93 protein-coding genes and 4 tRNA genes (2 of these 97 only partly in view) are annotated in these 115,343 nt (G+C 44.4%); 40 read left to right on the forward strand and 57 right to left on the reverse strand.

What is annotated here, in order from left to right; genetic code table 11:
• The 3 genes from ACXACS_RS13355 to ACXACS_RS13365 all read left to right on the forward strand — a co-directional run.
• Window positions 1–635 carry the 3' portion of a haloalkane dehalogenase gene (locus tag ACXACS_RS13355; protein ID WP_474807241.1) on the forward strand. It extends 280 nt beyond the left edge of the window, so only the last 635 of its 915 coding nucleotides appear in the window; the start codon falls outside the window, past its left edge; its stop codon occupies window positions 633–635.
• 61 nt (window positions 636–696) lie between these two features.
• Entirely contained in the window at window positions 697–1,461 is a 765-nt protein-coding gene (locus ACXACS_RS13360; protein WP_474807243.1) for an SDR family NAD(P)-dependent oxidoreductase, read from the forward strand.
• A gap of 180 nt (window positions 1,462–1,641) precedes the next feature.
• Entirely contained in the window at window positions 1,642–1,920 is a 279-nt protein-coding gene (locus tag ACXACS_RS13365; RefSeq protein WP_474807244.1) for a hypothetical protein, read from the forward strand.
• 17 nt (window positions 1,921–1,937) lie between these two features.
• Here the strand turns inward: ACXACS_RS13365 and ACXACS_RS13370 are convergent, their stop codons facing one another.
• Together ACXACS_RS13370 and ACXACS_RS13375 are read right to left on the reverse strand one after the other, a co-directional pair.
• Window positions 1,938–2,279 (reverse strand): CCC motif membrane protein, encoded by a 342-nt coding sequence (locus ACXACS_RS13370; RefSeq protein ID WP_474807246.1) that lies wholly within the window; start codon window positions 2,277–2,279, stop codon window positions 1,938–1,940.
• Between the two features lie 77 nt (window positions 2,280–2,356).
• Window positions 2,357–2,659, reverse strand: coding sequence for a DUF4870 domain-containing protein (locus tag ACXACS_RS13375; protein ID WP_474807248.1), 303 nt, complete (start codon window positions 2,657–2,659; stop codon window positions 2,357–2,359).
• Window positions 2,660–2,904: 245 nt separating this feature from the next.
• Here ACXACS_RS13375 and ACXACS_RS13380 point away from each other — a divergent pair, with 245 nt between their 5' ends.
• From ACXACS_RS13380 to ACXACS_RS13390, 3 genes are all read left to right on the forward strand, one after another.
• Window positions 2,905–4,725 carry a M2 family metallopeptidase gene (locus ACXACS_RS13380; RefSeq protein WP_474807249.1) on the forward strand — a complete coding sequence of 607 codons (1,821 nt, stop codon included), beginning with the start codon at window positions 2,905–2,907 and terminating at the stop codon, window positions 4,723–4,725.
• Window positions 4,726–4,887: 162 nt separating this feature from the next.
• The gene (locus tag ACXACS_RS13385; RefSeq protein ID WP_474807251.1) at window positions 4,888–7,842 is read left to right on the forward strand and encodes a ligand-binding sensor domain-containing diguanylate cyclase; all 2,955 of its coding nucleotides are present in this window, start codon (window positions 4,888–4,890) and stop codon (window positions 7,840–7,842) included.
• A gap of 193 nt (window positions 7,843–8,035) precedes the next feature.
• Window positions 8,036–8,668 (forward strand): SDR family oxidoreductase, encoded by a 633-nt coding sequence (locus ACXACS_RS13390; protein WP_474807253.1) that lies wholly within the window; start codon window positions 8,036–8,038, stop codon window positions 8,666–8,668.
• A 70-nt stretch (window positions 8,669–8,738) separates the two neighbouring features.
• On the opposite strand, the gene ACXACS_RS13395 is transcribed toward ACXACS_RS13390, so the two are convergent.
• The 14 genes from ACXACS_RS13395 to yceD all read right to left on the reverse strand — a co-directional run bounded on the left by ACXACS_RS13395 (window position 8,739) and on the right by yceD (window position 20,381).
• Window positions 8,739–9,296 carry a pyridoxamine 5'-phosphate oxidase family protein gene (locus tag ACXACS_RS13395; protein WP_474807254.1) on the reverse strand — a complete coding sequence of 186 codons (558 nt, stop codon included), beginning with the start codon at window positions 9,294–9,296 and terminating at the stop codon, window positions 8,739–8,741.
• Window positions 9,297–9,330: 34 nt separating this feature from the next.
• Window positions 9,331–10,110, reverse strand: a complete 780-nt coding sequence (locus tag ACXACS_RS13400) for a TatD family hydrolase (protein WP_474807255.1) — start codon at window positions 10,108–10,110, stop codon at window positions 9,331–9,333.
• 58 nt (window positions 10,111–10,168) lie between these two features.
• Window positions 10,169–11,056: a DNA polymerase III subunit delta' gene (gene holB / locus ACXACS_RS13405; RefSeq protein ID WP_474807256.1), complete on the reverse strand. Its 888-nt coding sequence runs from the start codon at window positions 11,054–11,056 to the stop codon at window positions 10,169–10,171.
• A complete protein-coding gene (tmk, locus tag ACXACS_RS13410; protein WP_474807258.1) occupies window positions 11,056–11,745 on the reverse strand; it encodes a dTMP kinase in 690 nt (229 codons plus the stop codon). Before tmk ends, holB begins: the two co-directional genes overlap by 1 nt.
• Window positions 11,746–11,826: 81 nt before the next feature.
• Window positions 11,827–12,846 carry an endolytic transglycosylase MltG gene (mltG, locus tag ACXACS_RS13415; protein WP_474807259.1) on the reverse strand — a complete coding sequence of 340 codons (1,020 nt, stop codon included), beginning with the start codon at window positions 12,844–12,846 and terminating at the stop codon, window positions 11,827–11,829.
• 224 nt (window positions 12,847–13,070) lie between these two features.
• Window positions 13,071–13,928: an aminodeoxychorismate lyase gene (pabC, locus tag ACXACS_RS13420; RefSeq protein WP_474807261.1), complete on the reverse strand. Its 858-nt coding sequence runs from the start codon at window positions 13,926–13,928 to the stop codon at window positions 13,071–13,073.
• A 219-nt stretch (window positions 13,929–14,147) separates the two neighbouring features.
• Entirely contained in the window at window positions 14,148–15,386 is a 1,239-nt protein-coding gene (fabF, locus tag ACXACS_RS13425) for a beta-ketoacyl-ACP synthase II (RefSeq protein ID WP_474807263.1), read from the reverse strand.
• Window positions 15,387–15,466: 80 nt separating this feature from the next.
• On the reverse strand, window positions 15,467–15,706 hold the full coding sequence (acpP, locus tag ACXACS_RS13430) for an acyl carrier protein (protein ID WP_012518211.1): 240 nt from the start codon (window positions 15,704–15,706) through the stop codon (window positions 15,467–15,469).
• A 199-nt stretch (window positions 15,707–15,905) separates the two neighbouring features.
• Window positions 15,906–16,646, reverse strand: a complete 741-nt coding sequence (fabG, locus tag ACXACS_RS13435; protein WP_179983189.1) for a 3-oxoacyl-ACP reductase FabG — start codon at window positions 16,644–16,646, stop codon at window positions 15,906–15,908.
• 9 nt (window positions 16,647–16,655) lie between these two features.
• Window positions 16,656–17,585 (reverse strand): ACP S-malonyltransferase, encoded by a 930-nt coding sequence (gene fabD, locus ACXACS_RS13440; RefSeq protein ID WP_474807266.1) that lies wholly within the window; start codon window positions 17,583–17,585, stop codon window positions 16,656–16,658.
• Between the two features lie 85 nt (window positions 17,586–17,670).
• The gene (locus ACXACS_RS13445) at window positions 17,671–18,636 is read right to left on the reverse strand and encodes a beta-ketoacyl-ACP synthase III (protein WP_071814538.1); all 966 of its coding nucleotides are present in this window, start codon (window positions 18,634–18,636) and stop codon (window positions 17,671–17,673) included.
• Window positions 18,633–19,658 (reverse strand): phosphate acyltransferase PlsX, encoded by a 1,026-nt coding sequence (gene plsX, locus ACXACS_RS13450; RefSeq protein ID WP_474807267.1) that lies wholly within the window; start codon window positions 19,656–19,658, stop codon window positions 18,633–18,635. The genes ACXACS_RS13445 and plsX overlap by 4 nt, the downstream gene beginning before the upstream one ends.
• Before the next feature lie 15 nt (window positions 19,659–19,673).
• On the reverse strand, window positions 19,674–19,844 hold the full coding sequence (gene rpmF / locus ACXACS_RS13455) for a 50S ribosomal protein L32 (protein ID WP_012518206.1): 171 nt from the start codon (window positions 19,842–19,844) through the stop codon (window positions 19,674–19,676).
• 3 nt (window positions 19,845–19,847) lie between these two features.
• Window positions 19,848–20,381, reverse strand: coding sequence for a 23S rRNA accumulation protein YceD (yceD, locus tag ACXACS_RS13460; protein ID WP_014976324.1), 534 nt, complete (start codon window positions 20,379–20,381; stop codon window positions 19,848–19,850).
• A 153-nt stretch (window positions 20,382–20,534) separates the two neighbouring features.
• Here yceD and ACXACS_RS13465 point away from each other — a divergent pair, with 153 nt between their 5' ends.
• Entirely contained in the window at window positions 20,535–21,155 is a 621-nt protein-coding gene (locus tag ACXACS_RS13465; protein ID WP_474807269.1) for a Maf family protein, read from the forward strand.
• 51 nt (window positions 21,156–21,206) lie between these two features.
• Here ACXACS_RS13465 and ACXACS_RS13470 read toward each other — a convergent pair whose 3' ends face one another.
• Both ACXACS_RS13470 and rluC read right to left on the reverse strand, forming a co-directional pair.
• Window positions 21,207–21,914: an HAD-IA family hydrolase gene (locus ACXACS_RS13470; RefSeq protein WP_474807271.1), complete on the reverse strand. Its 708-nt coding sequence runs from the start codon at window positions 21,912–21,914 to the stop codon at window positions 21,207–21,209.
• 3 nt (window positions 21,915–21,917) lie between these two features.
• Entirely contained in the window at window positions 21,918–22,859 is a 942-nt protein-coding gene (rluC, locus tag ACXACS_RS13475; protein ID WP_474807273.1) for a 23S rRNA pseudouridine(955/2504/2580) synthase RluC, read from the reverse strand.
• 812 nt (window positions 22,860–23,671) lie between these two features.
• Between rluC and rne the strand changes: the two genes are divergently transcribed.
• The 5 genes from rne (at window position 23,672) to ACXACS_RS13500 (ending at window position 31,616) form a co-directional block, all read left to right on the forward strand.
• Entirely contained in the window at window positions 23,672–27,100 is a 3,429-nt protein-coding gene (gene rne / locus ACXACS_RS13480; RefSeq protein WP_474807275.1) for a ribonuclease E, read from the forward strand.
• Window positions 27,101–27,204: 104 nt separating this feature from the next.
• Window positions 27,205–28,353, forward strand: coding sequence for a phosphotransferase (locus ACXACS_RS13485; protein WP_474807276.1), 1,149 nt, complete (start codon window positions 27,205–27,207; stop codon window positions 28,351–28,353).
• 79 nt (window positions 28,354–28,432) lie between these two features.
• Window positions 28,433–30,019: a sensor histidine kinase gene (locus ACXACS_RS13490; RefSeq protein WP_474809275.1), complete on the forward strand. Its 1,587-nt coding sequence runs from the start codon at window positions 28,433–28,435 to the stop codon at window positions 30,017–30,019.
• 27 nt (window positions 30,020–30,046) lie between these two features.
• Window positions 30,047–30,724: a response regulator transcription factor gene (locus ACXACS_RS13495; RefSeq protein WP_474807278.1), complete on the forward strand. Its 678-nt coding sequence runs from the start codon at window positions 30,047–30,049 to the stop codon at window positions 30,722–30,724.
• Window positions 30,725–30,806: 82 nt separating this feature from the next.
• Window positions 30,807–31,616, forward strand: a complete 810-nt coding sequence (locus ACXACS_RS13500; protein ID WP_474807280.1) for a haloacid dehalogenase type II — start codon at window positions 30,807–30,809, stop codon at window positions 31,614–31,616.
• 143 nt (window positions 31,617–31,759) lie between these two features.
• On the opposite strand, the gene ACXACS_RS13505 is transcribed toward ACXACS_RS13500, so the two are convergent.
• Window positions 31,760–32,233 carry a GNAT family N-acetyltransferase gene (locus tag ACXACS_RS13505; RefSeq protein ID WP_474807281.1) on the reverse strand — a complete coding sequence of 158 codons (474 nt, stop codon included), beginning with the start codon at window positions 32,231–32,233 and terminating at the stop codon, window positions 31,760–31,762.
• A gap of 334 nt (window positions 32,234–32,567) precedes the next feature.
• Here ACXACS_RS13505 and ACXACS_RS13510 point away from each other — a divergent pair, with 334 nt between their 5' ends.
• Window positions 32,568–34,892: an FdhF/YdeP family oxidoreductase gene (locus tag ACXACS_RS13510; protein ID WP_474807283.1), complete on the forward strand. Its 2,325-nt coding sequence runs from the start codon at window positions 32,568–32,570 to the stop codon at window positions 34,890–34,892.
• A gap of 67 nt (window positions 34,893–34,959) precedes the next feature.
• Here the strand turns inward: ACXACS_RS13510 and fdhD are convergent, their stop codons facing one another.
• The 5 genes from fdhD to topA form a co-directional block, all read right to left on the reverse strand.
• On the reverse strand, window positions 34,960–35,739 hold the full coding sequence (fdhD, locus tag ACXACS_RS13515) for a formate dehydrogenase accessory sulfurtransferase FdhD (protein WP_474807285.1): 780 nt from the start codon (window positions 35,737–35,739) through the stop codon (window positions 34,960–34,962).
• Entirely contained in the window at window positions 35,729–36,355 is a 627-nt protein-coding gene (gene mobA / locus ACXACS_RS13520) for a molybdenum cofactor guanylyltransferase (RefSeq protein ID WP_474807287.1), read from the reverse strand. The genes fdhD and mobA overlap by 11 nt, the downstream gene beginning before the upstream one ends.
• A 100-nt stretch (window positions 36,356–36,455) precedes the next feature.
• Window positions 36,456–37,271, reverse strand: a complete 816-nt coding sequence (locus tag ACXACS_RS13525) for a leishmanolysin-related zinc metalloendopeptidase (RefSeq protein WP_474807289.1) — start codon at window positions 37,269–37,271, stop codon at window positions 36,456–36,458.
• Window positions 37,272–37,650: 379 nt separating this feature from the next.
• Window positions 37,651–38,202, reverse strand: a complete 552-nt coding sequence (locus tag ACXACS_RS13530; RefSeq protein WP_025254953.1) for a DUF2058 domain-containing protein — start codon at window positions 38,200–38,202, stop codon at window positions 37,651–37,653.
• Window positions 38,203–38,339: 137 nt separating this feature from the next.
• Window positions 38,340–41,000 (reverse strand): type I DNA topoisomerase, encoded by a 2,661-nt coding sequence (gene topA / locus ACXACS_RS13535; RefSeq protein WP_474807291.1) that lies wholly within the window; start codon window positions 40,998–41,000, stop codon window positions 38,340–38,342.
• A 395-nt stretch (window positions 41,001–41,395) separates the two neighbouring features.
• On the opposite strand from topA, the gene astB reads away from it, so the two are divergent.
• A complete protein-coding gene (astB, locus tag ACXACS_RS13540; protein ID WP_474807293.1) occupies window positions 41,396–42,736 on the forward strand; it encodes an N-succinylarginine dihydrolase in 1,341 nt (446 codons plus the stop codon).
• Between the two features lie 92 nt (window positions 42,737–42,828).
• Here astB and ACXACS_RS13545 read toward each other — a convergent pair whose 3' ends face one another.
• On the reverse strand, window positions 42,829–45,378 hold the full coding sequence (locus ACXACS_RS13545; protein WP_474807295.1) for a beta strand repeat-containing protein: 2,550 nt from the start codon (window positions 45,376–45,378) through the stop codon (window positions 42,829–42,831).
• 114 nt (window positions 45,379–45,492) lie between these two features.
• Between ACXACS_RS13545 and ACXACS_RS13550 the strand changes: the two genes are divergently transcribed.
• Window positions 45,493–46,839 carry a dicarboxylate/amino acid:cation symporter gene (locus ACXACS_RS13550; protein ID WP_474807296.1) on the forward strand — a complete coding sequence of 449 codons (1,347 nt, stop codon included), beginning with the start codon at window positions 45,493–45,495 and terminating at the stop codon, window positions 46,837–46,839.
• A gap of 329 nt (window positions 46,840–47,168) precedes the next feature.
• Here ACXACS_RS13550 and ACXACS_RS13555 read toward each other — a convergent pair whose 3' ends face one another.
• The 9 genes from ACXACS_RS13555 to dnaQ form a co-directional block, all read right to left on the reverse strand.
• Entirely contained in the window at window positions 47,169–48,395 is a 1,227-nt protein-coding gene (locus ACXACS_RS13555; protein ID WP_474807298.1) for a lipoprotein-releasing ABC transporter permease subunit, read from the reverse strand.
• On the reverse strand, window positions 48,382–49,092 hold the full coding sequence (gene lolD / locus ACXACS_RS13560) for a lipoprotein-releasing ABC transporter ATP-binding protein LolD (RefSeq protein ID WP_474807300.1): 711 nt from the start codon (window positions 49,090–49,092) through the stop codon (window positions 48,382–48,384). The genes ACXACS_RS13555 and lolD overlap by 14 nt, the downstream gene beginning before the upstream one ends.
• 87 nt (window positions 49,093–49,179) lie before the next feature.
• Window positions 49,180–50,733 (reverse strand): EAL domain-containing protein, encoded by a 1,554-nt coding sequence (locus ACXACS_RS13565; protein ID WP_474807301.1) that lies wholly within the window; start codon window positions 50,731–50,733, stop codon window positions 49,180–49,182.
• 337 nt (window positions 50,734–51,070) lie between these two features.
• Window positions 51,071–51,147, reverse strand: a tRNA-Asp gene (locus ACXACS_RS13570).
• Window positions 51,148–51,179: 32 nt separating this feature from the next.
• Window positions 51,180–51,256: transfer RNA gene (locus ACXACS_RS13575), tRNA-Asp, on the reverse strand.
• 30 nt (window positions 51,257–51,286) lie between these two features.
• Window positions 51,287–51,363: transfer RNA gene (locus ACXACS_RS13580), tRNA-Asp, on the reverse strand.
• Window positions 51,364–51,393: 30 nt separating this feature from the next.
• Window positions 51,394–51,470: transfer RNA gene (locus ACXACS_RS13585), tRNA-Asp, on the reverse strand.
• 216 nt (window positions 51,471–51,686) lie between these two features.
• Window positions 51,687–53,183 (reverse strand): TIGR03503 family protein, encoded by a 1,497-nt coding sequence (locus ACXACS_RS13590; RefSeq protein WP_474807303.1) that lies wholly within the window; start codon window positions 53,181–53,183, stop codon window positions 51,687–51,689.
• 54 nt (window positions 53,184–53,237) lie between these two features.
• Window positions 53,238–53,957, reverse strand: a complete 720-nt coding sequence (gene dnaQ / locus ACXACS_RS13595) for a DNA polymerase III subunit epsilon (protein ID WP_474807305.1) — start codon at window positions 53,955–53,957, stop codon at window positions 53,238–53,240.
• Between the two features lie 111 nt (window positions 53,958–54,068).
• Between dnaQ and rnhA the strand changes: the two genes are divergently transcribed.
• The gene (rnhA, locus tag ACXACS_RS13600) at window positions 54,069–54,539 is read left to right on the forward strand and encodes a ribonuclease HI (RefSeq protein ID WP_474807307.1); all 471 of its coding nucleotides are present in this window, start codon (window positions 54,069–54,071) and stop codon (window positions 54,537–54,539) included.
• A 103-nt stretch (window positions 54,540–54,642) separates the two neighbouring features.
• Here the strand turns inward: rnhA and ACXACS_RS13605 are convergent, their stop codons facing one another.
• Window positions 54,643–55,620: an NAD(P)H-quinone oxidoreductase gene (locus ACXACS_RS13605; protein WP_474809276.1), complete on the reverse strand. Its 978-nt coding sequence runs from the start codon at window positions 55,618–55,620 to the stop codon at window positions 54,643–54,645.
• Window positions 55,621–55,833: 213 nt separating this feature from the next.
• Between ACXACS_RS13605 and ACXACS_RS13610 the strand changes: the two genes are divergently transcribed.
• Window positions 55,834–57,027 (forward strand): class I SAM-dependent rRNA methyltransferase, encoded by a 1,194-nt coding sequence (locus ACXACS_RS13610; RefSeq protein ID WP_474807309.1) that lies wholly within the window; start codon window positions 55,834–55,836, stop codon window positions 57,025–57,027.
• 109 nt (window positions 57,028–57,136) lie between these two features.
• Here the strand turns inward: ACXACS_RS13610 and ACXACS_RS13615 are convergent, their stop codons facing one another.
• From ACXACS_RS13615 to ACXACS_RS13640, 6 genes are all read right to left on the reverse strand, one after another.
• Window positions 57,137–57,391, reverse strand: coding sequence for a DUF2061 domain-containing protein (locus ACXACS_RS13615; RefSeq protein WP_474807311.1), 255 nt, complete (start codon window positions 57,389–57,391; stop codon window positions 57,137–57,139).
• A gap of 201 nt (window positions 57,392–57,592) precedes the next feature.
• Window positions 57,593–57,895 carry a PilZ domain-containing protein gene (locus ACXACS_RS13620; RefSeq protein ID WP_118495239.1) on the reverse strand — a complete coding sequence of 101 codons (303 nt, stop codon included), beginning with the start codon at window positions 57,893–57,895 and terminating at the stop codon, window positions 57,593–57,595.
• Between the two features lie 314 nt (window positions 57,896–58,209).
• Window positions 58,210–62,205, reverse strand: a complete 3,996-nt coding sequence (gene hrpA / locus ACXACS_RS13625) for an ATP-dependent RNA helicase HrpA (RefSeq protein WP_474807313.1) — start codon at window positions 62,203–62,205, stop codon at window positions 58,210–58,212.
• A 100-nt stretch (window positions 62,206–62,305) separates the two neighbouring features.
• Entirely contained in the window at window positions 62,306–63,652 is a 1,347-nt protein-coding gene (locus ACXACS_RS13630) for a Na+/H+ antiporter NhaC family protein (RefSeq protein ID WP_474807315.1), read from the reverse strand.
• 461 nt (window positions 63,653–64,113) lie between these two features.
• A complete protein-coding gene (locus ACXACS_RS13635) occupies window positions 64,114–65,391 on the reverse strand; it encodes a helix-turn-helix domain-containing protein (RefSeq protein WP_474807317.1) in 1,278 nt (425 codons plus the stop codon).
• 62 nt (window positions 65,392–65,453) lie between these two features.
• Complete coding sequence (locus tag ACXACS_RS13640) at window positions 65,454–66,365, reverse strand: diguanylate cyclase domain-containing protein (protein ID WP_474807319.1); 912 nt, start codon at window positions 66,363–66,365, stop codon at window positions 65,454–65,456.
• A gap of 374 nt (window positions 66,366–66,739) precedes the next feature.
• Between ACXACS_RS13640 and ACXACS_RS13645 the strand changes: the two genes are divergently transcribed.
• The 3 genes from ACXACS_RS13645 (at window position 66,740) to ACXACS_RS13655 (ending at window position 72,876) form a co-directional block, all read left to right on the forward strand.
• Window positions 66,740–69,445, forward strand: a complete 2,706-nt coding sequence (locus tag ACXACS_RS13645; RefSeq protein WP_474807322.1) for a TonB-dependent receptor — start codon at window positions 66,740–66,742, stop codon at window positions 69,443–69,445.
• An 81-nt stretch (window positions 69,446–69,526) separates the two neighbouring features.
• Window positions 69,527–70,645, forward strand: coding sequence for a metallophosphoesterase (locus ACXACS_RS13650; protein WP_474807323.1), 1,119 nt, complete (start codon window positions 69,527–69,529; stop codon window positions 70,643–70,645).
• Between the two features lie 5 nt (window positions 70,646–70,650).
• A complete protein-coding gene (locus tag ACXACS_RS13655) occupies window positions 70,651–72,876 on the forward strand; it encodes a phytase (protein WP_474807325.1) in 2,226 nt (741 codons plus the stop codon).
• 227 nt (window positions 72,877–73,103) lie between these two features.
• On the opposite strand, the gene ACXACS_RS13660 is transcribed toward ACXACS_RS13655, so the two are convergent.
• The 3 genes from ACXACS_RS13660 to ACXACS_RS13670 all read right to left on the reverse strand — a co-directional run bounded on the left by ACXACS_RS13660 (window position 73,104) and on the right by ACXACS_RS13670 (window position 78,652).
• Entirely contained in the window at window positions 73,104–73,523 is a 420-nt protein-coding gene (locus ACXACS_RS13660) for a CBS domain-containing protein (RefSeq protein WP_474807327.1), read from the reverse strand.
• Window positions 73,524–73,704: 181 nt separating this feature from the next.
• Complete coding sequence (locus ACXACS_RS13665) at window positions 73,705–74,769, reverse strand: isoaspartyl peptidase/L-asparaginase family protein (RefSeq protein WP_474807329.1); 1,065 nt, start codon at window positions 74,767–74,769, stop codon at window positions 73,705–73,707.
• Window positions 74,770–74,893: 124 nt separating this feature from the next.
• The gene (locus ACXACS_RS13670) at window positions 74,894–78,652 is read right to left on the reverse strand and encodes an ATP-binding protein (RefSeq protein WP_474807331.1); all 3,759 of its coding nucleotides are present in this window, start codon (window positions 78,650–78,652) and stop codon (window positions 74,894–74,896) included.
• Window positions 78,653–78,884: 232 nt separating this feature from the next.
• On the opposite strand from ACXACS_RS13670, the gene sbcB reads away from it, so the two are divergent.
• Window positions 78,885–80,315, forward strand: a complete 1,431-nt coding sequence (sbcB, locus tag ACXACS_RS13675) for an exodeoxyribonuclease I (RefSeq protein WP_474807333.1) — start codon at window positions 78,885–78,887, stop codon at window positions 80,313–80,315.
• Between the two features lie 125 nt (window positions 80,316–80,440).
• Window positions 80,441–82,096, forward strand: coding sequence for a FapA family protein (locus ACXACS_RS13680; RefSeq protein WP_474807335.1), 1,656 nt, complete (start codon window positions 80,441–80,443; stop codon window positions 82,094–82,096).
• A 78-nt stretch (window positions 82,097–82,174) separates the two neighbouring features.
• Here the strand turns inward: ACXACS_RS13680 and ACXACS_RS13685 are convergent, their stop codons facing one another.
• The 4 genes from ACXACS_RS13685 to ACXACS_RS13700 form a co-directional block, all read right to left on the reverse strand.
• Window positions 82,175–83,608 (reverse strand): diguanylate cyclase, encoded by a 1,434-nt coding sequence (locus ACXACS_RS13685; protein ID WP_474807336.1) that lies wholly within the window; start codon window positions 83,606–83,608, stop codon window positions 82,175–82,177.
• Between the two features lie 103 nt (window positions 83,609–83,711).
• The gene (gene kynU / locus ACXACS_RS13690) at window positions 83,712–84,947 is read right to left on the reverse strand and encodes a kynureninase (RefSeq protein WP_474807338.1); all 1,236 of its coding nucleotides are present in this window, start codon (window positions 84,945–84,947) and stop codon (window positions 83,712–83,714) included.
• Complete coding sequence (locus ACXACS_RS13695) at window positions 84,937–86,037, reverse strand: alpha/beta hydrolase family protein (RefSeq protein ID WP_474807340.1); 1,101 nt, start codon at window positions 86,035–86,037, stop codon at window positions 84,937–84,939. The genes kynU and ACXACS_RS13695 overlap by 11 nt, the downstream gene beginning before the upstream one ends.
• Window positions 86,038–86,130: 93 nt before the next feature.
• Complete coding sequence (locus ACXACS_RS13700) at window positions 86,131–87,306, reverse strand: thiolase family protein (RefSeq protein ID WP_474807341.1); 1,176 nt, start codon at window positions 87,304–87,306, stop codon at window positions 86,131–86,133.
• A gap of 351 nt (window positions 87,307–87,657) precedes the next feature.
• Here ACXACS_RS13700 and ACXACS_RS13705 point away from each other — a divergent pair, with 351 nt between their 5' ends.
• The 7 genes from ACXACS_RS13705 to ACXACS_RS13735 all read left to right on the forward strand — a co-directional run bounded on the left by ACXACS_RS13705 (window position 87,658) and on the right by ACXACS_RS13735 (window position 96,023).
• Window positions 87,658–88,065 carry a MerR family transcriptional regulator gene (locus ACXACS_RS13705; RefSeq protein ID WP_474807342.1) on the forward strand — a complete coding sequence of 136 codons (408 nt, stop codon included), beginning with the start codon at window positions 87,658–87,660 and terminating at the stop codon, window positions 88,063–88,065.
• Complete coding sequence (locus ACXACS_RS13710) at window positions 88,062–89,231, forward strand: isovaleryl-CoA dehydrogenase (protein ID WP_474807344.1); 1,170 nt, start codon at window positions 88,062–88,064, stop codon at window positions 89,229–89,231. Before ACXACS_RS13705 ends, ACXACS_RS13710 begins: the two co-directional genes overlap by 4 nt.
• A 182-nt stretch (window positions 89,232–89,413) precedes the next feature.
• On the forward strand, window positions 89,414–91,021 hold the full coding sequence (locus tag ACXACS_RS13715; protein ID WP_474807345.1) for a carboxyl transferase domain-containing protein: 1,608 nt from the start codon (window positions 89,414–89,416) through the stop codon (window positions 91,019–91,021).
• An 11-nt stretch (window positions 91,022–91,032) separates the two neighbouring features.
• Window positions 91,033–91,833, forward strand: coding sequence for an enoyl-CoA hydratase/isomerase family protein (locus ACXACS_RS13720; protein ID WP_474807347.1), 801 nt, complete (start codon window positions 91,033–91,035; stop codon window positions 91,831–91,833).
• On the forward strand, window positions 91,823–93,829 hold the full coding sequence (locus ACXACS_RS13725) for an acetyl/propionyl/methylcrotonyl-CoA carboxylase subunit alpha (RefSeq protein WP_474807349.1): 2,007 nt from the start codon (window positions 91,823–91,825) through the stop codon (window positions 93,827–93,829). Before ACXACS_RS13720 ends, ACXACS_RS13725 begins: the two co-directional genes overlap by 11 nt.
• Entirely contained in the window at window positions 93,777–94,730 is a 954-nt protein-coding gene (locus tag ACXACS_RS13730; RefSeq protein WP_474807351.1) for a hydroxymethylglutaryl-CoA lyase, read from the forward strand. The genes ACXACS_RS13725 and ACXACS_RS13730 overlap by 53 nt, the downstream gene beginning before the upstream one ends.
• A gap of 279 nt (window positions 94,731–95,009) precedes the next feature.
• Complete coding sequence (locus ACXACS_RS13735) at window positions 95,010–96,023, forward strand: transposase (RefSeq protein ID WP_474807353.1); 1,014 nt, start codon at window positions 95,010–95,012, stop codon at window positions 96,021–96,023.
• Here ACXACS_RS13735 and ACXACS_RS13740 read toward each other — a convergent pair.
• Together ACXACS_RS13740 and ACXACS_RS13745 are read right to left on the reverse strand one after the other, a co-directional pair.
• A complete protein-coding gene (locus tag ACXACS_RS13740; protein WP_474807355.1) occupies window positions 95,992–97,146 on the reverse strand; it encodes an MFS transporter in 1,155 nt (384 codons plus the stop codon). The genes ACXACS_RS13735 and ACXACS_RS13740 overlap by 32 nt on opposite strands.
• A gap of 75 nt (window positions 97,147–97,221) precedes the next feature.
• Window positions 97,222–97,755 carry an SRPBCC family protein gene (locus ACXACS_RS13745; protein ID WP_474807357.1) on the reverse strand — a complete coding sequence of 178 codons (534 nt, stop codon included), beginning with the start codon at window positions 97,753–97,755 and terminating at the stop codon, window positions 97,222–97,224.
• A 588-nt stretch (window positions 97,756–98,343) separates the two neighbouring features.
• Between ACXACS_RS13745 and glgC the strand changes: the two genes are divergently transcribed.
• Window positions 98,344–99,630 carry a glucose-1-phosphate adenylyltransferase gene (gene glgC / locus ACXACS_RS13750; protein ID WP_474807359.1) on the forward strand — a complete coding sequence of 429 codons (1,287 nt, stop codon included), beginning with the start codon at window positions 98,344–98,346 and terminating at the stop codon, window positions 99,628–99,630.
• 123 nt (window positions 99,631–99,753) lie between these two features.
• On the opposite strand, the gene ACXACS_RS13755 is transcribed toward glgC, so the two are convergent.
• Entirely contained in the window at window positions 99,754–100,566 is an 813-nt protein-coding gene (locus ACXACS_RS13755; protein ID WP_474807361.1) for an alpha/beta fold hydrolase, read from the reverse strand.
• Window positions 100,567–100,637: 71 nt separating this feature from the next.
• On the reverse strand, window positions 100,638–101,960 hold the full coding sequence (locus tag ACXACS_RS13760) for a spinster family MFS transporter (protein WP_474807363.1): 1,323 nt from the start codon (window positions 101,958–101,960) through the stop codon (window positions 100,638–100,640).
• Window positions 101,961–102,129: 169 nt separating this feature from the next.
• Here ACXACS_RS13760 and ACXACS_RS13765 point away from each other — a divergent pair, with 169 nt between their 5' ends.
• Window positions 102,130–102,945 carry an acyl-CoA thioesterase gene (locus ACXACS_RS13765; RefSeq protein WP_474809277.1) on the forward strand — a complete coding sequence of 272 codons (816 nt, stop codon included), beginning with the start codon at window positions 102,130–102,132 and terminating at the stop codon, window positions 102,943–102,945.
• A gap of 37 nt (window positions 102,946–102,982) precedes the next feature.
• Here ACXACS_RS13765 and ACXACS_RS13770 read toward each other — a convergent pair whose 3' ends face one another.
• A complete protein-coding gene (locus ACXACS_RS13770; RefSeq protein ID WP_474807365.1) occupies window positions 102,983–103,828 on the reverse strand; it encodes an HDOD domain-containing protein in 846 nt (281 codons plus the stop codon).
• 489 nt (window positions 103,829–104,317) lie between these two features.
• Here ACXACS_RS13770 and ACXACS_RS13775 point away from each other — a divergent pair, with 489 nt between their 5' ends.
• Window positions 104,318–105,616, forward strand: a complete 1,299-nt coding sequence (locus tag ACXACS_RS13775; RefSeq protein ID WP_474807367.1) for a glycosyltransferase — start codon at window positions 104,318–104,320, stop codon at window positions 105,614–105,616.
• A gap of 19 nt (window positions 105,617–105,635) precedes the next feature.
• Here ACXACS_RS13775 and ACXACS_RS13780 read toward each other — a convergent pair whose 3' ends face one another.
• Together ACXACS_RS13780 and ACXACS_RS13785 are read right to left on the reverse strand one after the other, a co-directional pair.
• The gene (locus ACXACS_RS13780; RefSeq protein ID WP_474807369.1) at window positions 105,636–106,028 is read right to left on the reverse strand and encodes a SufE family protein; all 393 of its coding nucleotides are present in this window, start codon (window positions 106,026–106,028) and stop codon (window positions 105,636–105,638) included.
• A gap of 16 nt (window positions 106,029–106,044) precedes the next feature.
• The gene (locus ACXACS_RS13785; protein WP_474807370.1) at window positions 106,045–106,440 is read right to left on the reverse strand and encodes a DUF2750 domain-containing protein; all 396 of its coding nucleotides are present in this window, start codon (window positions 106,438–106,440) and stop codon (window positions 106,045–106,047) included.
• A gap of 271 nt (window positions 106,441–106,711) precedes the next feature.
• Here ACXACS_RS13785 and ACXACS_RS13790 point away from each other — a divergent pair, with 271 nt between their 5' ends.
• The 6 genes from ACXACS_RS13790 (at window position 106,712) to ACXACS_RS13815 (ending at window position 111,835) form a co-directional block, all read left to right on the forward strand.
• Entirely contained in the window at window positions 106,712–107,392 is a 681-nt protein-coding gene (locus tag ACXACS_RS13790) for a biliverdin-producing heme oxygenase (RefSeq protein ID WP_474807372.1), read from the forward strand.
• Between the two features lie 233 nt (window positions 107,393–107,625).
• Entirely contained in the window at window positions 107,626–108,432 is an 807-nt protein-coding gene (gene xthA, locus ACXACS_RS13795) for an exodeoxyribonuclease III (RefSeq protein ID WP_474807374.1), read from the forward strand.
• Window positions 108,433–108,474: 42 nt separating this feature from the next.
• Window positions 108,475–109,116 carry an energy-coupling factor ABC transporter permease gene (locus ACXACS_RS13800; protein ID WP_474807377.1) on the forward strand — a complete coding sequence of 214 codons (642 nt, stop codon included), beginning with the start codon at window positions 108,475–108,477 and terminating at the stop codon, window positions 109,114–109,116.
• Window positions 109,117–109,219: 103 nt separating this feature from the next.
• Entirely contained in the window at window positions 109,220–110,395 is a 1,176-nt protein-coding gene (locus ACXACS_RS13805) for an FIST signal transduction protein (RefSeq protein WP_474807379.1), read from the forward strand.
• Window positions 110,392–110,982 (forward strand): hypothetical protein, encoded by a 591-nt coding sequence (locus ACXACS_RS13810; RefSeq protein WP_474807381.1) that lies wholly within the window; start codon window positions 110,392–110,394, stop codon window positions 110,980–110,982. The genes ACXACS_RS13805 and ACXACS_RS13810 overlap by 4 nt, the downstream gene beginning before the upstream one ends.
• Entirely contained in the window at window positions 110,936–111,835 is a 900-nt protein-coding gene (locus tag ACXACS_RS13815; RefSeq protein ID WP_474807383.1) for a sensor histidine kinase, read from the forward strand. Before ACXACS_RS13810 ends, ACXACS_RS13815 begins: the two co-directional genes overlap by 47 nt.
• A gap of 23 nt (window positions 111,836–111,858) precedes the next feature.
• Here the strand turns inward: ACXACS_RS13815 and ACXACS_RS13820 are convergent, their stop codons facing one another.
• Window positions 111,859–112,422, reverse strand: a complete 564-nt coding sequence (locus ACXACS_RS13820; RefSeq protein WP_118489551.1) for a phosphoribosyltransferase — start codon at window positions 112,420–112,422, stop codon at window positions 111,859–111,861.
• A 77-nt stretch (window positions 112,423–112,499) separates the two neighbouring features.
• Entirely contained in the window at window positions 112,500–113,903 is a 1,404-nt protein-coding gene (locus tag ACXACS_RS13825) for an FtsX-like permease family protein (protein ID WP_474807385.1), read from the reverse strand.
• 192 nt (window positions 113,904–114,095) lie between these two features.
• Here ACXACS_RS13825 and ACXACS_RS13830 point away from each other — a divergent pair, with 192 nt between their 5' ends.
• Together ACXACS_RS13830 and mfd are read left to right on the forward strand one after the other, a co-directional pair.
• Window positions 114,096–114,698: a PilZ domain-containing protein gene (locus tag ACXACS_RS13830; protein ID WP_474807387.1), complete on the forward strand. Its 603-nt coding sequence runs from the start codon at window positions 114,096–114,098 to the stop codon at window positions 114,696–114,698.
• Between the two features lie 58 nt (window positions 114,699–114,756).
• Window positions 114,757–115,343 carry the start of a transcription-repair coupling factor gene (mfd, locus tag ACXACS_RS13835; protein ID WP_474807389.1) on the forward strand. The gene runs 2,911 nt beyond the window's last position, so the window shows 587 of its 3,498 coding nt (coding positions 1–587); the start codon lies at window positions 114,757–114,759; the stop codon falls past the right edge of the window.

Here is a 115,343-nt window from a genome sequence, read left to right on the forward strand (position 1 = left end):
AAGACTATTCTTATGCACGCCACGTGATATGGACAAAAGACTGGTTTACACAGGTCACTAAAGGCCCGGTGACCTTGTTTTGCCAAGATTGGGGAGGTCTGTTAGGACTGCGACTCGTTGCAGATATGCCAGACCGCTTTTCCGGCGTAATGGTGTCTAACACCGGACTGCCGACCGGTGACCACCAACCAAGTGATGCTTTCATCAAATGGCGTCGTTTCTCTCAGGACGTGCCCCAATTCCCAACTTCAACCATTATCCAAAATGCAACGACAACCGAATTAAGTCCTGCAACACTGGCTGCCTACGACGCCCCTTTCCCTGACGAGAGTTATAAGGCTGGTGCGCGCATGTTCCCCCTACTTGTTCCTACAAGCCCTGATAATGCAGAGGCGCAGGCGAACAGAAATGCTTGGGAAAAACTTAAGCACTTCCAAAAACCTTTTGTTACCGCTTTTGGTGATAGTGACCCCGTTACTAAAGGTGGCGATAAGATATTTCAAAAGCTGGTGCCGGGCTGCAAAGGTATGCCCCATACCATAGTGAAAAACGGCGGGCACTTTATTCAAGAAGATAAAGGCGAAGAACTAGCTAATTTACTTATTCAATTTGTTAGGCAAACACAGCTTAAATAGTTTCAACGACAAACTATCAACAGACTTAACTTTCATAAATATTAGAAACTAGGAGTTTACCATGGACGCTCTACTCGATTTTACCGGGCAAGTTGTATTGATTACAGGTGCGGGCAGCGGCTTTGGCCGTTTATTGTCTTTAGGACTTGCTAACAGAGGCGCGAAGCTCGTGCTTTCTGATATTAACCAAACCGCCCTTGAAGAAACGCAGAACGATGTAAAAGCGCTAACAGATGTGGTGGTGCTAGCAGGCAATATAGCAAGCGAATCGCTAAACAAAACTCTAGTTGATAAAGCTATGGAAACCTTCGGTAGACTAGACATAGCCGTAAATAATGCTGGCATTGCCCATAATCCAGCGCCTGTGCATCAGATGACTGAAGAGATTATAGATTCACAGTTTGCTGTAAATGTTAAAGGAGTGATGTTTGGAATGAAACATCAGATTCCAGTAATGCTCGCACAAAAGCAGGGCCACGTTCTCAATGTTAGCTCACTAGCGGGGTTAGGCGGAGCGCCTAAAGGTGGTGCCTACGCAGCGGCAAAACACGCGGTGTCGGGAATTACCCGTACCGCAGCTGTAGAATATGGCCGTAAAAATGTTCGTGTTAATGCCATATGCCCCTTTTATAGCCCAACTAATATTTTAAACGTGGATGGTTACAATACCCCTGAGGCACGGGAACAGCTTGGCATGGGCAGCCCAATGAAACGTTTGGGCGAGCCGCAAGAAATCGTAAACACCATGATGCTAATGTTGTCACCAGGCAATAGCTATATGAACGGGCAAACCATAGCCGTAGACGGCGGTGTAACCGCGTGGTAGTGAACAAAATTGCTAATTAACATCTTAGCCCTAAGTATAAGAAGCTATACCTTTGTATAACACAGTGCCTTTAGGTTTTTCTCTACTTTGGGTGTAATGGAGGAGAACAAACAAAGTCGATTAAGGAGGCGAGTGCAACCGCCTCCGAGATCTTTTCTTAGTGAGAAAGAGAAGAATGCGATGAAAAACCTGATTAAAAACATTTTTTCCACTGTAGGGCTGTTTACCATTATAAGCGCCTCAAATTTCTGCATCGCACAAGAAACGACACCTTCAATATCAGCCCTTAAGGTAACTACCGCCTCTCAGAGTTATAAAAAAATTCGTCAAAGCAAATCGCTAGCGCTAAACACCTTTAAACGTATTGATATTTTGCCGTCGCCAACTTTCGCCAAAAAGAAAGGTCAATATCTAGTCCACGACGCTTTACCTAGCGGTAGCTTCAAAGGCAAAAAATAAACTTCAATAACTAGTCGCTAACGACTGTGCTGCTCGAGCCCTTCATTCCACCTGCGAACGAATTCATCAGACCATGCGTCCCAGCCAATGGTAGTCAAAGTCCAAATTGTGACACCTAAAACAGCAACGTTTAATACTAAACCTATGTAAGCAATAATTTTCCCTTTAGTAAGCGTCGATGAGTTTGAATATTGCTTGTAAGGAAGGGATAGGCTTTTCCTAGCGTTGCGAGCCAAAAATAGTGACAGCAAAGAGAACACAATTGCAAACCCACCGAAAATGAATAAGGTACAGCTCAGTACTGCAGTCCAATAAGCAGTAGCAGCACCAGGAATCTTATTATCTGTTTGATTTTGCATTGTGCTTCTCTTCCTTGATGAATAATTAAATGTCCAGCCTATGAATTGTTCAAATTACAGACAACCCACCTTTTCTGCTAGCGTTTTATAAACTGAAAGCTTAGTGGGTAGACCCATAGCTCACCTTTATTAGCTTTTACCGCTGCTATTATCGCGAAAATGATGTTCATCAAACCAAGTACGATAAATCCTAGGGCGCCGATAATGATAAAAGTAAGAATAAAACAAATCACCGAATAAACGAGCAGGCTCAGCAGCCAATTTGCCGTTACTCGACCGTGCTGATTAATATCTTCATTTTGATCTTTATGCGCTATCCAAAGCACAATTGGCAAAACAATGCCTAAGCCAGGAATAATAAAGCTTGTTAATTGCGACACGTGGATAAGAGTGCAGTAGCTGCGAGCATTAAGCCCCCAATAACCGGTTCTTCCGTTGACATAAATTCTTCCTTATTAGTGAGTTGGTTTTATTTGATAAATATAAACGTCTATTGTTTCGCCGCAGCGAGCTTAACTCGAACATCAAATTTGTTTTACAAAAACTGCGCAGCGTTACACAATGCTACCTCATGTCTATGTGAACGTCGATTCACTTTAAAACCAAAATAATTAAAGGACAAAGTATGCTCAATCATAAACGTACACTGATAGCAGCATTAGTAAGCGTATCGCTTATGGGGTGTGGCGAGAGTACTACTCAGACAGAAACTAAACCCGAACTTACCGCGCAAGACGCGAAACAATTCTTACAGCAAGCGCAGGATGATATTGCGAAAATGCAGGTGCCGGCTGCACATGCAGAATGGAGCTATGCAACCAATATCAATTTCGACACTGCTGCAGTTAGTGCCTATTTTAACGAAGTACTATCAACAAAAGTGGCTAAGTTAGCTAAAGAAGCGGCTAAGTTTAATGACGTAGAGGTTGATGTAGATACCCGAAGACAACTTGATTTACTTAAAAATAGCTTAACTATGCCGCCACCGGCAGACACGGATAAAGCGGAGCGTTTAGCCAAAATTGGGTCAGAACTTAGCGCCATGTATGGATCGGGTGAATACTGCAGCGATGATGGTAGTTGTAAGAGCTTGGTTGAAATGAGTTCTGAAATGGCTACCCTCCGCGACGCCGATAAACTGCTAGAGTATTGGACAGGCTGGCGCGAAGTCTCTAAACCCATGGCACCACTTTATGCTGAACAAGTTTCCCTTGCTAACGAAGGTGCGGCGGAACTTGGGTTTGAAAACGTAAGTGCGCTATGGCGTGGTAAATATGACATGCCGGCAGACGACTTCCCAAAAGAATTGGACCGTTTGTGGACACAGGTTGAGCCTTTCTACGAGTCTCTTCACTGTCATGTTCGTGCTAAACTTGGTGAGCATTACGGTGAAGATGTAGTACCGCAAGACCAGCCAATTCCGGCCCATCTATTGGGTAACATGTGGGCGCAGTCATGGGGAAACATCTACGACATCGTTAAGCCTCAACAGGAAATGAAGGTTCCTGACGTAACGAGTGCGCTTGCTGCACAAGGGTATGACGAAGTAGCCATGGTTAAGCAGGCCGAGTCATTTTTCTCATCCCTTGGCTTTAAAGAACTACCAGACACTTTTTGGGAACGTTCAATGTTTCAAAAACCTGAAGGACGTGACGTGCAGTGTCACGCTTCTGCATGGGATTTGGATGACAAAGACGATCTTCGCATAAAAATGTGTATTCAAAAGACTGGCGAAGAATTTAACGTCATTCACCATGAATTAGGCCATAACTATTATCAACGTGCTTATAAAGACCAGCCTCTGCTTTACCGTGGCTCAGCAAACGACGGTTTCCACGAAGCCATTGGCGACACAATAGCCCTGTCAATTACGCCTAAGTACCTTAAGCAAATTGATTTGATAGATGAAATCCCTCACGCATCAAATGATATCGGTATGCTGATGCAGGTAGCGCTTGATAAAATTGCCTTTATTCCTTTTGGTTTGATGGTTGATCAGTGGCGTTGGAAGGTCATGTCTGGTGAGGTTACACCTGAACAATACAATCAGCTTTGGTGGGAATTAAGAGAAAAGTATCAGGGTGTAATGGCACCTGTTGAACGCAGTGCTGATGCCTTTGACCCTGGAGCAAAATATCATGTTCCAGCTAATGTACCTTATACACGCTACTTCCTTGCGCATATTCTTCAGTTCCAATTCCACAAAGCACTGTGTGATATTGCCGGTGATGAAGGTCCGTTAAACCGCTGCTCTATTTACGGCAGCGAAGAAGCAGGTAAAGCGCTTAACGAGATGTTAGAAATGGGAATGAGCCAACCTTGGCAGAATGCTCTAGAGACGCTAACAGGCTCACCCCAAATGGATGCAACTACTATTGCGGATTACTTTGCGCCACTTAAAAACTGGCTGGATGAGCAAAACGCAACACGCCAGTGCGGTTGGTAATGCTTCTATAAAGATTAAATCACAGCACTATTGCTAACATTTCTAAGTAATTAAGCCCCTTTAACATGGGGCTTTTTTGTACGATTTAAACTTTTGTTCTATTGAAAGTCCCCGGCATTAGCGTAACTTACACTTATGAATAATTCTTAATGTTGCAATGATATGCGCTGTCCTTCAGCATGCCTCTTCTTTATCCTCACTTTATTGGTTAGCTGGAACCTTTCTGCACACGCACAAATTGGTGCCCCCGCTTTTAATACATTCGACATGGAAAGCGGCATCACCCATGTCACCATTTCTGACATCGCAGAAGATAAATACGGTTTTTTGTGGTTAGCATCCCAGTCAGGTATAGATAAATTTGATGGTTATACCTTTAGAAATTTTGGAATGTGGGGCGAGGATGAATCTTCAGGCCTTCAAACACTTAGTGTTCTACAATTAGAAGCAAGCTTAGACGGTCAGTTTATTTGGGTTGGTACGTTTAGTGGCCTGAGCCGCTTAAATGTCGACACTGAAAAGTTTATTCATTACGCCCTCCCCGTTTCATCGTCATTCGACAAACAGATTATCAATAGACTGAAAACCACGCACGACGGCATGCTGTGGATAATATCTGAACGAAATCTGTATCGATACCACGAGAAAACCGACAGCATAGAATTAGTCAGTTATCTCGCTGATACTACAAGTACACTTACCGATGTAGAGCTCATTGGCAATACGCTTTATGTGACCTCCACTTCAGGTCTTTATAAGCTCGACCCTTTTAAAAGCTCGCTAGAATTAGTTGCCTATAAGGGCGTGAACTTTACTCGACTCGTCGCAGCCGAGCGCTCAAGATTTTGGTTGGGGACATCTACTTATGGCATTTGCTTGTTTAACCCCAACTCACAATTCGAGGAAATTACAAAGCAGTGTATCAGTGAAGTACAGGGGTTGTCGGATAACTCGGTTACAGATATTTTACTTCAACGCAATGGTGATATCTGGGTTGCAACCGAGAGAGGTTTAAACTTATTGAAAGCTCACAGTCCTTATACCGTATTGCGTTTCCCAATCAGTGACAGAGATTCAGGAGACGAGCGTTTATCAAGTTTATACCAAACAAATTCGGGTCTTGTGGTCGTCGGAACCAAAGATGATGGTTTCGCAATAAGCAACCCGGAACTTAGCAACTTTTATACTTCCGAAGTGGGAAATGGCCGTATTGTAGGCTCGATGACCGAATACAAGGGTAATAAAGTATGGCTAACCAATGAAAAAGGGTTATGGATTTACGATACCGTCAATAAAACTTATAAGGGGCCATTTACGTCAGATAACTCTCGAACAACCGACGATAGTGCAAGCGATAAGCTAACCAGTGTTTATTACGATAAAGATAGCGATACGCTTTGGGTTTCAACACTCAGTGGGTTGGCGAAATTAAACAATGAAACAAGACAGCTTGAAGTTGTGGCGCTGCAAGGCAAATCTAGTTATAGCATAAATATGGATGCCCAAGGCGATATCTGGTTTGGTGGCTATAGCGACGGTGTATTTGTTTACCGTCCTTCGGAGGGACGTGTTGTCAGGCAATGGCCCCTCTCCCTCACTACTCGAATTCTTTTTGAAAGTGGCGAAAGTGCATGGCTGAGCACGGTAACAGGCTTGCACTTTGCTAATAAACTTACTGGTGAGTTAACGAACATTAGCGACTACACGGACAAAATTACAGACAGTACGGTAGTGACGTGGATTTCTCGCTCAAAACGTGGCGGCTACTGGGTAGGAACACAAGCCGCCGGCTTATATTTTGTAACGCAAAATAATGATGATTTTTCTTCCATTAAGGTTACTCAGATCAAGCCAGAGAGCAGATTAAGTAAGGTCTCAATTGGTGCCATTGTCGAAGATGATGAATATGGCTTGTGGATTTCCACAATAGTAGGCATTTCTTATTTAGCGCCCGATCTCGATACTCTTTATTACTATGGCGCAGAGAATGGTGCCCTCTCTACGGGATACTACATCGGCTCTGTAGCCACTACCGAAAATAACACTATTCTTTTTGGCGGCTCCCAAGGGCTCACTCAGTTTAATCCCACCGACGTTACTAATGTAAAGTGGTCCCCTGACGTACACCTCACTAAAGTAGAAACAGTAAGTCGAGATCAGAATAATGGCACTAGCGTTCAACAGCGGCTCAATTTAGGGGAAAAGATAGAACTTACCCATAATAATATTGCGCTTTCTATTGAGTTTGCAGCAACTGATTACATGAATGCCAATGAACTGCGCTACGCTTACAAATTGGTAGATTTCGAAAATAGCTGGCGCTTTACCGATTACAAAGCGCGGGTGGCGACCTATACGAATTTAGAGCCCGGACACTACCGTTTTACAGTAAAAGCGATAAACCAAGAAAACGTCTGGAGCAGCGATGAGGCCCAACTCGAGATTATAGTCATACCACCATGGTGGGATAAGCCTGTATGGCGTGTTGCACTGTTACTCTCTATCTTATTGTTCATTACTTCGATAGTTTGGCTGAGAATTTCGGCACTAAAAGCACGTTCAGCAGAGCTTTCACTGAAAGTAGAAGAAAAAACGCGAGACCTTGAAGCCATGGTAGAGAAATTGACGCTTTTATCTTCTCAAGACTCATTGACTGGGCTAAAAAACAGACGCTATTTCACCCAACGAGCCAAAGCTGAGTGGCACGAATTTAAACGACACAACCGCGCTTTTTCGTTACTAATCGTTGATATCGACTTTTTCAAAAGAATTAATGACGAGTATGGCCACCACGTGGGCGATGCCGTTTTGGTTAAAATAGCTAACACTCTGGAAAATAACCTACGGGAAAGTGATGTTATTGCACGTTGGGGTGGAGAAGAATTTCTAATTTTATTGCCTTCACTAAATGTACAAGAGGCCTATTGGGTCGCTGAAAAGTTACGTAAAAGTGTAGCGGAACAAGTTGTCGAGGCACCGCCGCATTCGGTCAGTGTTACTATCACATGTGGCGTTGCAGATATAAAAGACTATGACAGTGTTGATGCCTGTATTCATGCAGTGGATAAAAAACTCTACCTAGGTAAAGAGTCTGGTCGAAACGCCGTTGTTAAATAACGGTAGCCTTGCGTCAGCTCAACGCCTTACATCTGACACGTTTCGATAATTACCCCCACCAACCAATTTATGCAGCCAATCTCTTTAGCATGGCATTCCATCGCAGTTTATGATCGCATATTGCCATTGCTTCCTATGCAACCTTGTATCGATAAACGATAGATATTTTTTCAATTACAAGGAGTATAGCATTATGGCTAATGTATTAGTGATTGGCGCTTCAGGACAAATTGGCAAACAAGCTACCGTAAAGCTTTTAGATGCAGGGCACAAGGTCTTAGCACCGGTGAGAAGTCCTGACAAACTATCTGACATACAAAATGATAATCTTAGTGTTGTAGAGCAAGATCTCGAGAAGGATTTTTCTTCTCATTTTGAAGGAATTGATGTGGTGGTATTCACCGCGGGCTCGGGTGGTAACACGGGTGCAGATAAAACCCTTATGATTGATCTATGGGCTGCATGTAACGCAGTAAACTATGCCAAAGCGGCAGGTACACCTAAATTCATTATGGTGAGTTCTATTGGCGCAGGCGACCCTGATAGCGTAGATTCAGCAATTAAGCCTTACTTAGTTGCTAAGCATATGGCCGACGAGCACTTAATTAACAGTGGTTTGCATCATATTATCTTACGCCCGGGTACTTTACAGAATGAACCAGGTACTCATTTAGTGCGCACTGACATGCCAAGCAATAAAGATGATGCGGTAATCCCTAGAGAAGATGTAGCTACAGCAATTGTTGAGAGTGTTGCAAAAGAGGGTAGTGAAAATACGATTACTTACCTGTTTAAAGGCGACACGCCTATCTCGCAAGTTTTATAAAGGCTATTTATCCCTCCCCTGTTTAATGACATTACAACAGCGGGAGGGTTATTCATATACCTAAAGCACCTTAGGGGATTAGAGATTGGCTCACCCAGTTACCATTGACGTCTTTTTGATGCCATTCTCGGCTTTGTGGGTTTCCTCTTAAATTCAGGTAATCTACGCTTTCAATAGCCAATAATATCACACAGAAATGAGGCGGCACTTCATCGAAATCGCCTTCTATTTGAAGCGCTGTGCCGTCATTACGAGGCGTACCCGGCTCGCCCCATAGAAACTGCTTTTTCCCCGCGTCCGACAACTTATTCCAGTGTTGTTTAACTAAGTCAACATCCTGACTCGCAGTGATTATTGTAGCGAGGCAAGAAAAACGGTATTGCTCTCTGCTTTTAGAAAAATACCAGCATACTTGTGCTTGAGCGTTTGACTCAAGTTGGCTGTACTTTTCTGTTCGGGTATCAGAGATAACAACTAGCTGATTTTCGTCGGTCATCCCTCTAAATACTACAGTTCGGCAAAACGGACTACCGCTGCCATCGACCGTAGCTAACTGAAAATATCGACTTTCGGGCATACTGCGGGTTTGGTGTAGACTTTTTGTCAATCCCTGTCGCCATTGGGGCATACCCACCTCCTCATGTAAGCCAACTGCTTTTTAGTTACGCTGCCTTCTTATCAGCCAAAGAAAACAATGTGTAAAAGTTGCGTGTAGTGATGTCAGCTAGCTCTTTTACCGATACACCTTTGAGCTCTGCTATAAACTCAGCCACTTCCACTACATAACCAGGTTGGTTTTGCTTACCCCGATGAGGTACAGGCGCAAGCCAAGGAGAGTCAGTCTCAATAAGCAGCCGCTCTAAAGGTATAGCTTTCACCACTTCACGTAATTCATCAGCAGAATTAAAAGTCACAATGCCGGAAATAGAGATGTAAAAGTCCATCTCTATAGCGGCCTGTGCCATCTCTAATGACTCAGTAAAACAATGTAAAACGCCTTTGGTATGCGCTGTTTTGTGTTCACGGAGTAAGTTGATGGTATCTTCTCTTGCATCTCGCGTGTGGATAATAAGCGGCTTTCTGGTTTCGTTTGCTACTTTGATGTGGTCGACGAATGACGTTAACTGAATATCTTTGCTTTCTGGGCTGTAAAAATAGTCCAGCCCCGTTTCACCTATCGCCACAACTTCTTCACGCTGCGCCTTCTCTAGCAGTTCCTCATAACTACACGCTTCGTCTTGATGCAGCGGGTGCACACCACAAGATACTGAAACGTCATCAAACTGGCTAACTGCGCCTAACATGCTGTCGTAATCGCCAACCGACACGCATACGCAAAGAAAGTGCTCTACGCCTCGAGTTCTAGCAAAATTTAACGTTTCAGCCAGTTCTTCTGGCCCTTGCTTAAGTCGGTCTAAGTGACAATGAGAATCTACGAACAAACTACACCTGTATTAATAAATTGCTTTCAGACAAAAGGAAATAAAACCTTTTTATCTGTTAACGTTGAAACTGTTTTAACAGCCCAAAAAGTACCATCGATTTATTCACCCCAGCATGTTCGAGGGTTTTTACTGCCTCTACACACGCTACATAGCGATTAAAGTCGACGGCCTGTTGACGTTTCATGTATTCGTCATGGGCCAGTTGTTGGCACCACAATGCGATTTGCTGCGCATTGCTCTGCCACTTATTTGCAAGTGTTTGCACCTGCATGTTGGCATCACCTGCTAAAAGCGCCTGCATACCATCACTGAAATTGCGATAACTAATATCTTCGTCACCAGAGAGCGCTTCTTCCACGCGAAGGGGCGCATAACCATAGGCCGCCAGTAATGCTTCGCTAGCATCTTCTACGCCTTTAGCCTTTAGGTAGTTCAAACTGTCTGGTACAGACGGAAGCGCAAGTATCTGTCGTTCACACCGACTCAATATGGTTGGCATGATCTTATTGATACTATCTGTAATCAGCAGTAAGAAAGTATTATCTGTGGGCTCTTCTAAGGTTTTCAATAGCGCATTAGCCGCCGCCTCTGTCATAGTATCGGCTTGGGGGATCAGCAACACTTTGTTCCCCCCCATTTGCGCAGTACCAGAGAGCTTGGCAATACCTTCGCGAATTTTATCCACACCTAGCTGCTTTTCACTTTCCAACACGTGAAAGTCTGGGTGATTTCCCGCCTGTCTTAAATGGCAGCTTTGACATTGTTCGCACGGTCCATCGGTACTAGGTTGCTTGCACAATAACGCGTTGCTTAATCCCACTGCGAGTTGATTTTTGCCGATGCCCTTTGGGCCCGTTAGCAGTAGGCCATGGTGCAGTTTCTTTGCCATATATCGCGTTAGCAAAGTCGAAAACGTTGCAGCAAACCAGGGCAGCATTTGCATTACCCTCTCTCCTGCTGACTTTCGTTCTGCACTGAATTGCTACCTTCACTTACGGTACCAGTGTATTCTTGGTTGGTCACATAATCGGTGATAGTGGCAATAACATCTTGATGAACCTTTTCCATAGGCTGCATTGCGCTAATTACTACTATCGATTCATCTTGCTCGGCCAACGCCAAGTATTTAGCACGGGTACGCTCGAAAAAGGCGAGCCCGGCTTGCTCAATGCGGTCAAGCTCGCCACGTCCGCGAGCACGTTCTAGCCCTACTGCTGGCTCAACGTCTAGGTATAGGGTTAAATCTGGCTTAAACCCTTTTAGTGCAATATCGCTAATGGCGGACATGGTTACTTCACTTACCCCTCTACCGCCACCTTGGTAGGCTTGTGAGGATAAATCGTGCCTATCGCCTACTACCCATGCTCCTGCGTCGAGTGATGGAAATATTTTATTAGTAAGCAGTTGCACGCGAGCGGCGTACATAAGAAGCAGCTCAGTTTCTTCACTAACAACTTCATCCCAGTCGTGCTTTACACATTCTCGTATGGCTTCCGCCATAGGTGTACCACCTGGTTCACGAGTCTGCTCAACGCGCTTTCCAGCACCCTTTAATGCTTGAACAATTAGCCCTATTACAGAGCTTTTTCCTGCCCCTTCAAGGCCTTCAACTACAATAAATTTTCCGCGCATTACTTTTTAAACTCTGTTTTCATTTAGCTATAACCTACTGGCTAGATCACTGCTACGTACTATGTAGCTATAACAGCAGGGTTATCGTTTTAACTGGTATTTTCGCACAGCTGCATTGTGTTCAGCTAGCGAGGTAGAGAATTGATGGCTTCCGTCACCTTTCGCTACAAAATATAAAGCATCAGTGGATAGCGGGTGTAACGCCGCATGAATCGCCGCTTTGCCAGCCATGGCTATTGGCGTTGGCGGTAACCCTTTGATGACATAAGTGTTGTAAGGCGTTGCCGTTCGAAGGTGTTTACGCGTAATATTTCCATCAAATTTGGGGCCAATACCATAAATCACCGTCGGGTCGGTTTGAAGGCGCATGTTTTTGTTGAGTCTATTAACAAATACTCCGGAAATCATGTCACGCTCTTCAGGTACTGCCGTTTCTTTTTCGATGATACTCGCCAATACAAGTGCTTCATAGGGTGTGGCTAATGGAAGATCCGTTTTCCGTTGTTCCCACTCAACAGAGACAAACTCAATAAGCGCATGGTGAGCTCGCTTCAATAGTTCACTGGCTGTTGTACCTTTAGTAAAAAAGTAAGTATCAGCCAAATACATCCCTTCGGCCTGAGATACCTGTTCGCAACACCAATCAACACCGTTACCTTGAGTTAACTGTCCTAATTTATCCTTGTCTAAATCGAAAACAAGATTGGGGTTTTGCTTAAGTGTTTCAATCCATTGTGAGAGGGTTAGCCCTTCAACTAAGCTTACCGCAAAGAAATGCTCGTCACCTTGAGTAAAAAGCGTAAATACATCCACCAACGACTGGTCGGGGCGTAACATGTATGTACCTGATTTAACCGAGGTGCTGCCTGCAAAAAATTTAAGCCATACTTTTGCCACAAACGGTGGCACATCAGTTATTTCTGCTTCACGCAATAACTTCACCGTGCGATAAGCATTACTACCGCTTTCTATCGTAAACAAGGTTTCATTTTCTAGCGTTAATTCAGAAGTGACCTTTCCAGACACATACATAACGCCACATGCAGCACCAATCACTGCAACCATAATAAGGGACAGTAAAATAATGACAGCCCGCTTCATACTTAGGCATCCCTTTTGTACATTGTTTTATATTCCATTCTACTTCGTTCTACGACTAATTCTTCAAATCACTTAGAATGCATAAGCTCTTTTGTATGCATCTATAATGTTAATTTAAGCGCCAGCTTGTTTCGCTAGCTGCCTTTACTCTTTATTTTTGATCGCTTTTTTACTGCCCATTTTCTACTGTGCACTTTTTACTGCCGACTTCTCACTGACCTCTTTTACTGCCCATTTTTCACTGCAATAGTAAGACGTGCCTTTAGGCGAGCAATTGCATCGCTTTTAACATCAAAATTAACCACAGAAAAATCAGTCATTCGTACTTGTTTCACCGGCATTACCCCCATTAACGCATTGGTAATGACTACTGCGCTGGCTTTTCGTAAAAAAGAAAGGTCGTAATTCCCAACGTGAAGTACACTGTTATCGTTTAACAGCGAATCAATGAGACACTGCCTTACAACACCATTTACCCCGCTACCCTTTAGAGAGGGGGTATACCATTCGTCGTTAAGATAAAAAAACAGATTACCTGCGCTCGCCTCAATAATACTATCCTGGGTATCGCAAACGATAGCGTCGTGAGCTCCAGCTTCATCTACTTCATGTTTTACAAGTACTTGCTCTAGCCTATTCATATGCTTCACGCCAGCAAGCAGTGGCTGAATGGCTAGTCTAGTTTGAGCACATATAACAGTCACCCCGTCATCAGCAAGACTATCGTAATGACTCGGGTACGGGTGCTGACTGAATCTTACTAATGCTTCACTCTCTTTACTTCGCGCGTAGCCTCTACCTGCTTGACCACCAGAAACGTGAACTTTTAATACATACTTTGTCGATGCGTTTCCTTCTGAGGCTTTCTTTATTGCCCCGATTTGTTCAGCGATTGCGGCTTCGAGAATATCTATATCGATATTCAGTTTGATGGCAGCGGTATCGTGCTCTAAACGTGATAGATGGTAAGGCAATAATTCTGCTTTGTGTTCATTCACCATCAGTGTGGTAAACACGCCATCTCCGTAATTAAACGCCCTATCACTTGATGAAATAGGCGTAGCGCTAGGAATAAATTTCACTGCCTACTCTTGTTCGCCGTTACTATCTTTGAGGGAAGTATACCAACTTGCATTGGTCAAACAACTTATAGCTGTGACCAATTGTTTGACTCGCCAATGAAGAAAGCCTGACGCGCACAATCTCCGACATTACATTTGTTCATATAAACAACAAAAGGCAGCCGAAGCTGCCTTTTGAATGTGAGTAAAACTCAAACGTATTGTGTTAGCTAGAGCGCGTTATATACGCTTGAAAATCAATGAGCCGTTCGTACCGCCAAACCCGAATGAATTACACAGTGCGTAGTCTTCACTGAATGCCTTTGCTTTGTGTGCAACAAAGTCTAAGTCACAGCCCTCACCTGGCTCATCCAAGTTAATGGTTGGCGGCGCTATTTTGTCACGCAGTGCCAAAATAGTGAAAATTGCCTCAACCGAACCAGCGGCACCCAGTAAGTGACCTGTCATTGACTTGGTAGAGCTAACAAGTAATTTGTGAGCATGATCGTTGAATACACGTTTCACCGCAGCCACTTCAGCGATATCACCTGCAGGCGTAGACGTACCATGGGCGTTAACATAGCCAATTTCACTTGCATCCATTTTCGCGTCGTTTATCGCGTTTTGCATAGATGCAGCTGCACCTTCACCATCTTCAGGTGGTGAAGTCATATGGTATGCGTCGCCGCTCATGCCAAAACCAACAAGCTCAGCATATATGGTCGCGCCACGAGCTTTTGCGGCTTCATATTCTTCTAGCATTACCACGCCAGCGCCCTCACCCATGACAAAACCATCGCGGTCTTTATCCCATGGGCGGCTTGCGGCCTGTGGATCGTCATTGCGAGATGACAACGCACGAGCTGCGGCAAAGCCTGCCATGCCTAACGGCGTAATAGACGCTTCAGCGCCACCGGCCAACATAGCATCAGCATCACCATAAGCAATGGTTCTTGCGGCAATACCGATGTTGTGAACGCCTGTCGTACACGCAGTCACAACGTTTAAATTCGGTCCTTTCAACCCTTCCATGATAGACAAAAAGCCTGAAATCATGTTGGTTATGGTTGAAGGTACAAAGAAAGGCGATACGCGCTTAGGTCCACTATTTGTCAGTTTCAAATGGTTTTGTTCAATTTGCTCTAAACCACCGATACCTGAACCAATAGCCACACCTACGCGATGCGCATTATCTTGTGAAACAGTTAAACCAGAATCGACCAAAGCTTGTTTGCCTGCTGCAATACCCAATTGGATAAAGCGGTCCATCTTCTTGGTTTCTTTCTTTTCAATGTATTCCTGCGGATCAAAATCGTTAATTTGACCTGCGAAACGGGTTGAATAGTTACTACAATCGAAATGGGTGATTTCACCGATGCCGCTTTCGCCCGCGAGCAGTTTGCGCCATGTGTCTTCGCTATTAAGACCTAATGGTGAAAGCATTCCAAGACCAGTAACCACTACGCGACGTTTTGTCACAAAAAGCCCTCGCTTTGGAACTAAGGTAGGAGATACAAAAACGGCTCTGTAAGAAGAGCCGCTTTGTCGCTACTTAAGACTTAAGCGTCTTTGTTAGCGTTGATGTAGTCAATTGCAGACTGAACAGTAGTAATTTTTTCAGCTTCTTCGTCAGGAATTTCAGTGTCGAATTCTTCTTCCAAAGCCATCACTAGCTCAACAGTGTCAAGTGAATCAGCGCCTAAATCGTCAACGAATGAAGCTTCTGCTTTTACTTCTTCTTCTTTCACGCCAAGTTGTTCAACAATGATTTTCTTAACGCGTTCTTCAATGTTACTCATAATTCTAGGTTTCCCTTAAACGTCACTAGATAATAAAAGTGCCGCTAGTTTATTTTGCAAGGTGCATCCTTGCAAGCACCAGTTTAAACAAATTTTCTGGTCAAACCAGCGACATTCGAAATTCGTAAAATACTATTTTTACATCCAAGTTCGGGTAAATACCACCCCAAACTAGGGAAAATTCGCAATTTTTGCGAATTTACCCCATATACATACCACCATTTACGTGGATAGTTTCGCCCGTAATATAGGCTGCACCATCGCTCACTAAAAAGGCAACAGTGGCTGCAATTTCATCAGGCGCACCTAAACGGTTCGCCGGAATATCTTTGAAAATGGCTTCTTTTTGGTCATCGGTCAGCGCTTTTGTCATATCAGTATCGATAAAACCAGGTGCCACAACGTTAATGGTAATACCACGAGAAGCCACTTCACGTGCCATTGATTTAGAAAAACCAATAACGCCTGCTTTCGCCGCAGCATAGTTTGCCTGTCCAGCATTACCCGCACTGCCCACTACTGAACCAATATTTACAATGCGACCACAGCGTTTCTTCATCATACCGCGAAGCACCGCTTTTGACATGGTAAAAATAGAAGTTAAATTGGTGTCGATAATATCCTGCCACTCGTCATCTTTCATGCGCATTAGCAGATTATCACGTGTGATACCTGCATTATTGACCAAGATATCGATGCTACCAAAAGCTTCGTTAATTGCTTTTAATGTTGTATCAACGCTTTCTTTGTCAGTGACATTTAGCGCAAAGCCCTTGCCGCCAAACTCAGAAAGATAGTCGCTGATTGTTTGCGCACCGTTTTCACTGGTTGCCGTACCGATAACCGTAGCACCTTGCTGTGCAAGTTGTGTGGCAATCGCTTTACCTATACCTCGGCTTGCGCCGGTAACGAGCGCAATTTTACCGTCTAATTGACTCATTGCGTTTCCTTATTGTTTTAATGCTTCAACACCATCAGATGTATTAACTGCAAGAGCCGTAAGGCTCTTATCAATACGTTTGTTCAGTCCGGTAAGTACTTTACCAGGGCCTACTTCAATTACACGCTCAACACCCGCTGCCGCGAGATATTCAACAGTACGAGTCCATTGAACAGGACAATAAAGTTGTCTAACTAATGCGTTTTTGATTGCATCACCTTGGGTTTCAATGGTGACATCAACATTATTAACAATATTGATTGCAGGCTCATTAACGTTCAATGACGATAGCGCGTCTTCTAATTTATCTGCCGCAGGGCGCATTAGCTCACAGTGTGAAGGTACACTTACCGCAAGAGGAAGTGCGCGCTTAGCGCCCGCTTCTTTACATGCATTAGCGGCTTGCTCGGCTGCGCTCTTTTCGCCAGCAATAACGACTTGTCCTGGAGAGTTGAAGTTAACTGGCGCGACTACATCGCCTGTAGCAATCGCAGTTTGCTGGCAAATATCAGCAATGGCAGCATCGTCTAACCCAATAATGGCATACATAGCGCCCGCACCGGCCGGTACAGCTTCTTGCATATATTTACCACGGGCTTCCACAAGCTTGATAGCATCAGCAAAGTCCATGGCGCCGCCGCAAACTAACGCTGAATACTCACCAAGGCTGTGACCTGCTAAGTAATCTACATTTATGCCCTGCTCACGAATAACACGCCAAATTGCTACGCTAGCAGCAAGCAACGCTGGCTGAGTGATATGGGTTTCGTTAAGTTTACCGTCTGCATCGTTTTGGACTAAATCCCACAGATCATACCCAAGTGCGTCAGAGGCTTCTTTAAACGTCGCCTCGATAATAGGAGAAGTCTCCGCGAGTTCCTTAAGCATACCAACGCTTTGAGAACCTTGTCCTGGAAATACACAGGCTGTCTTTGTCATGTCGATTCCTTATTATTTTTAATTTACTAGAAACGAGAAAACGTCGAAGTTGGAATGCCCTATAATAGGGCAAATCTCAGTAGGGCTAATAGCGAACAAGCGCTGACGCCCAAGCAAATCCGCCTCCGAATGCTTCTAGTAATAAATGCTGTCCGCGTTGAATGCGGCCGTCTCTTATAGCGGTATCAAGCGCTGTTGGCACGGTAGCAGCAGAGGTATTGCCATACTGTTCTAACGTAAGCACAACTTGGTCAAGAGACATATTTAGCTTTTTAGCTGTCGCTTTAATAATTCTAAAGTTTGCTTGGTGAGGCACTAACCAGTCAAGATCAGATTTTTGCATACCGTTCGCGGCAAGGGTTTGTTCAACCACTTCTGAAAGCTTGGTGACCGCAACTTTGAATACTTCGTTGCCGCGCATCACACCCCAATTTTCGTGAACTGACTGCTCATCACCACGAGTTGGATTGCCTACGTATAGTAAGTCTCCATATGAACCTGCTGCATGAATATGTGTAGATAAAATTCCAGGTTCATCACTGGCTTCTATAATAGTCGCGCCTGCGGCATCACCAAACAGAATGACCATGGTTCTGTCTTCTGGGTCTATCAAACGGCTTAGGCAGTCGGTTCCGATTACAAGAATGCGTTTAGCCATTCCCGATTTAATGTACTGATCGGCCACACTCAATGCATAACAATAGCCTGCACACGCAGCAGCCACGTCAAATGCCGGAATGCCGTCTAAATCAAGAATACGTTGAATTTCACATGCTGTGCTTGGAAGCGCATAGCGACCACTTGTGGTAGCGCACACAATCATGTCGATAGATTTTGGATCGATGCCAGCCATTTCTATGGCTTTTTTACTGGCTTCTGCCCCCATGGTAGCAGCGGTTTCATCTGCTCCAATAATACGTCGCTCTTTTATCCCGGTACGGTCAGTGATCCATTCGTCACTGGTGTCCACCATTTGCTCTAAATCTGCGTTTGTACGCACGTCGCTGGGATAATAGCTACCTGTTCCTATAAAGCGTGAATATTTGCTCAAAGCTGCTCCAACAATACCGTTTCTATCTTAGTCTTTATCTTCTCAGGTAAATGCATTTTTGCTTCTTTCATTGCTTGCACGATGGCGTAATAAAAGGCGTCTTTTTGTGCATTTCCATGACTCTTGATAACAATGCCGCGCAATCCTATCAGACTCGCACCGTTATACTGGTCGGGGTTCACGCTGTTATAGATAGATTTCAGTAATGGGAAGGCAATTTTTGCCAATAATCGGGTATAAAAGTTCTTCTGTGACTGGCGTTTTACTTCATTTATCACCAGCTTAGCCAGCCCTTCGCTGGATTTGAGGGCTACATTTCCGGTAAAACCGTCTGTAACCACTACGTCCGCATGGTCTGTGAAAATGTCGTCGCCTTCTACATATCCAATGTAATTGATACCTGGCGCATCTTTGAAAAGCTGGTCGGCAGATTTCACCTGCGCGTTACCTTTTATATCTTCTTCACCTACGTTTAATAAGGCAACTCGTGGTGATTCAATTCCCGCTACCTCTTGCGCAAGCACTGAACCCATAACGCCATACTGAAACAGGATCTCAGGCGTACAGTTTACATTAGCGCCTAAATCTAGAAGAAAAACATTATGGTGCCCTGTTGTCGGCATCATATTAATAAGCGCGGGCCTATCAATGCCTGACAAGGTTTTTAGTAAGTAGAAAGACAAGGTAAGTAGTGCACCAGTATTACCTGCACTTACGCACGCGTCTGCTTCACCGCTCTCAACGAGTTCGATAACGCGACGCATAGAAGAGTCTTTTTTATTTCGTAGCGCTGATGTAGGCGCTTCGCCCATTTCAACCACTTGTGAGCAATGCTTTATGGTAACGCGGTTGCGCTCAACATTGGTAAGGGGTTGCAAGCTCGAATTGATAATTTTTTCGTCACCGCACAATGTGAAATGCACATCGGGATGAAGTTGGATAGCCTTTACGGCTGCGGAAAGGATAACAGGGGGACCATGATCGCCCCCCATGATATCTAACGCGATGGTTAGTTTAGACAAAATGTAGTCGCCGTATTACGCGCCGATTACTTTCTTGCCTTTATAATAACCGTCAGCGGTCACGTGGTGACGACGGTGAGTTTCGCCCGACGTTGAATCGACAGACAAAGTCGCGCCTGTCAATGCATCGTGTGAGCGACGCATACCGCGCTTAGAACGCGTTTTACGATTTTGTTGTACTGCCATAACTTACTCCTGGTCTCGCTTAAGTTCTTTCAAAACCGCGAAAGGGTTTTGTCGCTCTTGTTCCGGTTCAATCTTTCCAAACGACATATCGTCCTGCTTCACTGTACACTCCGACTCTGCATGAAGGGGCACAATTGGCAAAGATAACAGTAGCTCGTCTTCAAAAATCTGAAGCAGATTAACTTCTCCGTGGTCGTTGACCTCTACCGGTTCGTAAGCCTCGGGAATGATGTCATCGCTTTCCTGTTCTTCTCCCTGCACTGGAGTAAAACAGAATTCCGCTTCCACGGGATAATCGAGTTCACCATTACACCTTTGACAGATAAGTGTTACCTGCGTGGCTAAATGGCCGTGAAAGACAGTAAGACCCTGCGCGTCTTTTTCGAACTGTACTTCTGCGTCCACATAGTCATTGCATCGGACAACTGCTTCACTCAATCGTTCCATATCTTTAGACGCAATCACGCCCCGGTAATCGGAACGTTTCATGGCACTTTTAGTCGGTTCAACCGAATGAGGGAGTTTCACTTTCTGCATAGGGCGCGCATGATATAGGGTCAACCCCTTCCTGTCAAAGCAAAATTGCGTTTTAACCTATAATAAAACACTGTATGTCGTGCGCAGTGATAAAGTAACATTGTACTACTAACTGAAACTATGCAACGTATTGATTTTATAAAAGGAGTATTTGTGGCCTCCCTTGTTCTCGCCTCATCATCGCAATACCGAAAAATGTTGCTCGCCAACATTGGAATTCAAGTAAACACCCACGCACCAGATATTGACGAAACGCCCTTTGAGAACGAAAGCCCTACTGCGTTGAGTTTACGTTTGGCTGAGCAAAAGGCACAAAAGGTTGCCGCTGAATTAGAAAAATTAAATAACGACACTATTATTATTGGTAGCGATCAAGTAGCTTTGGTACAAACCGACACAGGGCCTCAGCTACTTGGCAAACCGGGTACGTCTGAAAATGCAGTAAAGCAACTAATCGCGTGCCAAGGTAAACAAGTGGCATTTTATACCGCACTTTGCCTTCACCAACCGAGTACCAATAAAACGGTAACTCAGGTAGATGAAACCCGAGTTTTCTTTCGTCAAAACAGCGAAGCTGCCATTCGCGCCTACGTAGAAAAAGAAAAGCCGCTAGATTGCGCCGGCAGTTTTAAAAGCGAAGGGTTAGGTGTACTGCTGTTTGACAAAATAGAGAGCCGCGACCCTAACAGTCTAATAGGCCTTCCTATAATGCTGCTAAATGAACTTTTGGGCGCACATTTCAATGTCGACTTATTAACAGTGGCAGCCCAGTAAGCCACTAATTCAGTCAGAAAAGCGCTGCCAAAGCAGTTCCAAGAAACAGCGCTATTTAAATAGCGCTGTTTCTAGTTCACTTATTGAGTGTACAAGTGCCACAGGTGACAACGCTTCTAAATGAACCTGAGCATGAACACCGTAAGACACCCCTATTCTATCCATTCCAATGGTTTTAGCCATTTGCATGTCATAGGTTGTGTCACCTATCATCACGGCATCTTCAATTTCAAAGCCGAGCTCATCGAGAATCTGCAACAGCATATCCGGCGATGGTTTTGATTCTGCCTCGTCAGCAGTGCGCGACGTACTGAAAAAAACGCCCGTTTCTGTTTGTAACCAAGCTCGGTCAAGTCCGCGGCGTGCTTTGCCTGTCGCCACGGCCAGTGTACATCCTGCTTTTTTTAAAGTATTTAGTAACTGCTCAACGCCATCAAACAACGGACACGGCGTTGTATCACGGGTAACAAACGCATCTTTATATGCTGCGACTAAACGCTCAGCTAACTCATCATCTTCAATTTTAAAAAGCTGCTTGATGGCGGGCTTTAAACTTATGCCAATAATGTGACCCACTTCGTCATAGGTAGGAATTGGCATATCACACTGTTTTGCCGCTAGCTGCATGCAGCTAACAATTTTTGCCGCCGAGTCCATCAACGTGCCATCCCAATCAAAGATAACAAGTTTGTACTTAGGCAGCTTTTCATTTAATGAAGTGAAAGGCTGTGCTGCCACAGCCTGATTCTTTGAGTGCATAACTTACAGCGCTTTAAGTGTATTTGTGAGTGTATTGTCTAAGGGTGCAGTAAAGGTCACACGCTCTTCTGTCGCTGGATGTATTAGTGAAATACTGCGAGCGTGAAGAAACAGTCTGTTAAGCCCTTTCTGGCGCATTGATGCATCAAAATCCGCATCACCGTATTTTGGGTCGCAAGCAATAGGATGACCGGCGTGCAAACAGTGAACACGAATTTGGTGAGTTCTACCTGTGATAGGCGATGCCTCAACTAAGGTCGCCCCTGCGTATTCTTCTAATATGCGATAGCGAGTTTCTGACGGTTTACCATCATCACTTACACTCACCATGCGCTCGCCCGATTGGAGTACATTCTTACGAAGTGGGGCTTTTACTTTAAATCGAGTTTTAGGCCACTCACCTGCAACAAGCGCATTATAACGCTTGTCCATTTTACCCGTACGAAGTTGCTCGTGCATGTGACGAAGGGCTGAGCGCTTCTTAGCAATTAAAATACAGCCAGAGGTATCGCGGTCAAGTCTATGTACCAGTTCCATAAACTTGGCATCGGGGCGCAAGGCTCTTAAGCCTTCAATTAAACCAAAGCTTAAACCACTGCCACCATGAACTGCCATTCCAGAAGGCTTGTTTATAACAAGTATGCGATCGTCTTCGAAAAGAATGTGCGACTCAAGTGCTGCAATTTTATCGAGTTTAGGCGATGGCGCCGGTGCGCCTTCCGACACACGAACAGGTGGAATTCTGACTAAATCGTCGGCTTGTAGTTTGTATTCAGGTTTCACACGGCCTTTGTTCACTCGCACTTCACCTTTGCGTAAAATGCGATAGATCATACTTTTAGGCACGCCTTTTAACTGCGTACGCAAAAAGTTATCGATTCGTTGACCAGCCAAGTCGGCTTCAACCGTTACAAAACGTACTTTTTTGGGGGCTTCTTCTTTCATGCGCAGAGTATACCTCATTGGTATTTCTCTGGGCTAATTGAAAGTGATAAATAATTGAAAAAAGCATTTATCGACGCAATTTTAAACAAAGGCAATTTTTTGCCATTCGTTTGTACTCAGTGAGCAGCCTACTTATTGAGATATACACAATTTATTCACTTGCTTTCCTTGCTAAATTTGCAGTTTTGGTGCGATAATTAACGACGTTTTTTGAACGGTAATATTCACAATTTAGTTTTTGATAGTAAGTGGTAAAAAAACGCCCTTTCAAAAACGTGAAACTCAGCGTTATAAAAACAACAAACGAGAACGAGATAGCAATCTATAAAGAACGACGATGCTACTCACACTTGTAAAACGAAAAAGTATGGCGTTCGCGTTGGTAGCATCCGCAATGAAAAAATATTTTTCAGACCAACCAAGCTAGAGAGGCAACGACTACACTGCCGTGATAAAGCAACCGCCATTGCTTGCGAACATAAAATAAGTTTGCCGTTAACTAACAGAATTAAATGACTAGCGAGCATATAAAAATGCTCGTAAAAAAGAATACAGTAATAAGGGCTAGTCGCTCCCGACATCCCTAAAGCAGTGTGGCCATTGCAATTCGCTTGCTATTTTGTCTGAAAATAAGACACAAGTGAAAACAGTTAAAATTAAGCGCTAAAAACGGTGCTAACATGGCCAACCACCAGGGATAATGCGACGCAACAACAAGGTCCCCGTCCAGCCGTGAGGTTGCGCGGTGAGGGTTTGCACATGTCACTTTAATTTTGTGTCTTAACGGCTGTACTAAAACAGAGTTAGATACAATGAAAAGAATGTTAATTAATGCAACTCAGCAAGAAGAGTTGCGCGTTGCCCTTGTTGATGGGCAACGGTTGTACGATTTAGATATTGAAAGCCCAGGGCACGAACAGAAAAAAGCGAATATCTACAAAGGTAAAATTACCCGCGTTGAACCAAGCTTAGAAGCCGCTTTTGTCGACTACGGCGCAGAGCGTCACGGTTTCCTCCCTCTAAAAGAAATTGCCCGCACTTATTTCCCTAAAGGTTACAAATTCGAAGGCCGTCCAAACATCAAAGATGTGATTAAGGAAGGCCAAGAAGTTATTATTCAAATCGACAAAGAAGAGCGTGGCCAAAAAGGCGCGGCTTTAACTACGTTCCTATCGCTTGCAGGTAGCTATTTGGTGCTAATGCCGAATAACCCACGCGCTGGCGGCATCTCTCGTCGTATTGAAGGTGACGAGCGTACTGAGCTTAAAGAATCACTAAGCAAATTAGACCTTCCTGAAGGTATGGGCCTAATTGTGCGTACTGCCGGTGTAGGTAAGTCGTACGAAGAATTAGAGTGGGATTTAAAAGTTCTGCTTAAACATTGGGAAGCGATTTCAGAGGTAGCTGAAGAGCGCGAAGCTCCTTTCTTAATTCACCAAGAAAGTAACGTTATTGTGCGCGCTATTCGTGACTATCTACGTCGCGATATCGGCGAAATCCTTATCGATAAAACCAGCATTTATGAGCAAGCGCTACAGCACATTCAGCTAGTGCGCCCTGACTTTGCAAATCGTGTAAAGCTTTATCGTGGTGAAGTACCATTATTCAGCCACTACCAAATCGAAAGCCAAATTGAGTCTGCGTTCCAACGCGAAGTGCGTTTACCATCTGGCGGCTCAATTGTTATCGACCCTACTGAAGCACTAACATCTATTGATATCAACTCTGCCCGCGCAACCAAGGGCGGTGATATTGAAGAGACTGCGCTTAATACTAACTTAGAAGCGGCAGACGAAATTGCTCGTCAGTTGCGTCTTCGCGATTTAGGTGGTTTGGTAGTTATTGACTTCATCGACATGACACCAGTACGTCACCAACGTGAAGTTGAAAACCGCATGAAAGACGCGGTAAGAAGTGACAGAGCCCGTGTACAATTGGGTCGTATTTCTCGCTTTGGTCTTTTAGAAATGTCTCGCCAGCGTTTACGCCCTTCTCTAGGTGAATCAGCGCACCACGTGTGTCCACGATGCTCTGGTCACGGCACTATTCGCGGAACCGAATCTTTAGCACTGTCTATTCTTCGTATTTTGGAAGAAGAAAGCATCAAAGAAAACACAGGGCAAATTGAAGCACAGTTGCCTGTTCCAGTTGCGACCTATCTACTTAACGAAAAGCGTAAGTCAATTCAGCTTCTTGAAAAGCGTCACGGCGTAGATTTACTACTTATTCCTAATGCAAACTTGGATACACCTCATTACCAGGTGTTGCGTCGACGTCCAGACGACGTTGTTTCTGAAGCGAGCTACGACGTAGAGCTAATGCCTGCAGTAGAAGCTGAAACAGAGACGACGACCACGGCCCCCGTCAAACGTGAAGAACCAGCACTTAAAGGGCTTGTTGCGCCTACGGCTGCTCCTGTTGTGGCGCCGAAAGAAGAGCCGGCAAAGAAAGCTGACGACGTGCCTTCGCTGTTTGCACGCTTTGGCAAATGGATTAGTGACTTATTTGGTAGCGAAAGCGAAGAAGAAACCAATAAAGACAAGAAAGCACAGTCTGGTAACCAAAATAGAAACAACCGCACTCGCAATAACGACGACCGTCGTCGCAAGCCGCGCAATAAAAACAACCGTCGTGGCAACCAGTCTAAAGGCCGTGACCAAGACAAAGATCAAAACCGCGATAGTGACCAGAAAGATAATCGCAAACCGCGCGGCGATCAGCGAAAAGACCAGCGTCAAGAACAACGGTCAGATCAAGACGATAAGCGTAATGACAAAGGCCGTAAGCCTCGTAAAGCGCAACAGCCTCGCGATGAACAGCAAAAGCCTAAGCACGAAAAGCAAGATGGCGAGCAGCAAGAAAACCAAGCGCAGAAGAAGCGTGAAGTGGCTGAACGCAGAAAACGTCGTGACAAGCGCCGTAGCGTTCGTGTGAAGAAAGATGATGCCGTAAATACTGCAGAACAAAATAACGCTCAAACAGCACCTGCGTCGAAAGAAGCGCAGGTACAGCAGAAGCCTAAAGCTGATGCAAAACCTAAGTCGTCTAAAGTAGAGAAAGCACAAGCGCCAGCTGAAAGTAATGTTGAGTCTAAGCAGGACGCTAATAAACCAGCGCCGCAAGCGGAACAGCAAGTAGCTGAAAAATCTGTAGACGCAAAGCCGGTAGCGGCTCAATCGGATGCGTCTAAGGTTGATAGTCAAACTTCAGTAGTTAATGACGCTGTTGAAGCGACTACTGATGCGAACAGTGAAGCCAACAGTGAAGAACAAGGTCAAAAACGAGAAGGTCGTGGTCGTTCACGCCGTTCACCTCGCCATGTTCGTGCCGCAGGTCAACGTCGTAAGAAAGAAGCACAGCAAGTTGACGACGCTGAAACTCAAGCTAAGCAGCCTGGTGAGCTTTCACCGCAAACACCTGAAGCTGAAGTTGAAGCGACTACTAAAGCTGACGCCCCTGTTGTTGAAGAAACGCAAGCACAGGAGCCTGGTCAACTAGCACCAGCTGACGAACAGCCTGTTTTTAACCAAGGCAAGCAAGAAAAAGCCAAGCTTGATGTTGAAGCCGTTCAGGACGAACTTCAGTTTGATGCAGAGCCTTCAGCGGGTGAAGAGCCTTCAGCGGGTAATGAAGCTTCAGCTGAAAATAAACCTTCAGAAGAGAAGCAGCCTTCAGAAGATAAGCCTTCTACGACTGTAGAAACTGCAGCAGAAGATAACGCTACCACTCAAGCTGAGCAGGTCAAAGCAACTCAAAACACTGAACAATCAAGTGAATCTGAAGAATCCGTGTCGGAAGCAGACGCTGAATCTTCAGTTGAGACTGCTGATACTGACAGTGCAAGCGCAGCGCCAGAAGCTAAAGATGAATCAGCATCGCCAGAACAAGTTGAAATTAACTTGGCAGATGCGCCATCAGAATCTGAAGCACCAGCGCAAGAAGCAAAAGCAGCTGATACGACGGCTAAAGAGCAACGTACTGTAAAGGCAGCTCCAGCTTTAAATAGTCTAGCTGCTAGCGGTAAAGGTAAGCGTGGCGCATCTCACCCTATGGCATTGCCAGCGCAAGTGAACGATACCTTTGTTGATGTTGCGCTTACTGCAAAAGCTGACGATACACGACCTGCACTAGCAGTATCGGGTAAAACTGCGGCCATGTCGTACGCCAACTCGCGGGCATCAGCAACTACAACACTTCCTCAAGCAGTAAGTGACGTTGCTGAAGAAGCTGTGGCTGAATAAATCTCAGTTGCTAGTGGTTGACTAGCCCATGAATAAAAGCCGCTTTCGAGCGGCTTTTTTGTTTGTTAGTGTACTTTTGAAATCTAGTTCGAATTGAGAATGAAATGTCAGACACGGTAGACCAGCAATATATAGATTGGTTAAGCCAAGTGTGTAATGCCAGGGTATTAAATACGCAACTAATCCAGCCTCTTTGGAGTGGCTACGGTGCCTGCTTTCGTGCCACACTAAGCTATTCTAGTGACGACACCGCAAAAGCCAGTAAAAATGTTAGCGCTACTTGTAGAGATGAAATCCAGCACGTACAAGATAGCTCAACTACCTTACAAACAGCCAACCGCCAACCAGTTACTAAGGTTGTAGTAAAATGCGCCACACCGCCAAACACCCTTTCACACCCCAAAGGTTGGAACGGCGAGGCAAGCCACAGCCGCAAGTGCCAATCTTTCGCGGTAGAGAACTGTTTTTACAGCCAAGTACACCCGCAAACTGATGCCTGCTTTCCAACAGCCAAATACATAGCACACAGCCAGCAGGGCGAAGCCTCCCTTCTGGTTATGGAAGATTTAGCGCACGCTGGCTACTCACGTACAGCCTCTTCACTTACCCCAGCGCGATGCGAAACCGTTCTCAAATGGTTAGCTCACTTTCACGCGCGCTTTTTTAATGTAAGAAGTGAATTTGAAAACCGAAATATACAGCTGTGGAGCGAGGGCACTTATTGGCACTTAGCTACACGTGAAGATGAGTTTCAAGCCATGCCCGAGGGTCTGTTAAAACAAAACGCCCTGGCCATTTCTAGAACTTTAGATAGTGCTAACTATCAAACGTTAGTACATGGCGATGCTAAAGTGGCTAACTTCTGTTTTACTGAAGATTTTTCCGCCTGTGCCGCCGTCGACTTTCAGTATGTCGGTTTTGGTGTCGGCATAAAAGATGTGGCTTACTTTTTGGGAAGCGCATTACCCACTGAAACCCATATAGCCCATCGGGACGCTTTACTTAATACGTATTTCCTTGCACTAGAAGACGCACTACAAGCTCGCTCGTCAAACCATGATACCCCTTTTTATTTCAAAAACAGTGATATTGAGCACGTCATTGCCGAATGGAAAAAGCTGTACCCTTTTGCCTGCGCTGACTTTTATCGGTTCTTATCTGGTTGGAGCCCAGAGCACTGGAAAATAGATGCTGAGCTTAAGGGCCAAACTAATGTCGCCCTAGCCGCCTTAAAGAGTTCACACGCCTGCTAGCCGCCTTTAAAATCAATAAAACTGCACCATTACATTATATTAAGCGTATATAGTGGCAAACAAATACAATGTCGTTGCCATGTACAAACGCAAACTTTATCTTTTTGGGTTGTTATCTACTTTTATCTTGTTAATAGCCTTGGCAAGTGCCGCAATTTCGGCACATTTAACCCGTACTAATCTCACCCAGGCACAGCTTGCCCAGTCGCTACTTTCAGAGCATCAACAGCTATCCAGTGTTTCCTACAGGCTTTTTAAACAGCTGACAGACGAGCTTATATTTGGAAAAAATGCGAACCAAGCCAAAGTTAGAAACAAGCAACAGCAAATAGAAAACGCATTAAATCGGATAACATCGCTAGAACTCGCGCAGCGTGAAGCCTTAGGAGTTGAAGCAACGCTTGGCAGCGTAGAGGACACTGACGAACTCGAAGCACTCATTCAAAGCATAGTGGCAGAATTTAGGGCTATTGCGCTTTCTAACGATAGCACTCCACTCAACCAGCAGCAGCGCCTTCAAACATTGTTAGAAGTCACAATCGACAATCAGTTTAGAGAAGCCATTAACTCTGCAGTAAATCGCCAAACAGGTGTGGTATCGCGCATTAACGCTAGCATCGAAACACTTAACACCAGCATAGTATGGTTTACGATTAGTTTGGGCCTCATCACCTGCCCCTTCATTTTGCTAGGTTGCTACTGGCTATTTAATGCCCTTTATTCACCCCTTACAGTTATTCGTACTGGTACTGATGCTATCGCATCAGGAAATTATCACTATCGCTTACCCGAAACGCTAGACAGCGAATTTACTGACTTGGTAAGAGCACTTAACTCTATGATTGCGCGGTTACAGGAGCATGAAGATCAGGCAGATGCCCATCGCAAGCACTTAGAGTTTGAAGTGGAGAGTCGCACTCGCGCGCTAAAAGAAGCAAATGACAAATTAACTAAGCAAGACGCAAAGCGTCGTCAGTTTATGGCCGATGTTAGCCACGAATTGCGTACGCCGCTAACTATTATACGCGGCGAAGCGCAGGTAACCCTCAGACAAGCAGCAGCGAGCAATGAGATTTACAAAGAAACGCTAGAAACCATACTTGAGCAAGCGGTTAACTTGAGTAAGTTAGTGGATGACTTACTGCTACTGGCGCGGGCCGAGATGCACGAATTCACGGTGGATTTGGTTAAATCGGACTTACACAGCCTGCTTACTCAAAACATGCCATCCTGGCAAAAACTTACAAAGCCCAGAGATCTAGATATTAAATGGCTTGCTAAAGAAAAAGCGCAAGTGCTTATCGACCGTGACAGAATTTCGCAGGCACTAACCATTCTTATTGAAAACGCACACAAATACTCCTATCCAGATACGCCCATTTCGCTGCGTGTTGAAAGCGAAGACCAGAATATCAATGTATCAGTCATTGATTGCGGTGAAGGCATTTCTTCAAGTGATTTGCAGCACGTGTTTGAACGCTTCGTTAGGTTAAAACGCAAAGGCAATGGAATGGGGTTAGGTTTGTCTATCGCAAAAGCCATTGCAGAAGCCCACCACGGCGCACTAACTGCACACTCTACGTTAGGTAAAGGCTCTCAGTTTACCTTGACACTCCCTATGATAGAAAGTCAAGTAAATCAATCAGATACAGCAAGCGCTGAATGACATAGACGAATTAGGATTATACCGATAATGAAGATTCTTATTGCTGATGACGAAGCCCCCTTACTACGATTTTTATCGCGAGGCTTAAACGCGGAAGGTTTTGAGTGTGTCGAAGAGTCGGCATTGCACAATTTAGTCACGCGCATTCGACACGAGTCCCCTGCCATCATCGTACTCGATCGCATGTTTGGCGACGAAGATAGCGTAGAGCTGTTGCCCGCCATTAAATCTCTCCCTCATGCTCCTATGGTTTTGCTACTTACAGCTGTAGATGAGGTACGGGAGCGCGTGAATGGTTTAAAACAAGGCGCAGACGATTATCTATGTAAGCCTTTTGACTTTGACGAACTGCTAGCGCGTATAACGGCCTTAAGCCGAAGGGTGACCAACACGCCTGTTACTCTATCAGGCTTAACCGTCGGACCGTTAAACATCGATGATGAATCTCGCATTGCGACACTGTCAGGAGAAGAAATTACACTCACTAAACTAGAATACGACATGCTCTATTATTTTGCGGAAAATACTGAAAAAGTCCTTTCTCGAGAGCGCATATTAAGTCGAGTATGGCGAAGCCACAGCGACCCGCTTACCAATGTGGTTGACGTGTATATTAGTAGGCTACGTCAAAAGCTTCATAACAGTGATGCCATATTTATTGAAACCTTGCGCGGGAATGGGTATCGATTAACCACCAGAAAATAGTCATTTCGTCTCATCAACTATTGCATTAAGACCCTATTCATCCTATTTTGAACACTCGTTCAAATCTTAATTAAGGATAATCATGGCTCGTTCACCTTCATCATTACTATCACGGATATGCTGTGCAACCGCTTTAGGCCTAGGTCTGCTGTTATCACCTGTTTTTGCGCAAACAGGAAATACCGATGCAATGCAGGTCGAAAAGAAAGAATTGCGCGCGCCCAAAGTTATCTTTTTTGATGTAAACGAGACCCTTCTTGACCTTACCGCCATGCGCAGTTCGGTGGGTGAAGCATTAGGAGGGCGAGACGATTTGTTACCGCTTTGGTTCTCTACCATGCTGCATCACTCGCTGGTCGACTCAACCACTGGTCGCTTCCATACCTTTGGAGAGATTGGCGTTGCCTCACTATTGATGGTTGCTGAAATCGAAGGTATCGAATTAACCAAAGAACAGGCTAAAACGGCAATTGTCACGCCTTTGCGAAGCCTTCCCCCACACCCAGATGTACGTAATGGCTTGCAGGCACTAAAAGACAAGGGCTATAAACTGGTAAGCCTTACCAATTCCTCTAATAAAGGCGTGTATACCCAGTTTAAAAATGCAGACCTACTGTCTTACTTCGATGAGCGACTTAGCGTTGAAGATATTAATTTGTACAAGCCAGATACACGCACTTATGAATGGGCTATTGAAAAAATGGGCATAGCAGCAGAAGACGCTATGTTAGTTGCGGCTCACGGTTGGGATATTGCTGGGGCTAAACAAGCCGGATGGCAAGCTGCGTTTATCGCTCGACCGGGCAAAGTACTCTATCCTCTAGCGCTATCGCCTGACACTGTAGTGAGTGGGCTAGATGAGCTAGTTTCTCAACTACCGAAGGCGAAATAAGCATTCGGGGCTTGATTGATGAATTCTAGGTGCACTTAAAAGCACCGCTTATCGGTTGGCATGAGTGAACAAGGTCAGTTAATACTCTGACTATACGCCTGTTCCAAAGCTATAAGGTTATGCCAACCGATTTTTTGAGCTAGTCACAGATCAATGCTTTTTGCCGTGCCTTGTCTCTTCATATCTATATGAGGGATGTCATCCTCCAAGTACATGGTTGATGTGGCTTCAAAACCAAAGCTCTCATAAAAGCGTTTTAAATATTCTTGTGCACCAATTTCAATATCACACCCCGGCCATATTGCCTCACAATGATTAATGGCTTCACGCATAAGAGCTTTACCCGCCCCTTTTCCCCGAAAGGCTTCACTGGTTGCCACTCGGCCTATGCTTACCGATGGATAACTGACGCCTTCACCAAGTAATCGTGCACACGCCACAAGTTTATTATTTTCAAAGCCCATTAAGTGATGGGTTTGCGGATGGCGGTCTTTTTCATCAAGCTCCGGATAGGGGCAGTTTTGCTCAACAACAAATACATCGACTCGCAACTTGAGCAGGTCGAAAAGTTGATGATTAGTAAGTTCATTAAATGTAAGTGATTGCCAAGAAACCATGTTGTCCCGATGAGTTTTTATTATTAACGTTTAAATAGTGCGCTATTACTGGTGCTGTAAAACCTAAAAGTAAAAGGCTACAACTTGTTACCTACTTGCTAGTGTAACGCATAGCGTTTTACTCACAAAGCTCAAGCTCCTACTTTACCTTAAGAATATAACCGTCGTAGCACCTTTCCTGTAAAGACTGGCGACTGGAAATAAGCGTTTAATTGATGAACCCTATAATTTAGTCGGCGTAATTAATTGGAACACCATTTAAAAATAGTTAAGGTGCTTTGCTACTAGGTCTTGTATACATGAGCAAACACCCGCGCGGGCACAGGGGCAAAATATGAGTGATAAGCGCAACATCAAAGTTTACGACAAACCCGCTGGCGGATGGGGTGCGCTTAAAAGCGTGACTAAAAATTGGATCCAAAGTGAGAAGCCGCTTAAAAATTTACGAGCCATGCTTAAAACCAATCAAGATAAGGGTTTTGACTGCCCGGGCTGTGCTTGGGGCGAGTCACCTGAAAGCGGATTAGTGAAGTTTTGTGAAAACGGTGCTAAAGCGGTGAATTGGGAGTCTACCGGCCGTTATGTCGACCCAGCGTTTTTCTCAAACCATTCAGTAAGTTCGCTAAAGAAGCACACTGACTATTGGTTAGAATCACAAGGTAGACTTACACACCCAATGCGCTTCAATGCTCAGACTGATCATTATGAACCTATATCATGGGACGATGCCTTTGCACTTATCGCTAAACATTTAAATGCTCTGAGTTCACCACATCAAGCCGAATTCTATACTTCAGGACGCGCAAGTAACGAAGCCGCTTACCTATATCAACTTTTTGTACGCGCGTTTGGCACCAATAATTTTCCCGATTGCTCGAATATGTGTCATGAAGCCTCAGGGCAAGGTATGAAGCCCACCATTGGTGTAGGTAAAGGCACGGTTACGTTCAACGATTTTGAAAAAGCAGATACTATATTTGTTATCGGGCAAAACCCGGGCACTAACCACCCACGCATGTTAGAGCCACTACGCGACGCTGTACGTAGAGGGGCGCAAGTAATTTGTTTAAACCCGCTTAAAGAGCGCGGACTAGAAAAGTTCCAGCATCCTCAACACCCCATTGAAATGCTAACCAATGGCTCAACGCCAACCAATACCGCTTACTTCAGACCTGCCCTTGGCGGCGATATGGCAGTAATGCGCGGTATTGCGAAATGGTTGCTAACCTGGGAGAAGGAAGCAATAGCAAACAATGACACTCCCGTCTTCGATCATGATTTTATCAATACACATACCAACGGCATGGACGACTATTTAGCGGTAGTTGACAATACAAGTTGGGAACATATTGAAGCACAAAGCGGTTTATCGAAAGACGACATCCGCCACGCAGCTACTATGTACAAGCGCGGAGAACGGGTGATCATGTGCTGGGCTATGGGAATTACACAGCACAAACATTCTGTTGCTACAGTTCAAGAAATTGTAAATGTACAGCTATTGCGAGGAAACGTTGGCAAGCCAGGCGCCGGCCTTTCGCCCGTTAGAGGCCACAGTAATGTGCAGGGTGATAGAACGGTGGGTATTAACGAAGCACCGCCTGAAACCTTACTCGATGCGTTGGAAAGCAAGTTTAACTTCGCAGTCCCACGAGAACAGGGTCACAATACCATTCAAGCGATTCAGGCTATGGAAAGTGGCGAATCTAAAGTATTCATCGGCTTAGGCGGTAATTTTGCGCAGGCAACACCAGATACACCCCGTACTCACGCTGCGTTATCAAAATGCGATTTAACGGTACATATCGCTACCAAACTAAACCGCTCTCACCTAACTACAGGTAAGGATGCACTTATTTTACCTTGTCTGGGTAGAACTGAAGTGGACATGCAGGCCAATGGACAACAAGGTGTAACCGTTGAAGATACGTTTTCTATGGTTCATATCTCCTATGGTCAACTACCGCCGAGTTCGCCTGAACTTCGCTCAGAACCAGCCATAATCGCGGGTATCGCCAAAGCGACGCTGGGCAACACACCGGTAGACTGGGATGCCTTAATTAGCGACTACGATAATATTCGTGAACTCATTGCCGATACGATAGACGGTTTTAAAGACTTTAATACCAAACTTGCACAGCCAGGCGGCTTTCACCTAGGTAACGCAGCAAGTGAAAGGCACTGGTTAACACCTTCAGGCAAGGCTGAATTTGCTGTTAACTCGCTGCCAGATTCGCTGTTAAATGCCGACCTAGTTGCTCAAGGTGAAAAGCCCGACCTTATTTTACAAACTCTGCGTTCCCACGACCAGTACAACACAACTATCTATGGTATGGATGACCGTTACAGAAACGTGTTTGGCGTCCGTGATGTCCTTTTTGTTAATGAACGCGATATCGAAAAACTGGGATTTAAAGACGGTGATAAAGTGGATATTACGTCAATGTGGAACGATGGCAAGACCCGCCAAATTAAACAGTTTATGTTGGTAGCTTACGACATTCCGCCGGGCCAAGCTGCGGCGTATTACCCCGAAACCAATCCGCTAGTACCTCTAGAAAGCTACGGCGACGGAACCTTCACGCCAACGTCGAAATTTATTGCGATCAAACTTTCAAAGTCCGAGTCGGATGGACGAATTGCGGTCTCTGCAGTTTAAGCTTATCGAATTTGGCCCCGAACGCGGGGCCGCTTAAATGCTCTATACTCTCTAGCTTCGCGCCCCGTTAAACTTGTGGTGAGTACGCTCTCGGTGAGTCATATTTAGGCACGTGGATAAGGGATACGCCATAGCGGTTAGCCCACTTAACTGATAATGCCGTAGGTGCTGAAAGTGTCACAAGCAAAGGTAATTTTGCTCTTATCGCTTTTTGTACTAGTTCTAAGCTACAGCGACTGGTTAACACGACAAGGCAATCCTTCTGATAAAGCTTATTAGCCGCAATGGCTCCAATTAACTTATCAAATGCGTTATGCCTTCCTATATCTTCACGACATGCCAGTACATTGCGTTTGGCATCAATATAGAGTGCGCCGTGCATTGCCCCACTTTGCTGCGCTAGTGCTTGCGCTTGTGAAATTAGGTCTCGCAACCCCTTAAACCAGCTTGCTTCTGGTAGAGGCAATGGCTCTACAGGTTGGAGTTGAGGCAAAGCGTTATCCAGCGCTTCGACACCACAAAGCCCACAGCCCGAAGCACCTGCCAATTGCCGTTTATTTTCTTTTAACTTCCAAAAAGCCTGGTTAGCAATATCCACTTCAGCATTAATGTGCTCTTTGTGGTATGTCAACTCAATACCATAAAGCTGGCGGGGGTGCTCAATAATGTCGTTACTTAAACTAAAGCCAATAATAAAGTCTTCTATGTCTTTAGGCGTAACAAGCATTACTGCATAGTTGATACCGTTGTAACTGATGCTTAATGCGACCTCTTCAGCAAGCGTAAAACGTTGAGTTTCAGGTGTGCCATCTAAAACTAATGCGTGGTATTCGGCGTTATTTGTCATCAGGCCAATCACCTGGCGTGTTAACATTAAGCCATTGTGCCTCATCCATACGAGCTACTTTTTCGTTCTGTTTTTCTTGATCGCCATTTACCTTTTTGGGGCGCGCAAGATTAGCTTCCTCAAGAGCAATGGCGTCTAGGCTTTCTAAGAACCCCACCACACGCCGTTTGTATTGGTCAACCAAGTAGTGAGTTAGCATTGATTTAGTTTTGGGCATAACAGACAAATAAAAAGGCAAAAAGCGTTTTTTCACGTAAACCGACCGCTGGGATTCCCGCCCTGCTGATACTAGCGTTTTCAAAAGCTGAGGCGTCATCTGGGGCATATCCACGGGAAGGACAAGCAATTCAATAGGCCTACCTTTGCCTTCGTTTGAATTACATAAAACATCCAGAGCTGCATGCACACCACCCAGTGGTCCTGCATAATCAATTTTATCATTTAAAAAATTTGGCGCATTACGGCTAATTAACACCTCATCACACCCTGCAGCCTTCAATAGCGATGACGCATGCTCTATAAGCGTGTTTCCCTGATAACGCATAAGGGCTTTATCTTGCCCCATTCTGCGCGATTGGCCACCCGCTAACACGAGTCCGATAAGAGTTTTATTCACTTTATCCACTTTATGTTTCTCTCTTATCAAGCTTTCCCTCATTATTTATTCTAAAAATTCAAAACACTGCTTAGCAATAGAAAGCTAGGCCGTGCTTAGGTTACACAGTTTGCAGAAGGCGCGCACTAGTTCGTAGAGGCTTTTTTCTCAGTACTAACCCAAATGAAAGTAGAAATAGCCATACCGTAGCAGCCCCATCAACCGCATGAGTTACAGTTGTCAAATAACCAATATCAGCAAACGACGCTACAGTGGTATCGCTTAACGTAATTGGATAGGGCCCTAAATAGCCGGTCATTAAGTCAGATGAACCACCAGGCCAAGGCTCGTCCCAATGACTATTGGCAGTACCTGCGCCTCCGCCAAGTTCAACAGGAATAAAGGTGGCGTCTTCGACAAACTCACGGCGGTAGATTTCCAAAGCGTATTCTCCGGTGTAGCGCCCTGTGCCATTAACGTAATTAGACTGGCTCCCTGCGATAAAAAAATCAGTCGTCCACAAAGTGCCAAACCCGATAACATGACCCATTTCGTGCACGATAACATCGAAAAGTGTGCCGTTATTTTCCATGTTATTTAGATCTGCCGTATCAAAGCGCATGCGACCTTTATTCGCATACACATAAGTACTGTCGGCAAACTGAGTAATACTTGACGGGCCAGCACTACCTAATACCCCACCTGTACCATCAATCGGCGCTCCACTTGCCTCTATAACAATACTATGGTCAAAAGAGCTTTGAACGCCTATTAAATATGATTCCCAATATGCAATTGCATCGTCAAATGCGCTGGATTGTGAGGGTGTTAACCCTCCAAGATTATTGATAGAGATGTTGAATAGCCCAGCATTTACAGGTAGTGACATGCATAATGTTATTACGACACCTAGAACCAGCTTCGGTAAACCATTCATGGCTTCCCTCCTAAATTAAGAAACAACATCTAACGCAAAATCTAACGCAAATCATTTGGGGCAACGATACTTATGCGCATTAATAACTATAGACTAGAAAGCAGAGGTAACACCTTTCCTTTACTATTTTGTTCTTAACGGCCGAGATAAGATTTTCTAAAGAGAACTATTTGTAAAAAGTCGCAATAAATACAATACTTTAGGGTGAAGCAAGCGATAGCTATGAAAGGTCTTTGAAGTTTAATTGCAATGAAAATATCTAAATAGAGAGCGGGTATTGGTAATAATTGTTAACACGTTAGTAAACACAGCTTTGGTTGAAAGCATTTACTCACCACCGAGCTTTTTTTAAAGCCATAAGGTGGTGAGTTTGAAAAAACTACCAGGTTAAATCGTCTGGGATTTCGTAGTCGGCATACCAATCGTCTTCATCTTCGTCTTTTCCATCGCTACCACTTTTATCTAAATCGGCGCGATATATAATTGAAGATTCATCACGCTGAGCAATCTTGTCAGCAACCGGCGTTGGAACCAGCTCGTAAGCATCGTCAAGTAATACCACTGTCAAACGACCTTTCGTCACTTGCTTGTGCATTTCTTCACTCACATACATGCGTTTTACCACGTTATCGTGAGTAAAATTCAGTACAGTTTCACCCTTACGCGGTTGCTTATTAACGTTAATAAGCTGCCTTACTTGAGCCGCAATTGAACGTTTTTCTCGTTCTTCCTGCTGCAATTGGTTTAGCTCACGAGAGCGGGCTTTTTTCTCTTCCGCCGCTTTTTGAGCCGCTAACGTAGCCTCATCTACCACTGGCTGTTTCTGCTTATTTTTTTGTTTTTGCTTTTTGCGTTTGTCAGCGCGCGCTTGTTTTGCAGACGCTTTATCAGCCAATCCGGCTTTTAAAAGTTGATCTTGTAAAGAGGCCATAATTCACTCTCTATTAGTGTAGTAATAAACCTTGCATGAAGCGTATTGCAAGTCTTCATTGTGTGTCTTAAAACGTAATAAGCCCGAATAAAATCGGGCTTATTGTTTAGGCTTCAAAGTATTATATTAGCTTTGAATTACTTTTTCTTGGCTTTTGACTTGGCCGCAGGCTTTTTCGCTGCTTGCTCCTGCCATTTACCGTTGTCGAACCATGCCGACCAACCCGTCGCTTTGCCGTTTTCATTTTCGGACATCACATACTGCTGTTTGGTCTTTCTGCTGTAGCGAACTATCGCAGGATTACCGTCAGGGTCTGTTTTTGGCGCATCAGCAAGATAATAGAATTTCGGCGAAATTCTATCTCTAAAGCGAGCAAGTTCTTCCACTTTCGGCGCACGCGTCTCACGAGATTTAGGGAAATTATGGGCAGCCAAGAAAATACCCGACGCTCCATCCCGTAGCATGAAGTGCGCGTCAGACTTTTCACACGGAAGTTCCGGCAAATCGACTGGATCTTCTTTTGGTGGCGCAGCTTCGCCGTTTCTTAACAACTTACGGGTATTCTTACATTCCTCGTTGGTACAGCCAAAGTATTTACCAAAACGCCCGTTCTTAAGCTCCATATCACTGCCGCATTTATCACATTCGATAATAGGGCCGTCGTAGCCTTTGATTTTGAATGTGCCCGACTCAACTAAGGTGCCATCACAGGTAGGCGTATTACCACAAACGTGAAGCTTTCGCGTCTCATCTACCAAGTAACTGTCCATCGCTGTACCGCACTTAGGGCAACGTTTCTTAGAGCGAAGTGCTTCTGTTTCAAGCTCTTCTTCGTCATCCACCTTCACCACTTCATCACCAGGCGTTAGGTTCATGGTGTTAGTGCAGCGCTCTTTAGGCGGTAAATTATAACCTGAACACCCTAAGAAAACGCCAGTTGAGGCCGTTCTCACATTCATCTCACGACCGCACTTGTCGCATTCAATACCCGCAGGTATTGCCTGATTTAGGCGCATACCGCCCTCTTCAGGATCTTTCTCTGCATTTAGCAGTTTTCCGTAGAAGCCGCTGTAGAACTCATTAAGAACATCTTTCCAATCTTTATTGCCTTCAGCAATATCATCAAGATGTTGCTCCATGTTAGCCGTGAAGTCATAGCTCATGAGATCGTCGAAGTTTTCCATTAGACGATCGTTGACTATTTCTCCCATTTTCTCGGCGTAAAAACGTTTATTTTCTAAACGCACATAGCCGCGATCTTGTATGGTTGAGATGATGCTCGCATAGGTTGAAGGACGACCAATGCCGCGTTTTTCAAGCTCTTTTACCAAAGACGCTTCATTAAATCGCGCCACAGGCTTAGTGAAGTGCTGCTTAGGATCAAGGGCTTTTAAGTCAAGCACATCGCCTTTCTGCACATCCGGCAACATAAGCTCTTCGTCGCCTTTTTTGCGAAGCTGTGGCTGCACGCGCGTCCAACCGTCAAACTTAAGTACTCGGCCTTTTGCTGTAAGTTCGTAGTCTCCTGCCGCCACTTTAATCGTAGTGGCATCGTACTTAGCCGGTGTCATTTGACAAGCTAAGAACTGGCGCCAAATAAGCTCATAGAGACGTTGTGCATCACGCTCCATATCCCCCAGACTCGCCGCACTAATGCTCACATTTGAAGGACGAATCGCTTCGTGCGCTTCTTGCGCGCCTTCTTTGCTCCCATAGCGGATTGGCGAATCAGGTAGGTATTTTCCACCAAAATTATCTGAGATATATGCTCGCGCGCTGTCTACTGCTTCTTGACTCAAATTGGTCGAGTCGGTACGCATATAGGTGATGTAACCCGCTTCATAAAGACGCTGCGCCATCATCATGGTTTTCTTAACACCAAAGCCCAACCGCGTGCTCGCTGCTTGTTGCAGAGTAGAGGTAATAAATGGCGCGGAAGGACGACTTTGCGTTGGCTTCGATTCACGGCTTTCTACCGTGTAATTAGCCCCTTCTAAGTCAGCGAGAGCTTTGTCTGTTTCAGCTTTGTTTTTAGGCTTAAACGCATTGCCTTGGTGCTTGGCAACCAACATGCGAAGCGCCGCTTTTTGCTGGCTGGTCAAATCTACGTGAACGTCCCAGAACTCTTCTGGTACGAAGGCTTTAATTTCGCGCTCTCGCTCAACAACAAGCCTAACCGCTACCGATTGAACACGCCCGGCTGAAAGACCACGCGCAATCTTTTTCCATAGCAGTGGCGACACCATAAAGCCCACAACTCGGTCTAGGAAACGGCGTGCCTGCTGCGCATTAACACGAGATATATTTAGCTCACCCGGGTCTGAAAACGCGTCTTGAATCGCATTTTTCGTAATTTCGTTGAACACTACCCGCTGATAAGTCTTATCTTTTTTGCCTAACAGTTCTTGTAAGTGCCACGCAATCGCCTCTCCCTCGCGGTCCAAATCCGTTGCGAGATAAATAGTGTCGGCGTCTTTTGCGAGCTTTTTAAGTTCGTTGACTACCTTTTCTTTGCCCTGCAGCACCTGATAGTGAGCCTTCCAGTCTTTTTCTGGATCAACGCCCATTCTGTCTACAAGTTTTAAGTATTCGTGACGACGAAGATATTCTTGACGCTCTTCTTCGCCTAAAGTTTTGAGTTCTTTAGCCGGTTTTTTAGGCTCTACTTTGCCTAACGCCTTCGTTGGAAGATCTCGCACATGGCCAACCGAACTTTTTACGATAAAATCTTTGCCAAGATATTTATTTATCGTTTTTGCTTTGGCTGGTGACTCGACTATGACCAGTGATTTTGCCATATAATTGAACTAAACCTATTGATTTTTAATGACTATTTACGTCAAATTCTGAAAATTGGAGCAGCCCGACACTATATATAGGGTACTCGCTCTTTTTTAACATATATCTACAAAGTGAATGGAAAACAAGATCTTCTTCATACTTATTCTTCCCACCGCTCTAAACGCGCACAAAAACTGTACATTAAATAAGCAGTGCGATTGGCAACGGCCTTAAAAGCCGTATAATGCCAGCCATTCCAACCTGACCTAACGACGCGCTCAGGTTTAAAGAAGTGCTGCGTTTGCCCCTGTACAAAAGCGAAAGCGCTGCAGCTGCTACCAATTTAATGGCAGTGTCTATAAGAATGTAGCATATGGGGTCAACAGCAAAAACTACAAGAATGAGGGAAAGTATGAAGCAGTTTGAAGTTAACTTTGATGGTCTTGTTGGGCCTACCCATAACTATGCCGGCTTATCGTTTGGCAATGTCGCTTCCCTAAACAATGCGAATGCAAAAAGTAGCCCTAAGCAGGCTGCAAAGCAGGGTCTTGCAAAAGCAAAAGCGTTGGCCGATATGGGAATGGTTCAAGGTGTGTTAGCTCCGCAAGAACGCCCTGATATCGCTGCACTGCGTCGGTTAGGTTTTACCGGCTCCGATGCTCGTGTGCTAGAAAGCGCTGCAAAGCAGTCTCGCGAGATTTTCTTAGCATGTTGCTCTGCTAGTAGCATGTGGACTGCAAATGCCGCCACTGTGTCTCCTAGCGCCGATACTGCCGATGGTCGTGTGCACTTTACCCCTGCAAACCTAACAAACAAGTTTCATCGCTCATTAGAGCCTCAGGTAACCGGCAATATTCTGCGCGGTACATTCGCCAATGAAAAACACTTCGCCCATCACCAGCACTTGCCAGATAACGAGCATTTTGGTGACGAGGGTGCAGCTAACCACACTCGACTTTGCAGCAATTATGGTCAGGCTGGCGTGGAGTTGTTTGTTTATGGTCGCCATGCTTTTGATACCAGCAAACCTGCGCCAACAAAATACCCGGCTCGCCAAACACTAGAAGCGTGTCAAGCCGTAGCGCGTCTGCATGGCTTAGACGACGATGGAGTGGTTTACATGCAGCAAAACCCTGATGTTATCGACCAAGGTGTATTTCACAACGACGTGATTGCCGTAGGTAACCAGAATGTATTGTTCTTCCACGAGCAGGCGTTTTATAAAAAAGAAGCGGGCTTTAAAGAGCTGCAAGCAAAATTTGGTAGCGAGCCACTTCACTTTATTGAAGTTCCAACCGCGGAAGTGTCTGTTCAGGATGCGGTTAAAACCTACTTGTTTAACACGCAAATTATAACGCTTCCTAGTGGTGATATGACCATTATCGCGCCAACTGAATGTCAGGAAAACGAAGCGGTTAAACGTTACTTAGACAAGCTAGTTACACTAGGTACGCCAATTAAGTCGGTTAACTATTTTGATGTTAAACAAAGTATGCGCAATGGCGGCGGTCCTGCTTGCTTACGCCTGCGTGTTGCTATGAACGACCAAGAGCTTGAAGCAGTAAATCAAAACACGTTAATCAACGATATACAGTTTACGCGCTTGAACGCGTGGGTCGATAAACATTATCGCGATGAACTAAGCGAAGATGACTTGCGCGATCCTCAGCTACTAATTGAGTCACGCACGGCTCTCGATGAGCTTACACAGATTCTGAAGATTGGTTCGGTTTATCCGTTCCAGCAGGGTTAGCGCTTTAACGTGCAGAAAACTAAAAAGAAAGCCGGCTATCAGCCGGCTTTTTTATTCTAAGTATTTTTTAATACTTAGATGAGTCCGTACCCTTACGGTGTCACAAGCGTGCACTGGTCAGACACACCAAACGGGTTTGCTGGCGGAGACGCCCCTTCATCGGTTACATCGTCAGCAGAAATACTCAATGTGTAGTTCATCGAAGCCTGAGCCTCGCTTCCTGTAGACTGACCAAAAACGGAAATAACTGCATCGTACCAAACCGCATAGCTGCTTGGATAACGGTACTCTAATTCGGCATAACCATTTTCATCTGTTTCAGCGTTGCCGTTAGCGAAGGTTATGGTGCCCACTAACCCAGGCGTAAGCATCTCGTCGCCATTAGTGTCTTCATTAGTTGGAGTTGTATCCAAGATGCCATTATCGTTAACATCTTCTGTCAGACAGTTCTGATTAATTATTGCTATCCATTGTGATTCATCGTCATCATAGACCCAGAACCCTGTACGATACTCACCATCGTTGACATATTTTGCAGGGCCGACAGACGCAGTTAGGCTTACACCGCTAACTGGCTGACCTGCAGAGTCAGAGACAAATACACTGAATCGCTTCAAGTAAGATGTAGAGGTAGGTTCTTCTAGCTCATTACCCGTGCCCAAAGAAATATCGAATGCACGAGCACCCACAGTCAAGGTGACTTGATCATCAATCGCTGAATCATCAGCAACAAACGCGGTAATCACTACGGACTCTAGGGTCGAAACTGAGCCAGACGTAAAGACTGTTGTCGCTATCCCCTTGCTATCCGTGGTTGCTTGAGACGGTGATACAAATCCGGTAGATACATCAGAGACAGTAAAATTGACCACGCTGTTTTTTACCAAATTACCATCCACATCGCGAACCACCGCGCTAATAGTGCTGGTTTGTCCGTCAGGACCCAAAATGTCAGGCGATGCATCAGCAATAAGTGTGTGCGGTGTAGTAGCTACAAACTCAATTTGAGTAAGTGCCGAAACCAACACATTACCGCTTCCGTCACTCGCCGTTGCCGTAATTGAAGAAATACCAGCATTGTTGGCGCTGATATCGATACTTGCCTGTCCTTCTGCATCGGTTTGTACGGTTGAGTTGCCGTCAATTACGCCACGTGAGGCGCTAAAAGTAACTTCTTGACCCACTACTGGCGTGTTGTTTTGACGCCACTGCACAGTGATTGTCTGTGCTTGGCCCAGCGGCACTTCTTCAGTAGGCAAGTTAACGAAGTTAAATTCGTCTTGCTGAACCTGTACCGTAAAACTTGTTTCAGCATTAAGTGCTGATGCCGTAATGGTATTTTCTCCAGAAGCGGAGGCTGTATAGGATACCGTTGCTTGACCATTAGCCCCGGTATTGACCGTGGTACTGCCAAGTGTGCCGTTAGTTGCAGATAAGACAACATCTTCGTTTTTGATAGTCTCGCCATCGGAGTCTTGAAGACGAATTGTGTATTCAACGGTATCGTTTAAAATGACCGACGACGCTCCATTGATAGTTACTTCTGTCCCAGTAATGGTGATATCAACAGATTCAGTAAGGCTACCTGCTCCAGCAGTGATAGTAATAGTACGGTTTGATTTGTCGTTTTGCGATGTCAATACTGCGCGAGCCGTGCCATCGGCAGCGGTTTCTGGCTGTATTAACTGAAGTTCAACGCCATCACCTGTTGCTGCAGAAAAGCTCACTTCGACCCCTTCCATCAGCACGCTTTGCTCATTTTTAACTAACGCTATAAGTTCGACTTCATCACTACCGCTAGATGCCAGCTGAATACTGTCAGCGAAAAGCTCAAGAGAAGCAGGCTCTTCACTTACCGTGGTACTACCTTCAGAACTAAAGGTCGTAGAGTCTGTCTCGCCTGTAGCTAAAGTAGCCGTTACTTCGCCGTCGCCAGAGGCGCTTCCAACCGACATGTCTATTGTTGCAACACCTTCGGCATTTGTTAATGCCGTCGCCGTATCGTTTGAGAAGGTAGCAAGGTCATCATTACTTAATGAAAAGGTAAGCAAAAGATCGGCCTGAGGTTCACCTAATGAATTAGTTACTGTTGCCACTGCCGTTAAACCATTGCTTGATGAAAGGTTATTATCCGCCTCTCCACTTTCATTTTGCAATGATAATGCAACACTAATAGAAGTAGGTTCTATGGCGCTTGCCGCTGTGGCAGAGAACGTCGTACTCCCTGTTTCACCACTACTTAACGCTGCGGTAATTTCACCATCACCCGAAGCCGTACTGGCGTTCAAGCGAATTCTAGCAACACCGCTTGAGTTGGTGCGCGCAGTACCTGTGTCGTTGCCGAACTCTGCAAGTTCATCGTTACTCAACGTGAAAGTTAACAGTGCATCTGAGTACGGGTTGCCTTGGTCATCCGTCACCGTTGCTACTGCAAACAAGCTATTGTTTTCTGATAAGTTGTTGTCGCTTGCGCCACTTTCATTTTCTAATGTTAAAGCTATCGAATAGGTAGGTGTGGTTGTACCGTCGTCTCCGCTTCCATTATCCGTGTTATCCCGAGAGACTGCAGAACCGCCTCCACCACATGCTGTTAGCATAAATATTGCGCTAATTAGGCTTAGCGCTCTCGCTAATGTCGACATAATTCGTTCCTGAACCTCTTTTATTGACAATTGCGTCGTTTTTTATGTTTAAAAATCAACTGAATCTGGCACACTACGAAAGATTAAAAATATAAAAATGCACAGGAAACATTAATGTCTTCATCTGCACATAAGTATAGTTTAACCGCCCGCATATTTATCGGCATGGCTGCCGGTATCTTGACTGGTGTCTTTCTCCAATTATTGTTTGATGATAGCGGAGATTTTACTTTTTCGATATTCGGTTTTGAGCTCTCAACGTATAACATTCTTGTTGAAGGTATATTTTCCACTCTCGGCCAAATATTTATCGCTAGCTTAAAAATGCTGGTGGTTCCCCTCGTTTTTGTTTCTCTTATTTGTGGAACTAGTACCTTATCAGACCCGAGCAAGTTGGGAAGACTGGGTGCAAAATCGGTAGGGCTATATGTTGTCACAACCGCAATCGCCATAACACTAGCCATGAGTATAGCTTTGGTGGTTTCTCCCGGTGACGGACTGAATTTAACCACGGAAACCTCGTTCCAAGCGAAAGAAGCGCCTAGCCTGTCAGACGTTATTGTGAATATGTTCCCTAGCAACCCCATAAACTCTATGGCACAGGGCAACATGCTTCAAATCATTGTTTTTGCTGTTCTGTTCGGTATAGCAATGGCGATGACAGGTGATGCAGGCAAACGTCTTACCGCTATCTTTGAAGATATCAATACGGTAATCATGCGCTTAGTGACAATCATCATGAACCTAGCGCCATACGGTGTTTACGTACTAATGGCGAAGCTCTTCTCAACTATTGGCGGCGAAACCATATTGAGTTTGGCGAAGTACTTCTTTTTAGTATTTGGCGTTTTGATCCTTCACGGCTTAGTTACTTACTCTGTTTTACTCAAAGTTTTGGCAGGTTTAAACCCGGTCATTCTGTTGAAAAAAATGCGTGACGCAGCCCTATTTGCGTTTAGTACATCAAGTAGCAGCGCAACATTGCCTGTTACCATGGAAACAGCAAAAAACAAACTTGGCGTGGGTAATTCAGTTTCATCATTCACGCTGCCTTTAGGCGCAACAATTAACATGGACGGTACCGCCATCATGCAGGGTGTGGCGACGGTGTTTATCGCCCAGGTTTACGCTGTCGACTTGAGCCTTGGCGACTATATGATGGTAGTGTTGACCGCCACGCTTGCTTCTATCGGCACCGCTGGTGTACCTGGTGTTGGCCTTATTATGTTGGCGATGGTTTTACAGCAGGTAAACTTACCCGTTGAGGGAATTGCACTTATTATCGGCGTAGACAGACTACTTGATATGACCCGTACTGCGGTAAATATCACCGGTGATTGTATGGTGTCGTGCGTTGTTGCTAAGAGCGAGGGCGCGTTAGATGAGAGTATTTATAACGACCCTAAAGCAGGTTTGAAACAAGAAGATGTGGATTTCGAACACTTCGAAAAAAATAAATAGCATAGGTTCAAACCCACTGAGTGCGCTCTCAACATAATGTAAGTGTGGCGCACAGGAACAGCCGTTAAATACAAACAAGGCCAGCATAATTTGCTGGCCTTTTTGTTGATTGTCCTGTTTCTAGCCACCTAACCGTGAACACTAGCCTTGTAGACTGACCCCGTGAACCACCGTCCTTAGAACAATGCTCCGATAAACATCTATATCTTTCGGATCCCTCGCCTATGTTACTAAAACCACAACTCTGCCAAGCGTAACGGGTCGGTGAAACAGGTCGGTGAAGCATGAGCTAACTATCATCGACCCGTAATAGTTCATTTTTTAATTAGTTAGTGAAGCGCAGAAGATGGCGACACTTTCGCAGCTTTTTGCGCTGGATACAACGTAGCCCCAACACTTAAAAACATAGCTACAACAACCGTTACTACCACGTCCTGCCAGTGTAAGCTTGATGGTAGAAAATCAATAAAATAGATATCGCCAGAGAGAATTTCTACATTTAACAACGTTTCAATAAAACGCACAATATCTGACAAGTTTGGTGCTACCAGCAAGGCAAGCGCAACGCCAACGGTAATGCCGACAACCCCGTTAATAACCCCCTGAAGTACAAAGGTATTGCGAATTAGACTGTCAGTGGCTCCCATTGTCTTTAATATCGCAATAGCAGCCTGTTTGTCTCTTACCGCCATTACTAATGATGACACTATATTAAAACAAGCAACCGCAATCACTAATGTAAGCGCAATATAAACCACTGACCGTACAAGCTGAATGTCGTTATATAAATGCCCTTGAGTACGTGTCCAGTCAGACATATAAACAGCTTGAGGGTAGCTATATCCAATATCTCGCATGGTATCGTATGCTGAAAAAGGATCGTTTAGGGTAAACTGAATCCCTTGGGCTTTAGAGGTAATACCAATGGCTTCCGACGCAGTCGCTAAATGCATCAGCCCAAGCTGATTGTCTAGCTCACCACCAACAGATAGCACCCCTGCAATAGTCAGCGTAATAGAACGTGGCGCCTTAAAGGTTAAATCATGGGTGGTTTGAGGTATCAATAGCTGAACTGTGTCACCCACGTCTATCGCCATTGAAGACATAATACCTTTACCAACAAGCAATCCATTAGATTGCTTGGAAAAGCTTAGCCAATCTTGCCTAGCTACTCTTTCAGCGTATTTGTCGCCAACCTGATTTACTGGGATACCGGTAACGCTAATGGCCTTTAACTCGCCTTTTGACTGCAGCATACCTGTTAGCCCTGTGTAAGGGGTTACCGATGCAATACGGCTATCTTGTGAAAAACGGTAAAGCTGAGCATCTAAATTCTCTATTCCGCTTTCGCTTTTACTGTATAGCTCGCCGTGTGGAACCACGCTTAAAATGCGACTCGTTAGCTCTTTTTCAAAACCGTTCATAACACTTAGCAGCACGATAAGCACAAAACACCCAAGCCCAATTCCTATAGTCGACGACATTGATATAAACGAAATAAAGCGTTGTTCGGAACGTGTTTTTCTAAATCTCTTGGCCAATTCAAGGGCGAGCATCTTGACCCTCCACAGGCAATGCTTCGCTAGCTAAACGGCCGTCTTTAATCTTAAGTACCCTATCCATTTTCGCAGCAAGGGTAGTGTCGTGGGTAACCACTACAAAGGCTGTCCCATTTTTCTCGCTTAGGCTTTTCAGAAGCTTATAAATTTGTTGCCCTGTAGAGTCATCCAAATTCCCTGTAGGTTCATCGGCAAGCACCACAGAAGGTTCGGTAACCAACGCACGGGCTATTGCCACACGCTGTCGCTCGCCTCCCGACATGGTTGAAGGTAAATGATCCATTCGATGGGAAAGCCCTACTTCTTCTAACATAGCCTGAGCTTTAGTATGGGCCGCTTTTGTGGATAGCCCTCTTATTCTAAGCGGCATCGCAACGTTTTCTAAGGCCGTGAACTCACCAAGTAGGTGATGAAACTGGTAAATAAACCCCATTTCGTCATTGCGAAGTTTAGCTAGCGCATTGCCAGATAGTTTGCCAAGAGATTTCCCGTTAAATTCGACGTCGCCGCTGGAGGGTTTATCTAACCCGCCTAGTATATGTAATAGCGTACTTTTCCCTGAACCAGAGCTGCCTAAAATGGCAACGTGTTCACCAGCTTTTATCGAAAGAGAAACATCGCGTAATACGGGGGTGGCATTACTGCCTTCTTGATAGGTTTTATTAATATTGCTGCAAATTAGCACATCTTGCATGCGACTGTTCTTCTATAGTTTCCAGACGGTGAATGGTAGCGCTAAACACTACCAACACCAACTGAAAAATAACAGCGCTAAAACGCGTTATTGTGTGTCTTGGACACTTTTAGCGAGTGCGTCGGCAGACTGAGGCTTGCCAAACAACCATCCTTGACCGTAGCCGATAGTTAAACCTTTTAATTCATTAGATTGGTCAATATTCTCAACGCCTTCTGCAATCAGGTCGACGTTAAGCCCTTCGGCAATACTAACTATATGTGGAATAAGCGAAGAACGAATACTGTTGTCTTCCATATCCATTACAAAGCTTCGGTCAATTTTGAGATAGTCACAGTTCAAGGTTTTTAGCTGGCTTAGGTTGGAATACCCCACGCCGAAATCATCTATAGCAAATAAGAACCCTTTACTCTTTAGCGACTTAATGTGCTTAACCGCACTATGAGTTGCTATTTGTTCATCTTCGGTAATTTCCAGCACTAACTTGAAGTTTTTAACATTCATTTCCAGTGCAAAATCTAAGTCTAAACAGTCTTCTCTTGTAAAGTCGAAAGGGAATAGGTTAAAGGACACTTTAAACCCATTTGGGATATCAGGATTCTCATTAAGTTCCTTCATCGCAGTGGTAATCATATCGACAGTAAATTCCCACGTCATTTCTTGCTCTTTAACTTGCGGAATAAACTCATCAGGATAAATAGGCCCAAACTCGTCTTCAAAGCGACTTAGCACTTCGCAACCAATCACTTTGCCCGTTTCCAAATCGACAAATGGCTGATAAAGACTGTAAAATTTATGCTCTTTTAAGCCTTTACTTACTCTGGACTCCAGAGAGCGTCGACGACGTAGATAATTAAACACCAGCATGTGCGTGAGCGCGGCCGTCAACAGCATAGCGAAAACAAACAAGATAATCTTACCCGTGTGTAAATCTAATACCCTTCCGTGGTCAGACTTAACTTTTAAACAGGTGTTATTGTAGCGCTCATCGCACAAGATGAATTGTAATGAGAAATACCCTGTACGTGCTTCCATGTCATCTTGACTAAGCGTGGTATCCACAAGCCCTGGGTTACCTGCCATATGGTAAAAATGATCACCATTGTAAAAAAGCTGCCAATCTTGGGTAAAGCTGTAGCCAATAACGCTATCCATATCTAATACTGCGTTATAGCGCCCACGTTTAACTATTGTTCCGGTCGCTTGCTTATCGAAAAGTTGCAACGGCGTATTTATCCAGAATGCATCCCCAAGCTGGGTGTAAAAATCGGGGGTTGCCTCTTGTATGGGCTCTTCAAGAATACCCAGATAGGTACTACACAACAATGCGCCGTTTTCATAGAAACCAATTTCTTTTACGAAACGGGAGCGAAAAAGAGTTTTGCGCATTTCTGCCAAGTTTTCGAGTTCACAAGACTGATACGGCAGTGCGTTGAGATAATCGAGAGTAATTTCTGCATCTCTAAAGACAACGCGTACATTATCTAAAATCTCTTTAGCACGGCTTTCCTCTTGTTCTCTAACAAACACAAACATAACTATGGCAAGAACAAATGTAACTAAGGCCACGCTTAACAGAGAAACGCCAATCGCTTTTAAATTATCAGCCAGAAAATACCGTTTTTGATCGCTTTTATTCATAATTTCCGTTGTTGTAAAACTCTAACGTCCTAACTGTAGTACAGATTCAAAAAAACACACTACGACTTTAGGGCACATGTTACTGTTTGTTAGATAGTTTTAATGCTTAACGTGCGGTTCTTGAAAATAAAAATGAAAGGTTTAAAGGCTAAGGAAATAGAGATATGAAAATTGTCTGGGACGTTTTAATAACAGCTATTATGCGAAGTGCGAAAAATGCTTTTGCGGGAAAAAATAACTAAAGAGGATGCTAATAAGAATTAAAGCTTTTTTTTTCTTGGCTTAAGGGGAGAGAAAAAAACTTAAATGAAAACTTGATATGGCTCTTTATCATTAATGGCGGAGCGGACGGGACTCGAACCCGCGACCCCCGGCGTGACAGGCCGGTATTCTAACCAACTGAACTACCGCTCCGCAATAATGAAAAGCGCGCATGGTTCGATTAATGGCGGAGCGGACGGGACTCGAACCCGCGACCCCCGGCGTGACAGGCCGGTATTCTAACCAACTGAACTACCGCTCCACATAATCGAGATTGCGCTGTATAACTAAATGGCGGAGCGGACGGGACTCGAACCCGCGACCCCCGGCGTGACAGGCCGGTATTCTAACCAACTGAACTACCGCTCCGAAGACCTTTTAGTTATACCATTGAAAGAGTGGCGGAGCGGACGGGACTCGAACCCGCGACCCCCGGCGTGACAGGCCGGTATTCTAACCAACTGAACTACCGCTCCACATCTTCAATGTTATCAGTGAGTTGACTTGGCTGTTGTTGCCCTGTCCCCTGACTGCGGCGCAGATAATACGTATTCCCCCATGTGGAGTCAACGCTTTTTATTAATAAAATTGTCATCTGCGGTTTGTTTGCCTGTTAAATAGACATTATGTCGAAATAAAATTCAAAGTGAACAATTTAACATCGCATAATCACGACTGTGACAAAACATGCATTAGGATTTTTCCGGTTTGCTTTCTTTTTTAAACATCCCGAATAACTTTTTCAAACCTTTCGGCTTTTCTTCCATAGAAAGATCGGCATCAGTCGTAGCTGGAGATTGCTTTGCCGGTGAAGACGACGGTTTAGGAGACGTACGCTTTTTACGCATAAAAATGATAACCGCCGCAGCAATAACACCGATAAGTACAATTGACCCATTAACCGCTATCAAGATAATGGTCAACGTTCCACTATCCATTTCTTCTAGCGAGGACTCTTCATTTTGCGTCATAGCGGCAGGGTTTAGATCAGGTGGCGCAACTAATGGTGCACTTCCATCAACAATCGGGTCTTTTCCATCTATTAATGGGTCTTCAACTTCAGGCTCTTGCGGCCCCTCAGCAACAAAACTAAATTCAGGCACATCTAAAATAAAATCTCTGCCATTCGTTGTTGTTCCATATGCTGTAATCTTTACTCTAAAAATGCCTTCTTCATAGGCAACAATTAAATGCTCGCGAGGCTCATTGCCCCCTTCGGTCAAAGAAAAGTTCTGCATGTCTGCATTCGGGAACTTTACCTTTCCATCCACAAGCAAGGATTCGATATCCACTAGATCTCGATCAACATCAATTATGATCTTATGGTAGCCGTCACCGCCGCCATTCATTTCTACGTCAATAGAAACGGGGTTATTATGTAAGACAATAGGTTGGCTTTCTTGCTCGCGGGTATACATGGGGGTGATGACACGAAAAACCGGCTTCCACTCGCCCGCCGCTATTTTTAAATTAAATTGACCGGTAAAGACACCATCTCCAGGGCGCTCGTCCATTCCTCGGCCGTCGTCTTGAAACGTAGCAATATTTTGATCGCCTGTGCCAAAGTTTCCGAAGTTAGGGTTGTTTGTGCTCTTAAATTCAATATCAAGCTCGACTACATCTCTAAACTGCTTGTTGTCAATTGGCTCGCCATTATTTGTAAGGTAGGCCGTAGATTTTAGAATTTCACCGGCAAATAGAACATCAGGTAAAGGGTCGGCATGTAACTCTATATTTGATATAACCATCACACGGCTTTCTGGCAGTACTTGGCCCACTGCTTGCCAAGGCCCTGGGACAGGATTTTTAATGGTTATCATGTCGAAGGTATCGGCATCGAACCACTCTACTTTGTCTTCGTCCACTCGCCCCTGAAACAGCTTAGATCCATCTGGTCTCACAAGTACAACCGGGGCAGAGCCATATTCTCTGAAAAAGACCATGGTGATTTCTTCAACGTTGTAATCAACCCGAAATCGGTTTTGTAAAAGCTTTATTGAGTTTGTATAGCTGTCGCCCAAGTCAGTAAGGGGCGAGGTATCAACATCTTGATTATTTGACTGAGGGTTTTGAATTGCACTATCTGCGAGCTGCCTAGCGGCGTCGCGTTCGTCTTCTTGCGACTGAGCGCCAGCGCTTAAGTGTATAAAAAGCGATAAAATAATTCCCCAAGAAAACCACACTCTCACGCTACGCTGCTCCTGCACTGTTTGGCTATTTTATTTCTATTTAAATGTGTTTGGCTAAGACACCTCTTCTGGGTGAGGACGCCATAAGCACTTGCCACCCGCTTTTTCTACAATGTCTAAGCGAGCTTCATGTTGTGTTATTTCATCGGCGGTAGCTTTAATAACCTTTAATTTATTTGCGCTTCGCTTGACCCTGCGAATAGCGGTGGAGTCAGCATCACTACCCGAACTTGATGCTAGTTTAAGTTTGGTCTGCCCACCGGTCATTAACAGGTAAACATCTGCCAGAATTTCAGCATCCAGCAAAGCCCCATGAAGCGTACGGTGGCTGTTATCGATACCGTAGCGTTTACACAATGCATCGAGGTTGTTCTTTTGGCCTGGGTGCATTTGGCGCGCAAGAGTAAGTGTATCTAGAACATCACAAATCTGGTTAGTAATAACGCCTTTGGTAGACGCTTCCATTCCAAACTCGTGATCCATGAAGCCCACGTCGAAGGGTGCGTTGTGAATAACGAGCTGTGCCCCTTTGATAAAGCTAACAAACTCCTGGGCAACTTGAGAAAACGTCGGCTTATCGGCAAGAAATTCATTGGTTATGCCATGAACTTCAATTGCCTCTTGTTCAATATGGCGGCCCGGGTTGATGTAAACGTGAAAGTGATTCCCCGTCAAACGGCGGTTAACAACTTCAACACACCCTATTTCGATAATGCGGTGGCCTTCTTTGGGGTCAATACCTGTGGTTTCAGTATCGAGAACAATTTGGCGCATGGAACCTCTACTATAATTACACTTTCATTTTTTGATAGTATATCAACCCCTTTGCAATCCGCTAAGGGAAAACACAAGATAAATTAAGCGAGTTAAACTAAAGGAAACGCTGTGGCTCAAAAGACCATTCACATTTATACCGACGGCTCGTGTCTAGGTAACCCTGGCCCGGGCGGGTACGGTGCTGTACTAATTTACAAACAGCATAGAAAAGAGTTGAGCGATGGCTTTGCCCACACCACGAATAATCGTATGGAACTGCTTGCCCCGATTGAAGCGCTCAACAGCTTAAACGAGCCGTGCAACGTTGAACTGACTACCGACAGTCAGTATGTAAAAAATGGTATTAATCAGTGGATCCATAACTGGCGAAAAAACGGCTGGCGCACTGCTGATAAAAAGCCAGTTAAAAACGCAGATTTGTGGCAACGGCTAGATGAAGCGGTGAAAAAGCACAAGATAAACTGGCATTGGGTGAAAGGTCATTCAGGACACCCAGAAAACGAGCGTTGTGATGACCTTGCCCGCGGTGCTGCAGAAGCGAACCCAACAAAGCCAGATGAAGGCTTTGCTGGGAAGTAAGGTACCTTAGCAAAGCGTCTTTAGTGAGAGCCTTTACTAGAAGCTCTCGCTCATAGCTTTTACTAAGAACGTTTAACATAAATTCTTACTAGTAATTTTTATTTTACCACGAGAGGACCAACTTGCCCTGCGTGTCGTTGTTCTCTAGTCGCGCATGAGGCTTATCGATATCTTCAATACTATAATGGGTATCGATATTTACATTTAGCTCTTTGTTCTCAAAAGCGGGCAAACATACGTTAGAGAAATCACGTATCAAGTCCGCTTTATACTCGTCGCTTCGATTTCTCAGTGTTGTACCAATAATGGAAGCTCTCTTTCCTAAAAGCAAAGCCATATCAAGGTTATCAGCATACCGTCCTGCTAACATGGCCAAGTAAACTACTTTGCCGTCTTGCTTCAGCACTTTAAGGTTTCGGTTAAGGTAATCGCCACCGACCATATCAAGTACCATATCAACGCCTTCAGGCCATACTTTTTTTAGAACCTCATCAAACTGCTGCTGTTTGTAGTTAATTAGATGTTCTGCACCATTGTTTTCACAAAGGTTCAGCTTGTCTTGGCTTGACGCTGTTACTGCGCTGTGTACGCCCCAATATCGACATAGCTGAGTGGCGGCCAACCCTACACCACTAGCGCCCCCATGTATTAAGGCACGTTCAGCTGGCTTAATATGAGCAATCGTGCGTAAACACTGAAATGCGGTAAGGAAAACTTCGGCAAGACCTGCTGCTTCAAAAAATGGCATGCCCTTAGGGATAATCATTAGGTGGGCAGGATTAACAATGACTTCAGTAGCATAGCCACCACCTGCGACCAAACCAAATACTTCATCTCCCTCTTTAGAGGTACTAACATCGCTGGCAACTTCTGTTACAACACCTGCTACCTCTAACCCAAGGATTTCACTTTCCCCTGGCGGTGGTGGATAACTACCTTGACGCTGCAACGTATCTGCTCGATTTACACCGAATGCTTTTACCTCTACTTTTACTTTTCCTGATGTTAGCGATAACCCGTCGCATTCTTTAACAACCAACTCGCTCGGGCTACATCCCTTTTCAAAATCCACATAGCGCATACTTTGCATCCAATCCTAGTTTTAAAATTTTAATCGTAATGTGTCTACGTACTACTAAAACAATCAGTTTGGGTTTCTTCTAAGTTTATAACAGTGGGCGTAGATAATATTCAACACAGAACCTTTGAAAATGCGTATAATCGCGGCCATTACCGTAAGCCTATAGAGTGGCTTACAACAGATATATATTTTTAAATTACCACGAGAGCCTACATGTCAGCACAGGTCATACTACAACCATCCAGAGATAAATCACTTCGCCGCAAACACCCTTGGGTTTTCGAGAGCGCCGTGGCTGAGTTAAAAGGCCGTGCGCGGGTTGGCGATACGGTAGATGTTTTCGACTCTGAAGGCGATTGGTTAGGGCGAGGCGCATATTCTCCAAATTCTAAAATTCGCGTTCGCATGTGGACGTTTAAAAAAGATGAAAGCATTGATAACGGCTTTTTCTTGCGCCGTTTAGAAACTGCGCTAACGCTGCGTAAGCGCTTGTTTGACCCAAGCAAAACGAATGCGTTTCGTTGGATAGCGTCTGAAAGTGATGGTCTTCCTGGTATTACTATAGATCTGTACGACAATGTTGCCGTGGTGCAGCTTCTAAGCGCTGGCGGTGAAAAGCACCGAGATAAGATAGTATGGGCAATCACCAAGCTAATGCCTGATGTTCACGTCTATGAGCGTAGTGACGTTGATGTACGCAAAAAAGAGGGATTAGAGCCGGTAACAGGCGTGCTTCACGGCGAGCCACCCATGCAGGTTACAGTAAAAGAAAACGGCATTAATATTGTTGTTGATATAGAACATGGCCATAAAACCGGCTTTTATCTCGACCAGCGTGATAGCCGTGCTGCCTCAGCACACTACGCAAAAGATGCTGACGTACTAAACTGTTTCAGCTACACAGGCACATTTTCTTGCTATGCCCTTTCGGGCGGTGCCAAGTCGGTGACTAACGTTGATGTGTCTCAACCAGCTTTAGATTTAGCTAAACATCATGTGGCAATTAACGGATTAGATGAAGATAAGGCGCACTATGTAAACAAGGATGTATTTAAAGCGTTGCGTGAATATCACGAAAAGGGCAAACAGTTCGATATGGTCATACTCGACCCACCAAAATTTGTTGACAGTAAAGCTACATTAAACCGTGCTGCGCGTGGCTATAAAGACATTAATATGTATGGCATTCACACAGTTAAATCTGGCGGATTGCTGCTAACTTTCAGCTGTTCAGGTCTTATGCCTGCCGATTTATTCCAGAAGGTTGTCGCCGATGCTGCCCTTGATGCTGGCCGTACTATAAAAATCATTGCAAAGCTAAATCAAGCGTCTGACCACCCTATTATTGGTAGCTACCCTGAAGGCTACTATTTGAAAGGTCTAGTTTGTGAAGTCACCGACGATTAGAAATGAAAAAGCGCCCTCGTTGTTATAGAAACTTGGGCGCTGCTTTCACTTATTGAATTAACGATAGGTTATGCAAATAGCTTAGAAAGCGAGCAATAAACCTTACATTTTAAGAAGCAAAGCTTATATTATTTGAAAAGCCATTAGATAGCTGCTGTGAAGACTCACTTGCTTGCCCTTCAGTAACCACCTCTTTATCCTCTAATTTTTTCCATACCATTTCGTGGAAATAGAAGGCCACAGTATTAATTGCTGGCTCAACTAATGCTACCGCGCCGCCTACTACTAAGCTGCCCGTAAGTAGGTAGGCTACAGTAAAGGCTACTGAAAAGTGCATAACAGCAAAGGTAATTGTCTTTTTCATAATTATCGCTCTCTCAAAAGTTTAGATTCTGTTTGCTTTCGCATTAATGAGAATTATTATCAATTGAGAGAAAAGATTAAAATAGAAAAAACTGAACAGCTTATTCGCTTTATTGAATGATAAGCGACGACCGAATACTTGTGACGCTTGTAATAGCGATGGAAAGGCGAGGTTAATTTCGCCTTTTTACCTGGGAATAACCTATTTCATCTGAGAAATTTCAACGCCTATAATACAGCTCGAATCAGATTCAGGCTCACAGCGTACAACCGTAGCTAGGGCGGCCAAAGAAGGGATTTGTGAGCTAGACGATTCTATAGCAACACTCACTTGCGTCCCTACCTCAATTGAGGGTTCATCAACTTCTAACGACATTCCTGTGGCGCTTATATCTTTGCACATTGCCTGCATGGTGCGGCTCGACTCATCGTCAGTAATTTGCAACTGACACGGCGAATTTACCATCATCCTGAAAAAATTTCGCTTATCGTCGTATCCCAACATGTCTACTTCTCCTGATTTTTAGCATTACGCTGACGACTACAATTGTTGTTATAGGTTGATGGCGATAACTTGTCAATCGAACTGTCTAGTTTTTATTCAACAATGCTGCAAAAGTAGTATTGGTCTTACCTCAATGAGTCGACGATTATCTTTTATTATCGATAAAACAGAACGGCTGTATGCTTATTAGGTACAAATAATTAAGCCCCACAATACGCTGCATTATGGGGCGCTAATATAATTAACCAGTCTATGTAGATGCGCTTCGTGCTTGAAAAGCTATGCGTTACACATTGTCTATATCGAGAACGTCATCAAAAGTCTGCTAAATAGAGGGTTATACGCTTCGCTGATATGGGGTATGCCGTACCAAGTTGCTGCGCAAACAGAGAAACACGCAGCTCTTCTATCATCCAGCGCACATCATCGAGGGCTTGAGGCACTTTACCTTTGGGGTACTTACTGCACGCTTTTTCCCATTCTTTAATCGACTTTTCTACCGTTACCTGATGCATTCTGTCTTTGTTGGGGTCAATGGGAAGCTTCTCAAGACGACGAGCCAAGCCTTTAATATAGCGGTTCCAATCGTCCAGCCTACTTTCACCAATTTGAGAAACAAAGCCAGGGAACACCAATGACGCAAGATGGGCTTTACAGTCACCTAACGCGTTAATCATCGTTAGCGGTACATTGCCTTTCATCTGCTTTTGGCATTGGTGAGCAAGGGTAAGCCCCTGCTCTACCTGCTTTGCGATTTCTAACACTCTGTCATTAATATTCGCTCGAGCAATCTCTAAACAGGCCTCAAAATCAGCTTTATTTCGAATGTCAGTGTCGTTAGTTTTGCAATAATCACTAACAATGGCGTCGATACCCGCAAAAATACAGTCATCGATAAGTGCTTTAACTTGCCCAAATGGATTGAAATACAAACCCAGCTTGGCTTTATTCGGTAATTTGCTTTGCAAATAATTAAGGGGTGACGGCATGGCGTTTTTAATCAATACATTAACACCCTGCTTATGTAGCGACTGCGCTTTATCCGCTTCTTCAATGAGCGCAATATCTACTTTATCGCCCTTTTGCACAAGTGCTGGGAATGCCTGAACTTCAAACCCGCCTACCTTTTGCACAAAGGTTTCTGGCAAGCTTTCGAAATCCCACTGTTCGATATTGTTGCGCTCTAACTCCGGTGTTGCGGCTTTCTCAAAGGTTTGCTTGACCTGCCCTGCACACTGTTGTTTAAGCGCGTGAAGGTCGTCACCTTTGGCAATATCATCACCGTTGTCGTTCACTACCGCAAAGTGCATTTTCAAATGCTTATCAAGCTGATCTATATTCCATTCTTCGCTTTCAATAATAACGCCTGTCATTTTGCGTAACTTGTCGGTTACGGCTTCAAGCAAAGGCACCGGACGGTTGTTTTTATCTGTTTCACTGATATCAGCAAGACATGCTTCAGCAAAGTTAGGCGCAGGCACAAAGTTACGACGCAAGCGTTTTGGCAAGGTTTTAATTAACCCCACAATAAGGTCGTGCCTTAGTCCCGGCACCAGCCAATCAAAACCTACGTTATCAACTTGATTAAGCACAGGCAGCGGGATGACAACAGTTACGCCATCATCTTCAGCGTTGGGTTCAAAGTTATAGCGTAGCGGCAGCGTAATATTGCCCTGCCGCCATACGTCAGGGAACGCGTTCGCTACCGACTGCCCAGGCTGCTGACGATACACGTCTTCTTCTTTAAAGGTTAAACTGTCGTTGCTTCCGTGCTGTCTAAACCATTTTTTAAACGCTGCATCATTATTGGCTTCAACCGGAATACGTTTAGCATAGAAGCTTACAAGCTCTTCATCATCTACAATCAAGTCGCGACGTCGAGTCTTTTGTTCAAATTCATCCGCTTGTTCCAGCAGTGCCTGATTTTCCTGTAGGAAGCTGTTATTGAGCTTAGTATTGCCCTCTACCAAGGCTTCGCGGATGAATAGCTCGTGGCAGATTGGCGGGTCGATAAGGCTATAAACCTTCGCACGCTTCATCACTATGGGCAGCCCAAACAGAGTAACCTTTTCAAACGCGATAACCGCGCCGCGCTTTTTAGACCAATGGGGCTCTGAATAGCTTCTTTGTACAACGTGTTCAGCTAAAGGCTCTACCCACGCTGGGTCTATTTTTGCCACCATACGGGCAAATAGCTTAGAGGTTTCTACAAGCTCAGCTGCCATTACCCATTTTGGCTGAGACTTTGATAACCCTGAGCCTGGAAAAATTAAGAAGCGTGAATTGCGTGACCCCATATACTCACGGTCTTTATCTTTAAAGCCCATGTGCGACAGCAAGCCGCTAGCAATAGCTTGGTGAATAGCCTGATAGTCGGCTTCTTGCTTAGAAATACCAAAGCCCAGTTCAGCAATAGACTTTTTAAGTTGGCTTACAATGTCTTGCCACTCGCGCATACGTAAATAGTTGATGAAATTCTGCTTACACCATTTGCGGAGCTGATTTTGGCTTAGTGCGTTTTGCTGTTCTCTAAACGTCACCCACAAGTTGTAAAGGCTTATGAAATCTGAATCTTTATCGTGATATTCGCTGTGTTTCTCGTCTGCCTGCTGGCGTTTTTCTTGAGGTCGCTCTCGTGGGTCTTGAATTGAAAGCCCCGCCGCAATCACCATAACTTCGCTGAGCGCGTTTGTGCGCTCGGCTTCTATCACCATGCGTGCATAGCGTGGGTCGATGGGCAATCGTGCTACCTGACGACCCAGCGGGGTAAGCTGCATCATGCCGCTTTGCTTCGTTTTTCTATTAGCTTTGCCTTTCGCAATAGCTTGGATTTCTTCAAGTAAGCGAAAACCGTCGTTGATATTGCGGTTATCAGGCGGCTGAACAAATGGAAAAGCAGCGATGTCGCCTAGCCCTAACGCAAGCATTTGCAAAATAACCGAAGCAAGGTTTGTTCGCAGGATCTCTGGGTCAGTGAATTCTGGGCGTCCTAAATAGTCGTCTTCGCTGTATAGGCGAATACAAATACCGTCAGACACACGGCCGCATCGCCCTGCCCTCTGATTCGCTGAGGCTTGAGATATTGGTTCAATGGGCAGTCGCTGTACTTTACTTCTAGCACTATAGCGTGAAATACGGGCAAACCCCGGATCTATTACGTATTTGATACCGGGTACGGTTAATGAGGTCTCGGCCACGTTAGTGGCAAGAACAATGCGTCTGCCGCTGTGAGACTGAAAAATGCGGTTTTGCTCTGCTGCCGATAACCTAGCGTAAAGCGGTACGATTTCAGTGTTGCGATAATGCTGTTTGCTCAAGGCATCTTGGGTGTCGCGTATCTCGCGCTCGCCGCTTAAGAACACTAAGATATCGCCCGGCGCTTCGCGCATTAGCTCGTCGACAGCATTTACGATGGCGTCGCTTTGATCAATATCGTCATCATTATCTTCTGGCGCGTGATAACGAATCTCTACCGGATAAGTACGACCGCTCACTTCGATAATCGGCGCATTATTAAAATGCTTGGAGAATCGCTCTGGGTCAATGGTGGCAGAGGTAATGATAAGCTTTAAATCGGGGCGCTTATCTAACAGCTGACGCAGATAGCCTAACAAGAAGTCGATATTGAGGCTTCGCTCGTGAGCTTCATCGATGATGATAGTATCGTACTGATTTAAAAAGCGGTCTTGCTGCATTTCAGCTAGCAGCATACCGTCGGTCATAAGCTTAACGTAGCTTCGTTCGCTTACCTGATCGCTAAAGCGAATCTTAAAACCCACCTTTTCACCAAGGGGCGTATTTAGCTCTTCGGCTATACGCGTAGCCACGCTTCTTGCTGCTAAACGTCTTGGCTGAGTATGAGCAATCATGCCATTTACACCGCGACCTAGCTCTAGACATATTTTAGGTAGCTGTGTGGTTTTACCCGAGCCGGTTTCACCGGCCACGATAACCACTTGGTTATTCGCAATCGCTTCTTTAATGTCTTCTTTTTTATCGCTAACCGGCAGCGGTGGGTATTCAACTTTGGGTAGGTTGTCTTTACGCCAATTACGCTTTTCTATTGATGTGTTGATGTCGCTTTCTAGTTTCTCGAGCTGCTTTTTAAGGCTTTCTTCTCTAACCGCGTTGTCCTGTATTGAACCTTTGGGATTAGCTGCTTTTTTCTTTGCTCCTTTTCCGTCAACACCAGATGTATCATTCACTTTTTGTGCAAGCTGCGTGATCCTGCGCTTCAAACGAAACTTATCTGCGCTTAAACAATCGTCTAGTTTGTTGTAAAGAGGTTTTATAGCAAGTGGTGAAGACAAAGTGACATCCTAAAGCGAGTTTCTAATCATCAATAAAATTCGGGCGGTGATCCTAGAAGATACCGCCCTAAAAAGCCAGTGTGTTAAGCGTTACGAGAATTTAAGCGCTTTGGGTTAATTCATCGTCTTGCGCCGTTTTAAAACGGGGAAAACCGAACCAAATGGCCGCCACACCAAACACAAAAATAAGCATGGGGTACCAGCAATAAGGCGTAATGGCCAAAGGTGAAATGCCCACTACGGCCGCTGCACTCAAAAGCTGCGCACCGTAAGGGACTAAGCCTTGAAAGCTGCACGAAAAGATATCCAGTAATGACGCGGTACGGCGTGGGTCTACGCCGTATTTTTCGTTCAGGTCTTTAGCAATTGGGCCTGCGGTAACAATCGCAATGGTATTGTTTGCTGTCGTAATGTCTAAAAAGCTGACCAAGCCAGCAATACTAAATTCCGCGCCTTTCTTAGACGTGACTTTACGGGTTAAGCGTTCGATTAACCAAGTTATACCGCCGTTAGCGTGCATTAATGCCACAATGCCGCCTATGGTTATGGCAATCATCGCCAAGTCCTGCATCCAGCCCATCCCTTTTTGAATGCTTTGCATCATAGAAAGTGGCGTAAAGCTACCCTGAACCAGACCCACTGCGCAGGCACTGGCAATACCCACTGCAAGTACGCTGATGACGTTAAACCCTGTTAGCGCGAAAGCAATAATGCACAAGTACGGCACTATGCGCCAAAAATCGTAACTGCCGCCTTCAACAATGCCAGAAGTATCAACATCGACCATAAGCAGTAATGCCATGGTTACGATGCAGGCTGGCACGGCCACCATTAAGTTTGCTTTGAATTTGTCTTTTAGCTGCACGCCCTGCGTTCGTGTTGCGGCAATGGTGGTGTCTGAAACAAACGAAAGGTTGTCACCGAACATAGCGCCCCCCACTACAATACCCAGCGCCATTTCCACCGGCAGCCCTAAACTTGTGGCAAGGCCTGCACCTATGGGTGAGAGCGCGGTAATGGTGCCCATGGAGGTACCCATGGAAAATGATATGAAACAGCAAATCAAAAACAGGCCCGGCAATATCAGTGCGGAAGGCACAAATTGTAGCGCCATGTTAACCGTGGCATCCCTAGCACCAATATCAATAGTCACGGCATAGAATGCACCGGCTAACAGGAATATAAGCACCAAAAGAATAATGTTTTTATCACCTCCACCTTTACAAAAGGTTTGTACCTTTTCAGAGAAGCTGACCTTTTTACCTTTCGGATTTAAACATAGGCCATACCCAGCGCTGATAAAAAACGCCACCAAAATAGGCATCGCAGTAATATCGTTTGTGGTAATTCCTGTCACTACAACAAGAATTACAAAAAGCAAAATAGGCGTTAAACCTAACGGATTGGGTGCGATAGAATTTGGTGCAATGTCGTTATTTTCGTGCACAGAAAACTCTCTTTTGGTTTTAATTGCGTAACAGCAAAAGTTTAAAGGCTACGCTGAACAGCCACCTTGAGGGTGCGAGTGCGTAAAACAAGCTTCAACAAGACCATATCTTTTTGGTCTTTGACGATGCAAAGCTAAGGCTGCAAAGGATAAAAGGTTTTAAGGATATTGAAAAGACATTTACTTTCCAGTGACTATGTCATTTCAGGCCTAACAGATTATTACCCTCTCAATGAGACTTACAAAGTTTGTAATTGCGTCGTATTACGGCAGGTATAGTAGTTCTGCGTTAAGCTGACGCGACAAAGAGTATTGCGTTGTTTAAAGAGAGACTACAGCCATCTTGTTGTTAAGGGCCAGCGTCACATAATTATATCGTAGGATTAATAGTGCACTGAGATGTCATTTACAGAGGTCTTATGCTCAACAAATAAGGGGCGAACACGTTTTACGGTTTCTGTTCAACTTCTAAGTTCGCTAGGGGTTTTCCCTGTTAGTCGTTTTACCGTACGACGAAAGTTGGGCAAATCGTTAATACCCATTGCGTTGGCCGCAACCTCGTTACTCACCTTGTGCACCGATAAAAGTAAAAGCGCATGATTGCGTTGAACTTCTTCAGACAGAGCGCGATAGCTAGTGCCGAACTCTTTTAATTTCCGTTTCAGCGTAGCCACGCTGACGTCTAGGGTTTCCGCCAATTCAGGCAACCCGATATTTGGCGACTGCGTGTTAGACGAAGTACAAACGTAACGCCTCACAAAATCAGGTAAAGACAAGCGGTATTGCTGTTCAATAGACGTCCGTTTCTTCGTTTGCGTTGCGCTGTTACTCGATAAACTTTCTAAAGAAACGTGCGATTCAGCAGAGTCTGTAGGCCGAGCCGTCAGCCCTAAGGATTGGCTTGCTGCACCTTTTTCAATGCAAATACTGTTAAAACGGCTATTAAACGATAATTTAAGCCCAAGGTGCGTTTCATAGTCAGCGATATTCTTCGGTCGACTGCCTGTGAAGGTAAAAGACAAAGCTATTCGCTTATTCGCAATATTTTTAATGAGCGCCACTAGCGTTGCAAATGCCGCTTCAAGAGTGAACTGAATCTGTTTGCTGCTTATGCCTGTAAACTGAGGCACTAGTATTATTTTGTCGGCACTTTCAAACCGCTGAAACTGACATAGCGGTAAGCTACACCACCTAAATGTTTGGCGTTGAGTAAGGTGTAAAAGTAGCTGCTCAATATTTTCACATGTTTTAAGCACATGTAGCGGACTAGTAAGCCACTGCGAAGCGAAAGCACCACCCAGTAAAAAACTGACATCGTTACCTTTGGTTTGGCTGTGAACATTGGCTAACAGCGATGAATATTGGTTTATGCTTACTAACGAATTGTGTTGTAACGACTCCTCAAAAATACCTGTACCGCGCAAGAGCTTATTCTTATTACCGCCACGAGAGAGCGCCACATTGAGTACTGCCTGTACCAGCCAATACCCAGCGATAACTTTATCTTGGCTAGACATCACTACATGATAGCTACCAGCACTATCACTACCGGTGACATCCATGCTAAGCCCATCAGCATCACCGTTTATAGAGACACCCACCGCTAACCCATCAACATCACTCTTTACAGAGACACCCATGCTAGATACACGTGTTGAGTGACACCGTTCAGCACCTGCAGCTGTATCTTCGTTTGCAGAATCTCGCAGAGCGTTGAGCCGTGGTAGTGTTAAATCCATTAGATATTCACCGCAGGTATCTTCGTGCACATACACCAACTAGTCTCACCAAACTGTCCAAACTACGCTGCACTGTCATGAGAACGCTCAAGCTCTAACAGCATGGTGTTAAGCACAGTCGCAAGGCGCTGATTAGGTAACAAAGTCACTTGAGCACTGCGTGCGGTGGTGTAAATAGCGTTGGCATTGAGGCTATGTCTAAAAGCCAGATGCTGAATACTTACTTTGATATCATTCAAGATAACATCGGCCTGCATGGGCGAGACGTCTGGCATCAAAATAGCAAACCTATCACCAGCGTAACGGCACGCTAGATCTTGCTGGCGCAAATTCATGATCACCAATTGCGCAATGTCGTGTAGATACCTGTCGCCTTCTGTATACCCGTGCTTTTGGTTAAACAAAGAGAAGTTATTGATATCGATGATGGCAATTACAGCCGACTTCCCGGATTGCTGTAATTTACTTATTTGTGCTTTCCAATATTCTGCGCGGTAAAGTTGAGTAATAGGATCGATAGCATCGTGATCCCGAACGTCCCACTCACGACGTCGTAATTGCAAATTTAACGCACGCTGCTCTAGGTGCCATTGATAAAGTGCCGCGGTCATCACTACCATCCCCACCGCAGCAGGGTAAGACTCAATCATACTTATCCAGTAAGCGGATTCGGGGTAATGAAAAAATTCGTCTAAAAAATCTAAACTGACAGAAAACAAGAAACAGCCTAGCCCTATAATAAGAAGGCTAGTTACTTTTCCAGGAGGACGGCTAGCGAGCGCTGCTAGCATCCACGCAAGCGTTAAAAAAGCGATGCTCCCCTCCCCCACAATATCTAGGCCAGATATCACGGTGCTTTCTTTTGCATTGCCAAACATAAAAGCTAGGCAAACCGCCAAAGTTACCACGCACAACGTAAATACCAGCCAAAGCTTGTGATGTCTAAATTGTGTTGAATTTGTAAAGGTAAACATAATGCTCTCTTTGGAAATCTCTAATATTGAATACATCACGCGCCAGTCCAGCGGCTTCCAGCGCTTAAAACAAAACGAGAGTCTTGCCCAAATTTGATGAAACTGTCGAGGGTCAGTTTGGCTCATCAATGTGACATATTGATGGCAACCTATTCAAAGAACGCCAAAAAACAAGATAAAACCATACAAAATCATAAACTTAGGTCAGGGTCAATTTAGCTCACCGATTTGAGAATTAGCGACATTTGCCGAAAGTAAGCCCCATGTTCCACTCAATCGTCATATAACTGTCATGGAGCATTCTTAGGGTACTTAGTCATTAACTTAGCACTTACTTCACACTCCTATTGACTGCTTAATTGATTGGAAAATAAATGAAAATTAAAACCGCGTACTCTTCTCTTACACTTGCCTGCGTAGCGGCGCTAGGTCTTAGCGTTGCGTCGCCTGCTTTAGCGGCGGATGGTGTCATTATTGGTTCAGTAAAAGACGCCGCCAAAGCACGCAGCTATACAGGCGCACAAATTAGAATTGTTGAGCTAGGACTTGTGACCGAAGCTGGCAGAGACGGCACGTTTCGCTTCCCTTCTATTCCTGAAGGCACTTATACTTTAGAAATCTCTTATCTTGGTGAAGACACAGTCACGCAAACGATTAACGTGACAGACAATGGTATTGCCCGCGCTGCCGTCGAATTTGGTAGCGGCGATACCATCGATGAGATTCTGGTGCGCGGCCAACGAAGCGGACAGGCAAGCGCCATTAACCAGCAACGCGTATCTGACCGTATCTCGTCTATTGTTTCGGCAGACGCTATTGGTCAATTTCCTGATCAGAATGCTGCGGAATCGCTACAACGTCTGCCCGGTCTTTCTATAGAACGTGACCAAGGCGAAGGTCGCTTTGTAGGAATTCGCGGTATCGACCCAAACCTTAATAACGTAACCATCAACGGGCTAAATATTCCCTCGCCGGAGTCAGGCGTACGCTCTGTTGCCCTTGACGTTATTCCCTCAGAACTTATTCAAACTTTAGAAGTATCGAAATCTGTAACCCCAGATATGGATGGCGACGCCATTGGTGGCTCGGTGGCGGTAAAAAGTGTAAGTGCATTCGATAAAGCCCGTGACACCGCAAGCGTTACTGTACAAGCAAGTCAAAATGACTTAGTGGATAAAACCAGTCCAAAGCTGTCTGGCACCTTTACTAAAAAGCTTTCATCTGAATGGGGTGTTGCCGGCGCTATCTCTTACTTTGACAGAGACTTTGGTTCAGATAACGTTGAAAGTAACGGTGATGACGAGTTGGAGCAGCGTGACTACACAATTACTCGCGAGCGTTTAGGTAGTGCGCTGAACATTGATTTTCGCCCCGACTTCAACAACCAGTATTTCCTTCGCACACTTTACAGCGAATTTTCTGATGACGAATACCGTCAAGGCAACATTTTCACTTTCGACGGTGAAGACTCGGAAATAGAAAGAGAAAGTAAAGATCGTTACGAAAGCCAGAGCATTTTTACTGTGGCACTAGGTGGTGAGCACCAGTTAGAAACCTGGAGAGCAAACTGGCAACTTGGTTATGCAAAGTCTGATGAAGACGAACCAGACGCTTTGTATTATGTATTTAAAACAGAAAACGACAGCATTGATGCTGATCTAAACACCATGCGCCCAACGGTTTCACAAAACGCTGATGCCATGGACTTATCTACCTACGAGGTAGATGAAATCAGTTTTGAAGATAACTACACCAAAGATACCGAAACCAGTATTAAATTTGACGCATCACGCCCTGTTAACCTGGGTGGATACATTGGTGAATTCAAATTCGGTTCAAAATACCGCAGCCGAGAAAAAGACAGAGACAGCAGCATCACGATTTTTGATGGTGACTTTGACGGGCTAGATGCCTCTCAGTTTGGTACTGCTAGCCCAGAGTATGCACTCGATAATTTCGGGCCAGGGCTTAATCGCGGCGTAATGCGCAGCTACTTTAACGATAACCGCTCAAGCCTTGAAGTAGACAGCCTTAATTCAGAAGTTGAATCTCGCGGTGCCACATATGTAAACGAAGAAGATATTTTTGCAGCCTACGTAATGGGCAGCGTTGATATTGAAAAGCTTCACTTGGTTGCCGGTGTTCGCTATGAGCGCACCGACTTTTCAACGTCAGGCATGCGCGTAGAGCTTGTTGAAAACGAACAAACTGATGTAGAAGAAGTGGTCAACACACCATGGGAAGCTGAGCGCGATTATGACTACTGGCTACCGAGTGTAAACGCCAGATATACGTTTTCTGACAAGCTACAGCTTCGTGCCGCCTACACGCAAACCATTTCACGTCCAAAATTTGAAGATGTGGCTGCGTTTCAAATTATCGAAAGTAAAACCGAAGAAGACGATGGCGTTTTCGTTACGGAACGTGAGGCAGAAGTGGGCAACCCAGAACTTCAACCTTATGAAGCGCAAAACGTTGATTTGTCAGTTGAATACTACCCTGGTGACATTGGTGTAATTTCAGCAGGATTGTTCTATAAAAATATCGACAACTTTGTTGTGTATGCCGATGTTGCAGGTACCACTGGCTGGGAAGGTTTTGAAGAAGTTATTCAGCCAATAAATGGAGACTCTGCCGATTTAACGGGCTTAGAACTGTCTTGGGTCAAAGCCTTTAACAACGGGTTTATTGTATCTGCGAACGCAACGTTCACGGACTCTGAAGCCACCACATTCTTAGACGGTGAAACTTTCGAAACTCAGTTACCTAACCAGTCAGATCGCATTGGCAACTTAACCATTGGTTACGAAGCGAATGATTTCAGTGTACGACTTGCTACTACGTATAAAAGTGAAAACTTCGAAGAAATTGACGGTGATATGCTGAGGTTTGAAGATGACCATGTACAAATTGATTTCATGGCCCGCTATTACATTAACGACAGCATGCAGGTGTATTTCAACGGCATAAACCTAGGTGACGAGCCTTTCTATAACTACTTTGATACACGCAGTCAAAACGCGCAGTACGAAGAGTATGGCCGTACCTTTGAGCTAGGTTTCACTTGGCAGCTTAACTAGTCACTTTTATTTGTTGTTATTATTCAGATGTTCGCAAGCTTCTAACATGGGGCTTGCGTCATCTGCTTTTGAGAGTTTTTCATGCACGGTTTACCCACACTCGCCCCAACGACAAAGCCAACATTCGCAACTCTGTTTGCGATTGCGTTTTGTTTCACCTTTTGCCTTACCTCAGAACTTGTAAAGGCAGAGCAAACAAGCCCCGCTTACTCCGCGGCAAAAACTGACGTAGCTATTGAAAATGCGAAGGCTACCAACGAGCAGTATTCACACAATTATTATGTGCACACCACTATTGAAGGTTTATCGGTACCGGATGACGCGGTTTCTTTTTTAACGTTAGGTGATTGGGGCCGCAACGGCCACTTTTATCAAAAACACGTTGCTAAATGGCTAGATATTGCAAGTTACCAACTAGACGCAGAATTTATCGCAACCACCGGCGATAACTTCTACGACAATGGTGTTGCCTCAGTTGACGACCCTTACTGGCTGTCTTCTTACGAAAACATTTATCATCAACCTCATTTATTCATCGACTGGTACCCTGTGTTGGGTAACCATGACTATCGCGGAAACTGGCAGGCGCAAATAGATTACAGCACTAAGAGTCGACGTTGGGAAATGCCGGCGCAGTATTACAGTAAGACTTTAAAGCTTGACGATGGAAGCTCAGTTCTCTTGTTGTTTATCGATACGTCTCCGCTAAACCCCGACTATGCAGGCGAAGCTAAATACCAGGAAGCTTACTCACAAGGGGCATCTAAACAGCTTGATTGGATAAATACTATGTTAGGCAACGATCAACACACCTGGAAAGTTGTCATAGGCCATCATCCACTTTATTCAAGTGGTAAACGCTACGGTAAAACAGACGCTATCAAAGACGTGTTAGAACCGATTTTTCACGAACATGGCGTGAACCTTTACATTGCCGGGCACGAGCACGATCTTCAACACAACCAATTACCCGGGGATGACCTAGTGCACGTAGTGTCCGGTGGCGGCTCAGAAGTGCGCCCTGTTAGTCACTACGACTTTACACAATTCGCAAAATCGACCGGCGGCTTTGTCAGTGTGAGTATGACAGCTAAAAACATCTTCCTTAATTACATCGATCACTATGGGAAGACGATTTACACCCACACAATGAATAAAGCCAGTAAAGCGTCTTCGACGACCACGATTCAGGATCAATAATGACAATGGATAACAAAAAAACAAAAGGGCTACACCGAGCAGTAGCAAAGACCGTCGTTTTTACCGGTGCTCTAGCCGCACTCTTTAGCTGTGCAGCTCAAAATGCAACAGCCACAAAAAGCCAAATCGAGCCTACAGGCACTGTACTTACGCTTACACATCTTAAAAAAGGTTTTGAGCAAACACTTTATTACCAAAACATTGATCAAGCTAACGCTTACAAAGACACCCATGCTAACAGCACAAAAAACACAGCGCTTACAAAGACACCCATGCCAGCAGCGTCTTACAATGACACCCATGGCAATCATGCGCTCAAGGTAGCGTCGTCAAAGAAAAGTCACTCTTACAAAGACACCCATGCTATTGACCTTCAAATAAACGAGCATAAAGGCATTTCACTTACTAACCGCCAAGGTAAAACTCAATTTATTGAAGGCAGCTACGCGTTTGCCCACGCTGAAGTAGCTAACTCTACGAACAAACAATGGGTGTCTTTGGTAGTGTTTAATAACAACACGCAACATATTGAAGCGTATCGCATATCTGTTGACACCCTGGCAGTGCAACAGCAGCTTAGCCAACCCGCCAAAGGCTCTGAGGCCATTTGCGCAGCAATGAGTGCGCAAGGACACCCTCACATTATCAATGTGGATGCCACAGGCACCCTTAATCAATATGAACTGCACCATGATGAGTTTTTATCGCTACGCAGTTTCGCCATAGGCCCTGGCATTAAAAGTTGCAGTGTTGACCTAGAAACACAAAACATCTATTTAGCGGACGAGTTCGCCGGGGTATGGAAGATTAACGCCCATATAGAAAGTGAGTTAGAGAAAACGCTTATCTTTCATGACGCAGATACACCAGTAGAAGGCGTGAGCGTCTTACCCTCTACAACCCTAAATTCAAATAGCGGCCTTGTCGGTTGGGTAAGCCCAGATAAAAGCGGCGTATGGCTTCAAAGTCAATGTCATGCTGAGTTCGTAACTTTGATGCGCGATGAAGATGGGACCGCAGAAAGCATAGAACCTGAATTTATTCAGTTAGCTACTTTTGCAAATGAAGAAGGGCAAGGAATCTCTGTGGTAGTCGATGATGATGCATCGGGCAGGGTTTATTCTGTAGAACTGCCGGCTAGTTTGGCCGCCGCATATTTTAACGATGGGTGTCTTGCTAAAAAAGACGATGACACTCAAAACGGTTCCGAAACTTCTGCCCAACATAAGGTGGCCACTGTTTTACCCTTAGCGCAAACTCAGCCTGTGCAAAACTATGGTGATGCAGCTGACGACCCTGCTATTTGGGTTAACTCACAGGCCCCTTCAGAAAGTCGCATAGTTGGCACCGACAAAAAAGGCGCATTGAATACCTACGATCTTACCGGCAAGCAACTTCAGAGCCTGCCGATAGGAAGAGTTAATAACGTTGATGTTGGGTACCGGGTTGCGGTAAACACTGTGAACATCGGCAGTAAAAATGAGTTTACTGATATTGCCGTTGCTTCCAACCGAACACATAACAGCTTGTCTGTTTTGGAGATAGATCATAACGGCAACCTCGCCCATTTAGGTGAGATTAAAACAACGCTTAGCGACATTTATGGTATGTGCCTTTTTGTCAATAACGGTATAGCTCATGTATTTGCGAACGATACCAGTGGTCGCTTCGAGCGATATGAATTATCAATCAACCAAGGCAAAGCAGTCGAAGGAAAGTTAAGTCAGAGCTTCTCTCTTCCCTCACAGCCTGAGGGCTGCGTGGTAGACACCAATACTGCTTACCTTGGTGAAGAGGCCGCAGGCATCTGGGCGCTGGATATCAGCTCTACTGATAATACACCTACATTTATTTCAGCAATAACACCACCGGTTGAAGCTGATGTAGAGGGCTTGGCACTATTTACCGTTGATGACAAGAAATACCTCATTGCATCAAGTCAGGGCAATAACAGCTACGCCATCTATCATATAGATGAAGAAAACCCTGAAACGTTAACATTTATGGGGCTAATTAAAATTGCTGCTGACAAGGCAAAACAAATTGACGGGGTATCGGAAACTGACGGGCTAGAAGCAACAAATGCCAACCTTGGCGGTGCTTTTACTGAAGGACTGTGGGTAGTACAAGATGGCCGAAACGTAATGCCAAGCCAAAAGCAAAACTTTAAACTTGTCGCAGGTACAACGCTAAAAAACGCAATAAGAGATTTAGTAAACAGACAAGGTTAAAGGCACATGGTGTGAGTAACCATCAACACCCACGCCGATAATAGAGAAAGGGGGAAGTTTAAAGCTTAACCTCTCCCTTTACTCTCAAAACTTGCTGACTTATCGCTGTAGTTTAATTGCGCTTAAGGTTGCATTGCCTTAAACATCGCAAATACCCCCTTAGATTTTGCAGACAGCCTTAGGTTTTGCAGACAAGCTTACATAGGCAGCGCAAAATCTAATGTCAACTAGCCTGCTCGCTGATAACCATCATTTAATTGAACGTCAATGGCGCGAAGCACAGCTGTTCGGTTAATTGAGCCTAAAAGCACACCATCATCATCTACTACCGGGTAAACCCGCGGCTTCTCTTTAAGCAGCAATTGCGCTAGCTCTATCACAGACATGTAAGGTTTAACCGAAACCACCGGCGTTTTCATGATTTCCCCGACCCTACAAATTTGTTCGCGATAGTAGCTTGAGGCTATCATTTGAGCGATACAGTCTTGCTCGGATAAAAAGCCCACGACCTTTCCCTTTACATCAAGCACTGGCCCACCACTTTGCCCACTGGCTAACAACGCTTCGACAGCCTGCGCAACGGGCATATCGACATTAAGCTTCACTGGGTGAGTATTCATATAATCACTGACTTGCAACGATTCCATTTTCAATTCTCCAGCCGTGGCGCCTAATGTGACCGATACTGCGACTTATTGGGCGTTACGGCACTTCAATTATTATTAACCACATGTGAAAGCAATTTTCCCCCACACTTTAAGATTAGACCTTTCGTTGCCTACAAGCCAGCGCATTTAACATTAAAATAACAAATGTTTTTTGCAGTGGTTAGTCTTTGTAGATTGCGACTTTCACATTGCCATTTACATCAATGCTCGCGCGGTACATTCCCGCTGAATTAAACGGCATTGCAACGTTACCTTTTGCGTCAATAGCAATTACACCACCATCACCACCAGCTTTCACTAGCACGTCGTTCACCACGGTATTCGCAGCGTCGTTTAACGACAAACCTTGGTACTTCATCCGCGCGCAGATATCTGCTGCTACGTTGTATCGTATAAAATACTCACCATGCCCAGTAGCCGATACCGCACAGCTTTCATTGTCGGCATAGGTGCCAGCACCAATCACCGGTGAATCACCAATACGCCCGTATCGTTTAGCCGTCATTCCGCCGGTGGATGTTCCGGCCACAATGTTGCCCTCGCCATCTAGTACCACCGCCCCTACGGTTCCAAAGCGCTCGTTGCCCTGCTGTAAACCATAACCATTTGAAGCCTGCTCCATACGGGCTTTCGCTTTATCTAGAGCCTGCTTGCGAAACTCAGTATCGAAAACCGAATTGTCCACCTGCTCAAGGCCATTCTCTTTGGCATAATCTTCAGCCCCTTCACCGGAAAGCATAACGTGTGGAGATTCATTCATTACCAGCAGCGCTGCTTCTATTGGGCTTCGAATTGTCTTAACACCCGCAACCGCACCTGCGTTTTTACTTCCGCCATGCATAATAGACGCGTCAAGTTCATGCTCGCCGTCAAAGGTATACACAGCACCAATGCCCGCGTTAAACAAAGGTGAGCTTTCAAGAATTTTAATGGTTTCAACCACCGCAACTTCACCTTTTACACCGTCTTGCAGCAAGGTATAACCGTGTTGTACTGCTTGCGTTAACACCTTTTTATACGCCGCTTCTTTTTCAGCCGTCATCGAAGACTTTAAAATAGTGCCGGCTCCGCCATGAATGGCGATGGCAACCCGTGAGCTTTCTTGGTGAGTATCAGCCGCTGATGCGTTAGCACTAACGAGCGTTAGCGAAGCTACTAAGGCACTGATTACACATAAGGTATTTCGAGTTTTATTGGACTGATGAAAAATGCGAGGAAGGTTCAAACGGTTAACTCCTTTAAAAGTTATAAAACACCGCTTAGTTCCGTGGCAGATGAAACCAACACAAACGAGCGATGTGATTATCGTATTTATAGCGAATTAAGATGACACACTAAAAGATGATAATCTAGGCTACTTCAAGAAGTTCTAAAAAGGTATTAAGATCGTCGCCGATAGATGGAAGCAACGCCTTTACTTTCTCCCAATCAGCTACTTTTGATAACTCCCAAAGTGATTCAAAATCTTTTCTCAGCTGCACGGCACCTATATCAGCAGACATTCCTTTGAGTTTAAGCGACAGAATTTGTATTTGTGAAAAGTCTTGATTCTCAACAGCCCTTTCTAAAAGTTTAAATTTTTCAGGTGCGCTTTGAGAATAGAGCTCACAAACCCGAGAAAATAAAGCTTTATCACCCATAATTCGTGCTATAGCATCCTCTTTTTCCCAACAGTCATTGCTTATTTTATTCGTTTGCTCGTTAGAAATACTTTCCTGCTCACCTAACGCGTCACTAGGCTCAGAACGAACAGGAGCATCAGTGCTTTCGTGTGAATCGATTATTTCATTCATAGACTCAGTACTGTGCGCTAAATCTCTATCAATAGCGCCAAGCAAGCTGTCTACTAAGGGGGGCCACGACGCGCTATTACTTGTTTTATCAGCGGGTTCTGAATAAGAAGTTTTGGTGCGCTCAGCGCTTTGTGAATCAATATCTGAATTTTCAAGCTCGGTGCCAGCCACCTTGGTAACTTGATTTACTAGCCACTGCCTGACTTTTGGGATAAGTACATCTGCAATAACCGGTTTAGTGGCAAAGTCGTCCATCCCTGCTCCTAAGCACTTTTCCTTCTCGCCCAGCATAGCGTTTGCTGTCATCGCTATAATGGGGACATCGGCATGCATTGCTCCAGCTTTTCCCTCTCGAATAGCACGAGTCGCCTCGTAACCATTCATTTTAGGCATTTGGCAATCCATTAAAACACTGTGAATACGACGCCCTTTTTCATCGCATTTACGCAGAAAAGCAACGACTTCTTCACCGTCTGCGCAGGTATATAATTTACAAGGTAAACACTCTAGTACGCCCTTAGCCACTTCCCTATTTATCATATTGTCATCAACGATAAGTAAGCGAGTATTTTCAATTGAAATGTGTGATTTAATATGGTCTTCAGCCCAATTTTCGGCTTGTGGTGCACGACTAAGGCTGTCTTCAGTGGTGACTTTTTTAATCAAACCACCATACTTAACAACATCTAACCCTTGCTTTACCGTTATAAACGTAGAGCGGAAAAGGGGTTTAGGTAGGTACAAAGGCGTCAAATGCGTAAACGCATAGGGTGCCCCCTCTAGCTTTTGAAGAATATAAACCACGGGCATTTTGCTAACCTTTCCGCTCTTTTCATTTCGCTCCCATTCTCTGTCTATTTCACCAATTAAAGCGCTGGATTCATCAAGTAAAAGTACATTGTAATCTTGCCACTGAATAGCACTAGCGGGCCCATCTAAGACTTCAGAAGTAGCGCCTACATACTCAGCAAGTTTACATATGTGCGCTTGCAGCGGTAAATAAGCAGATGAAACGCCAACTTTAACGTTACTAAGAAGTGACTTCTCGTCTTGTTCAATTTTGTCAGAACTTGCTTCATTGTCCGATGTAGTATCGGGAAGTGAAATGTAAAACGAAAACTTACTCCCCGTTCCTAACTCCGACTCAAAGGTAATATCCCCACCTAATAATTGGCATAACTGCTTGCAAATAGATAGTCCTAGCCCTGTACCGCCGTATTGTGTCGCCACTGAGGCATCGGCCTGGGTGAACGCTGAAAAAAGCTTGGGCTGATTGTCTTTTGCTATACCAACACCTGTATCTTCAACACTGAAATGTAACTGCAGAACGTCAGACACCGATTCGCTTAAAAACAGAGTAAGTTTAACGTGCCCTGTTTTGGTAAACTTAATCGCATTGTTAAGTAGGTTACTCAATACTTGGTTAATTCTGTGAGGATCTGAGTTAATTTCTATCCTGGGTACTTCTGAGGTATCCACCAGTAACTCTAGTCCTTTGCTTGCCGCTTTAATAGCGAACACTTTAGCAATAGACTCGATAAGAGAGAGTATTTCGAAATTTTGCTGGTTAATATCCAGTTTACCCGCCTCTATTTTTGAAAGATCTAGTACATCATTTATAAGCACGTTTAAGTTGTTACAGCTGATTTCCATCATGGAGACCAGTTGCTCAGCCTTCTCGTTAAGCGGTTGGCGTTTTAATAAAGCTAAAGAGCCCACTACCCCGTTGAGGGGCGTGCGCATTTCATGACTGATATTAGAAATGAATGAACTCTTCACCTTACTTGCTTTACGCGCTTCTTGTGTTGCCTCAACCAACTCTTTTGTTCTACTTACCACTTTCTCTTCAAGTTTTAAGTTGACTCGCTCAATGGCATCTTTCGCTTTTTGTTCATCCGTAATGTCTCTAATTACTACAGCTACGCCAGAAAACTGTGAATGCTCTCCCCATATCGTTGAGGTAGTTATCAATAGTGAACGCGCATTTTTATCATCATCGACATAAGGCGTGGTGAAAGTAACTTGCTTGCCACCTCTAACAAGCTCGTCCTCTAACCTTGATAAGGATAGTGGTTCGAAAGATGAATAATGCTGATTGAGGATTATCTGGGAGGGGATCCCAAAAAGGGACTCCGCAGCTTTGTTCCAACTTTTGACAATACCCGTAGAATCCACACTAAAAATGGCATCTTTTGAAATATCCACAATAGCAGCTGATTCACCACGCACTTTGGCTAGCTCAATATTCTTTTTATTACTGCGATAAACAAAAAGCAGAATGCTTACAAAGATGATAGAGATGACACCAATCACGCTGTAAACGCTCAGCCGCTTTTCATTTATCAGCGCACTCACTTGAGATTGCGGTAGTAAAATGTGCAAGTAAAAGCCTGAGCCCTGACCTTTCGCTCCTAGTGTGAACGCCCTTGAAACAGCGTAATGTACGCTCTGGCTTTCATTTTTGGAGGTAATCTTTCCGCGCCCGTTGAATTGAGATACTGAGAATTCGCTTTGCCACGTTACAGACGGGTTTAAGTCTTTAGAAAAGGATTTTTGGCTATCGGGATGTACTACAAAATAGCCATCACGGTCAGTGACATAGAGCGACTGGTTGCTCGTTAAGGATTGGGTCATTTGAGAAAGCATGTACTGCGCGTTAACGTTCATAATTAACATTCCGTAACGCTCGCCACTTTCACTAAAGATTGGTAAGGAAAGCCGAATGACGCTTTTGTAGGGGTATTCTAATTTTCCATATTCCCGATTCAAGTTGATATCGGAAATGTAAAATTGTCCTTTATTACTTTTAGCGCTTTCAATGAAATAATTGCGTGTTGCTTTCGTCTGTAAATCAGTATTGCTGGCGATTAAAACACTCCCGCCCTCGCGCTCGACCCTTAAGAACTCGTTCCCTTCTTCGTCTACCTTAATGACCCTTAACTGATCGATTTCTGTGTTATTTTCGATAAAAGCGACAAATATAGTTTCTAAGCGATGCTTCCACTGTTTAAGCGTAGTGCCATCTTTAGGGTCTAACTTATTGTTCTGCGTAGCTCTAACTATTCCGCTTATCGGCGGCGTTTGGTGCAAAAAATTAAGGGCGTTGAGATGTTTGACTAGCTGTGTTTCGGCGACATTTTCCACGCTTAATGCGCTTTTCTCTAAGGCCTCAAACGCCTGACTCTCCGCCGTCGCTTTTATACTGCTTTCAAACAAACTAACAACCAACACAATCAGTAAGGTAGCAAGCACAGTAGCCAATATAAAGGTACTTTTAGCTTCGTTAAACGCTGGTTTAGATGGAAGGACTGACAAGCCAATAATTTCCGTATAACTTGTAATAACCTAAAACTAGTCAGAGATGGTTTGTTTCGCAAGTTTACAGTCTAAAATTTTTATATAAAAACAAACGATAAAACCGTAAGTTACAACGTCACTCTAGCCTTTCGAATGTCTGAATTATTGGGTATAAAACCAACAGCATTTGGTATTAAAATTATCGCGGTGTACACTGCGTGCAAGGTTTTACTAATAAGCAATGGTGGTTATGCACGCACCTACATTTTTGTGGCACGATTTTGAAACATTTGGCACCAGCCCACAAAAAGATCTCCCCTGCCAATTTGCCGCGGTCAGAACAGATATGGATTTAAATGTTGTTGGAAAACCCATCAACATTATGAGCGCCATTGCTAATGATTATCTGCCTCACCCAGAGGCATGCTTGGTTACCGGCATTACGCCACAGCAAACCATAAGAGATGGGTCAAACGAGGCAGATTTTGCAGCGCGAATTTACCAAGAGATGTCTACCCCAAACACCTGTAGTGTAGGATTTAATAGTATTCGCTTTGACGATGAAGTGTCGCGCTATTTGTTTTACCGCAACTTTTACGATCCCTATTCACGGGAGTGGCGAAACGGGAACAGTCGCTGGGATATTATTGATGTAGCAAGAGCCTGTTATGCGCTTAGACCGGAAGGAATCAATTGGCCAGAACGAGAAGATGGTACGCCTAGCTTCAAATTAGAATCGCTCACTGCAGCTAATAACATTGGTCACGAAAATGCACACGATGCGCTTAGCGATGTCTACGCAACCATTGCTTTGGCAAAGCTTATTAAAGAAAAGCAGCCTCGTTTATTTGAGTATGCATTGTCGCTTCGCAATAAACATACGGTTATGCAGCAAATTGACCTAAGCAAACCTTCGGTACTTTTGCATATATCTTCTAAATTGCCTGCCTCTCAGGGGTGTTGCACATGGGTAATGCCAATTGCTAAACATCCAACCAATTCGAATGCGTTTATAGCGATAAATTTATCCCATGATATAGACAGCGTGGTAAACGACTCAGCCGAAGAAATAAGACAGGCGCTTTACGCGCCAGCGGATACGTATTCAGATACAAAAGAAAGACCTGGTCTTAAACTTATCCACATTAATCGCTCCCCTTTTATTACCACAGCCAAAGCAATGACTGAGGAAAACGCCGCTAGGTTAGGTCTTGATCGCGAACGTTGCCTAGACAATTACAAAACACTCGCAAGCACTAACGAACTCGCGGCTAAACTTGTGGGCGTATATGATGAAGAACGTGAAAGTAAAGAGCATGACGTAGACCATGCCTTGTATAGCGGTGGTTTCTTAAATGACGAAGATAGACGTTGGTGTGAGCGTGTTATTGATGCAGCCCCTGACGACCTTGCCACCTTGGCCGATGAAACACAGCATGAAAGATTGCGCAAACAACTGTTTCGTTATCGTGCGCGCAACTACCCTAATACACTTACCGCTGATGAGATGACGAAATGGCAGTATCACCGTCAGGCTCGACTAACAGACTCCGCATTTGGCGGCTCGATTACACTAGAAAATTACATGATGCGGCTTGAAGCGTTAGCTCACGAGCACAGCGACAACCCCGACAAGCAGGCCATACTGCGCGCCCTGTATCAGTATGCTAAAAACCTTTGACGGAGGTTTTATAACATCATAAATTAATGATAGTTGAACTAAGGCGGTAAAGGATAAAACGTAGTCAAGGAATTGATGACCTCCGCCGATAATAACAATACACGCGCGTAAGGGAATAAGTAGTCATGAATGGCGTTACAATAAGCTTCGACAAATCAAGAACCTATATAAACATTATGCTCAATCCTTCTGAATTTACATCAGAGGTGGATATTCGTGATGTTAGACAGCAGTTGGAAAGTGGCGAAACCAAGCGTCTGTATGTGTCAGAAAAAGCGTTAAAATCAGCCTGTGAAACGGCCAACCATTACTTTAAAACAGGTGATGGTACTGTGATTCAAGAACGCATTGGCGAACGCAAAAACGCCGAAGTTGAATTTCGGGTACCTGAAGACGGCATGATTGCGAATTTGGTCCTCACTACCCCCTATGGCGGTAAACTCCCATCCCTTGCGACCGTTAAATTATTAGCGGTCAAAAATAGAGTGATTCGAGGCGTTAGCACTAAAAAAATAGACGCCATGCTAAAAGCCGCAAGAAATGCGGCGCCTGGCACTGTATTAGAGGAAACCATAGCTAAAGGGCTTCCTGCCCGAAATGGAAAAAACTCCAAATTTATTCCCCTTGTTCCGAACGCACTTGAACGAATACTAAGACCGCAAACGAACGAAGGTGAACGCGTTGACATGCGCAACTTAGGCGAAGTGATATGCGTGAAAATAAACACGCCTGTTCTGCGCCGTACTCCACCTACAAAAGGTCGTTCTGGCTTTGACGTGAAAGGAAACACAATCTCTGCCGCCCCTGGTGAATGGGTGGACTTTAAAATGGGTACAGGGACGGTGGTGTCTGATAGCGACGCAAACCTATTAATGTCATCCATTTCAGGGATGCCTAAATACCGTGACCAAATTATGAATATAGATGATACCTTTATTTGTAATGGCGTTAACGTTGGGTCAGGGCATGTAAATTATGAAGGTGCTGTATTAGTTAATGGCGATGTCACCGAGAAAATGCAAATTAAAGCGGCAGGTGACGTTACCATCAATGGTTTTGTAGAGTCAGCTTACATTGAGTCGGGCGGTGACATCATCATTACCGAAGGTGCTATGGGCAAGGTGAACGATAAGCAAGGTGACTACCAGTGCAAACTCGTTGCTGCGGGAAGCATTCACGTACAGCATGGTCAAGGCATCGATATTCAGTGCGCTGGGAATATAACTGTCGGTAGACAGCTTGCTTACAGTCGTCTGCGCTGCGGTGGTGCGGTAATCGTTGGGCAAATTGATAAACCAATGGGCAATTTGTTTGCGTGTGACATTATTAGTCAAGATAGGGTTGAAGCGGGAACACTCGGCGCTGTTTCAGGAAGTACGTTAAAAGTTGATTTCAGCCCTGGTTTTAATCAGCTGCTAGAGCGCAAAGATTCTCTTGATGAGTTATTAAGGCAAATTCGCGAAAACAACTTAAAGCACAAAGAAAAAATCGACCTTATTCAAGGTAAAAAAATTCCTAGGGAGCTACAGCGCAAGGCAGCAGAAGCGCTTGAGCTTTTTAACAACGAAAGCGCCCTTCTAGAGTGGTTAGAGAATAAAGCTAACGACGTTAAAGCCGCAAAAGAAAACTATCAAACAGATATAAAACTTATTGCAAATAAAAGGCTCTATCCGGGCGTATCTGCTAAATTAAATAATCGAAACTGGCGTTCTGAGCGGGAGTACGATCGCGCTCAAATCCACTACGACTCACACCAGTGGCATTATGAACCAATTATTTAGATGATGTTTAGGCTAGCGAAGCCGGCATTTCAGGCTTCGCACATCTGCCTTTTTATTTAGCTACAGGACAATCCAATTTTACTGAGCAATGGTCACATTGCCGTAGCCTTGCCGCTTAGACTGATAAAGTGCCTTTATAGTGCGCTCAAGCCAATCTGGGAACTCTTCTGAGTCTCGCAATTCAGCCATACCAATCGCAGTTTTATATTTGTCACTTAGAAGATAATGAGTATCCATGCACTCTAACAACCTATCTGCAAGAATTTTTGCTGAGTCTAACTGGGTCTGAGGACAAAGTACGACGAACTGCTCCCCAGTGAACCTTGAAACAACATCAACCTCTCTAACAGTATTAAGGCAGTTTTGAGCTACGGTCTTTAACATCTCTTCTCGAATAGAAGGGTCGTGAGAAAATAGCTCTTCATCAACAGGCGTTAAATCGATGGCGATTAATGTAGCGGTGGTATGAAATCGATGAAAGCGCGATATCTCTTCTTCCGCCCGCTGTATCATGTGGTTACGATTATATAGACCGGTGATCGTATCGTGAGCCGAAAGAAAACCTAATGTTTTGTTTTTCTCTAACAACGTGGCTTGAAGCGCACTTATTTCTTCATTTTTTTGTTGAATTATGCGCTTGTAGCCACCCACATGGCGGTTTCTCGAAATTAGCCACAACAAGCCTAATAATACAATCGCTGAACTTATTATCATCGCTGTATAGTTGCGGCTGTAACGGATTTGCACGTTGTTCCATTGCTTATAGATTTCTACTTTCTTTGTCTCTGGAATTCGCTCTATTGCGACATTAAGTTTATCGATTAAATGACCGAACGACTTATTAACGCCAAATGCGAGAGAGTCAAAGGGTTCAGCGTAACCAACAATGTGTAAATCCTCGAGTTCAAGGTTATTAATGTGCATATTCACACTCATTAGTGAACCTACCATTACGTCAAATTCACCATTTGCGAGTTGCTTAAGGCCCTCTTCCTCAGAAGGGATGAGTTTTAGACGCAACCCTGGGTAATGACGAGAGATATATTCGACTTGCCGGTAACCCTGCACAATACCTACAGTACGATTTCCAATTCCTGAATAGCCCTGCAGCATGGGCATCCCTGTTCGAGCAACCAATACATTTGGCGCCTCAAAATACGGCACACTAAAGTCTAAAAACTGCTTGCGATAATCAGAGGTGTTCATCATGGGGATGACTTGGCATTTACCTTGTTGAACGAACTCTAGGCTTTCCTGCCAGCTCTGTGTAGAAACAAGCTTAAACTTAAGATCGCTGAGTTCAGCAATAAGCTGCATGTACTGGGCTGAAATACCTACGTGGATGCCATTTCTTATCGCTTCATAAGGCGCCCAGTTAGGGTCGATACAATAGGTTACTTCAATTGAATTTTGAGATGCTAATGGTTGCTCCGGTGCAGCTTGCAAAAACGCGCTAAAAGCGGCTCCTACAAACAACACTGTGCAAAGCAGGCCTTTTCTTATTTTTCTCAACTGCACACCCAAAAGAATAGTTACATCAATAACAAGTCAACCGCGAAGTATTAAGGTTAAACGCAAAAAATGCAATAAATTCGACTATTTAGTCACTATTTAGCTATGTGACACTCTGCTGTTGCTTGAATATTTCCTGATCATAACGTTTTTCACTCACGATAGCAGCCAATGCTGTTACCGCTTTTTCGACATCGGCAAAACTTAAATACAGCGGCGCAAAGCCAACACGAAGTATATTTGGTGCACGAAAATCAGCAATGACACCTTCAGCTATCCACGCTTGGCAAATGGCATAAGCATCATCGTGTGCGAAAGCGATCTGGCTACCTCGATTATCTAGCGAAGGGCTTACCACCTTAAGCTCGTTTAATAACCCAGCCCTTTTAGCTTCAGCGATAAAATAGGCTTGAAGTTTTTTAGATTTTTCATCAATGGCTTTAATCGAAACGCCTTCGAACACGTCAAGGGCAGCATCTAGAATGCTCATGCCAATAATGCCTGGCGTACCGCACAAGTTTTGTTTTATTGAGGTATCAGCGGTGTAGTCGGGAGAAAATGAAAATGGCGAGCTATGGCCCATCCAACCTGATAGAGGCTGTTTATAAGCGCTTTGATGTCGTCGGGCAACATAAATAAATGCAGGAGCACCTGGGCCGCCATTCAAATATTTATAGGTACAACCCACGGCGAAATCTACATTGCACTCATCTAGGGCTACGGGAAACGCGCCCGCACTGTGTGCCAAGTCCCACAGCGTAAGTATTCCTTTATTATGTGCCTGCTCAGTAATACTCTTAATATCAAGCTTTAAACCACTTCTGAAGTTTACTTGGGTCAGCATTAGCACAGCGATATCTTCGTCAAGTTGGGCACCAACACTGTTTTCATCTACGTATCGGATGCTGTATTCATCGCCCAGCAAATCGAGTAAGCCCTGTACCATATAAATGTCGGTGGGGAAATTGTTTCTTGTTGTGGCGATGACTTTTCTTTCAGGGTGCATTCTCAAGGCAGCACTAAGCACCTTAAACAAATTGATTGATATCGAGTCGCAGCATATTACTTGGCCTTGATTTGCGCCGATAATGGTACCAATTTTGTCGCCTACCTGCTGTGGAAGTGAAATCCACTGATGCTTGTTCCAGCTTGTGATAAGGCCCTCACCCCACTGATTTTTTACCACCTCACTGGCGCGCTCTTCCGCTTTCTTGGGTAAGGGGCCAAGAGAGTTACCGTCAAGATAGATAGTATTGTTTGGCAACGAGAATTCGCCCGCCTTGCTAAAAAGCGGATCTTTTTTATCAAGTTGCTCAGCAGAAAAAACCTTATTCATCATGTTGACTCATAACCTCAAGTAAAGCGTCAAAGGACGTAGACTCTGGATGTAGCCAGTCGAAATGACCACCGTTTGTTATTATTCTATTTTTTGCGCCGGGCATTGTAGCGTGGTGTTCGGGTACAATACTATCTTCGTTGCCTTGCAGTAATATTACCGAAGGCTTGATTTTAGCTGCGTCTGGCGTAGCCATTTGGTAATCACGTTCGTTTTCAGCTGGCATGCCACCCATAAACTGTGGCGTGGCTGTCTGACAGCTATTTTCACCAAGGGCGTAACTTTGCACATTCGTTATAGCGGCAAGGCCTATTACTTGTTTAATGCCTGTACCTACATCGCTACTCGATAGTTGCTGTGCGGCAAGTAAGCCAAGGTGCCCGCCTGCAGAGTGCCCTACCAAATATATGTTGCCACTATCGCCTGTAGCTTCAATATTCTCGATAGATGCTTTCACAGCACTTGTTACATCTTCCAAACTACCGGGCCAACCACCGCCTTCATCGCCTACGCGGCGATACTCCATTGCATAGACACCCATCCCAAGCTCTGCCAAGGCATGATAAAACCCTTTAGCATGGTCATAGCCGTATGCATTAAGCCAACACCCGCCATGAACGAAGATAACGGCGTCCCCAGCAAACTCATTTTCATCCCCACCACGGCCATGCCATACATACACAGTCTGAAGTGGGTCACTCCCATAGCTAAATTGGCTATCATGCTCTGACGTTGGCAAGACACCCAACGCAGAATATGGCACTTGGGTCAGTGTGCGAGGTATTTCATTCGAATGAGCGTTTACATCAATATTTGCATGGGTGTCATCCGAAGCGTTTTTCGGGAAAAGATTCTGTTCATTATCGTGGGTGTCTTTGTAATTCGGCGTTGTTTGGGTGACACCCAACGTAAATAATAACTCTTGCGGGTCTGCATGAAACTTCGAGTTAGCATGGGTGTCATCGTAAGTTACGTTGTTATTTACAACACTACCTTCATTCGGAAGTGAAGACGCTTGAGAATTTACCGCAAACAAGAGTGCCGCTAACACAGCTAATGTGATTGGATAGGAAGCTTTGATAGAAGATTTCATATTGATAGTTTTTATTTCAATTAAATCATAGAGTACCAAGTAAATGGTGGCACTCTATGATTAATTTTTTGACATCTTATCGCCGGTCTTTGTTTAGATCATTTCAACAGCCAATGCTACGCCTTCACCACCACCAATACATAAGGAAGCAATACCTTTTTGTCCGCCGCGTTGTTTCAGCGCATGTAGAAGAGTTACCAAAATACGTGCACCTGATGCACCGATTGGGTGGCCCAATGCACATGCACCACCTTTCACGTTCACTTTACTTTCATCAAGCCCAAGTTTCTTGACTGCCAGCATAGTTACCATTGCAAAAGCTTCATTAATCTCAAACAAATCAACTTCTTCTTTTGTCCAGCCTGCTTTATCCAACACTTTTTCCATTGCCCCTACAGGTGCCACAGTAAAGTTTTCAGGTTCAATAGAATTTGTAGCGTGAGCAACTACACGTGCCAGTGGCGCTAGACCAAGCTCTTTCGCTTTACTCTCACTCATAACAACCAGTGCTGCAGCACCATCGGAGATTGAGCTTGAGTTCGCCGCAGTGACCGTACCGTCTTTTTTGAAAGCAGGCCTTAAAGTTGGTATTTTCTCAGGACGTGCTGACCCCGGGCCTTCATCGGTATCGACCACGGTGTCGCCCTTTCTAGAAGAAATGGTTACAGGCACTATTTCATCAACGAATGTACCGCTATTTATTGCTTCATGTGCTTTTGAAAGCGAGTTTAGTGCAAATTTATCCATTTCTCCGCGAGATATATTTTCTTCATCGGCCGTATCTTGCGCGAAACATCCCATTGCTTTGCCATCATAAGCATTTTCTAGCCCATCAAGCATCATGTGATCCAGCACTTGACCATGACCCATGCGATAACCCGTTCTTGCTTTAGGAAGCATGTATGGTGCATTACTCATGCTCTCCATTCCACCCGCTACAACTGCTGTCGCACTGCCTGCTTTGATTAAGTCATGCGCCATCATTACCGCTTTTAAGCCAGAGCCACATACTTTATTAATGGTTGTTACTCCGGAGCTTAACGGAAGCCCCGCCCCCAGTGATGCTTGTCGTGCAGGTGATTGACCTAGACCAGCAGGTAATACACACCCCATAATGACTTCATCAATTGCAGAGACATCCATCTCTTCACAGGCTGCTTTAATCGCAACTTCTCCCAGTTTGGTCGCAGTAAGCGAAGACAAATTACCGTTGAACCCACCCATTGGTGTGCGTTTAGCTGCGACAATAACTACTGAATCTTTACTCATAACCTTGCCCTTAAAATTCATTTAAATTATAGAGTTAAGTGAAGAAGGCCGCACAGATGTATACAAAAGTAAACACCTCTAATAGCGACTATGCTTTACCTTCACCATGAAAAATTGACGTTAGCAAAATGTTACTTTACCTTAACGTAAAATGTAATTAACGTTAACGTAAACCTGTACCAAGTGTGTGTCAACCAAACACTACGTTTTAATACAGCGGTATAGAAAATACGCTGCTTTATAACAATAGTGCGATTGCGAAGACACCCAACCTACTACAGAGAAATTAATTACAAAGACACCCACGCTAAGATAAAGGGTGTTAACAGCGCTAAAAACAAGGTACGTGTAATGAGCAAGTACGAAGACGACACAACATATGCAATAGGTGAACTCGCGCGAGAGTTTGACATTACTCCTCGTTCAATTCGTTTTTATGAAGAGCAAGGGCTAATGTCCCCGTCCAGAACTGGGCAGAATCGTGTTTATTTAAACAAAGACAGAGTGCGCTTAAAGCTTATCTTGCGCGGAAAACGTTTAGGTTTTTCCCTTGCTGAAGTCAAAACACTGTTCGACATGTACGACACTAACCCCAACTCGGCCATTCAGCTAGAGGCCATGCTTGAAATGACTGAGCAAAAAAGAGCAGTGCTTAAACAACAGTTAGAAGATATTCAGATGCTAATGACAGAACTGGATGATGTTGAAGCACGCTGCCGTGAAGAACTCGCAGAATTAAAACGAGGAAATATCGCATGAACACCTCCTACCCTACTTTGAATTTTGGACTTGGTGAAGACATCGAGATGTTACGTGACCAGGTCTACCAATTTGCACAAAATGAGATTGCACCTCTGGCTGAGCAAGCAGACGCAGATAACCAATTCCCAAATCAACTGTGGACTAAGCTTGGCGATATGGGTTTATTGGGTGTAACTGTTTCAGAGCAATACGGTGGCTCTGACATGGGCTATCTCGCCCACACTATTGCGATGGAAGAGGTTAGCCGCGCATCAGGTGGTATTGGATTGAGCTACGGAGCACACTCAAACCTATGCGTTAATCAAATTTTCAAAAATGGTAACGACGCTCAGCGTGAAAAGTACCTGCCTAAGCTAGTAAGCGGTGAACACATCGGTGCGTTAGCAATGAGTGAGCCTAACGCAGGTTCTGACGTTGTTAGCATGAAATTAAAAGCTGAAAAGCGCGGCGACAAGTACATTCTCAACGGTAACAAAATGTGGATAACGAATGGCCCTGATGCACATACTTTTGTTATTTATGCAAAGACCAACCCTGAAGCAGGCCCAAAGGGTATCACAGCATTTATTGTGGAGCGTGACTTTCCGGGCTTTAGTCGCGCGCAAAAACTCGACAAACTTGGCATGCGCTCGTCTAACACTTGCGAGTTAGTGTTCGAAGATTGCGAAGTACCAGCCGAAAATATTCTTGGCAAAGAAGGCGAAGGCGTTCGTGTATTAATGAGCGGCTTAGATTACGAGCGTCTTGTTTTATCCGGCGGCCCACTCGGCATTATGCAATCGTGCATGGATATAGTTGTTCCTTATATTCACGACCGCCAGCAGTTTGGTCAATCAATTGGTCAATTTCAACTGGTACAGGGCAAAGTCGCTGATATGTATACACAAATGAATGCGGCTCGAGCCTATGTATACACCGTTGCACAATCTTGCGATCGCGGTGAAACAACGCGCAAAGATGCGGCTGGCGCGATTCTCTACTCAGCAGAACTGGCCACAAAAATGGCATTAGACGCTATTCAGTTACTAGGGGGTAATGGCTATATCAATGAATATCCTACTGGCCGCCTATTACGTGACGCCAAGCTTTATGAAATAGGTGCAGGTACATCGGAAATCCGCCGCATGCTAATCGGCCGCGAGCTATTCAACGAATCGAAGTAAATCGGGATTACGGGTGGAAGGCAAATTCTATTGAACGGAAAAGATTAAACGCTCTTTGTTCTATCGAAATTAGCAAGACACCCACCGCAGCGAAAGTACTTAGCATGGGTGTCATGCTAATCATATTGCTAACTAGTGGTTAATGCGACAGCCGTCGCATACGCCCAACATAAGGAGGGGTTATGCCCGTTCTTCGCTCAAGTATAAATACGAAGTCCGAAACATTTATCGCAAACGCCGAGCATATGCAGGCTCAGGTAAATGATCTTGTCGAAAAAATAGAACAAATTTGTAAAGGTGGCGGTGAGAAAGCGGCTGAACGCCACGTGTCACGGGGAAAACTTCTACCTCGTGACCGAATTAATGCACTGATTGACCCAGACACACCTTTTCTAGAAATAGGCCAGTTGGCCGCATGGGAAGTGTATGACGACTATGTGCCCTGTGCAGGAGTTGTTGCGGGCATAGGAATTGTTGCTGGCATCGAGTGCATGATTGTAGCTAATGATGCTACTGTGAAAGGCGGTACTTACTACCCTCTAACCGTTAAAAAGCACCTTAGAGCACAAACAATTGCAGAACAGAATAACTTACCTTGTATTTATCTAGTGGATTCAGGTGGTGCTAACTTACCTCGCCAAGATGATGTATTCCCCGACAGGGATCATTTCGGCCGCATATTCTTCAACCAGGCGAATATGTCTGCAAAGAATATTCCTCAAATTGCGGTCGTTATGGGCTCCTGTACAGCAGGCGGCGCTTATGTTCCTGCTATGGCTGATGAAAGTATTATCGTTAAAGAACAGGCGACTATTTTCTTAGGTGGGCCACCACTTGTTAAAGCAGCGACAGGTGAAGTGGTAACTGCAGAAGAACTTGGTGGCGGAGACGTCCACACTCGAATTTCAGGGGTTGCTGATCAGTTAGCCAACAATGACCATCATGCACTTTCTCTAGCCCGAAATGCTATCTCAAGGTTAAACCGGAAGAAACCTCAAAACCTAGACGTGGCCGAGATAAAACCTCCACGCTACGACACCAAAGAGATATATGGCATCGTGCCTGCCGATAGTCGCCAGACTTACGACGTGAGGGAAATTATTGCTCGAATCGTTGATGATTCAGATTTTGATGAATTCAAACCCCTTTATGGCACTACCCTTGTTTGTGGTTTTGCACGCATATTCGGTTTCCCTGTCGGCATTGTTGCGAACAACGGCATACTTTTCGGTGAAAGTGCGCTCAAAGGCGCTCATTTTGTCGAGCTTTGCGCCATGCGGAAAATCCCCCTCGTATTTTTGCAAAACATCACCGGCTTTATGGTTGGTAAGCAATACGAGCACGGTGGAATAGCAAAACACGGTGCCAAAATGGTAACCGCGGTAGCGTGCGCTAATGTACCAAAACTCACTGTGCTTATCGGCGGAAGCTTTGGTGCAGGTAACTACGGCATGTGCGGCAGAGCCTATGACCCACGTTTTCTTTTCATGTGGCCAAATGCTCGCATCTCTGTAATGGGCGGTGAGCAAGCGGCTGGCGTTTTAGCTCAAGTAAAACGCGACCAAAAAGAGCGTTCTGGCGAATCTTGGAGCACAGAAGAAGAGAAAGCATTTAAACAACCTGTTATTGATACCTACGAAAAGCAAGGACATCCATACTATGCATCTGCAAGGCTTTGGGACGATGGCGTTATTGACCCGGCGGATACGCGATTAGTGCTTGGGCTATCGCTGTCAGCGACCCTCAACAAGCCTATCGAAGACACCCATTTTGGCATATTTAGAATGTAGGAGTTCGGGTTATGGAAAAATCAGTTATTTACAGCGTAGATGAAAGAAACATTGCCACTGTCACCTTAAACAGGGCTGATAAACATAATGCCTTCAACGACGAAATGATAATCGAGCTCACCCGTTTGTTTAAAAAAGCGGGCGAAGACGAGAATGTGCGCGCGCTTATTTTGAGGGCAGAAGGTAAAAGCTTCAGCGCTGGCGCCGATCTTAACTGGATGAAAAAGATGGCCAGTTATACCGAAGCGCAAAATGAAAGTGACGCTCTTGCATTAGCAACCATGCTGCAGACGCTTTATAAAATGCCAAAGCCCACAATAGCGAGAGTACAAGGCGCAGCTTTCGGAGGCGCAGTCGGTTTAATTGCCTGTTGCGATATTGCTATTGGAAGCAAGCTCAGCAAGTTTTGCTTAAGCGAAGTAAAAATAGGCCTTATTCCAGCGACTATCAGCCCTTACGTTGTTGAGGCAATGGGGGCACGTGTATGCCGACGCTACTTTCAAACCGCTGAAGTATTTTCTGCGCGTAGAGCACGACGACTAGGGCTATTGAGCGAATCAGTTACCGAAGACGAACTCGATAGCACTATCGACGACATTTTATCAAATATTTTGAAAAACGGCCCCCAAGCAGTGGCGAAAGCTAAAGACTTGGTGCAATGGGTGTCTACGCAAGAAATTGATGATGTCCTTCTCACACAAACGAGCAAACTTATTGCACAAGTTAGGACTTCTGATGAAGGTCAAGAAGGTCTGTCAGCCTTTTTAGAAAAGCGCAGTGCGTCATGGGTGGAGGTACAAAATGATAAATAAATTACTAATCGCAAACCGTGGCGAAATAGCCTGCCGCGTTATAAAGACAGCCAACGCACAAGGTATAAAAACTGTAGCTGTTTATTCAGACGCCGATGAGAATGCACTCCATGTACAAATGGCTGACGAAGCAGTTTATCTGGGGCCATCCCCGTCAAAAGAAAGTTACTTACGTGGTGAACTCATCATTGAGAAATCGAAAGAGCTTGGTGTAGATGCAATCCACCCAGGTTATGGCTTTCTCTCTGAAAATGCTGAATTTGCAAATCTGTGTGCAGAAAACAATATTATCTTTGTAGGTCCTCCCGCATCTGCAATAGAAGCGATGGGTTCAAAATCTGCTGCAAAGCACATCATGGAAAAAGCAGGCGTTCCATTGGTTCCAGGCTATCATGGCGACGAACAAAGTGAAGCGGTGTTGAAAGGTGCTGCCGATGAGATGGGCTACCCGGTGCTTTTGAAAGCCGCAGCTGGTGGCGGCGGTAAAGGCATGCGCCAAGTGTGGAGTGAGAAAGAATTTTCTCAGGCTTTAAACGCCGCTAAACGTGAATCTATGGCCAGCTTTGGTGACGACCATATGCTGGTTGAAAAGTACCTTACCCGCCCTCGCCATGTTGAAATACAAGTTTTCTGTGACACCCATGGTAACGGTGTATATCTTTTCGAGCGTGATTGCTCGGTTCAACGCCGTCACCAAAAGATTATTGAAGAAGCGCCAGCTCCAAATATGTCTCAGTCAGTAAGAGAGAAAATGGGTGAAGCGGCGATACTGGCGGCCAAAGCCATTAACTACGTAGGTGCAGGAACAGTTGAGTTTTTACTTGATGAAGATGATTCGTTTTACTTCATGGAAATGAACACACGCTTGCAAGTAGAACATCCAGTGACAGAAATGATCACCCGTGAGGATTTGGTTCACTGGCAATTAACTATTGCTGAAGGCAAACCGCTTCCTAAGCAACAAAAGGAACTCACGCTAACAGGACACGCATTCGAAGCACGTATTTATGCTGAAGATCCGAACAACGAGTTTCTACCTTCCACCGGCACGCTGTGCCTGTTACGCACACCACAAGAAAATGACGTAGTCCGTGTTGATACTGGCGTTGTGGAAGGCGATGAGGTAAGCGTTTTCTATGACCCTATGATTGCCAAGCTCGTAGTTTGGGGAGAGAACCGTGAGATAGCCCTCAAGCGCCTAATTAGTGCGCTGGGCGATTACTATATTGACGGTGTAAGCACAAATATTGAATTCCTAAAGCGCGTCGCTACACACCCTGCATTCGGTGCTGCTGAGTTGACAACTACATTCGTTGAAAAGCATAACGATTCGTTGTTTAACCATGTAGCTAGCGAAGACATCCATTCTAATATCCCAGCAATGGCATTACTTTCCCTAGTAAGTAGAAAAGTTACCTTGAGTAATCGCACACCTGAAGTATGGTCCACTGCGGGTGCGTGGCGGTCTAATGGAAATCACCAAGAAACTCTAACGTTGCTTTGCGGCCAAGAAGAGGTCGGTGTTGAGGTAAAACATCTACTACACGGGAATCAGCCTGTCTGGGAGCTTACGGTAGCTAACGAAAGCTTCGAAGTAAGTGGCAAGATCATAAATAACACGCTGAAAGCGACAATCAATGGATACAAATCAACTTTTTCGTTTTCAGACAATGATGGGGTGTTTACTCTTTTTAACAAAGACACCCATGCTAAGTTTAGTGTAGTTTCGCCCTCGTTAGGTGATGATAACAGTGATGGTGATGATGCCAATTTAAGTGCTCCTATGAATGGAACAATAGTCGCGCATTTAGTTGAGAAAGGTCAGCAGGTTAAGAAAGGTGCTCCAATTTTAGTCATGGAGGCGATGAAGATGGAGCACAGTATTATTGCGCCACACGACGGCTCAGTAGAAGAGTTCTTCTTCAACCCGGGTGAATTAGTGGATGGTGGGGCCACGCTATTGGCGTTTTCTACTGAAGAAGCAACCGAGGTTTAATGTGACGTTTCCTAAAGAAGTAAGTATTGTCGAAGTCGGCCCTAGAGACGGCCTTCAGAATGAAAAACAGACTTTAAGGGTTGAACAAAAGGTAGAGCTTATAAAGCTTCTATCAGAAACTGGCCTAAACCGTATTGAGGCTGGTAGCTTTGTTTCGCCCAAATGGGTGCCTCAAATGGCGAATTCAGGTGAGGTTATTAAAGCGCTAAATTTAAAGGCGAATATCCGTTATTCTGCGTTGACACCCAACCTTAAGGGGCTAGAAGCGGCCATAGAATCAGGAGTAAAAGAGGTTGCTGTATTTGGAGCAGCATCTGAGTCGTTTTCACAAAAGAATATCAATTGCTCAATTAGCGAAAGCTTAAAGCGTTTCGAAGCACTGTTTGAACTAGCCAACCACAATAAAATAAAAGTCAGAGGTTATGTCTCGTGTGTAATGGGCTGTCCTTATGAAGGTAAAGTCTTACCTACTGCTGTTACACAGGTCAGTAAGGCGCTGATTGACATGGGGTGTTACGAGGTTTCACTAGGCGATACTATTGGGGTGGGCACTCCAAAAGCAACTATCTTAATGCTTGATGATGTACTAAAAGAGATCGATGTCAGCAAGGTTGCAGTTCACTTTCACGATACTTATGGGCAGGCATTAGTTAACTTATATACGGCGCTAGGATATGGAGTTTCTACCATAGATTCGGCTGTTGCAGGACTAGGAGGTTGCCCTTATGCCAAAGGGGCCAGCGGTAACGTCGCAACAGAAGATGTCCTGTATATGTTGAATGGCATGGACATTTCCACAGAAGTGGACATGAACAAGCTGCTTGTAGCCTCGTCGTATATTTCTGACGTATTGGGTCGCTCGCCCGTATCAAAATCAGCCAACGCGCTGATGGCCAAATAATCTTTCGTAATTGTGGCGTGCGCACACGACCACATCTAACAAAGACACCCATTATAAGCGTCAAGAGAATTATTGGGATGGGTGTCTTTGTAAACTTCAAGAAAATGGATGCCTCTTCAAACTTTCTTAGAATGGATGTCTCTGTAAGCTTTTGTAAGCTAAGCTGTTCCACTGTGATTGATGCGCAATCATGAAAACCGCTCCTTTGTTCAGGTCACAGAGCAGCACCTCAGATGGTAAGGTCTGTTCAAGTAATATGACCTTGCTGGATGGAACAAAGTGGCACAAAGCAGAAAGTCCCTCATCAGTCTTCAAGACACACCTTACTATCACTGTATATCTCGGTGCGTAAGACGCAGCTACCTTTGCGGGTACGATCGACATAATAATGTTAGTTACGAGCATAGAAAATCTTGGGTAGAGAAAAGGCTTCTATTTTTAAGTAAAGTTTTCTCAATAGACATTTGTGCTTATGCTGTCATGAGCAACCACGTTCATGTTGTTTTATGCGTAAACAAAAGCGCAGCTCTTTCCTGGCCGACACAGACTGTTTTACAGCAGTGGCATAAAATGCACAAAGGCACCCTGCTCACTCAAAAATACATGAAGGGCGAATTACTTAGCGATAGTGAAGTAGATGCAGTTCAAGCTACAGCAGAAGTTTATAGAAAACGTCTCTTTGATATCAGTTGGTTCATGAGGAATTTAAATGAGTTTATTGCAAGAAAAGCCAACAAAGAGGACAACTGTACAGGTAGATTTTGGGAGGGGCGCTTTCGTTCACAGGCTTTATTAACTGAAAAGGCTCTACTTTCCTGTATGACTTATGTCGATTTAAACCCAATTCGTGCAAAGGCTGCAACAAACATACAGAACTCGTATCACACAAGTATACATACCAGGCTAGCTTCAAACGCATTGAATAACAAACCGATTAAAGGGCTAATTCCTTTTAAAAGTCAAAGGGTAAGTAAAAATCACCGCTGCTTAAATTTCACCCTAAACAACTATTGTGAGCTTCTTAATGACTCTATTAAGTTACTCCTTGATAGCAATAAAGAAACCGTTACTCAAGAAAGCAATAACGACATAAAGCTAATAGGTCTCGGCAAATCTCATTGGCTCAAAGTCATCAATGATTTTGAAAACACTTTTTCTTTTGCTGCAGGAGACACAACATCCATGCAGAAATTCAAAGAACGCACTCATAGAAAGCGGATGGCCAAACAGAAAGCAGCATCGCTCTGCTTCGACCTTAAATCTACTTCTCAGAGGGTAGAATTACAGTCATAACAACTGCCACCAAAAGTACTCCGGCCATAATATAAACTACTGAAAATGGTAAAACAGGGGTTACCGCAGCGTAGAGAGCGCCAAATGCTAATAAAATCACTCCTATAGCAGTGTTAGAAAAACCGACTAATTCAGTTCGCTCATGGCCATCTTTAACATCTAAACTATATGTTTTTCTCCCTGTCCGCACTCCTGTATGAGCAATCGAAAGCAAAAAGAATAGAAATGCCGATGTGACAATAGAGCTGGACTGCGAGTAAAGAAGCCCTCCACATGAACACAATGCCAGCAAACCAGATAACCGTAGTGTTAATTTTGCACTTTTATCAGAGAGCCTACCCCAAATAATTGAAGATAAAAGCGCAGCCGCAGCCTCAGCACCTATATAAATTGGAAGCAACTCTTGCGCATCACCATTTTTTTCAATCATGAAATAAGGAGCCACGAGCGCCGAATGCACGAAAAGCCCCCTAACAAAAATAAATTTATAAACAGTAGAGTCAAAGTTAATACTAAACGTTTTCTCTTCGTCACTACCGGTGTCCACACTTGTCTTGATGGGCCACACACATACCAAGGTCAAAACAAAGGAGATTAAGCTTCCACTTAAAATTAGCAAAAGTACGTTCGAAGAAAGGCTGCCATCTAATATAACCAGAGGTATTGAAATTACTAGTGTAACTACCCCAGAAATAGTAGACGCCAAGCCTATCAAATTGCCGCGTTCTCCTTTTGCCGCAACATCTGCTTCCATATCTTTAACAGTTAACGAACACGCTGAACGACCTAAACTTAGAAATATAAGAGAGGTTAGGAGCAAAGCGCCTGCTGTGAAGCCAGAGAAGAACACGACCGAAAATAGCATTCCGAGTACAGCAAATGCCTGAATTGCCATACCAATGCGCCAAACGATATGCCGCTGCGCGTGTTTTCGAAGATAAACGCTGATAAGAACCTGGGGTAGAAGCGCACCTGATTCTCTGATAGGAACTAACCATCCTACCATCCAAAGTGGAGCACCAACACTTAGGAGCACTGCCGTCAATGTGGTCTTAGCTGATATTAATAGGTCGGCAAGCTTATTAAGAGAAAGGCCGGCAATAAGGAGATTTTTTTCTTTCATGGACAATGCCACGTACCGTAAACCGATTCACTGCTTACGGCACTTTTATATTTTCAGATCAAAATGTTGCGCATATCAACCGTTGTTTTCAACCAGCACCTTAAGGTTTTCAAGCCCCATTTCGAAATCTGGGCCAATCATACTATCCATCATCAGCGCGAAATATTTATTTACTGGATTATTGTCGACCGAACCTTCATCTCTCCAAGTTACTATAGAACCGTCGACTGTAGATTCTATTTCGACCACACCGGATGAGCCCATGTCAAAATCAGGAAAATATAAACGATAGAGAACGCGTTTGTTGTGCTCTAGTTGCGTGATTTCCATCTCGCCATTCCCTTCCGTTTCACTCATCCATTCCGAACGCATCCCAATAGCCCTATCTGGACCAGAATAATCAAGCTTCATGTTTGGATCGCGTTTAAACCACACTCCCCACTTCTGCCATTCTTTTAAATCAACGACATACGGATATATCTCAGAAGGCTCGGCGTCTATACTAACTTTCCTTTCCACACTATATTCATTTGGAATAAAAAAGCTTGTAATTACAAACAATAGAATTACAACACCAACCATCACTAGAACTTTCTTTAATGCACCCATCTGAGACTCCACAAAAAACAGTTATTCAAATATAACATCTAATTAACAAATGTCACTTAGTGTCGCATTTAACGCTTTCGCGAAATTACCGTTAGATAGACACCCAACCATCTATTTTTAACGGAGTTAAAGGTTTTTCGGCGTACAGGTACCTTTCATATGCTCGTAATTTTAGTTGGATGTCTCACTAAATATGTAGATATTCGTAGTTTTAGATGGGTGTCTTTCCAAACCCTTCTAATACAGACTACTTCGCCTTTCCCTTGTGATAGTGGATACCTCGACTATGCTTTATGAGTATAAATTGTATGATGGGTGTCTTGCTTATCCTTGCTTAAACCCTACGATGGATGTCTTGTTTAGAAAAACCGTAAAGCAACAAAAAATTCAAAAATTTAACCATTTCATCACAAAGCAAGAAAATCGCACTGTTATTATAAATTATCTTGTGTAATATGGGTTTAGGTTATCAGTAAAGCCTGTTCAGTCGGGCCTTTCATGCATAGCGCATTCAATCGCAACACCTCGTTTTCTTTTTATATTTCTATCGATACACAGTTGTCGCTTTTTTACAGGAGTTTTTAGGAAATGGCAGATCAAAGTTCTCGTTACATCAGTAACCTCACCCGCGATACATATGCGCTTATCTTAGCTGGGGGGAAAGGTTCAAGACTACACGAGCTCACTACTTGGCGAGCCAAACCCGCGCTTTATTTCGGCGGTAAATTTAGAATCATCGACTTTCCCCTATCAAATTGTGTTAACTCAGGCATTCGAAGAATTGGCGTTGTCACTCAGTACAAGTCTCACTCCTTAATTCGCCACTTGGTCAGAGGTTGGGGGCACTTCAAGAAAGAACTCGGCGAATCAGTTGAAATTCTTCCGGCGTCTCAACGCTTTTCCGACAGTTGGTATGAAGGCACCGCCGATGCTGTTTTCCAAAATATCGACATCATCCGTGATGAGCTGCCCAAATACGTTATGATCTTATCAGGTGACCATATCTATCGCATGGACTACGGTGATTTGCTCGCTAAGCACAAAGAGTCTGGTGCAAAAATGACCGTCTCATGTATGTCAGTACCTCTAGAAGAAGCCGCGGGCGCTTTTGGTGTAATGTCCGTAGATGAAGACTACCGAATTAATGGTTTTGAAGAAAAACCTGCCAACCCTACTCCGCTTCCGAACGACCCCACGCGCTGCCTAGCCTCTATGGGCAATTATGTATTCGACACCGAGTTTTTATTTGAACAACTGCGAGTAGACTCTGAAAATATGGGGTCTCAGCGTGATTTTGGTAAAGACATTATTCCATCAATAATTGCTGACCATCCCGTATATGCCTACCCATTTGAGCAAAGTGGCGGAGATAACGCTTACTGGCGTGACGTAGGTACAATTGATTCGTTCTGGGAAGCCAATATGGAGATGGTAGCGCCAGTACCTCAGCTTAATCTATACGATAGAAAATGGCCTATTTGGACGTACCAAGAACAACTACCGCCTGCTAAGTTTGTATGGGAAGATCATGACAGACGTGGTGAAGCTATTAACTCTGTTGTCTCCGGTGGCTGCATCATCTCTGGCTCTACCCTTCGTTCTTCTATTTGTTTTTCTAACGTACGTGTACATTCATACGGGTTAATAGAAGATGCCGTCATCCTTCCAGACGTTGAAATTAAACGCCATTGTAAGTTGAAAAAGGTGATTATTGATCGCGGCTGCGTTATACCGGAAGGAACGACCATTGGTTACGACCACGAACAAGATAAAGCACGAGGCTTCCGTGTCTCAGAAAAAGGTGTGGTACTTGTAACACGTGAAATGCTAGGCCAACCAGTGGGTGGACTAAGCGCCTCAAGCAAACAGAGTTAATAAACCTTTCAAGAGCCTATGAGATTGATTTTGGCGCCTACCGTCAAAATCAATCTCAGATAAACCGGCTAAACCTTTAATAACTTAGCCCAATTTATGTGACCAACAAGCGAACCCACCCGCTTACTCCGCCTCATTGCTCCACCTTGTAAGGGTTTGCTCAATAAACCTCGCTACCGCTTCAGGATGCTCTAACGGGAACATATGTCCACCATCTAATACCACATGTTCAATTGCATTATGCTTCATTAGTCGCGAGTACATTTCAGGCTTGCATACATTACTGCTGCTACCCGTCGCCAATACTGCAGGACACTTAAGCTTTCCTTTGTATTTCCCGAGGTTATGAGGCACATTGCGGAATAAATCAGCTTCTACGTCAGCCCGAAATGTAAGTGAGATATTGTCTCCCTTAGTCTCTGTAACAGACTTCACGTAGTCTCTTACGCATCGTTTATCCATATCTCTAAATAGTGCTTTGCCATGAAAGTACGCAACCATATCGGTATTGCTTGGCCAACGTGTATTACGCGTTTGTGCGAGTTTTGCAGGCGTTAGCTTATTAATTAAAGGCGTACGTTTAGCGAATTTAAAAAAGTAACTCAGTGGGCCAACCACTAGCGGCGGGTCGAATAAAATAACGCCCCGAAATAGCTCAGGCGCCTCACACGCCGCCATGTAGGTAATTACGGCGCCAAACGAATGCCCTACACCGTAAACACCGCGTGGATCTTTGTTTTCTTTCTTAATATGTTTGATGAGTTCTTGAACTTGATTTCGCCAGTTGCCATTTACGGGAAGCTGAGGGTCGTGCCCGAATCGCTCAACGTGCAAACGATTGAAGTGGCTGGGTAACGCCGAAAACATGGCTTTATAGCTCCCGGCAGGAAACCCGTTCGCATGGGCAAAATGAAAACTCAACTCTGACGACGACACCAATACACTCCTTTATACTCAAACAATAAAGGGGCCTATAATCAGCCCCTTACAATGGAATAACGATAATACTACAAGCCCCTAGATTCTGCCATTTCCCAATCTTTTACTATCTTCGTGCTTGTCCATAAGAACACAGCAATTGAAATGGCGTAAGGAACCACCAGGTAAATCAGTGCTTGCCTTAATGCCTCTGTCTCACCCAAGGACGGCACCAGCGCTTGGCTTATAATTCCGGTAAGCGTAGGCCCGCCGCCTAACGCAATTATATTCAAAACAAAGAAGAAGAGTGCCGTCGACATCGCCCTTACGTTTATCGGCGCAAGGGTTTGTGCCATTGCAAAACTAGGTCCTAAGTAAGAGCCACTTGTAAATAACAGCAGCGCCATAAGCCCAACCGACAACCACAAATCTTGAACTTGTAACGATGCATAAAAGGCAGGCACCCCGATGATAAGCGCGATAGCAGGTAGTAATGCATAAGCTTTCTTATTGTGCTTGCCCCACTTGTCAGCTACATAGCCACCTAACCACACGCCCAATGCGTATGCAGTACCGTTGATGATGCCAAATACAATAAGAAGTTGTGTAATATCTAGCCCTGCAAATGCTCGTACGTAGTAATCTATGACCCAAGTCGATATTGCATAGTTACCGAACGAACCAAATGAAATACCCAATGCCATTCCCCACCACGTAGGTATTTTTAGCAGCATTTTCAATGACGATTTAACACTTGGCTTATTCGCGTCATCTGCACTTGGCGCAGAAACTGTTCTAGCAGGCTCTTTTACCGTCAACTTCAGCAAAATAGCCAGTATTACTCCAGGTATACCCACGCTGTACATTACCGTACGCCAGTCGGCAGATCCGCCCTGCAAAAAGAACGCTGAGGCAAAAAACGCCAGCATTACACCAAATGGAATGCCTAAAGAATAAATGGCCAGAGCTCCAGCGCGTTTTTCTTTAGGGAAAAGGTCAGAAATAATACTGTGCGATGGTGGGCTGCCCCCAGCCTCTCCAATACCCACACCAATACGAGCAATAGCGAGTTGCATGTAGTTGGCTGCTAATCCAGATGCTGCAGTAAAGCCACTCCAGAGCGTTAATGATATTGCGATGATATTTACCCGGCTATAACGGTCTGCAAGCCAAGCAATTGGGATACCCATTACGGTATAAAGTAACGCGAAGTAGATGCCTTTAAGCCACCCCAACTGAGCGTCATCTAACCCCAGATCGGCTTTAATGAAGGGCGATAATATTCCGATAATTTGCCTATCTATAAAGTTAAAGGCATACACTAAGGTTAATATGAACAGAACGTAATTGCGGTAACTTCTAGATGTTCCAGCTTCGTTAGCGGGAATACCTTCAACGTGCGTATGGGCCATAACAGTCCTTTTGAGTGACGATATCCCAGTCTACGCAGCTGGTAAAAAAATACACAACTAATTGTTACTTATTTGTTAACATAACGAAAATTTCTAACTCAGGCTTTTCGTTCCACAGCGCTTAATGTACGATGACACCCACTTAACTCATCAGACCAGACAAGCCAATATGACAGTAGATGAATTGCTCAATATTCCCCAACTATCACAAACATCGGAAAATACCTGGAAAGTTGACGGGCTCGTCATTCCTAAAACTTGGGGTCAAGGACGAACGGCGTTTGGCGGCATTTCTGCCGGTATGCTGTATACCGCTGTGAAACAACAAGTAACTGATAATCGGGTGTTACGCTCTTTTACTACTAACTTTGTTGGCCCTTTGTCCCTCGAAGCCCCCTTCTCTATCGAAGTTACCCTATTAAGAACGGGTAAAAATGTTTCGCAGTATACCGCGCATGCCATTCAAGACGGCAAAAGCTGCGTCTTTTCCCAAGCGTGTTTCGGGGTCGCTAGAGAATCTGGTATTAAGGTAGAAAATAACGAAAGGCATGATATGCCTTTGCCTAGCAAAGCAAAATTCATCCCGCAAATCCCGAAGGTTACGCCAAAGTTTTTACGTTACTTTGACTTAGCCATTGAAGATGGCGGTATTCCTTTTACGCGAAGAAAAACAAGCCACTACCACGGATTCATGCGGTTTAAACAAGCTCCTGCGGCGATAACTGATGCACACATCATTACCATGATTGATGCCTGGCCGCCTACGCTATTGCAAATGATGAAGTTGCCGGCACCTGCTAGCACGGTTAGCTGGAATTTAGAATTTATCCACCCGCATAAGCCGGTGAGCCCTGCCGATTGGTTCGGCTACAAAGCCCATACTAGACAGGCAGCTGACGGTTATGGTCACACGGAAGCGACAATTTGGGATAAAGATAACGAAGTCATTGCAATAAGTAGACAAACCGTAGCGATTTTTGACTAATCGCTACGGCATTAGCTGTGGCTAAAGGCGTTTAGCCTTAATAGAGCATAAACGCGTTAGGATTAAACAAGGAAATAACCGAAATACATTGAAGGTTAGTTATATCTAGCGCGTCTTCCAGATCCTCGCGATTTAGCGACAACGCCTCGTGCATCTCAGGTTTTAAATTGTGATAGCTTGGATAAATTTCTGGGTTTACGTTATCTAGTGCCAACACGTAAGAAAGCTGTAGAATTTTATCTTCTACATTTGCCTCTACATCTTCGCCTTTGTGAATACTGGCAATTGGCGTATAAATTGAACTAGGGATTTCCCATTTTTCAATCAGTCTTGCCGACAGGTCTGCGTAGGTAAACCCTAATACGCCAAATTGAAGCTCTGCGGGACTTACCCGTGCATTAAATGCCTGACAGCGAGTTGCCGACTCAGGCAAAAGCGAAACGGTAACTAGCTCTCCAATATTGTGAAGCAGCCCGGAAACGAAAAGTCTTTCGGGCTCTCTAATATTGCGCATATCGGCAAAATACTTGGCCAATAACCCGCAAGAAACGCTTTGTTCCCAGAACTTGTCTAAGTCTATTGCTTGGCCATTTACTTCGCTAAATGCCTGACTTACACCATAGGCAAGCGCCAAATCGTAGGTCGAACGGGTCCCCACCACCTGGATAGCCCTTGTTATGGTGTCAATCTTATTGGGAAAACGATAGAGTGCTGAGTTTGCCACTCTAAGCAGCTGGGTAGCCAATGACGGGTCGAAAGCAATGATATCGCCAATATCGTCAATGCTTGAAGCTTCATCGTCCATACAAGCTTTAAGTCGCGTTACCGAGTCAGGTAAAACAAAGAGGTCTTCCGCTTTCGAAACTAATTCATCTAAATTCATTCGTGCACTCTCTTCAATGCAGTCTTTGTCATTGTCGTGTTCAAGGCACCTCCATTCGCCAAGAGCTTAATTAAGGTATAGGCGTTAAAACTAAAGAGGTCAATTAATATCGCCTAGTAAAAAAGTATGATTTCTTTACTAATCAGGCAGTTAAAAACTCTTAAAAAAGTAACTATTAATTGATGTTCTTTTATAAGTATAAGCTGTTTTTTCAACCCTGAGCATTATCAATTTTGGTAATACACTAGACTACAAGACATCTCTGGAGTTCCTTGAACATGCCGGAACGTCGCGTATTATAACGAGCAGCTTGTTTTCACAAACCTAAAATTCTATTTCAAAGAAAAACTTAGGGTAATTACCTATAAGAATTAGAATTTCTAAGGCACACTCCCTCTGACTAATGGCGAGCGCAGTTTTGTGATAGCATTTGCCGCAAAATAACAGTGCAGTTCAGGCACAATTTAAATAAGAGTTGTAATTCGTACCATGTTAAATGTTGTTGTAGTCGGCTATGTATGGCCCGAGCCTAATTCCTCAGCAGCGGGGCAGAATATGCTATCTATTATTAAGCATTGCTTAGCCGCTAACTTCAACGTGACTTTCTTAACAGCCGCCACCGATAGCGAGCACAAAGCCGATCTTCTAGCCATGGGGGTAAATGTTCAGCCTGTGGCGCTAAACTGCAGTTCATTTAACACTCTTATTGCAGAGATAGCCCCAGACGTCGTTATTTTTGATCGCTACATGACTGAAGAACAGTTTTCCTGGCGAGTAAAAGAAGTTTGCCCGAATGCGCTAAGAGTGCTTAATACTGAAGATTTACATAGCCTTCGCCAAGCACGACATGAAGCGGTAAAAAAGCATGGCGATGCAAAACTAGCGCATCTATATAGCGAACTGGCCCAAAGAGAAATTGCCTCGATTATTCGAAGCGATCTAACCTTGGTTATTTCAAAAAAAGAAATGGCCTTATTGACTGAACACTACGGTGTACCTTCAGCGCAAATTCAGTATCATCCTCTCGTAGTTGGCCGTTCTATAAGCCCTGCCCCATCTTTTGAGCAACGCTCACATTTTATCCATATTGGTAACTTTCGCCATGCGCCAAATTGGGACGCGGTTTTGCAATTAAAGCAGTATCTGTGGCCTTCAATCAAAAAAGCATTGCCTCATGCTGAATTGCATATTTACGGCGCTTACCCACCTAAGAAAGCAACGCAACTTCACAACGAGAAACAAGGCTTCTTAGTAAAGGGCTGGGCCAACGATGTTGAGTCTGTAATGAAAAATGCTAGAGCCCTTATCGCTCCTTTGCGATTCGGCGCGGGGATAAAAGGAAAGTTGCTTGATGCAATGCGCTGCGGCACACCAAGCGTCACAACCTGGATTGGCGCAGAGGGTATTGTTGAAGATAGCGTTAATGTAAATAGCGAGATGAGCGCCAAAGTCGAACACGAGGTTAAAAATCTGCAATCGGCACAATGGCCTGGTGCTCTATGCGATGCTGATACTTCTAATGTGGCGGTTATTCAAGATTACGTTGAAAAGGCAGTAGCGCTGTATGAAGATGAGAAGATATGGAGTTTAGCCAATAATCACGCAGTTAGCTTGCTAGACGTATTTAAACAGCAGCAGCCAGAAGTGCCGTTTATTGAAAGAATAAGTGAGTTAAAACAAGGACTAGATAAACATAGGGATGCTTTGTTTATGCAAGGTTTGTTGTGGCATCAAACGCTTGCAGCAAGTAAATATATGAGCCAGTGGATTGAAGCAAAAAACAAGTAGAGGGGCGAGAAAGAAGCGCCTATACGCCCTTCAACTTTGCTATCACTGACTTTATTCCGTTGCCTCTCGACTGACTTAGATATCGCTCTAACTGGCAACGAGATAAATAACTTTCAAAGTCAAAACTTTCACGCTGCGCTTCGGACAAGGTATTGGCTTTTTCAAGTAATACTGCAAGTACACCCCGAATCACCTTACTTGGTGAGTACGCCATAATGCCGCCTTGTTCCGTTGAATATGCCATCCACACAGGGCTCTCACATCCTTCAACAGCTGTGTCTGAAGTACGTTCGTCTAGAGGGAGTGGCGTTAAAGATTTACCCGCTAACATAAGCGTGCGAGTGAAATCATCCCACCCCTTCGAAGCGGCAAGCGATGAAGCTAAAGGAAGCAAAGTTTCATCCGAATTCATCTGCTGTAAGCCCAGACTAATTGCCGTTTAGTTCGGCAGCTAAATCTTCTGCGGTCATAACTAAGTTTTCAACGTCACTTGTTGTTGGAAACATAACCAGTTCTACACCATTTTTTGTAAGACCAGGCAGCCAAGTTTCTGTAAACTCAGCCAATTCAACGCTTACGCATTGGCCTTCTATTTCATTTATGTCTACGAACTTTTGCGCCAAGTCGCGATGTGGGAATACGGGTAATTGAACACTCTCGCCGCCTTCGAACATAACAAAGCCTTCACTGCCCTGTATCATCCATATTTCTTTTGCTTTCGCTATATAGCTAACAACAAGTTCTTGTCGTTCTTCAGCACTTAGCTTCATTGCCTGCTCAATGACCGCATCGTTCAACTTGTCTGCAATTGTTTCTGGAAACACGCTTATTCACCTATCTCAAAATTTGGGGCAAGTATACCCGCACCAGCAAAAGGCGCAATGCAATAGTCACCAAAACCTCTCTTACAAAGACACCCACGCTAAAAACAACAAACTATCCTTACAAAGACACCCACCCAAACCAACAATCAACCGAGCTCATTTGAAATTATTTAGCTTTTCTTCAATTCACTACCGGTTACAGAGACACCCATGCTAAAGTAAAGCCCAATCGATTTTAACTACAAAGCAACGACACCAAGATACTTAAACCATGCGCAACCTTTTCACTGCTCTTAAGCAAGACACCCATGCAAACCACGATATTCTGGAAAACACTTTCCCATTTTCCATTTACCACAAAGACAGTTTGTTCGATGAAAAGGCATACCTCGCTATTTTAAAAATCATGAGTATGTTCCACCAAGCCGCGGCAAACGCCGTTCAACGAGCTGAACTCAAAGTTCCAGCCCTTGCTACAGTGGCTTCGATGATAAACAGTGATGCAATTCAAGATGCGCTAAATCAAGATATTCTTGCGCTTGCCAAAAATTCAATTAACAAAGACATCGACGCTCCAGATATATACACAGGCCAGACTTACAAAGAAACCCACCACAACAAACTATCTATGCCATTCAGCAGCTCGCCCATCAGCCAAGCTATTTCAGCTATATACGTATGGTTAGGCTCATCGATGGGAGCGAATATCATTGTTCGTAGGTTAAATGCCATTGAGCGCGATATACCTACAAACTATTACCAAGCCATGGCTGGGTGTGCGAAAGCATGGGCGTCATTCAAACAAGAAGTCGAAAAGCTACTCCTTGAACTCGAGCAAGAAAATGAGAGCTTTGTTGCAGATGCAGTAAAAGATGCGAATGCATGGTTTGAATATCTGATTTCACTAGCAGAAGTTGATATGCACGACAATACTACTCAGGCTGTGGGTTAGCTAGCATAGCGCAGTTAAAAACAAAGGCTATTTCCGCCATAGGCAGAAATCGCGCGGTAATTCGTTTCAATCACACCCACCGGCATCACCGGGCGACGCACAAGCTGCCTAGCTATAAATAAACTTAATCCATCCAATCGACTGAATGCATTAATATATCGGTAGTTCTTCGTTAAGCGCTTGCTTAGTTTCTGGTAGACTTAACTCAACGTTGAAACAACAAAAACATAAACATGAAAGTAATCTCATTTAATATAAACGGCATACGCGCCCGCTTGCACCAACTACAAGCAGTTACTGACGCTCACCAACCAGATATTATTGGCTTGCAAGAAATCAAGGTTCATAACGAGCAGTTTCCAGTAGAAGCCGTGGAAGCCATGGGCTATCACGTTTATTTCCACGGGCAGAAAAGTCACTACGGCGTAGCGTTTTTAGCAAAGAAAGAAGCCCTTTCTGTTTCTATGGGTTTTCCTACCGACGAAGAAGATGCCCAGCGTAGAATGATCATCTTAAAAACCACTGATGAAGCTGGCGAACCTGTAACTATCCTAAATGGTTATTTCCCCCAAGGTGAAAACGAAAAGCACGAAACAAAATACCCTGCTAAGCGCAAGTTTTATAGAGATTTAATGACGTATTTGAACGAGAACCACACGCCAGATGAAAACGTCATTGTGATGGGCGATGTGAACATCTCCCATACAGATCTAGACATCGGCATTGGTGAAGAAAACAAAAAGCGCTGGTTGAGAACAGGTAAATGTAGCTTTTTGCCGGAAGAACGTGAGTGGTTGAACACTCTTATCGACTGGGGTTTTGAGGATAGCTTTAGAACACTTCACCCTGAATCTAATGACAAGTTTTCGTGGTTCGACTATCGCTCAAAAGGTTTTAACGACAACCGCGGCCTTCGCATTGACCTAATACTGGCTACAAAAACTTTGCATTCACGCCTGCAGGACGCTGGCATCGATTATGAATTAAGAGGCATTGAAAAGCCGTCGGACCATGCCCCAATTTGGGCCGAATATAACTAGTTAGCTGATAGCGAATAAAGTAGCGCCGTATAAGGGGTACCAGTGAGTTCATTACAGTTGTTGGCATCGCTAATCTATGGCGCGTTTTTGCTGGGCGCGGCTAAGCACATCGACTTTACTCACTTTGCTCGCAACAAGCAGCAGCAACACCTTATATTCGGCACCGCTGCCTCTCTATTTGTGCTTTGGTTGTTTAAAGCGGGAATTTTTGAAGGCTTAGATGTTCATTTTCTAGGCCTTTCTGTTCTCACCCTTATGTTGGGCTTTAGAAATGCCATTATTGCCTCATTTATCACGCTTTTGGGGGCAAACCTCATAGGTTACGGCACGTGGGAAAACTTCGGTGTGAATGGTCTGCTTGGAACTATTTTGCCAATTGGAACAACCTACCTTTTCTACATGTTGTCTTTCCACCATATCCCCAGACAACTGTTTGTATATATCTTTGTATGTGCCTTTTTTCCTGCCGCACTATCAATCGCTTTTAAAACCTTATCGCTAGGCGCCTTCTATTATTTTGAAGGTACGTATACTTGGGACATCGTTTTCGATAACTATATTTTACTAATCCCGCTATTAGTGTTTCCAGAAGCACTTCTAAACGGAATGGCTATTACTCTACTCGTTATTTACCAGCCAACTTGGGTGTATACCTTCCACGACAAATTTTACCTGGATAATTAAACCCTTTACCTCTTCAAATCACTTCACTTATTAAACTAAAAGTTAATAAGCTTTTTCTAATTTCAACCTATGATTAAAGAGTGAAGTCGAGTGGTAGAGCTAAATGAAAATTCAGACATTTGCATTACAGTGCGACGGTACTGAAAGCGTAACATCGCAACTAGAGAGTGTTTTAGCCGATGAAAGGCCTTCACTACTCATCGGTTACGGCAATACCGATTTATCATTAGATACACTTTCAAGAACTATAACCGATACAGCGCTACCATTTTTCATCTCTAGTTCTTGCTTAGGTGCGTTGCTTTGCGATAACAACATAGCCTCGCCTAACTGTGATTTAGCCTTGTTCTGTATTAACGATGAAAACGGGGCTTACGGTGTAGGCAGTGCCGACATTACTGAATGCAGCCCATTTAAAGCAGGAGCAGTATCGCTGCAAAAAGCATTGGCAAATGCAGAAAGACCCTATGAGAGTCCAGCACTTATCTGGTGCTCGCTTCCCCCAGGCGATGAAGAAAGCATACTCGAGGGTTTTGCCAGCGTCGTGGGAACAAAGGTTCCTATCTTTGGGGGCTCAATGGCAGACAATACGGTTTCAGGCAATTGGAGCACAGTAACAACGACTTCCTCAGGGCCTAAAACCGTTGCCGTAGCAGTTCTATACCCTTCAACACCTTTGGGTTTAAGCTATAGCTCTGGTTACAAACCTACTGAAACTGTCTTTAAAGCCACTACAGCTCAAGGTCGGCAACTTCATCAACTCGATAATGGTAAAGCCAGCACTATCTACAATAATGCGACTAATGGCTTGATTGCACAACAGCTTAACGGCGGGCAAATATTAGGGCTTACTTCATCGGCGCCTTTGGGCAAGCCAGTTGAGCTGGACAATGGCGCAGTAAACTATCTTCTCTGCCATCCCGACTCGGTAGACGAAGATGGGACCCTTCATGTTTTTTCCGAAGTACAAGAAGGCGAAGAGCTGGTTTTAATGGAAGGAAATATTACAAGCCTCACCTCTCGTGCAGAGCGTGTTATCAATAATGCAATTATGCTGCTTCCGGAAAACAAAACGCCCGTTGGCGTATTGATGATTTATTGCGCCGGATGCCGGCTAATGGTTGGCGATGAGATAAACGCCATGTTGAACTCGTTACAAAAAACGTTTCCTTCTCTACCTATTTGTGGCCCGTTTACGTTTGGCGAACAAGGGCGATTTTTAGACGGCAAAAACAGACACGGTAACCTCATGATATCAGCGGTAGTGTTTTCCCAATGAATAAAGATTACGAAAACGTTTTAGAAGATCTGGCCCTTGTTTACCGCTTGAAACAACAAGCTGAGGCTCATAAAAAAGAAAGCGATGCATTGCTAGAAGGCACCCGGGTGCTGCTTACCGCTGAGGATGAAATAGATCTTTACAAGAAGATGTTTAGCGTTTTTAAGGGGCTTTACAACTACGAAGTATGCTTTGTGCTAGAGAATGAAAGCGCGGGCAAAATGAAATGTATAAATAGTACACATGACACTTTACTTGATACTGTTTGGGAGATAGACGATACCCTTTCTAGAGCCGTCAAAAGTGAACCCGTTGCATTGTTTAACGTTCAGCAACAGCCTACTTGGCAACAGCACTTGCCATTATTTGAAACTTCAGTCACATCGGTGCTTTATTGTCCGTTTAACGTACATCAGCAGCAGGCCGTTATTGTTTTTTGTCATCAATCACTGGGTTACTACACCCAAGAATACGTAGATATGGCCAACAGATATCGCACCTTTACGGAACAAATGGCAATGGGGATGCAGGCAAAAATTAATGACGCTGGAAACGGTGAGGCTGAAAGAAGAAAAAGCCAAAGTTGAAAAGAGCCTTATCGATTCTGAAAAAATGGCTTCTCTAGGGTTATTAGCAGCAGGTGTAGCCCACGAAATAAATAATCCGATAGCGTTTATCAATAGTAACATTCACTTTTTAAGAAACGTATTGCCTGCTTTATCCCAGATGCAGGATATAGTGTTGCAGTTGGCATCAAGTGCTAGCGATGAAGAAAGAGCGGAAATAGCGCAAGAAGCAATGCGGTGGCAATCGCGTAATAAGATTGATTCATTAAGCGATGAAATTGCAGATATTTGTGGGGAATCCGAAGAAGGCTTAAACAGAGTCACCGAGATAATCACCAGTCTTCGTTCATTTTCTCATGACGCCGACATGCTTGATGATGAAACTATTAATGTAAATGACTGTATTGCGCATGCCTTGAGGTTAGTAAATAGCGAATTAAAGCACCGCATTAAAATTCAACAGCACTTAACGGAAGTCCCTCTAATAAAAGGGAAAACCGGAAAGTTAAATCAGGTGTTGGTGAACCTTTTTGTCAATGCTGCGCAAGCGATGGATGATGGAGGCAAGTTAACCGTCTCTTCCTTTGAAGAAGATAACCATACCGTTATCACCATTAAAGACACGGGTTGTGGTATAGAAAAACACGCTCTGCAAAAACTTTTCGAGCCGTTTTACACCACTAAGCCTACAGGTAAAGGAACTGGTTTAGGACTTTATATTTCTTTTTCTATTGTTGAGGCCATGGGTGGCACTATTGCCGTAGATAGCGAGGTTAACGTGGGCACTACGTTTACGCTCTCGTTTCCAACGAATTTAGCCAATAAAAAAACCGCACAATCGTGCGGTTTAGATACGTTCGATAGCGATTCGTAATCGCTATTAAAGCTATATGGCTGTTACTTTTGGAATAAGATGTCCATAACGTCAGCCAACTCGCCTTTTCCTTCGCGGATCTCTTCTTCTGACAAGCCTGCGATTTCGTGAGGAAACACTAGCCATTCATCACTTTCGTTTACGTAGTAATCAGGCACAATATCAGTAGTGTTATTCTGAGGCTTATACCAAGGGCACGCAATGCGAATATCTTTTGGCATGTTCAAGCGCATAAGCTTGTTAATTTGCTTGATAAGCGCGTCAACACTTCGGCCTGAGTCAAAAACATCATCAACAATCAATAACTTGTCATCAGCATTCGCATTTTCAACCAAGTAGTGTAACCCGTGTACACGGATTTCTTTCGACTGTTTATTGATTCCATAGTAAGACGAAGTACGTACCGCGATGTGGTCGGTTGACGTATCTTTAAATTCAAAGAATTCTTGAACTGCGATACCAATTGGAGCACCACCACGCCAAATACCGATAATAAAGTCAGGGCGGAAGCCGTCTTCATACACCTTTGCCGCTAAGCGAAAGGAATCCTGTAGAAGCGATTGCGAGGTGATAAAATTCTTGTTCATGACGTCTCACTGAGCAAATTTTAAAAGACCGCGAGTATAGTGAATTTCACGGTCTTTTGCACGGTAAATTCAACTATTTATTCGTTTTGAAGAGCCTGAGACGGTGCAATTTTCATCGCTTTGCGTGCAGGATAAACGCTGGCTAAAACGCATAATAACAACGATAGCAAGGTAATGCTGATAATTTGCACTACGTCCATTTCAATAGGCAGCCCTCTTCCGTCAGCCGCTAGTGCTAACGGTGAACCTATTGCATCTAAAATATTATTCAGCTGAAGGGTTATAAAGACACCCAAGATAAGCCCGATACCTGCGCCTTTTATACCATTAAATAAGCCATTCAATACAAAAATCCACATTACCGTACTGGGCAACATGCCTTGAGTTTGAAGTACCGCAATATCGCCCTGCTTTTCGGTTACTACCATTACCAATGCAGACACTATGTTAAATGCAGCTACAGCGATAATAAGTAGTAGCATGAGTGTCATCATATTCTTTTCCATTTTTACAGCATCAAACAGTGGCCCCTGGCGCTCCCGCCACGTCCTAATATTATTTGCAGAGACACCCACCCTATCTGTTAACTCATTAACCACCGCTTGATAATTGAACGCATCATTCAGAAAGAGACGCAATGATTGTTTACTGCCTTGGGGGTCTCTCATTAAGCGATTCACGTCATCAAGGTTCATGTATATCACCTTGTCATCCATTTGCGAGCCCATATCGAAGACACCCACCACAGTCACAAGCCTCTGACTTGGCATTCTTCCAAACGGCGTATAAACACTGGCCCCTGCAACCATCACTCGCAGCCTGTCGCCTACACGCGCTTCAAGCTTTATAGCCAGTGAACGCCCAATGATAGCGGCGAAGCTACCTTTAGCGAGGTCACTGAATCGGCCTTGCTCCATATGGTTTGCAACTAAGGTGTGCTCAAGCATCACATCTGGCTGAACACCGTGAACCTGCACGCCGCGCAAGTCTGAGCGCGACTGCACTACGGCTTCAGCTTCTCTGTAATCCATACTGGCAACTACGCCTTCGATGGGTGTCATGCTAATTTCATCTAACGTTAAAGGATTAGGGGAAGTAACTTTTTGGGTGGGTGTCTCGCTAAGACTTTTTTGCATCTTTAACGTGGGTGTCTTACTTAGGTTGCCTGACTTTTGTTCGTTTAGCGTGGGTGTCTCTGCAACTTGTTTTTGGGTGGGTGTCTTGCTAAGGCTGTTGCTTGCGATGGGTGTCTTTGTAATTTCAGTCTTTGCAATTTCAATGTGGGGGACTATGCCGAGTATGCGCTGTTTTAACTGCCCTTCTAGGCCGTTCATTACGGATACTACGATAATAAGCGCCATCAAGCCTAGCGCGATACCGGCCACTGAAAATCGGTTTATAAATGAGACAAAACTGGTTTGGCTTGCTTTGTTAGACTTGGCATAACGATAAGCAATGAATGCAGAAAGAGGATAAAACATAGCGCCTTGCTTTTCAGTAATACGGTAATCTGCCTTACATTTAGCTATGCTTAGTGAATAAATAATTCAGATAAGTAGCCCAAAGGCGAGATGACGGGTTAACCCCAAAATAGTAAAGTGGGTATACTACATGTGACCGGTATACTACTTATAAGTTACTAGCGGCACAAGAAATAGTGGCAGAGGAATGATGTGAGCGAACTTAGCCTAGAACAAAAAAAAGCCCAATTCGATGAGTATTTTTCTATTGCGCACAGCATAAATGCCAATGTGCGCCCGTTACGTGACAATGAAAAAGTACCTGATGAGGACAACCTTGAAGACTCGATGCCCTATGCATTTCGCATTGCCAGCGAAATGGCCGCGTTAGAGGCACAAGCAATTCGCCCTTTAAGAAACTTAGGTGATCACGCTGAAACCTTGGCCGAATACTTAAATCATCAGTCACGAAAAATTGACCTAATGATGTCGTTTGTATTGCATCAACAGGATGAGCCCGAATACCGTTTCAAAACCGTAAAACTCGGTGGTGGTGGTGTAATTATTGAATCGTCTGATGCGCTGGAGGTAGGCACTAGAGCAGAGCTAAAGCTTTTTCTTGATGCCGAAGCCGCAGCAATTTTTTGTTTTGGCGAAGTTATTACTTGCGAGCAAGTAGAAGACAGTTACCATATCGCTTTTATTTTTAATACTATTCGAGAGCAAGATCAGGAGCTTCTAGTTCGCGCCAGTTTACATATTCAAACTCAACAGTTAAGAAAACGGGCGAAAGAGAAAAAAGCGGGATCTGAATAGCCCCTAACAACTGTATATAAGCCGTAAAACTCATCTTGCATTTAAAAAACAGGACGTCATGACAGCCACTTTATTATCGCTTCCCTTACCTGCGCCTAAAAAAGAAGCCTCATCACAAGATCACAAACAATGGGGCCAGCTTCAAGGTAGCAGCGCCGCGCTATGTATTAGCCAAACGCTAAACCAATACAAAGGCCCTATTGTATTGATTACCGCCGATACGCCATCGGCAATGAAGCTTGAAAAAGAAATAGCATTTTTCTTAAGCGATAATCAAAAAAATACGCCCATTACCCTGTTCCCAGACTGGGAAACGCTGCCATACGATTCCTTTTCGCCTCACCAAGATATTGTATCGCAACGGTTAGAAACCCTGTTTCGCTTTACCCAACAAGTGGAAGGCGTTTTTATTGTTCCTGTTAACACGCTAATGCAGCGCCTTGCGCCTACCGACTATTTAGCAAAGTACCTACTGATGCTAAATAAAGGCGACACCTTAGACAGAGACCAATTCAGGCGCAACCTAGAGCAAGCTGGCTATCTTCACGTTAGCCAGGTGATGAGCCATAGCGAATTCTCGGTACGCGGCAGCATTATCGACCTGTTCCCAATGGGTAGCGACCAGCCGTTTCGAATAGACTTATT

The organism is Alteromonas sp. AWM4_230, from assembly GCF_056158305.1.

Excerpts from the sequence above, each read along its gene's own strand:
- sbcB (WP_474807333.1), top strand. The coding sequence starts at position 78,885 with ATGCACGCACCTACATTTTTGTGGCACGATTTTGAAACATTTGGCACC.
- dnaQ (WP_474807305.1), bottom strand. The coding sequence starts at position 53,957 with ATGCGCCAAATTGTTCTCGATACTGAAACCACAGGTATTGACCCCAAA.
- ACXACS_RS13645 (WP_474807322.1), top strand. The coding sequence starts at position 66,740 with ATGAAAATTAAAACCGCGTACTCTTCTCTTACACTTGCCTGCGTAGCG.
- ACXACS_RS13680 (WP_474807335.1), top strand. The coding sequence starts at position 80,441 with ATGAATGGCGTTACAATAAGCTTCGACAAATCAAGAACCTATATAAAC.
- mltG (WP_474807259.1), bottom strand. The coding sequence starts at position 12,846 with ATGAAGCGGGCTGTCATTATTTTACTGTCCCTTATTATGGTTGCAGTG.
- ACXACS_RS13660 (WP_474807327.1), bottom strand. The coding sequence starts at position 73,523 with ATGGAATCGTTGCAAGTCAGTGATTATATGAATACTCACCCAGTGAAG.
- ACXACS_RS13725 (WP_474807349.1), top strand. The coding sequence starts at position 91,823 with ATGATAAATAAATTACTAATCGCAAACCGTGGCGAAATAGCCTGCCGC.
- ACXACS_RS13550 (WP_474807296.1), top strand. The coding sequence starts at position 45,493 with ATGTCTTCATCTGCACATAAGTATAGTTTAACCGCCCGCATATTTATC.
- ACXACS_RS13790 (WP_474807372.1), top strand. The coding sequence starts at position 106,712 with ATGCGCAACCTTTTCACTGCTCTTAAGCAAGACACCCATGCAAACCAC.
- xthA (WP_474807374.1), top strand. The coding sequence starts at position 107,626 with ATGAAAGTAATCTCATTTAATATAAACGGCATACGCGCCCGCTTGCAC.
- holB (WP_474807256.1), bottom strand. The coding sequence starts at position 11,056 with ATGCAAATGCTGCCCTGGTTTGCTGCAACGTTTTCGACTTTGCTAACG.
- ACXACS_RS13810 (WP_474807381.1), top strand. The coding sequence starts at position 110,392 with ATGAATAAAGATTACGAAAACGTTTTAGAAGATCTGGCCCTTGTTTAC.
- ACXACS_RS13700 (WP_474807341.1), bottom strand. The coding sequence starts at position 87,306 with ATGAGTAAAGATTCAGTAGTTATTGTCGCAGCTAAACGCACACCAATG.
- tmk (WP_474807258.1), bottom strand. The coding sequence starts at position 11,745 with ATGCGCGGAAAATTTATTGTAGTTGAAGGCCTTGAAGGGGCAGGAAAA.
- ACXACS_RS13530 (WP_025254953.1), bottom strand. The coding sequence starts at position 38,202 with ATGGCCTCTTTACAAGATCAACTTTTAAAAGCCGGATTGGCTGATAAA.
- ACXACS_RS13815 (WP_474807383.1), top strand. The coding sequence starts at position 110,936 with ATGACGCTGGAAACGGTGAGGCTGAAAGAAGAAAAAGCCAAAGTTGAA.
- fdhD (WP_474807285.1), bottom strand. The coding sequence starts at position 35,739 with ATGACAAATAACGCCGAATACCACGCATTAGTTTTAGATGGCACACCT.
- ACXACS_RS13370 (WP_474807246.1), bottom strand. The coding sequence starts at position 2,279 with ATGCAAAATCAAACAGATAATAAGATTCCTGGTGCTGCTACTGCTTAT.
- ACXACS_RS13805 (WP_474807379.1), top strand. The coding sequence starts at position 109,220 with ATGAAAATTCAGACATTTGCATTACAGTGCGACGGTACTGAAAGCGTA.
- kynU (WP_474807338.1), bottom strand. The coding sequence starts at position 84,947 with ATGATGAATAAGGTTTTTTCTGCTGAGCAACTTGATAAAAAAGATCCG.
- ACXACS_RS13545 (WP_474807295.1), bottom strand. The coding sequence starts at position 45,378 with ATGTCGACATTAGCGAGAGCGCTAAGCCTAATTAGCGCAATATTTATG.
- rluC (WP_474807273.1), bottom strand. The coding sequence starts at position 22,859 with ATGAAAGAAGAAGCCCCCAAAAAAGTACGTTTTGTAACGGTTGAAGCC.
- ACXACS_RS13490 (WP_474809275.1), top strand. The coding sequence starts at position 28,433 with ATGTACAAACGCAAACTTTATCTTTTTGGGTTGTTATCTACTTTTATC.
- ACXACS_RS13495 (WP_474807278.1), top strand. The coding sequence starts at position 30,047 with ATGAAGATTCTTATTGCTGATGACGAAGCCCCCTTACTACGATTTTTA.
- ACXACS_RS13510 (WP_474807283.1), top strand. The coding sequence starts at position 32,568 with ATGAGTGATAAGCGCAACATCAAAGTTTACGACAAACCCGCTGGCGGA.
- ACXACS_RS13730 (WP_474807351.1), top strand. The coding sequence starts at position 93,777 with ATGGTGGGGCCACGCTATTGGCGTTTTCTACTGAAGAAGCAACCGAGG.
- yceD (WP_014976324.1), bottom strand. The coding sequence starts at position 20,381 with ATGCAGAAAGTGAAACTCCCTCATTCGGTTGAACCGACTAAAAGTGCC.
- ACXACS_RS13775 (WP_474807367.1), top strand. The coding sequence starts at position 104,318 with ATGTTAAATGTTGTTGTAGTCGGCTATGTATGGCCCGAGCCTAATTCC.
- ACXACS_RS13525 (WP_474807289.1), bottom strand. The coding sequence starts at position 37,271 with ATGAATGGTTTACCGAAGCTGGTTCTAGGTGTCGTAATAACATTATGC.
- ACXACS_RS13365 (WP_474807244.1), top strand. The coding sequence starts at position 1,642 with ATGAAAAACCTGATTAAAAACATTTTTTCCACTGTAGGGCTGTTTACC.
- ACXACS_RS13655 (WP_474807325.1), top strand. The coding sequence starts at position 70,651 with ATGGATAACAAAAAAACAAAAGGGCTACACCGAGCAGTAGCAAAGACC.
- ACXACS_RS13615 (WP_474807311.1), bottom strand. The coding sequence starts at position 57,391 with ATGAAAAAGACAATTACCTTTGCTGTTATGCACTTTTCAGTAGCCTTT.
- ACXACS_RS13765 (WP_474809277.1), top strand. The coding sequence starts at position 102,130 with ATGACAGTAGATGAATTGCTCAATATTCCCCAACTATCACAAACATCG.
- ACXACS_RS13760 (WP_474807363.1), bottom strand. The coding sequence starts at position 101,960 with ATGGCCCATACGCACGTTGAAGGTATTCCCGCTAACGAAGCTGGAACA.
- ACXACS_RS13565 (WP_474807301.1), bottom strand. The coding sequence starts at position 50,733 with ATGAATAAAAGCGATCAAAAACGGTATTTTCTGGCTGATAATTTAAAA.
- ACXACS_RS13500 (WP_474807280.1), top strand. The coding sequence starts at position 30,807 with ATGGCTCGTTCACCTTCATCATTACTATCACGGATATGCTGTGCAACC.
- ACXACS_RS13695 (WP_474807340.1), bottom strand. The coding sequence starts at position 86,037 with ATGAAATCTTCTATCAAAGCTTCCTATCCAATCACATTAGCTGTGTTA.
- lolD (WP_474807300.1), bottom strand. The coding sequence starts at position 49,092 with ATGCAAGATGTGCTAATTTGCAGCAATATTAATAAAACCTATCAAGAA.
- ACXACS_RS13605 (WP_474809276.1), bottom strand. The coding sequence starts at position 55,620 with ATGCGCTATGTGGATTTTGAAAAGGGATGTAGCCCGAGCGAGTTGGTT.
- fabG (WP_179983189.1), bottom strand. The coding sequence starts at position 16,646 with ATGAGTCAATTAGACGGTAAAATTGCGCTCGTTACCGGCGCAAGCCGA.
- rpmF (WP_012518206.1), bottom strand. The coding sequence starts at position 19,844 with ATGGCAGTACAACAAAATCGTAAAACGCGTTCTAAGCGCGGTATGCGT.
- ACXACS_RS13505 (WP_474807281.1), bottom strand. The coding sequence starts at position 32,233 with ATGGTTTCTTGGCAATCACTTACATTTAATGAACTTACTAATCATCAA.
- ACXACS_RS13740 (WP_474807355.1), bottom strand. The coding sequence starts at position 97,146 with ATGAAAGAAAAAAATCTCCTTATTGCCGGCCTTTCTCTTAATAAGCTT.
- ACXACS_RS13635 (WP_474807317.1), bottom strand. The coding sequence starts at position 65,391 with ATGGATTTAACACTACCACGGCTCAACGCTCTGCGAGATTCTGCAAAC.
- astB (WP_474807293.1), top strand. The coding sequence starts at position 41,396 with ATGAAGCAGTTTGAAGTTAACTTTGATGGTCTTGTTGGGCCTACCCAT.
- ACXACS_RS13745 (WP_474807357.1), bottom strand. The coding sequence starts at position 97,755 with ATGGGTGCATTAAAGAAAGTTCTAGTGATGGTTGGTGTTGTAATTCTA.
- acpP (WP_012518211.1), bottom strand. The coding sequence starts at position 15,706 with ATGAGTAACATTGAAGAACGCGTTAAGAAAATCATTGTTGAACAACTT.
- fabD (WP_474807266.1), bottom strand. The coding sequence starts at position 17,585 with ATGACAAAGACAGCCTGTGTATTTCCAGGACAAGGTTCTCAAAGCGTT.
- ACXACS_RS13485 (WP_474807276.1), top strand. The coding sequence starts at position 27,205 with ATGTCAGACACGGTAGACCAGCAATATATAGATTGGTTAAGCCAAGTG.
- ACXACS_RS13770 (WP_474807365.1), bottom strand. The coding sequence starts at position 103,828 with ATGAATTTAGATGAATTAGTTTCGAAAGCGGAAGACCTCTTTGTTTTA.
- ACXACS_RS13385 (WP_474807251.1), top strand. The coding sequence starts at position 4,888 with ATGCGCTGTCCTTCAGCATGCCTCTTCTTTATCCTCACTTTATTGGTT.
- ACXACS_RS13710 (WP_474807344.1), top strand. The coding sequence starts at position 88,062 with ATGAACACCTCCTACCCTACTTTGAATTTTGGACTTGGTGAAGACATC.
- ACXACS_RS13470 (WP_474807271.1), bottom strand. The coding sequence starts at position 21,914 with ATGCACTCAAAGAATCAGGCTGTGGCAGCACAGCCTTTCACTTCATTA.
- glgC (WP_474807359.1), top strand. The coding sequence starts at position 98,344 with ATGGCAGATCAAAGTTCTCGTTACATCAGTAACCTCACCCGCGATACA.
- ACXACS_RS13390 (WP_474807253.1), top strand. The coding sequence starts at position 8,036 with ATGGCTAATGTATTAGTGATTGGCGCTTCAGGACAAATTGGCAAACAA.
- ACXACS_RS13620 (WP_118495239.1), bottom strand. The coding sequence starts at position 57,895 with ATGTTGGGATACGACGATAAGCGAAATTTTTTCAGGATGATGGTAAAT.
- ACXACS_RS13555 (WP_474807298.1), bottom strand. The coding sequence starts at position 48,395 with ATGCTCGCCCTTGAATTGGCCAAGAGATTTAGAAAAACACGTTCCGAA.
- ACXACS_RS13380 (WP_474807249.1), top strand. The coding sequence starts at position 2,905 with ATGCTCAATCATAAACGTACACTGATAGCAGCATTAGTAAGCGTATCG.
- ACXACS_RS13820 (WP_118489551.1), bottom strand. The coding sequence starts at position 112,422 with ATGAACAAGAATTTTATCACCTCGCAATCGCTTCTACAGGATTCCTTT.
- ACXACS_RS13360 (WP_474807243.1), top strand. The coding sequence starts at position 697 with ATGGACGCTCTACTCGATTTTACCGGGCAAGTTGTATTGATTACAGGT.
- ACXACS_RS13640 (WP_474807319.1), bottom strand. The coding sequence starts at position 66,365 with ATGTTTACCTTTACAAATTCAACACAATTTAGACATCACAAGCTTTGG.
- rne (WP_474807275.1), top strand. The coding sequence starts at position 23,672 with ATGAAAAGAATGTTAATTAATGCAACTCAGCAAGAAGAGTTGCGCGTT.
- ACXACS_RS13705 (WP_474807342.1), top strand. The coding sequence starts at position 87,658 with ATGAGCAAGTACGAAGACGACACAACATATGCAATAGGTGAACTCGCG.
- topA (WP_474807291.1), bottom strand. The coding sequence starts at position 41,000 with ATGGCAAAATCACTGGTCATAGTCGAGTCACCAGCCAAAGCAAAAACG.
- ACXACS_RS13720 (WP_474807347.1), top strand. The coding sequence starts at position 91,033 with ATGGAAAAATCAGTTATTTACAGCGTAGATGAAAGAAACATTGCCACT.
- ACXACS_RS13650 (WP_474807323.1), top strand. The coding sequence starts at position 69,527 with ATGCACGGTTTACCCACACTCGCCCCAACGACAAAGCCAACATTCGCA.
- ACXACS_RS13715 (WP_474807345.1), top strand. The coding sequence starts at position 89,414 with ATGCCCGTTCTTCGCTCAAGTATAAATACGAAGTCCGAAACATTTATC.
- ACXACS_RS13825 (WP_474807385.1), bottom strand. The coding sequence starts at position 113,903 with ATGTTTTATCCTCTTTCTGCATTCATTGCTTATCGTTATGCCAAGTCT.
- ACXACS_RS13780 (WP_474807369.1), bottom strand. The coding sequence starts at position 106,028 with ATGAATTCGGATGAAACTTTGCTTCCTTTAGCTTCATCGCTTGCCGCT.
- ACXACS_RS13395 (WP_474807254.1), bottom strand. The coding sequence starts at position 9,296 with ATGCCCCAATGGCGACAGGGATTGACAAAAAGTCTACACCAAACCCGC.
- ACXACS_RS13610 (WP_474807309.1), top strand. The coding sequence starts at position 55,834 with ATGTCAGCACAGGTCATACTACAACCATCCAGAGATAAATCACTTCGC.